The following is a 115,343-nucleotide window of genomic DNA, read 5'->3' as shown; positions in this document are numbered from 1 at the left end:
TTCAAGATCGATCCGCTCGAGATCGATCATTTGGTCACCGCATAACGCCTTTGCAAAGGCTTCCACTGACTGGGGTCCCGTACGAACTGCGCTGAGCTGACAATCCGGACACGACGTTCGCCGATAAAGAGCTCTTCGCCTTCGCCAGCGGACCGACGCTCGCTCGATTGTATGACCAGCTCTCTGACCAGACCAGCCTGCACCATGCGCCGATATTCAACCATGCCGAGATAGTCGCGCTTTAGCCGGGAGAAATTCAGCGCAAGCGCCTCGTCCGCCTGTTCCACCCCGGCCTGCCAGCCCTCGGCGGCAAAGCGGTTGAACACCTGCTTCTCCTCCTTGTTTTGCGGCAGGAAGTCATCGTCGGGCTCGCTTGCCTCTTCCAACGGGATGACCAGATAGTCACGCCAGGTGGGCACGATGGTTACAATACGGCCCGGAATCTCTAGACGGTAGAATTCATCGGCTGCCACCGCGGACTGTCCGCTCTCATCCACATTGATGGCAGCCGTGGCGCGGCTCACAACGGGTGGGAGGATATATCCCGTCTCTCGTGGCGCGCTGTAGGCGACGCGGTTGAAGTCAAAAGTGCGGGACAGCTTACCGCTGTCCTGCTCGAGCTGCCGCATGACTTCCCAGACCCGATGCTGATACCCCGCTTGCGCGGAATAAGAGACAGCCGCTTCACGCAAGAGATCGTAGCGCTCCTCGTCAACAGACGTCTCATAGTTACCGCGCCGTGTGCGGCGACTAAACTCTGCAAAGTCGGCAGGTGGACGGTTGGACCGGTACTGGTCAGGCCCGCCGACAAGAATAGGATCGGGTTCAACGAACTCCGACTCTTCCGGTTTCAGGGTTTGGCAACCAGTTAGGATAATTACCGCCAAGAGCGGCACGAGAGATTTAGCCGAGATGCGCATCATATTTCCGTATCCTCGATATGGGGCACAGGGCTGCGCTCGGGCCGCTTGTAAACAATCGTCATGGTCTTGGTGCGCTGATCGACCACCAAAGCGGCCCGGTCTTTGCCTTGGAAGAATGCCTCGCGCAGTGCGCCCATGGCGGGCAGATCGCGCTGAACCAATGTGATCAGGATCGGTGCGCCGGGTTTCTCGCCCTGAGCGATCACCCGATAACCGGTTTCCAAAGCCATCTTGGACACAAAATCTTCAATCGGGCCGGTGAACTGAGAATGCACAACATTCATCAGCCGCTCGTCTGTCACATAGTCCGGGTTCTTGAGGGTTGTGCTGCCGGTCGCGTAGGGTTCCAGAACGCCACTATAGAGACCGGCATCCGCGATCTCGCGGTCCACGACGGATGTTTCGGCATCAATCAGTGCTGACAGGCTGGTCGAAGCAGGCGGCTTGGTGGCCGTGCAGGCGGCACAGCTCAGAACACCAAGAGTCACCAATATGGTCTGGGCCAATCGCATGCAGGTCCCCACGTTCAATCTTCTGTTTTGTGAATTGTTTCAAATCACTGGTGCTTTATATCGTTATATATAACGATATGTCATCAAGTAAAATGATGATCTCACAGGAGAACGTGATGCACACAGCACAGTTCGGGGACATTGCGCAGAAATTGGCCGATCTCGCTGACCGGCCCGAGACCAGTTTTGCCTTGCGCGCTTATCTCAAGGCGGCAACTGATCGGGATATTGTTGATGTCATGAATGAAATCGAGGTTCTGGCCCGGACAGTGGAAATTGTACCTTCAACACTGAAGGGTGGTAAAGAGCAAAGAATTAACGTCCCGAAATAAGTGGGCACGTTTGAGTTCTCAATTCGGTGATAAAGTTGGCTTCCAAATATGGTCGCAATTTGTTCCACTCTCCCAAGACCTCATCTGAGAGTTGCTTATCTGTGTGCCATAACGAACTGTGGACGTCGTGGTAGTTCACAGAGGAAAGCATTTTTTTGACCGAGGGCCAGTGCCTCTCAAGCGTCATCAGATATCGTCGAGAGGAACTTAGACGGCCGATACAGAGAACTGAACGAATACCTTCGTAAAGTCCTTTCCGGCGCAAAACTTCGATCGAATATCGAACATTTTCTCCAGTGTTAGTGGCTTTGTCTTCTAACAGAATTGCCGCGCTCGGAATCCCTTGTTTGATCAACATCGATGCCATGATGTCGGCTTCTGCCTCTCGCGCATCACCGACCATTCCACCTGAAACAATAATCTTACCAAGCAATCCGTCTTTCCAAAGTTCGAAAGTTCTCTCGACACGAGCCGCTGAACTTCGTTGTCCGCCAAACACCAAACTGAGATCAGCACGTTCTATTTTTGTGGACACGAGCAGGTAACGGTTTATCGCCCTGACAAGAGAGGGCGTGAGCGCCAGCCTGTCTGATTCTGTTCCGTAAAAGACCATAGCAATCATAGATAACTTATGGTGATGTATATGTCATTAGAGGCGGGTTGGTCGCATCTTGTACAACACTGCTGCAGCATCCAAAAAGAATTAGCCTTCGCTCCAGATCATTTTGATCAGAATGCCCGGCGGACTTTGCCTACGAGGTTCTCATGACAGCCGTGGGCTGGGAAGAAGCTTTCGGTTCACACGATGATAACGCGTCAGATTTCTAGTCGTGCTCGGATACCCTAGAGGGGGCAATTCCCATTTCCCTAACAAACGCCGCTGAGAAGGCGCTTGAACTACGATAGCCATTAAGCTGTGCTACCTTGGCAATCGACTTACCCCGTGACAAATCATCAAGTGCGTTGTGGAACCGAATGCGTTGTCGCCATTTATTGAAATTCATTCCCAAGTCCCTCTGAAATAGTCGCGCGATGGTACGCGGAGACGCACCTGCTAATTCGGACCAATCGCCCAGTGTTCGATCGTCGGCAGGATTTGCGAGAATTGCCGCGCAAATCCGCTGCAATCTAGGATCACGCGCCAATGGGATGCTGAGTGAGAGTTCTTTCGCACGTTCCAACTCCAACTCGATTAATTTCGCGATGCGATCACCCCTACTGTCCGATTCATATGTGATCGGCTCTTCGCTGAGTGCGAGGATCAGCTCGCGCAGAAGATTGGAAACAGCCATAATGCGAACTCCAATGGCGATATCGCGAAACTGCCCTTTCGCAATATACAGAGTGCGCATATCGACCGTGCCATGAATGCTCACAGAATGTAGTGTACCGGCAGGAATGTAGACGGCACGATCGGGCGGTACGACCGATGCCTCGAGCTTGGTTTGAAGTCTCATGACCCCGCTGATCGCGTAAAGAAGTTGGTCCCGGTCATGTCGATGGAGCGCTATGGTGCTTCCATCAGTAAAGGTCTTCGCCATAGCTCCAATTGGTTGTTGAAGGTTCTGATAGTCCGAAGGCTCGGTACTTCTAGGCGAGTTGATTGACTTAGCACTCATAGCAGGCACTCTCTTTTGGCAAAAACTCGACGATATATGGCAATACATCGTGCAACGGTCAGGGTAGATTTGCAAATAACGACCAACCGCACGTTACGGATCGACCGATTTAGTTACGTTTGAATGCTGAGAGTTTTTCTAAATGACCCGAGATCGGATGCATTTTTTGTTGCTTAACATCGGACACTTTTTAGATCATCTATTTATGTTGATCTTCGCCTCTGTTGCGGCACTGGCCCTGCATAGGGAGTGGGGCCTGGGTTACGCAGAACTATTAGCCTACGCCACACCCGGGTTCTTCGCCTTTGGAGTGTTTGCTTTGCCCGCAGGTTGGATAGCAGACAAATGGAGCCGAGATGGAATGATGTGTATATTCTTCATCTGTATCGGTATGTCGGCCATTATCACGAGCTTTGCAGTTTCACCTTTGCAAATCGGCTTTGGGTTGTTCTTGATAGGGATTTTCGCTGCAATCTACCATCCAGTCGGGCTGGCAATCGTTACAATCAAGTGGCGTGATACAGGCATGCGGATCGCAATGAACGGAGTATGGGGTAATTTAGGTGTGGCCTGCGCGGCGTTGCTCACCGGATTTATGATTGATCATAGCGGATGGCGGATGGCGTTTGTCCTTCCCGGGATAATCTCAATCGCTATCGGATTGATATATTTGACCCTGCGATGGGACAATATTCGTGCAGGATCGATATCAAGCGGGTCACTAATCAGCACCAACACGGCCCAGCAAGATATGGTTACGACACCATCTCAACGAGCACTGCTACTGCGAGTTTCAGCCATTGTGTTTCTGACAACCGCTGTTTCATCAATTATTTTTCAATCCACCACATTTGCGCTACCAAAGATGTTCGATGAGCGCTTGCAAAACTTTGCTGAGAATTTAGTCAACTTGGGTGGCAGTCTGACAAGCACTGGTGAGGGCGATATAGCAACGGTCATTGGTGCACTTGCATTTGCAGTGTTCGCTATCGCATCAATAGCACAGCTGGTCGTTGGAGTGATGCTAGACCGCCATGGCCCGCGCAAGGTCTTTATAGCAGTCGCCGTGATACAGATCGTATTCTTCTCTCTGATGCCTGGATTGACCGATGGCCTCGCCCTTGTCGTCGCACTGGGCTTTATGCTCGGAGCTTTTGGGCAAATCCCGATCAACGATTTCATGATTGGAAAAATGGCCAGTGGAGAGGCACGTGCTCGTATCTATGGCGTTCGCTACGTTGTCAGCTTCACAGTTCTTGCCGTCTCATTACCATTGATCGCGATCGTCTACGCCAGATGGGGTTTCGATACGTTGTTCATAATTCTCGCAAGTGCTGCAGCGTTGATGTTGTTGGCGGTCATTTGTTTGCCGCATGAGCTCCCAACATCGAAAGCCCACTCTCTCGTTGGTGATGATGCATAATGGGCTTCAAACTCTGCGCATGGTTGAATTGCCATGCTCCGCATAAACCAATGGCTTGAAAGGGAGCTCTAGCTCCCAATCCTTTTGACCGGAATGCCCAGCTTGCGGGCTTTATCGACGAGGTTCTCGTGAATACCGGAGCCGGGGCAGGCAATGATGCCTTTGGGCATGGTCTTCAGGAGCAGGTCGTTGCGCTTGAAGGGGGCTGCTTTGTTGTGTGACTTCCAATCGGGACGGAAGACCACCTGGGTGACGCCTCGGTTCTCTGCCCAGAGGCTCGCGATGTATTCGGCTCCGTTCGGTGTGCCGCCGTGAAGCAGAATCATGTCGGGATATTTCTCTCTCGAGCCGTCAAGGATGGTCCAGATCGCATCGTAATCCTGATAGTCGCCGCCTGTGAAGGCGATGCGGGTGCCTTCGGGACAGTGGATTTCGTTCTTCTTGCGTTTTTCTGCGGACAAAAAGTTGCGGCTGTCGACCACCGAGGCCGTCAGGTTCTTGTGCGATACCCGGGATCCTGATCTTGGCATCCAGATCGATCCGGTCTCTGTGTGGAAATGGGCGGCTGACGCGTCCCGCATCGCCTCATAGGCGTCCCGGTGTTCGACCAGTTTCTGTCCGCGGTCGATCTTGCGTTCCAATTCCAGGCTTTTGACTTCTGATCCGTCCTGGCACTTCACCAGGTCGCGTTGTTCGCATTCATTCTCGTCGAGCTGGCGCTCCAGTCGGTTGAGGCGGCGATGAAAGATGTTGGTGAGGGACCAGAGCATCTCTTGCAGGTCCTCTTCGAGCTGTGTGTCGGCAAGAAGCATCTGGCTCGCCTCGACCATTGCACTGATGGCGGTCTCGGTCTGGTCCTCTTGTGGCAGAGGGCGGTGATCAATCTCGTCTTCGGGTGGTGTCGCACCGTAAAGGGCAAGTGTGCTGAGCACATCATCTGTGGGGCTTGAGGTGGGTGTGAAGGTGGAAGATTGAAGGGTCATGGGCTTCGTGTCCTTTTTGAAGGCTTTGGGTTTCGTCCTGATCCGATTTGGATGGGGCGATGAAAGGACCGTCAGCAGCCCGGCTGCACCCGAGAGGGCCGTAGCGCAGCGAAGGACGGGCAGGACGCGGAAATTTGCCTCGCGAGGAATGGGCGCACCGCGCCCAGGGGAAATTTACGGGACCTGGCCGTTGCGGGTGGGATGAGGGCGCCTCTGCGCCCGACCTGTCGGTCCATCGACCCGGACATCCAAACGGAACAGGGCGTTGCCGCCGGTGCCAAAAGGCCAGCGCGTGAACCCTGCGTTCTTCCGGCACATCCTCACGAAGGCCAGAGATCGTGTTCGGTGACTTGTTCCGTGATGAGCGCCGCCAGCCGTCGACGCAGCGCTGTGATGCCGTCTCTCATGAGGTCCAGATTGAAGTCGTCTCGCTCCGGGGTCAGGACGAACGGTTCGATCCCGTCGCCTTCTGCACGATCTGCGAGGCGGGATGCGGCGCGCGCACCAGCGGCGTCATTGTCGCGCGCGATCCAGAGGCGCTTGATCGAAGAGGGATAGGTGAACGCTGCGAGATGGTTTGCTGTCAGGCAGGAGGCCAGAGCCGCTCTTGGCAGTGCCGTGCCGACGGACAGGGTGTTCTCGAGCCCTTCGCCGGCGAGAAGATCGGTACATCCTTTCCAGTTCCCGAACCGGATTGCGTGGCCATGAAGGCGTCCCAGCACACGTTTTGGTGCCTCGATGTCGGCCAGACCGCCTGTCTGTCCATCAAGAAAGATGCGCGAACATCCTGTGACCTTGCCCGCATTGTCCGTGATTGCTGCGAGCAACGCCGGGATTTCGAGCCGTGTGCCATCCTCGGCTCTGAGATAGACCGATGAATGAAACGCCAAGGCCGGTCCGAACCGCGCTATACCGCGACCGCGCAGATAGGCGTCAGCCAACGTGTTCGCGATCGGCTTGCCATAGGAGAACAATCTGCGTCCCGCCGCCGCTTGGCGATTGGAGGCCACGGCCGGAGGTTCAGCGCTTGGTTCGTTCTCCTGCATCACAGGCGCGTCGCCGAGATAGTCTGCGGCTTGCCGCAAAAGATCGGGATAGGCCACCGGGTCCAGACGATGCTTGAGCAGATCGAGCAGATCGCCATGATCCCCTGTGGCATTGTCTGTCCATTTCCCAGCCTGTCTGCCGCCATGGGATTGCAAGCGGACCACCAGACTGCGCCCCTTTGCACCCGAAACATCCGCCATCTGCCAGTAATTGCCGACACGCCGCCCTTCCGGAAACCAGTGCCGACAGAAGGTTTCTGCGCCGCGGGCGAGACCGTTTGAGATCGCGCCCGCGTCCAGTTTTTCGAACTTCTTAGCGGTCCGGGTCATGCCGCAATCCTTTCCTTGTCTCCGGCTGCCGTGATCTTGTGGCGGGCCATCAATTGGTCGACAACTTTTGTGTCTTCGCTCGGCACGAACAACCGCGTCGCCCAGGAGATGATTTCGGTGAAACATCCCATTGCTTTATAGCTTTCCAAAGCGGCGACATTGTAACCGACCAGTTCCAGCCGGTATTCGCTCATCACCCGCGACCGGCGCAGGATCAGACCGCCCGCGAGCGGCAGTCTTTGTCCGCGTTTGAGGACCGCGTCGAAGACCTCATCAGCTGTGAGTTCAACCGAACATTCCAGCCCGAGTGCAGCATAGACATTGGCCAATTGATCCTGTGTCACCATCCGCCCGATGGCGCGCTCACCATCTTCGGTCTGCAAACGGTAGATGCGCATATTATCGGTGGGCAGACGGTCCCAGATCGGCAGCAACAGGCCCGATATGAGCGTCAGTTTGGAGACGGAAGTTTCTGGCACCGCGTCGACCTCTTTGGTCCAGGCCCGTTCAAACTCGAAATCCGTCACTTCCTCCCAATGGGATGCGGGAAGCTCGAGTTCCAACATCCGATCGGTTGCCACCGGCCGCAGTAACTCGACCCGTGCGATCGGTTCGCCTTCCTCGGTCATGAGACTTGAGGTCGGGACAAGAACGGCCGCCCGTTCAGATTTACGGTTGAGCATGAGCCGCCCATGGCCCCCACGGGCGCGGAATTCCTTGACCTTCTCGAGTGTCAGCGGGTGGTTGCGATCCGTGCGCTCCACCGTCAGCGCTGTGGCCTTCGCAGCTGTCGCCGCATGTTTAAAGATCGTCTTGCGGTCGATAATCTCGAACTTCTCAGCCCGCAATGTTTCCAATCCGACCTCATAGGTGCCCGCCGCGATCGCATCGTCGATGATCGCTGCCAGCAAACCGCCAAAGCACTCGAAGATTGCATCCTGCATGTCGATGGTCAGGGCCAGACAGCGGTTGAGGAATTGCTGGATCGGCGGCAGCTGCTCTTTCAGCGTGCCGTCGCTGTCCATCAGTGACAGACCCGTCATCTCCTCAAACCGGGTTTGTGAACAGGCCGATATCCTGCCCTTGGTCAGATCCCAGAAGAAGTTGCGCAGGGCTTTGCGGGCATAGGCGCTTTCCAGATTGTCCTCGGCACGGAACATGTTCTGACCGCCGGTCTCGCGCTGACCCTTGGTGATGGCTCCAAGCGTGTCAAGCCGCCGCGCGATCGTCGACAGAAACCGCTTTTCGCCTTTGACGTTGGTGGCGCAGGGTCGGAACAGCGGTGGTTGTGCCTGATTGGTGCGGTTGGTGCGGCCCAGCCCCTGGATGGCATTGTCTGCGCGCCAGCCGGGCTCCAGTAGATAATGCACCCGCAGACGCTGGTTTTTCGCACCAAGATCAGCATGATAGGAGCGCCCGGTGCCTCCCGCATCCGAGAAGATCAATATGCGCTTGTCATCATTCATGAAGGCCTGTGTCTCCCCAATATTGGAAGAGCCTGGCCGGTTCTCAACTTTCAGGCGCTGATCGCGCGTGCGGATGATGCGTCGCGACCGTCCCGTGACTTCCGCGACCTGATCCTTCCCGAAATGCCACAGGATTTGATCGAGCGCGCCTTGCACGGGGGCCAGTGCGCCGAGCCGTTCGACCATGGCATCGCGTTTGCGTGCGGCCTCGCGGCATTCAATCGGGTTGCCGTCTGCATCCAACGCCGGGCGGGATTTGAGATTGCCGTCCTCATCGGTGTAGGGCTCAAAGAGTTGGGTTGGGAAGGAATGCATCAGATAGTCGAGCACATATTCGCGCGGGGTGATGTCGACATGCAGATCATGCCATTCCGATGCCGGGATTTGTGTCAATCGCCGTTCCATCAGCGCCTCGCTTGTGGAGACGATTTGTACGACAGCCGACGACCCGGCTTCCAGATCGCGCTCGATGGATTTGATCACGGTGGGGCATTTCATGGCGGTGATCAGATGATTGAAGAAGCGCTGCTTGTTGCTTTCAAAGGCCGAGCGCGCCGCAGACTTCGCCTGCACATTGAGCGTGCCACCTTCGGCCGTGATGCCGGAGGCCTCCAGGGCCGCTTCGAGATTGGTGTGGATCACCTGAAACGCTTCGGCATAGCTGTCATAGATGTCGCGCTGCGCGCGCGTCAGATCATGGACCAGCATCTCATATTCGACACCCTCGTAGGACAACGATCTGGCCAGATAGAGACCAAGGGCTTTCAGATCACGCGAGATGATTTCCATTGCTGCGATCCCCCCCGCTTCCATATCCGCGATGAACTGTTCGCGCGTGGCAAAGGGCGAGTCTCCCGTGCCCCAAAGTCCCAAGCGAGACGCATAGGCGAGATTGCCAACGATCGTGGCCCCAGTGGCCGAGACGTAGAGCACACAGGCGTCGGGCACGCGGTTCTGTAGTTTCAGACCGGCCAGACCCTGTTGTGAGGCCTGTTTGTCGCCCCGACCACCTTCCTTGCCTTTTTCCCCAGCCGCATTGGCCATGGCATGCGCCTCATCGAAGGCGATTACACCATCATAGTCTTTGCCAAGCCAGGCTGTGACCTGATCGAGACGGGAGGCTTTGAGGATATCGCCATGCTGGCGTTCGGCCGTGCGCAGCGTCGCATATGTGACGAACAGTATGCCTTGTTCAAGGCGAATGTCCGAGCCTTGCTTGAAGCGCGACAGCGGTACGATGTCGGAGGCACGCCCGCCAATCGCGGTCCAGTCCCGAATGGCGTCCTCGATCAGCTTGTCGGACTTTGAAACCCAGACCGCACGTTTGCGCCCCCGCAGCCAATTGTCGAGGATGATGCCCGCGACCTGCCGGCCCTTGCCGCAGCCGGTGCCGTCGCCCAAAAACCAGCCCTTCCTCAGTTGAAACCCGTCTTCTGAATCGGCTTCGCAGGCAACCAAGCGTTGATCTTCTTCATCATGGCGGAACCAGCTCGAGAGGTGCTGTTCATGGGCTTCGCCCGCATAGATGATGCTTTCGAGCTGCGCGTCTGATAACGCACCATCCGAGATCAGCGATGTACGGATTTTGGGCCGGTAAGAGGGCAGGGGTGGTGCGACCGAAGCCATGGCAGCCGATTGCACGAGCGCGGTCGGGTGGGGATGTGCGCCCTCGATGGCAATCGACTGCACCTCATAGCCCTCATAAAGGGCTTCGGTCAGCCGCGTAGATTTCTCAGCCCAGGCTTTTGGGAGATAAGCGATCTCGCCCGCTTCCATCTGATCAAAAGGATGGCGCGCCTTTTCTGCGGCAACGGCGCGGACCTGGTTACGCGCTTGGTCGCGCAGGGACTGGATCGATGGGGCAGGGGTCGCAGTCTGGCTAGAAGCGACGTCCTGCGACTGCGTTACCAGACGTGCCGGACAATGGGCCTGCACAAGTTCCAGCAATGCCTGCGAGCTCTCAGCCTGATCGTGATAGACCTCGCTTAGATCGGGCGTTAGGCCAGCCCGTTTATCGATCACCGTCAGACGGGTCTCTGTGGTCGTGCCATGGCGGGCATAGACTTTTCCCGCAATCGGTGCGGAGAACCGGATCGAGGCGATCTCGCCGATGCGCTTGAAGGCAGATCGAAAGGCACCGTTTGAAGGTGAGAAATTCGAGCCGGACACGACCACCATACGCCCATCTGGCTGCAAACGATCAAGCGCCGACAGCACATGCTGACCCATGGCGGCCTTATAGCGACCTTCAACGCCGGGTGCGGCCGAGAAGGGCGGGTTCATGAGAATGAGGCTGGGGGCAACGGAGGCATCCAGCCGATCATCAATCGATCCGGCGTCATGATGTGTCACCGCGCTTTCCGGAAAGAGAAGAGACAGTAGCGCGGCGCGAGTTTCATCGATCTCGTTGAAATGCAGCTGAGCCTCTGCCAGCTTTGCGTAGATGGCGAGCAGACCGGTACCGGCCGAGGGTTCCAGCACGACATCGTCGGCGCGCAGCTGAGCGGCCTCGGCGACGATCCCCGCCAGGGGCAGGGGTGTCGAGAATTGCTGCAGCTTTTGGGACGTCTCGCTGCGGCGGGTGTGTGAAAGTGCGAAGCCCGCAACCTTCTCAACCATCGCAATGAACTTGGCCGGTGTCGCGCATTGGCGGCGCATCAGCGCGCCATATTTTTGCAGCAGCAGGATCTGGGCACATTCACCCGCCTCATAGGCGTCTTTCCAGACCCATGCGCCAGCGGCATCGGTGCCGCCAAAGGCCGCCTCCATGGCGGTGCGAGCGATGGTCTGGTCGAGGGGGTTGCCTTGTTCAAAATGTGGAAGGAGCTGGGTCGCGGCGGCCAGCAAAGCGGCCGCGCGTGACGGCGCAGCCAGCGCGGGAGTTGAAACATGCATCATGGAAGGTCTCCGGGGTTGAAGGGTTGCCGCCCGTCCCCCGTGAGAACTCTCTCTGACACCGGGGAGGGCTTGCCCTTCCCCAAAACCCTCCTCTTCCTTTCTGGTCCCAATCCCGGAGCAAACGTCAGAGCTGCATTAGCAGCCGTTGTTTGCATCGCCGCCTACGACATTTGCCCCGGCAATGCATACATGCCTCGTCTTGGTGAAAAACCAATTCCCTGCTAGCTTTTCCAAATTGATTAGGAGGTTAATACTTATGGCATTGAACTATACTGGGTTGAAGCGCATCCGAGACAAGGCAACTCGCCAAAGATGTTCGGAGAGATTGATTGCAATTAGAAAGTCACTTCGTCCGATGAGAGACAGAAAGAGCGAGAGCAGTCTATTGCTTGCGACCTGGAACATCCGGGACTTTGACTCCAACAAATTCAAATTTGGCCCGCGCTTGCCAGAAACATTCTATTACCTGGCTGAGATGATTTCGGCGTTTGATTTGGTCGCGCTGCAAGAGGTCAATCGGGATCTGGAACCACTTCGAAAGCTCATGAAAATCCTTGGGCGCGAATGGGACTACATTGTAACGGACGTCACCGAGGGGCGGGGTGGCAATCAGGAACGCATGGCATTCGTGTTCAATACCGAGAAAGTATGGTTCCGAAAGATTGCTGGTGAAATCGTTCTCCCTGATGGTCAACTGATCGTATCAACGTCGACAAAGAAGGATGACGACGGCAATGCAATTGTCACTGAGAAAAAGCAGCAATTCGCGCGCTCACCGTTTCTCGTGGCCTTTCAATCCGGATGGTTCAAGTTCAGCCTTTGCACCGTACATATCTATTTCGGGAAAAGCTCTGGCGAACAATTGAAACGCAGGATTGCCGAGATCAAAGAGTTGATGTCGTTCTTTGCCAAGCGCCAGGACGACGACAACAAACAGACGACGGACAATCTTGGTAGTGTTGAGAACTATGTCTTGCTCGGCGACTTCAATGTGGTCAGCCCAGAGCACAAAACGATGCAGGCTCTGCAAAGCGAAGGCTTCAAGGTGCCGGCTGCGATCGATGGCAAGAAGGTTCGCGGCGAAGGCGAGCACTTCTATGACCAGATCGCTGTGCGCGTGAAAGACCCGCGTTTTAAAGTCGTCGGCGGAGGCATGCTCGACATGTTCAAGGACGTGTTCCGAGACACCGCGGCAGACCGGAAGATATACGCTTCAAACGTACCGAAAAAAGACGCGGAGAAGAATCCAAAATACAAAGCGAAGGACGCTGAGGCTCGATACAAAAAGTGGCGTACGTGGCAGATGTCCGACCACGATCCGCTCTGGATTGAGATCGATACCGACTTCTCTGATCACTATCTGAAGGAAATCGGTAAAGAAGCTTCTGCTTAGACAACTCACAATAGCCCGCTCTGCGAGACACTTTCGTCGCAGAGCGGGCATTCACCTTATTCTGCAGCTGGCATTACCAGTCCCTCGACATCGATCCGGCCCTTGCCAATCCGAACAATGATCACCTCATCGCTGCGCCGCAGCCAGTAGAGTTCACGATCAATGACACGGGTGATCGCATTGATCTGAACCTCCAGGCTGGTTTCAAGCAAATTGATGGCCAGGTCTTCCGCCTCGTCTCGAAACCATTGTTGTTGCTGGTCGTAAGATCCCGCTTCGCTATCGTCTGAGGGATTGAACAAAGCGTGCTCCAGGAAGTCGACAAGATCAGGCATGGTCGCTTTCGATGATTTGGTCACTGCGATGTCGACATCATCCAACCCCCAGTCATCCTCGCCGAGGATCAACCAATCTGTTTTCAGGACCCAGTCTTCGGTGTGGGCACCATCGGTGACGCTGCAATGGACCTCCAATTGATCCGGCCGTTCGGTGAGCGTGTGGCGCTTGCCCGGCTCAACGCAGACCGTGTCGGTATCGCCGATGACGCGATATCCTTTGACCGATGCGCGCGCCAGTTGGTCATACCAATCATAACCCTCAAAACCGGATTGAGGATCGTAGAGCTTGGTAGGGGCACGTTGGTTCGAGAGTGCGGAGGCGAGGTTCTGTTCTTCGATTGCGCCCCCTTCGGAGGCGAAGATCACATCGTCTTCTGTGATGGGTTCGACGTTTCCATGACTATTCATGTCGCTGTCGGCATGGCTTGGCTCAAACGCCCGCAACCGCATCGCGGCAGGCGGCAGATCGACGCCCAGTTCAGAGGCGCATTTGAAATTCTCAAACGATAGCGAATGCGGTCCTGCCGCCTTGATGAGCTCGTAGAAGATCTTGGTGATATGGGCGCGTAACGCGTCCATGAAGTCATTCTCGACGATCTCCTTGCGGGCGGGCAGAACCAGTTTCAGATCGGCGCAGTGCATCACATCCAGTCGCGCAAAGTAGGATTGGTGGAACTCCTGTGACAGGCTCGGCAAACGGCCATGCAGGGTCACGCCGTGGAAATTGACGGTTTCATTGTTGCGGAAACCGGTTGGCCCGCGCGCGTAGATGCCGATGCGGATGCCGTTCCACTCTTCAATGTGTTCGGCTGTGGCGAGGAAGTCTTTGCGCTCAATAATGACGTTGTCGACCATGACCTCGAGCGGCAGATACCGCGCCGCATGATTGGCGGCCGCGATGTAGTTCTCATTGGGTTTGGTGGCGATCAGGATCGTCGTGCCGTCATGGTTCGCGGGCCCAGAGGTACAGGTGATTGGATGTGTGCCGCCAAAACTGTCGGGCTCGGCATCAATCCTCCAGGACTGCGATGTGTCCTGCTTCTGCGCGATGATGCGGACCCTGCGACCAGCCAACGAGAAGAAGCCCATACCGGCGGCATCCTCATCGGATTGGACGTCATGATCCCATGCGCTTTGACCCAGTGTGAAGAGGTCTCTGGGATCAGAAAGACCGGGCCCGTTGTCGATCAGACAGATAACAGGTCCGAGGTCTGGATAATCGATCTGGCTGACCGATACTTGCGTCGCTCCGGCGCGGCGGGCGTTTTGAAACAGCTCGGCGAAGATATCATCAAGGGTCGCGTTGAAGAGACGCGAGACCTTGGAGATTGCGTCGTCCGCGACGCAGGCGTGGAAGGTTGTTGGGACGTTCATGGGGAAGGCTCCTTGAAAGGGGTGACGCCTTCCCGGAAACTCTCTCTTAAAAGGGGAAGGCTTGCCCTTCCCCAACCCGCCTCTTTCTCTTTGCGGCCGGAGCGCCGCCGAGCAGGCCGCGCGGCGGCGTCAATTCACCGACGCTTTCGCCTCAGCCAGACAATAGCCATCATAATCGCCCAAAAACCCCCAGCAGGATGCAACCTCGTCGTCATCCTTTTCGACGACGAAGCCATAGCAATTACCCGTTAGGTAATGATCGTAGGTTCGCACCTCCTGGCGCAGATGATCCGCAATCTTGCTGCGCAGCTTTTGCGAGACACGGGTGACGCTGTACTCTTTGCGAATGTCGGCCAGCGTCACATAGATGTAGCCGACCTGACCGGAATCCCACGGGCAATGAAACCCCGTCGTGTTCATGGTGATGCCGCTGTGATCATAGAGGTAGAGCGGTAGAATGACGGCGCGGTTCTCGGTGCGCGCGAACAGATCGTTCATCGAGAGCGCGGTGTCGCTGTCGAGATCGCACAATTCAATCAACAGATCGCGCGGATCGTCATGATGATGTTTGTCGCCCAGATTGTAGCGACCGTGCCAGCAATTCATCGTGCCGAGAGTGTCATAATCGCGGGGGCTTTCGGGGTCTGGATCATGAATGATCTTGATCGTGTGCTCGCGGTAGGTTTCTTCGTGGATGGGGGTCTCCATTGATCTTCTCCTCTTTCCAGTAAAAACGAAAAAGGCCCGCCGTGATGGGCGAGCCTTGCCGGCTGGGTTGCAGGTGGGTCGGGGTCAGGCAGCGGCGTTTGCGGCTTTGCTGGCCTCCTGCGCTTCAAACTCTTCCTTGTTCAGAAGATTGAAATAGAGGTTCTCCGTCGCTTTCTTGAAACCGGGCGGCTTGCGCGGGGCAAGGCAACGGACGGACGCGCTGCAGCCCTCCCCATGTTCCATCGCGAAATGGGTAACCTGGTCGACCAGATCGTCCATGCCGGCGGCGGTGATCTCCTTGCTTGGATAGGTGCCACCAAAGATGTCGTATTTGGTGACGACGAAGCCGCCATCCTTGTGGGCGGGGTAAAGCGTGACTTTGTAATCGCATGGTTTTGCCATGGGTCTTGGTCTCCGTGACGGGCGGGACCGGATCATCCGGCCCCATGTGAAACCCGTCAGCAGAAAAGAACCGCCCTCGAGCATGAGGACGGTCGACAAGGTTCTGTGAGATTGGTGCCCGTCAGTATTCCGACGGAAACAGCAGGGTCAGGACCCGGCGCGTCCGGGTGGGGTCAGTGGGGGCTTCGGCGCCGTATTCGAAGTTTTCGTCATACAAATCAAATTTGAACCAGACGCGTTCACCTTCGATTTCGAGCACGCCCATTTCATGGAGGCCGTAAGGATCGCTGTCCGCGTCAAAGGCATCAAAGGCGATCAATGCACCAATGAGGGTTGCGCGGAACGCATCGCTTTGTGCAGCCACACCTGCGGTCATGACAAGTTTCCCAGGCGGCACCTCGGGCGATTTGGGACAGGCGGCGATGGATGTGCGGAAGGCGTCATTCTGTCTGGCGATGATAGCGGCTGTATGAGGGTGCGTGACATCCTGTGCGACGTCTGCGGTGGTTGTTTGCTGTGCTTGGGTCATGGTCTTTCTCCTTGCCGGACCGGCCGATCCATTCGGCGCTGATCTTCCCGGCAGACGGAAAGGATCGCCCCCGACCTCGTGACGGGTGGGGGCGATCCAAAGTGTTTTCTAAACAATGTGAAGTTAAGCCGCGTCATCCATGAAGGCGGGCAGGGCCTCGGGTTCCTCGGAGCCGGATGTTGTGTCGGTCGTATCCGCTTTTGGAGAAACCGCTGTCTCTTCAGTGCCCCCCACTGCCATGCCGTCTGGCAGCCAACGGGATGTCTTGCCTGCTGTTTCAGCGGTCAAACCGGCACTCTCCTGCGGCGTGTCGCAGAAGGCTTGCTCCATGGCCTTGGCGATCTCGGCTTTGCGCAAACCAGACTTGTCATCGGCCCAACGGTCGTCGATGAGCGTTTTTGCGGTCTCAACCGCATGGTCTTTCTTCACCCGGCCCCAGTAATTATCCGCTCCGGGACGCCAGCAGGCGGCCACATCGACACTCAAACGTGATCCGATCGCCTCGATGACCGGGTTTGCATCGCTGTCGTTGGAAAGCTGCTGGTTCAGGGCATAGGCCGCACACCAGGCAAAAAGCGCCTGCTTATCACCGTCAGGAAGTTGCGACAGTTGTTGGAAATCCTCCGGTGCCTTGGCTTCCATCCACGCCAGATTGAGACCGTCTTTGAGCGCATCCAGCATGCGTTCGGCGACGGTGTCTTTCAACGTCTCGCGAGACGCGGTTGTCGTCGCAGGGCGCAGTGACAGATCGAGCGGCGACTGGCTACTGTAGGTGCCAAGTGCCGAGTGGGCCATGGCATAGAGCATGGTGTCGTAAGTTGTCGCATAATCTGCCGCCAGATGCGCCCGCATGATCTGATGCCGCGTTGCGCGCAGATCGTCGGCCAATGCGCGAGGTATGCCCTGTTCCTTACGCGCCGCGTCCGTCGCATTCATCGGGATGTCCGGCTGGCGCATCGTTGCAGGAAGTTCGATGGTCGGGCCCGTTGCGGCCACATCATCGCTGTCGTCGGTGGTCTTATCATCAGACTGATCAGAGGGTGCGGCTTCAGGCTTCGGAATGTCTTCGGGACGTACCAGACCGGTTTCCAGACGCGGTTCCCCATTATGGGAGACGCTTAAAATACATCCGGCGATTTTGTAGTCATCATCGGTATAGGCAACATTGGCTTCCTCGATCGCCTCGATCTCGCGCAGGCGTTTCCAGATCTGGTCTTCTTCTTCCTGAAGTTCCTCTGTCCACGTCTGCTCATCGTAATCCGCTTCCAGGACGGCGTGACGTTCTTCCAGCTTGGCCTTCTCTGTGACGAGTGCTGGATCGGGATCGAGCGGTTGCGGATAGACCCGGCCATAGGGACGAAAGCTATCATAGTCGACATCCAGACAGGCCTCCGCCCATTTCCACGTCTTGCCCGCTTCATCCGCCAGGCCTTGGAGTTTTTCGGTCGCGAGTTTTTCCAAGAGGTCTGGATCTTCCAGATGCATCGCATCGCGCTCAGCGAAGAGGTCCTCAATGACCGTGCCGCCCGCCTCCTTGTAGGCATCGATCCCAACAAAAAGGGCCAGCTTGGACGCGCCGGAATAGGATTGCTGTGTGAGGTGGTTGCGGATCGAATGCGGCGAGGGGTTGTAGTGTTGTTTGACCGTCTCCCAGGCTTCGATCTGCCGGGCGTGATCATCGGTCAGGGTAAAGGCCATGACGCAATCAAGCGACATCTCACCGGCGCGGAAGAGCTGCATCAACTCCGGTGACACGGAAGCGAGTTTGAGACGCCGGCGCACGAGATCGGTTGTGATGCCGAACTGAGATGCGATCTGGTCTTCTGTACGGCCTTTCTTGCGCAGAGCCGCGAAGGCTTCGAACTGATCGGCTGCATGCATCGCAGCGCGGATCATGTTCTCTGCGGCCGAGGTGTCTTCGGCCTGATCGGGATCTTCCACGGAACAGGCGACAGGATGGGTCGGTTTGATGACTTTGTCATCGGCCAGCTTGTTCAGCGCTGCAAGACGTCGTCCACCCGCATGCACATGATACTTTGCACCCACCTTGTGAACGAGCAGGTTCTGCTTGAGGCCAGTCTCTTTGATGCTGGCATAGAGTTCGGCGTCCTGGTCTTCACTGGCCGGGGTCTTGCGTACGTTTTTGGGGCTGATCACCAGCTTGTTGAGCGGGATCATCTGCAGCTCGGTCTCCGGCAGGCTGGAAGCGCCACCGGCCTTGGTCTTGGCAGCGGATTTGGGTTTAGGGTTGGTCATTGGAAAGCTCCTTTGGGAGCCGGACCGGGAGAGCCTCTCTCTCCTTCAAAGCCCGGCAACCCGGGCTTTCCTTCCTCTTCCTCTCAGCACGGTCAGCCGCCGCGCGCCGCGGCCGGATCATGAACCTCTGCCGCCGCCTCATCTCGTTGGCGGAACCCAGCGCCATTGTTGCTGCATATAGTACTGTCAGCAATGCCTATGGAGTATCTTTTAGTCCGGCTGACTGCGAAACTGGTTTGTGCCGATGAGCCAGGTGCCTGTAACGAACTTAGATTCTGGCATGAAGTTTTCTAAAATTGCTTGGGGAGCAGTTTTCGCGTTTGAAAAAAATTCTGGAGAAATAAAAAGAGTCTTCATACCCGATTGCTTCAGAAACATCTTCGATTGTCATGTCACTTAAGGCCAATAGCTCTTTGGCGCGATCAATTCTGAGCTGTAGTTGAAGCGCCTTGGGAGGCATGCCGTGGGCAGCGGTGCATTTGCGGCGCAGAGTAGCTGTTGAGATGCCAAATTCTTTAGCAAGGTCTTCGAAGTCGATTTCAGTAAACGCCCGAGCCTGAATTGCGTTGGTAATTTCAGAGAACTGGTCTTCCATCGTCTTTTGTCTGCTCGCTTTCGCTTGCAAGGCAGATTGAACAACAATCCGATAGACCGTTGCGGCGGCCGCATTGCGACCGAGCGTGTCTGTCCGCAGCATGTCTGAGAGCAGAACGTTGAAGGAGTAGATAACTTCAGCGGCGTTTCTAAGTGCAACAACCGGTTTGGTCGGATCTATGAGTTTGTTGGCAATGAATTCTTCAATCATGGAACCATTAAACAAAGCCCACCGTTCAGTCCACGCCGTTCCCTCTTTAGGTCCATAGGAGTGGAGTTCATTTGGTACGAGCCAAATAAGCGACGGCGCCGTTACATCATGAACCAGTCCGGTTCCATTGATAAGCTTCCCTTCTCCTTTCTCAACAAAGACGACAACGCCTTCTGGCAGTCGACGCTTGACGACCTGCGTTGAGACGTCTTTGCATCCAAAACCGACCACAGAAAGCGTTCCTGTTTTTGACCTGTTGTCCGTTCGATATATAAGTGGGTCAGATATTTCCATGAGCGATTTGTCCAGATTCCCTTTTTGTCCATTCCGATAGCGGTCTTCTGGCTATAGCATTTCTGCACTAGGGAGGAATGTTAGAAATGAGTGAGACGTCCGCTGACCGTATGTCGGCAGCCAACAGAGACAATATTGACGGTTTGCGACTCCAAGCAAGCGGCAAAACACTTGAAACCATTCCCGAACGCTTGGGACAACTGGTTCCTTCTGACCTTGATGAGGGCATAGACGCTCTTAGAAGCAAATACCAAGACGCCGGTTATGTGTGGATCAAGGGACTTCTCGATCCCGAAGAGGTGTGTCAGTTTAGAGGCTGGGTTTTCCAGAATCTCTCCCACACCGGGCTATTAAAGACTGGCACAAACCCGGTCGATGGGATTGCGGGCGATGACGATTTTGACAAATCTGCCGCTGATCGCCGCCTCATGTCGATTGTTCGATCAGCCCGATTTGAGGGCTTTTGCGCTCAGCCACGCCTGACACATTTTATGGACGCCTTCATTGATGGGATGTCCTATCTGCACAAACGCAAGATCATGCGGTTCACACGGCCGCAGACAGAAATTGCGACGGCTGCTCACTACGACCTTGTGTATTTGCGAGGAGGGACCAGCAATCTCGTTACAGCCTGGATTCTCGTCGGTGATGTATCCATGGAAGAGGGTGGGCTTTTGTATTTGAAAGACTCCCACGCGCTCGGCGCAAAGATGGAAGCGGAGTTCGCGGAACAGAACAAGTCGCTGTCTCCAGAGGAACGGATCAGTGCCTTTAATCAGAATATGACTAGTGGCGGCTGGATCTCTAAAGACCTGCCAGACATGGCCAAGAAATTCGATACGTCCTGGCTTGTTGCAGACTACGAGGCTGGTGACGTCGTGTTGCACAGTCCGTTCTTCATTCATGCATCGACCAACAATCAAAGCGCGCAGGGACGAATGCGTCTGTCAACGGATATTCGGTTTCAGAACGTCGATGACGAGATCGACGCGCGCTGGAGCAATCATTGGAGTCTGAAAGACATGCTCTGATAGCGCTTGGCTTAGCCGAGGAGGGCTAAGCACATCGCGTAAATACTTAAGATTGAAGTGCAAACCGGGAGGAAACCATGCACAATAAAAAAACGACTACTCTAATGGCAGCTCTACTGATGAGCTCCGTGAGCAGCTTTGCTCACGCTGAGGTTCTCGCGCCGACGACGCCGCCTGACCCACCACAATTTGATGCGCAGGACGTGCCCAACTTCGTGATGCGGTCCGACATTCTCGAATTCCGCGCACTGGACTCTTATTCTGAGCCTGAGTTTATCACCAAGCAGTTTGTCGAGACCGGAAAGTTACCACCTGTGGCAGAGCGATTGCCAAAAGAACCTCTCGTCTACAAAGCAGGCAATATGCCAGATGGCATCGGTGAATATGGTGATACCATGCGCCACGTTATCGGCGGTCGCCCAGACGGTTGGAACCAATCTGCGGGACAAAGCCAAGGTTGGGGCGGCATCCATATCGGCATGTTTGAATGCCTGACCCGTCAAGCACCGCTGTTTCAAGTAGACGCCAGCGATCTGGAACCCCTGCCAAACCTAGCTAAGAGTTGGGAGTGGTCGGAAGACGGCAAGACCCTTACGATGAAACTTATCGAAGGTGCCAAATGGTCTGACGGCAATCCGTTTACCACGGAAGATGTCATGTTCTATTGGAATGACATCATTCTCGATAAGAATGTATCGTCTCTTATCCCAGCGACCCAAGAGAGTTTTGGTGAAGGCACCACACTGGAAGCCGCCGACGATTATACACTTGTGTGGAAATTCCAGACGGCATTTCCCACCACCTACCTTTACACAATGGGCTACGGAACTTTCTGCCCCGGTCCGGCGCACATTCTGAAACCGCAACACCCAAGTTATTCTGACAACACTTATGAGCAGTTCAAGAACAGCTTGCCATCTGACTATATGAATGTACCTGTCATGGGCGCCTGGGTTCCGGTTGAACATCGCCCGGATGACATCATTGTCTTGCGCCGGAATCCGTATTTCTGGAAAGTTGATGAGAGCGGTCAGCAGCTGCCTTATGTCCACGAAATGCACTACAGACTGTCAACATGGGCAGACCGTACAGTTCAGGCGATTGCTGGTTCAGCAGATCACTCAAATATGGAACAGCCGGAAAACTACGTTGAAGCGTTGAAACGCTCGGCTGATGACGACGCGCCGGCGCGCCTTGCGTTCGGTCCGCGCAATATCGGCTACACCATGATGCCGAACCTCTCAAATACCGGCTGGGGTGACCCGGACGAGCGTGGCGCAGCGGTACGTGAGCTTAATCGAAATGCTGACTTCCGTCGTGGCATCAGTTCCGCACTTGATCGCCAAGCCTTGGGTAACGCTTTGGTCAAAGGTCCATTCACAGCGGTCTATCCAGGTGGCGTCCTCGGCGGCACCGCGTACTATGATCAACAGTCGACAGTTTATTATCCACATTCTGTTGAGACCGCCAAAAGCTATTTTGAGAAGGCGGGTTTGGCTGACAGTGATGGAAACGGTATCTACAACTTCCCAGCTGAAACTTTGGGCGGCGCGGATATTCAGCTGACGGTTGTCTACAACGGCACACGCCAGACCGACAAAAGCCTGGCAGATGGTATCGTCGCGCAATTGCAAGCCGCAGGTATCAAGGTCAATCTTCAAAGTCTCGACAGCGGGACGACGTTTAATGCGACCCGCGACGGTGGCACATTTGACTGGATGATAGACCGTCTGAATTCGTCCGAGCTGATTACCGTGGTTCAAAACACCACTGCCTTGGCACCAGTTGGACCACGGACGGTCATCCATCACCGTGCGAACAGCAATGACGAAATCGAATTGTTGCCCTTCGAAAAAGAGATGGTCGAACTGGTCAATGCATTTATCGCATCGTCAGATTTGTCGGAGCGCACTGAGCTTATGACCAAATATCAGAAGCTCTACACTGACAACGTCTACACGGTTGGACTCACGCAGTATCCGGGCGCTGAAATCATCCATAAGCGTTTTGCCAACTATCCGGCAGGCGTACCTGGTTTCATGTTCAACTGGGATGTGGACAGTTCCATGCGAGAGCGCCAGTTCGTGCCAGCTGACAAACAGCAGGACCACGAGTTGTTTCCAAACACGCTGCCGGGCGCGCCTGGTATTGGTAATGGTCCGGTCAAGGGTTAAGCCTCCCACACTCTGATCTGATCTCCCATGGGATGCCGGCACTTCTGCGACTGTCGGCATCCCGCTTAATTGGAAATATTATATGCTTCGCTTCGTGCTGTTTCGAATACTCAATGCTATTCCGATACTGTTTCTTCTCAGTGTCGTGACGTTTCTCATCATCCAGGCACCGCCAGGTGATTATGCTGACTACATTGCTGCTCAGATGATCAATTTGGGTGGTGCTTCACCTGAGCTGGCACAAGCGCAGGCAGATGCTTACCGACTTGAGCACGGTTTGAATGAACCAATCCTGATCCAATATTTTCACTGGATGTGGGGAATTTTAACGCAGTTCGATTTCGGCCACAGTTTTTACTACAACCGACCTGTCGGTGATATTGTCGCTAGTCGCTTGCCGCCAACGATTGCCATCGCGTTGGTTAGTCACATCCTCGCGACGTTGCTCGGTGTATCGCTAGGTATTTTAGCCGCGACGCGCCAATATACTTGGATTGATACCGCTCTTGGCATCTTGTCATTTCTCGGCATGACCATTCCGCGCTTTCTGTTGGCGCTGATCATTCTCTATCTTCTGGTTTTTCAGCTGAAAGTCAGCGAAGTGGGTATGTTCTACTCACCACGCTACAGCGGAGCTGAGTGGAGTTGGGCAAAGCTGGGCAATCTCATCTACCATATTTGGCCGGTTATCGCGATCGCGGTTTTTGGAGGCCTCGCTTATCAGGTCCGAGTCATGCGCGGGAATCTGCTGGATGTCCTTAATGCGCAATATGTCGAGACAGCCCGAGCTAAGGGCATGTCTGAAAACGCTGTGATTATGAAGCATGCGGTCCCGAACGCACTTCATCCACTTGTCGCGTTCCAGGGTGTTGCGTTGCCTTACATGCTCACAGGGGAGATTGAGGTCGCAATCATCTTCGGTCTCGCAACCGTCGGGCCGGCCATCGTTGGGTCAATGTCGGTTGGCGATGTCTACGTCAGTGCAACGTTCATGCTGGTGCTGGCAGCCACTCTGATCATTGGCAATATCATCGCAGATCTTCTTCTCTTCGCGCTCGATCCACGTATCAGACAATCGGGTGCATTATGACAAATGACGTAAAGACTATCGCAGGCGATCAACCTGACGAAACCGTCGCGACTTTGGCAGTTGATGCGGTTGATATCGATGAAAATCAACACGGCGAAAGCTATGCTGCGCTCGTTTGGCGTCGTTTTCGTAAATCAACCATGGGCATGATCGGTTTGACGCTCGTCATTCTGCTTTTGGTGACTGCATTGTTTGCGGATTTTTTCGCGCCGATGCATCCGACAAGAACGGATGTGGGTTTTCTTCCGCCCGACGTTATTCGTTTCAAAGATGCTGACGGTCAGTTCAGCATTATTCCGTCGGTTTTTCCCATCGGTGAGACCGACGCATTGGACCCGATCACGTTTCAGCCGGTGAATGGACCTGTGTGGGACAACCCTACTCCAGTTGGTTTTTTCGTCCGAGGTTATGACTATCACTTATTGGGGCTGATTCCGACGAACATCCATTTCTTCGGCTCTGAGGATGGGCGACCAATTCACCTTTTGGGCACGGATAAATTCGGTCGTGATATCCTTTCTCGCGGCATTGTGGGCGCGCGTATCTCGATGATGATCGCGCTCATTGTTGTCTCGATTACGACCGTTGTGGGCACATTTATTGGGATCTTGTCCGGATACAAAGGCGGTCGATTTGATCGGATCATGCAACGCTTTGTGGACTTTGTCTTGGCCTTCCCCCAATTGCCTTTGTACTTGGCCTTAACCGCTTTGGTGCCGATCACACTCCCATCGAGTGCCTTTATCGCTTTTGTGATCGCTGTGATGGCCGCACTTGGTTGGGCTCAACTCAGCCGTGAAGTACGCGCAAAAGACACTGGCGCTTGCCCAAATTGAATATGTGAATGCAGCGATTGCGGTTGGCTCCAGCGATATGCGGGTGGTTACAAAACATATTCTGCCAAATGTGCTGAGCCATATCATCGTGATCATCTCTTTACAGATCCCGGCAGTGATCTTGTTGGAAAGCTTTCTCGGGTTCTTGGGTTTCGCGGTCAAGCCGCCGCTGATCTCATGGGGCTTGATGCTTCAAGATACCTCGAACTACTCGGTCATCGGTTCCTATCCTTGGATATTGTCGCCAGTTGTTTTCATTCTCATTGCCGTCTTCGCATTCAATGCCCTCGGCGACGGATTGCGTGATGCAATCGATCCATATTGAGAGGCGCGACATGGACCAGTTAACACAGGACGTATCGTCCACACGGCACGACTTTGGCGAGCACGGACGAGAACTGATCTTGGACGCCCAGAACGTTCAAGTGGAGTTCGCGGTTGATCGCGGTACCGTGCAAGCCGTGCAGGACGTTTCATTTCAACTCCACAAAGGAGAAACGATCGCGATTGTTGGTGAAAGCGGTTCCGGCAAATCCGTGACCGCGCGAAGTGTCATGCAACTTTTGACCAAACGCGCAACCGTGGATGACAAATCGAAGATCTTGCTCAAGGGCAAAGACATTCTTCGCATGAGCAAGAAGGAGATCAGGAGCATTCGCGGCAATGATCTGGCGATGATTTTTCAAGAACCTATGTCATCGCTCAATCCGGTTTACACCATCGGGTCTCAGATTGCCGAAATCATTCTTCTGCATAACAAGATGACTAAAAAGCAAGCTTTGGCGCGTGCGTTGGAATTGCTCGAAGAGGTACAGATCCCGCAGCCTTCTGCGCGGATTAATCAGTATCCTCACCAACTGTCCGGCGGACAACGCCAGCGGGTCATGATTGCGATGGCACTTGCCAACCGACCCGACATTTTGATTGCCGATGAACCAACAACTGCACTTGATGTCACCGTACAGGCGCAAATCCTCCATCTGATTGATGACCTCAAGAAGAAGTACGGTATGGCGGTCATACTGATCACCCATGATTTGACGATCGTCAGGCAATTCTCGGAATATGTCTATGTCATGCGCCAGGGCAGGGTGTGTGAGCATAATGTGACGGAGGAACTCTTTTCATCGCCCGCACATCCATACACAAAGCATCTTTTGGGTTCGGAGCCTTCCGGGACAGCGAAACCGTTGGAAGGGGATCATCCCGTCGTTGTCGATGCGAATGATGTCCGCGTGGCCTTTGATCTTGGCGGCGGCACTTTTTTCAAACCTCAGAAGAATGAGCTGGTTGCAGTCAACAATCTGAGTCTCGCGTTGAGGAAAAACGAAACTCTCGGCGTTGTGGGCGAAAGCGGCTCGGGCAAGACCACCTTTGGTAAAGCGATTCTCCGCCTCATCAATAATCAGGGCGGTGAAATCAGTTTCGATGGTGAACGCATCGATGGCAAAGATCGCCAACAGATGCGTCCACTCAGGAGCCGCATGCAAATCGTCTTTCAAGATCCATTTGCTAGCTTGAACCCACGCATGTCCATTCGTCAGATTATCGAAGAAGGCTTGATCGTGAATGGTATCGGGGCCGGCCAGAGGGACCGTATCGAGCGTGTGCGACAAGCTCTGCGCGATTCAGGATTGCCGGATACGATTTTGCGCCGGTTCCCGCATGAATTCTCTGGCGGACAACGCCAGCGTATTGCAATCGCTCGAGCCATCGCATTGGAACCTGAATTTATCTTACTGGATGAACCGACATCGGCTTTGGACTTGTCCGTACAAGCTCAGATCATCGAGTTGCTTCGCCGTTTGCAGAAAGAAAAAGGTCTCAGTTATCTGTTCATCTCACATGATCTGAAGGTCGTGAGAGCGCTTTGCCACCGTGTACTTGTCATGCAGCATGGCAACATCGTGGAGCAAGGAGACGTCGCTGATGTGCTTCACAACCCAAAAACCGACTACACAAAGCAACTCGTACGAGCTGCTTTTGAAATCGCGACATAAGGTTGGGGCAATTTCATGCAGTTTCGTCGCTTTGGGAAAACAAATTGGCAAGTCAGCGAGATCGGATTTGGTGGATGGCAGCTCAGCGGTGAGTGGGGCAAAGTCGACGATACTGCTTCCATCAAGACACTCCAATATGCTTGGGAAAAAGGTATCAACTTTGTCGATACGGCAGAGCTCTACGGCGATGGACATTCCGAGACTGTCATCGGTAAGGCGTTGCAGGAGTGGACAAACAACAAGATCTACGTCGCTACCAAAGTACGTCCTACACGATGGCCAAGTCCAACTGACACGAGCCCTCCGTTGCGAGGACGATTTCCCGATTGGTATCTTCGTGAAAGTGTTGAGAAGTCTCTTAAGCGTCTCGGTGTGGAACGGCTTGACCTTCTGCAACTGCACTCCTGGGGACCCTTCGGGCACAGAGAGCTCGACTGGCTCGAAACGCTCAATGACCTTCGCATGGAAGGGAAAATCGACCAGGTCGGCATCAGCTTACGCGATAACTACCCTGATGAAGGGGTCAGCGCTGCAACGCTCGGGTTGGCAGCCTCACAGCAGGTCATTTTTAACATGTTCGAGCAACACGCAGGGGACAGGCTCATTCCTGCTGCAGAGAAGTCTGGAACAGCCATTATTGCGCGTGTGCCCTTCGATAGCGGGTCGCTCATCGGCAACTGGCACGAGAACTCCTATGGCGAATGGGAAGAAGGATCGCAGAAACACAAAATGTTTCACGGGGATCGCTTCTCCGAAACGCTTCGCCGTGTGAACGCTCTCAAGCAAGATGTTCAACCGTTTTATGGCTCTCTGCCCGAAGCTGCGATGCGGTATGTTCTGTCCCATCAGCCGGTGAGCGTTGTCATTCCCGGAATGGCAACGCCTGAAGAGGTCGACATGAACATCGCCTATTCTGATGGCGCGGCGTTTTCCGACGAGCTGGCTCAGAAAATGGGCGAGCATGCCTGGGTGAGGAATTATTACGTATGACGTTCTCTTCAGCCAGACAGATTGAGTTTTTGCGCCCTCATCAAATCGAGGAAGTCCTGGCACAACGCTCATTGATATATGTGCCACTTGGCACCATCGAGTGGCATTGTCAGCATCTGCCTATTGGTCTTGACGCATTGACGGCGCACGGACTTTGTCTGCGCGCTGCTGAAAAGACGGGCGGGTTGGTCTATCCGCCACTGCATTACGGTACCGGCGGCGGACATGGTCATTTTCCATGGACGATCATGATGACGAGCGCAGACGAGATTAAAGCGCTCATCAATCACACCTTGGCGCGCTTGTCTGAATTCGAAGTCCAACATGTCGTGCTGTTTTCAGGGCATTTTCCAGAAGAGCAACTTCAGCTTATTGACGATATTGCGGAAGAATGGGCGCGATCCGAAAATCAGATGGCTGTGACCTCGAGTTCCGTTAGTCGAGCCGCTATTTCAGGCTTTTCACCTGATCACGCAGGTATCTTCGAGACCACGCTGTTGCATGGACTTTGGCCAGAGACCGTTGACCTAAGCCGCCTCCCAGACACGCAGTCAGAGCAGCAAGACTTGGCCTGGGACGATCCTGCCAGTGACATTTGGGGTGTCTATGGGCCCGATCCGCGCAAATCCGACTTATCCAAATCCACGCAACTCGTTTCCAATCTCGTCAATTGGCTTGCTGCGCTCACAGAAAGTCAGCCCGATCATGCAAATTGAAACTGCGTCGCCACAAGGCAAGAACCACAGCATTTCAGATCGACTCGCTTGGGTGGCAGTGGATTGGGGGACCTCTAACCTTCGCGTTTGGGCAATAGATGGAGAAGGTCGGGTTCTGCAATCATCTGAATCTAACATGGGTATGAGCAGCCTGAACCCAGATGAATTCGAACCTGCTCTCTTAGAACTGATCGAGCCTTGGCTGACCGACCATCGCCGCACAAGCGTTATTGCATGTGGCATGGTTGGAGCAAAGCAGGGGTGGATCGAAGCCCCCTACGATACGGCGCCCTGCAAACCAGCGCATGCCATCATAGACGCACCGACGTCAGATGCGCGCATCACCGTACAGATCCTTTCCGGTGTGTGCCAACTTGATCCGGCCGATGTCATGCGGGGCGAAGAGACGCAAATCTTGGGTTTTCTTGCCGATAGACCCGCATGGAACGGTGTGATTTGCCTGCCGGGCACGCACAGCAAATGGGTTTTGATACGTGATGGACAGATCGTAAAGTTCCAAACATTTGTCACAGGTGAATTATTTGCTGCTTTTGAATCGAGTACAGTTTTGAAACACTCCCTCTCTGGCGATGGATGGGATGAAGATACATTTGTTCAATCCTGCAAGTCCGCATTGAGCCGCCCCGAGGACGCACCCAGCGGGTTCTTCAAGATACGAGCCGAAGGTCTTCTTGCGGGACAAGGCAATGAGTGTGGCCGCGCAAGCCTTTCCGGCACACTGATTGGCAGCGAAATCAGTGCGGCGCGCAGCTTCTGGCAAGATGCACCTGTCATGCTTCTCGGTCCTGAAACACTCTGCCAGAAATACGCACAAGGACTCGCATTGGTCGGAGCAGAATCCGAGATTAATGATGTTGAGACATACACGCTCGCCGGCATCAAACGGGCACACGAACTCTTACACGCGCCGAACTAAAAATCTAGAACGACGCCACATTCTGGCAAGAAAGGAAATACGATGGCAGGTCCAAAAGTCACATTTATCGGCGCTGGCTCTACAGTCTTCATGAAGAATATTGTTGGCGATGTATTGAGCAGGCCGGCCTTGCAACGTGCTCACATCGCTTTGATGGATATTGATCAAACACGATTGAACGAGTCGGAGATTGTCGTTCAAAAAATGATTAATAGCCTCGGAGTCAGTGCAGAATGTTCGACTTATCTGGACCAGCGCGCAGCTTTAGAAAATTCAGATTTCGTGGTCGTATGTTTTCAAATCGGTGGATATGACCCTTGTACAAAGATCGATTTCGATGTCCCGAAGAAATATGGGCTCGAGCAAACAATCGCAGACACCGTTGGTATTGGTGGCATCATGCGGGGCATTCGCACGGTGCCACACCTTTGGTCTATCTGCGACGACATGATGGAGGTTTGCCCAGAGGCAGTGTTGCTTCAGTACGTAAATCCCATGGCGATCAACACTTGGGCCATTGCGCGAAAATATCCAAAGATCAAGCAAGTCGGCCTCTGCCATTCCGTTCAAAATACTGCGTTAGTGATTGCCAATGACCTTGGTCTTAAAGTCGAAAACCTTCGATACAAATGTGCGGGCATCAACCATATATCTTTCTTCCTAACTCTCGAAGAGGTGATGGCGAACGGAACCTATCGGGACTTATATCCCGACCTTCACAGAGGCTATGAAGACGGCGCACTGCCTGCGCACAGGGAAATGGAGCGATGTGAGAACAAGGTCCGTTACGAGCTGATGAAGCGAACAGGCTACTATGTCACCGAAAGCTCAGAGCATTTCGCCGAATATACACCTTGGTTTATCAAAAATGGGCGCTCGGATCTGATTGAGAGATTTCAAGTCCCAATCGATGAATACCCAAAACGCTGCGAAGAACAGGTCGAACGTTGGGCGGATGAATTGACAGTATTGAGAACGAAAGACACTATTGAGATCAAAGAAAGCCATGAATACGCGTCCTCAATTATCAATTCCATTTGGACAGGCGAACCGTCGGTCATCTATGGCAATGTGATCAATCAAAACCATATCAGTTCACTCCAAGAAGGATGTGCTGTTGAAGTACCCTGTTTGGTAGACCGCAATGGCATTCAGCCAATTCATGTTGGGGCAATACCGCCTCAACTAGCGGCGATCATGCGTACGAATGTTAACGTTCAAGAATTGACAGTCGAAGCGCTCATGACCGAAAATGTCGAGCATATCTATCACGCCGCGATGATGGATCCCCATACAGCGGCTGAGCTGGATTTCGATCAAATCTGGGCACTGGTGAACGACCTTTTGGCAGCACATGGAGAATGGCTTCCAGACTGGGCACGGGTTCATTACCCGCAGGCGGCTGAGTGATGGTTTGATGGCCGCACCCAGATCAAAGTTCGTGATTGTTGGCGGTGGCACGGCCGGCTGGTTAGCTGCATTGATGATACAGCGCTTCGCCAGCCTCAACAAACTGCCTATCGATCTGTGTGTGATTGAATCGAGCAAAATCCCACCAATCGGGGTGGGCGAGGGCGCGACGGCAGTGTTTCGCCAGATGTTGATTGAATTGGGTCTCGATGAGGCAGATTTCATAAGATCGACGGGAGCCACAATCAAACTGGGTATTCGCCATAAGGATTGGCGCAATGTCGGGATCAGCTATGACGGGCCGATTGACGATCCTAACCAGATCGCGATCAACCCGGCACTCGATGTTCGGTCACAGGCGTCAGCGCTCGATATCTATGCGGTCGCCAATAACCGTCCGGTCTCCAATGCGCATTTGTTCGGTCAGCTTATGGCACGGGACAAAGCGCCGTTCGCGAGAAAGCCAGACGGGTCTTTTCTGCCTGCCGGCCCATATCACCACGCCTTTCACTTCGATCAAGCCAAGGTCGGCGTCTGGCTACGGGAAAAAGCCGAGGGGATTTCTCGAGTAGATGCGCAAATCGTAGGTGCAGTTAGAGATGCTGAGACCGGAGACATTGTTCATTTAGAGACAGAGGATGGAGAGGACATTGATGGTGACTTTTTTATCGATTGTACCGGGTTCCGGCGCCGTCTGATCGGTAAGATCATGGGGGCAGAATGGAAGTCTTATGCCGCGTCCCTTCCTGCAAACCGTGCTATGCCGTTTTGGTTGGAGCACGACGAGGGTGCTGACATTGCGCCTTATACACTTGCCTGGGCCCAACAGGCTGGATGGATGTGGTCAATCCCGACACAAGATCGCATCGGCTGCGGCTATGTGTATTGCGACGAATTTCGCACGCCAGATGAAGCGCAAGCGGAGATCGAAACTGCTCTTGGCAGGAAGATCGAGCCGAGAAACGATCTGAAGTTCGACATAGGCCGTTTGGAAGAGGCTTGGATCGGAAACTGTCTCGGACTTGGATTGGCATCAAGCTTTCTGGAACCATTGGAAGCGACATCGATTCATGGAACAGTTGTGCAGCTGATGCTGTTCACGAGCAGGCATTTGAAAACTGCGGTTTCCGCAGATGCAACCAAGCGACAGGCTTACAACAACGTTGTCGCACGGCAGGTCGATGATTTTCGCGATTTTATCAATTTACACTATGTCAGCGAACGCAAAGAACCGTTTTGGCAGTATGTGCAAGACCAGTGTATTCTCGAATCCACTTGGTCGCGCCTCTCGCTGTGGCAGCATGCGATGCCCACTCGTGCAGACTTCGATCCGTTTCCTGGTGGCTTGCCGCATATTGAAGAGCAGCTTCACTATCCGGTCCTTGACGGTTTACAACTGCTAAGACCGAGCGTGGCCAAGAGCCATTTAGCACAGGTGCCAAAAATCCGTGCGCATGCGCGCAAATCGGTTGAGGCACTGACAAAGGAATACATCCGCGCTGCAAGCCATTGTGTCAGCCATGCAGATTATCTAGCCGCTATTCAGGAACGACGGCCGTGAGCGACGTCGCAAGCTCAATTGGCGCCTCCAGGACTACCGCAAACAGGCGAGCCGCAGAGCTATCAAATAGGCCCCTTCGATCCGTTGTGACCGGAGGTTCAGGCGTTTTAGGTCAAGCGACGATCCGGGCCTTGCAGGAACGAGGCGATCACGTCTTATGCCTAGATCAGGTTGAACCCCCGGATCGGGAGGTCGACTTTGTACCGGTCGACGTTTCAGATGCTGCGTCCGTTGCAAATGCAATGGATCAAGTTCGAACACGTTTGAGCGGCATTGATGTCTTGGTCCACGCAGCCGGTATTTTGCGGTCGGCTCCGTTTTTGGACATTAAAGAAGAAGACTTTGCGGCCCATCTTGATGTGAATCTGATGGGAGCCTTTCGAGTGGCACAGGCAGCTGCCCGGATGATGAAGGACACAGGTGGTCGCATCGTTTTGATCACCTCGATTCATGGACAAATCGGTGTTCCCGAAAGAGGCGGCTATGCTGCATCAAAAGGCGGTGTTGCCGCGCTGGCTCGTGTAATGGCTGCTGAGTTGGCGAGATACAGAATAAGGGTTAATGTCTTGGCTCCGGGTGCAGTCAATGGTGGAATGATGCCCGACCCATCGACACGAACAGGATGGGTAGCCGCAACACCCATCCAAAGGGTTGCCCATCTTGAAGAGATCGCAACTGTTGCAGCGATGTTGACGTCAGACTCGTCCAGCTTCATCAATGGTCAAATCATCGCCGTTGACGGTGGCGCGAGTACACTGCGTATTTTCCCTACACCGATCAATTGAATGGACGAGCAAGAAACTTGCCTTTGGTGTGGCTTCAGCCAAGAGAGCCAATTGTAATACTAAATAACTGGGCCTAGTTTCGCATAATTGAGACATCCCGCCATAACAGCTGGTGGCTGTAAGTCTTCTTTGAGAGGTGATCAATTCGTGAGCTTCACTTATATCCAGCTGATAGGTTTGAGGGCGATATCGTCCAGCGTCCTGGCCAGCTCCCGACTAAAACGCGGACAGAGCGGAACAGTCATCCCACGCGCGTCTGATGAAGCAAGCAAACCGCGAATGTGCGCGACTTCGCGGTAAATCATCTCGCGAGTGTCGATGTCATGCCCGTTCAGAAGTGCAACCAAAGGCGACAGGCGGTTGTGGATCGCTTGCGCTTCAGCAATCCGACTGTTGCGTGAGGCATTGTAAAGGGCCGCGACTTCATGCGGTGCCACATAGGCGAGCGACGAGAGAACACCGTCGCCGCCGGTGTTGAGGTTGTGGAACAGCGCCCCTTCGGAAGACGGCAGCAGCGCCATGGGTCGATCAACAGACTTGAGAGCATAGAAGTCTTGATCATAGCGCAAGACGTTGTCGTCTTGACCCATATCGAAGCCGAGGATTTTTCGCCCTCGATCAGCCAGCAAAGTTATGTCTTCGAGACTTTCCGCCCATCGTCGCTCGCCATTGCCGAGCGCGACAATGACAGGCAGGGCCAAGCTGTCGGTCAACGTGGCAAGGTGTGATATCCGCTCGGCAAACGAACTACCTTCAAACCCTTGTCGCCATTTGGCCGGAAAGGTGATGATCGCATCTGCGCCAGCTGCCTTACAGGCGACCACATCGTCGAACACCGCTTCGGACAATTCACCAACACAGGAGACGAGGACCTGATCGACATCTAGCGCCAATCGCGTGCAACGGATCACCTCCAGACGCTCTTCGGGTGTCATCGCGAGACGCTCTCGCACAGTGGTATTCACGGCAATCCCGATCACCCCATCAATGCGGGTCAGCCTGCGTGCCTGATCGGTAATGGCGTCGCACATCACAGACCCTGCATCATCAAAAGGCGTCAGGGTAGAGACCAGGACACCTCCGGAAAGAGAAGCGACAGATATTCTCATTCTAGCTGATTGTTCCCCTCAGTGTTTCGCCAACCCATTCAATGGTCAGCGTATCTATCGTTAAAGGTGGCGACATGGCGATTGTGTCACCAATCGGTCGCGTGATGAGACCCTTCTCCCACAGCTTCGCATAGGCTGCTCGTCCCTTATCTCCGGCTACAGCGCCTGCCTTTAATTGGATGGCGGCCAGGAGTCCAAGATTGCGAATATCTTCAATGGCGGAGATGTCACTGAGGCTGTGCAGCATTTGCTCCCACAGCGTAGCCATGGCTTCGGCATTTTCAAAAATCTTGTCATCTCGATAGACATTGAGAGTTGCGATCGCCGCAGCTGAGGCAAGTGGATGACCAGAATACGTATAGCCGTGAAAGAGGTCGGGCATAGCACTTGGCCCATTTCGAAAAGCATCTCGGACATGCGATGTGGCGAAGACACCACCCATGGGAACCGTCGCATTGGTCATACCTTTTGCGACGGTGACTAGGTCGGGTTTCACCTCGAAGTATTGATAGGCGAACGGTGTTCCCAAGCGTCCAAATCCAGTGACCACTTCATCGAAAATCAAGAGGATACCATTGGCGTCGCATATCGCCTTGATGCGTTCGAGATAGCCTTTGGGTGGTGGAAAGACACCACCAGCACCCGCAACCGGCTCCACAATCACGGCCGCAATATTCTGGCCGCCATGAACTTCGCAGAGCGATGTTAGATCTTCAGCTAGGTGCGCGCCATGTTCTGGCATGCCGCGAGAAAATGCGTTTTCTGGTAGGAGCGTATGACGCATATGATGGGCGGACGGATAAAGTGTGCCGAACTGTGATTTGTTGGGACCAATACCGCCGACCGATAGGCCGCCAAAGTTGATCCCGTGGTAGGCCTTGTGACGGCCAACAAGAATTCTGCGTTGACCCTCCCCGTTGGCGCGGTGGTAAGCAAGCGCGATTTTCAGGGCTGTATCTACAGCTTCAGAACCGGAATTGGTGAAGAATATGTGGTCAAATCCCTCGGCAAGTTCCACCATGCGATTGGCAGCTCGGAAGGCAATTGGATGTCCTTGATTAAAGGAGTGTACGAAGTCTAACTCACTAGCCTGTTTTTGAATAGCGGCCGTGATCTCGGGGCGCGCATGTCCAGCATTGCAGCACCATAGACCGCCGGTGCCGTCGAGAAGCTCTTGGCCGTCTGCAGTCGTATAATATAGCCCTTTAGCGCCCGTGAGCATCCGAGGGTTATCAGTAAATGTTTTGGATGCGGTAAAGGGCATCCAATAGGAACCAAGATTGTTGGGAGTATGAGTTACGTCCGTCATTTTTCACTAACATCGTCAAAAGGGTCTGTTCGACCTTGCTGTTAAAAAGAGGCCGGCGAACGAGAAAGGCTTCAAATCGTTCGCCGGCCAAGGTGCTGTAAGCGGGCTCGGGAGGAAAGCACTGTTGCTCGCAGCAATTTGATTACGGGATTGGCAAATGCGTATAATGACCTCTGCTTGAGGGCGTTTGTCACACGCCTCCCATGCAAAGATATTTCATCTCTAGATAATCATCGACGCCGTACTTGGACCCTTCACGGCCTTGACCGGACTGCTTGATGCCACCAAAAGGTGCTACCTCGGTCGAGATCAGCCCGGTGTTGATACCAACCATTCCGTATTCAAGAGCCTCAGCGACGCGCCAGACCTTGCTGAGATCACCGGCGTAGAAGTAGGAAGCTAATCCGAAGATCGTGTCATTGGCTTGCTCGATAACGTCCTCGACTGTGTCGAACTTGAAGAGAGGTGCGACGGGGCCAAACGTCTCTTCGTGAGCAATATTCATGTCCCGCGTGACGCCGGTCAGGATGGTTGGTTCAAAAAATGTGCCGCCCAACGCATGACGTGATCCACCGGCCACGACTATTGCACCTTTAGATGTGGCGTCCTCAATGTGCTCGACCACCTTGGCAACAGCATCTTCCGTGATGAGCGGTCCAGCTGTTACACCGTCGCCAAAACCGTCACCGACTTTCATAGCATTGACGGCTGCAGTTAGTTTCTCTGCGAATGCGTCATAAACACCTGACTGAACGTAGATGCGATTTGCACAAACGCAGGTCTGTCCGTTGTTGCGATATTTGGAGATCATTGCGCCTTCGACTGCTGCATCAATATCTGCGTCATTGAAGACGATGAATGGCGCATTGCCGCCAAGTTCCATAGATGTCTTCATGACCTGATCTGCGGATTGCTTCATCAAGATGCGACCGACTTCTGTGGAACCCGTGAAAGTCAGTTTGCGCACTTTTGGATTGGAACAGAATTCCTGCCCGATGGCTGCACTTGATTTGGATGTGATGATGCTGAGCAAGCCTTTTGGCAAGCCAGCCTTTTCAGCAAGCACAGCCATTGCGAGTGCAGACAAAGGTGTTTCACCTGCAGGCTTGGCTACAAATGCACAACCTACTGCAAGGGCAGGCGCAAGCTTGCGGGTCATCATAGCGTTTGGAAAATTCCAAGGCGTGATCGAAGCCACAACACCTATCGGTTGTTTGAGAACCATGATGCGTTTGTCGGGCTGATGACCGGGGATGATATCGCCATAGATGCGTTTTGCTTCTTCTGCGAACCATTCAACGTAACTTGCCCCATAGAGGATTTCGCCTTTGGCTTCTGCCAGAGGCTTACCCATTTCAGCTGTTAGAATCGTGGCAAGATCATCTGCGTGTTCGAGCATCAAGTCATACAGTTTGCGAAGTATGGCACCCCGGTCTTTGCCTGTTTTTGCCGCCCAATCTTTTTGAGCAACATAGGCAGCATCAATCGCAGATTTGGTTTCTTCAACACCCAGATCGGGGAGAGAAATAAGCACTTCACCTGTTGATGGATTGGTAACTTCAAACGTCTTGCCGCTTACTGCACTCGAGACCCAAACGCCCCCTACAAAGGCGGCTGTCTTTAGATTGTCAGAGCTGAGAAGACGGCTGTTGAGATTGACTACGTTGCTCATGATTTTGATCCCACTTCTGAACGGACTTCCCGGATGGAAGCTTCCAAAATGTCCAATGCTTCTTGGAATATCCCGTCCTGAATGGTGATCGGAGCAAGGAAGCGAATGACGTTCGCGTGGATTCCGCATGACAGTAATAGCAGTCCTTTTTCTTGCGCTTTGGCTCGAAGGGCGTTGGTGAATTCTGGGCTTGGTTTGCCAGAAATCGCGTCGTTGAACTCGATCGCATTCATGAACCCGGGGCCGCGGATGTCGGCTATTTCGGGAACGTCATCTCGCAGGCTTTGGAGGCGCTGTTTGAGGCGATTGCCAAGTGAAACGGCCCGTTCGCAGAGCTGCTCTTCATCAATCACGTCAAGAACAGCGTGGGCGGCAGCAATCCCAATAGGACTACCGCCATAGGTTCCGCCCAGCCCACCGGGATTAGCAGCATCCATGATATCTGCTCGTCCCGTCACTGCTGCGAGCGGAAAACCACCCGCCAGACCTTTGGCCATTGTGGTCAGGTCAGCCGCAACTCCGTGATGTTCCATTGCAAGTATTTTCCCGGTTCTTGCAAAGCCCGTTTGCACTTCATCAGCAATGAGAAGGATGCCATGCTTGTCGCAGATCTCCCGCAAAGTCTTGAAGAAAGCAGTCGGTACTTGGTAGAAGCCGCCTTCACCCTGTACAGGTTCAACAATGATTGCAGCCACACGCTGGGGATCCACGTCGGCTTTGAACAAAGTCGTCAATGCATTCAATGAATCCTCAACCGTTACGCCATGAAGGTCGATCGGGAAGGGGACGTGATAAACATCGCCCGGCATCGCGCCAAAGCCTGCTTTGTATGGAAACACTTTACCAGTCAGAGACATGCCCATAAATGTCCGGCCATGAAATCCGCCGGAGAACGCAATGACAGCTGCTCGCTTTGTGGCAGCACGGGCGATCTTAATGGAATTCTCAATTGCCTCGGCACCAGTTGTGACAAAGACCGTCTTCTTGGCAAAGTTTCCTGGAACAAGCTTGTTCAACCGCTCTGCAAGCGCCACATAGTTCTCATAGGGCACGACCTGATGGCAAGTATGGGTAAACTTATCGAGCTGTGCCTTAACAGCTTCAATAACCTTGGGATGCCGGTGGCCGGTATTGACCACGGCGATACCTGCTGCAAAATCGATATAGCGATTGCCTTCAACATCCCAGATTTCGGAGTTCTCTGCACGGTCAGCATAGACTTGCGTCATCATGCCAACACCGCGCGCTATCGCGTCAGTTTTACGCGCCTGTATGTCCAGATTGGTACTCATAGGTTCGCATCCGCATCAGGTGTCTTGGAAGACTTGTTCACCAATTTCCAAGTGATTGGCAGCACTGCGGCAGCAAGAGCGATTTTGAAAGCCGCACCTGGAAGGAAGGGATAGAAGCCAAACTCCAGGACAGGTTTTTCCCAGCCGATAATAGAGCCGAGCCAAAACACACCAAATGCAAAAATTGTAGCAGTTCCGAGAACCATCGCGGCTAAGGTCGTCAGGATACCCCGATCCCAGCCTTTTTCAGCCAACCACCCTACCAGGGCTGTGGCTACAACAAAGCCGACCAAATATCCGCCTGTTGGACCAGCCATATAGGCAAGACCAACGCCCTTTTCTGGTGTCCCAGCAAAAACCGGCAAACCAAAAGCTCCCTCGGCGAGATACAGCAGCACGGTTGCGCCGCCAAGCCGCCAACCGAAAGACATACCAATCACCAACACAACGAAGGTTTGCATCGTCATCGGCACAGGATAGAAGGGCACTTGAATTTTTGCGGAAATCCAGAGAGCGATGCTGCCAGCAATGGCAAGCAATACATTGCGAACAAGAGTCTGGTCAGTACTCCAGATTGAGTTGACCAATGTGGGATGGGTATCGTTGATCGTAGACATGGTGTTCTCCAACAGGAAAGATTTGAATGAGTTAAGCGAGCGCTTCGCGCACGCGTTCTAACAGAGCGGCCCGATCACGCCGGGCAGACAAAGCGGTATGCATGTTGACTTTGACGAAGCGCGTTTCAGTGTGAGGCTGCAACTGGCCAATGAGATCCATATCAGCGGAAATCACAGTGCCGAGCATGAAATACCCTCCACCAGACACCGCATCTCGATGTAGGATGATGGGTTCTGTTCCGCTTGGAACCTGGATCGAACCATAAGGGTAGCAAGCATCAGTGATATTTGACGGATCGGAACCAGCCCCGAATGGCGGTTCTCGGTCAACAAATTCCAGCGGCGAGCCACCCTGAAAGCGGTACCCCATGCGGTCGGCTTCAGACGCAACTTTCCAGGTTTCATCGAAGAACTTGGCACCGGCTGCATCCGTGATACGATGCCAGTACAGTCCCGGGAGAACCCGCAATTCAGCTGGCGAGGACGGCATCCTTCGCAGTTCGCTTGGTACAGAACGGCCCTTATTAACTCTCTGTTTCGCTTTGCCAATTGGCAGCACATCGCCGGGCTGAACTGCGCGCCCTTCAACGCCGCCTAGCGCACCAATTGGATAGGTCGAGCGACTTCCTAGCGCCGGGGGTGTATCGATCCCGCCTGAAATGGCAATGTAGCCCCGCGCCCCGGATCGCAGGTAATCAAAGGCAAGTGTTTGCCCTGCTTTGACTTTGACAGCAGTCCAGGATTCAAGAACTTCGCCATCGATCTTGGGGGGAAGGTCTGCCCCAGTAACTGCAACTATGGCATCCTCTGTAAACTCCAGCTCGGGGCCCATGAAAACACATTCGAGGCCAGCGGCACCTTCATCATTTCCGACCAATAAGTTTGCGCATCGCATCGCAAAGCGATCCATCGCACCGCCCATAGGAATGCCAAGATGATAATAGCCTGGACGTCCCAGATCTTGAATGGTCGTGGCAAATCCTGCCGTTTTGACGTTAATTGGCATAGAGAGCCTCCATCAGTTTGGCGTTAGTGGCATCGATATCCTTGTTGAAATCATCCAGCGAGAACTGCACTTCGCGGATGCGCGGCTCATATGTCCCGGCCTCAACTTCGGCCAAGCATCGATCATATTCTGCGCGGTCGATCGGCTTCCATTTGACGATATCGCCCGGTTTAAAGAAGACCATAAAGTCCTTGAGGTAACTGGTCTTCTGTTCCGGGTCGTAGATGGGCATCGGTGTGACGCCGAACATCTGATATCCACCTGCTCCGCGTACGGAGTAAATGCAGGAAAAGCAGCCCCCGTACCCGACCGTGAGTTTCGGTGTGTCAGTTCTCGGTCGTAGATATTTTGGAACCTGGATTTGACGCTGGCGCTCAACCATTTGATAGAGAAATGGTAATCCGGACACGAAGCCGACCATGGAAACAAACCACGGCGACCCTGCATGCGCTTCGATGAATTCATCGACAGATTTGTATCCGTTGATCTCGGCCGCGTACTCGATGTCAGTGGAATTTGGATCTTGATGACGTTCGCGGAACCGCATCAGAGTTTCGTGTGTCCAGGGGTCTTGGTAGTAGACCGGTATTTCAACGATGCGTGTGTTGAGAACGGGGTCCGCTTTGTCTGCTGTTTCCTCCATCCTTTTGAGTTCTGACATAAGATCGTCTGGATGAATAAGATCAGGGTTGAATTTGATCTGAAACGAAGCGTTGGCGGGACATATCTCTGTTACGCCCTTGATATCCGCGTCGCGAACGGCGTTTGTCATCGAAAGCGTCTTGAAGAATGCTTCGAGCGACATTTCTTCACTGACTTCCACGAAGATGTGTTCATCAGCTCCAAAGGTGAATCTTGACGTCATGATCAGTCGTCTCCCTTGCTTGCAAGTTTATCGGAATTGATTTCGAGCCAGGGCTCTAGCCACTTGGTGTGCACGTCCCCAGCTTGAACAGCGGGATCTTCGGCAAGGGCCAGAAACAAGGGCGTGGTGGTCTTAAGCCCATCTAGACGGAGTTCTGTAGCCGCGCGCTTCAGGCGGTTGATGGCCGCCTCCCGCGTGTCTGCATGGACGATCAGTTTGCCCAGCAATGAGTCATAAAACGGCGGTATCTGGTAGCCTTGGTAGAGCATGTGATCAAAACGAACACCCGGTCCACCAGGAACACGCATGTCACCGACGATTCCGGGAAAGGGCATGAAGTTGTTCGCTGGGTCTTCGGCATTGATACGCACTTCAATGGCATGACCGCGTACGACGATATCGCCTTGCGAAACCGACAAAGGTTCGCCGCTTGCGATCTTGATCATCTCAGCCAGTAGATCGATGCCTACAATTGCCTCAGTGACGGGGTGCTCGACCTGGATACGTGTATTCATCTCGATGAAGTAGAATTCACCGGATTTATCGTCGTAAAGATACTCCACGGTGCCTGCGCCACGATACCCAACGGCTTTGGCCAAAGCTACAGCGGAGGAGCAGAGTTTTTCGCGAACTTGGTCAGACAAAGCAGAAGAAGGAGCTTCTTCCCAAACCTTTTGACGCCTCCGCTGCAACGAGCATTCTCGTTCGTAGCAATGAACAAAGTTCTCACCATCACCCAATATCTGCACTTCGATATGGCGAGCGCCATCAATGAGTTTTTCAAGATAAAGACCACCATCACCAAAGGTCGATTTTGCTTCGGCAGACGCTTGCGGCGCAAGCGATGCAAATTCTTCGGCATTCTCGGCAACGCGAATACCGCGTCCCCCGCCGCCGGCCGTCGCCTTGATCATCACGGGAAAACCTATGGATGTTGCGAGCACTTTGGCAACTTCCATGTCATCTATGACACCATCGCTTCCTGGAACAGTTGGGACGCCGGCATCCTCTGCAGCTTTTCGTGCGGATGCCTTATCGCCCATTGATCTGATCATATCGCCGGTTGGTCCGACAAAGGCGATGCCCGCTGCTTCTACCGCGTCTGCAAAATCCGCATTTTCGGCTAGGAAGCCGTAGCCGGGATGGATGCCATCGGCCTTAGTATCTTTGGCTGCTTTCATGACGGCATCGATATCGAGATAGGACTTTGCCGCGGAGGCTGGTCCAATTTCTACCGCCTCATCAGCCATTTCGACGGCAAGGGAATTTGCGTCTGCTGCGCTGTAAACCTGCACAGTCTTGATGCCCAATTCACTGGCAGCACGAATGATGCGGACAGCGATTTCGCCACGGTTTGCAACAAGTAGTTTAGTGATTTTCATAGTATGGACCGATCAAGATTCGATTTCGGCCAAAACCTGACCGGGCATTATTGCTTCTTCATTTTCTGTCGGAAACGCTGTGATTGTTCCGGCAAATTCGGACTGCACCTGCGTGAACGTCTTCATCACTTCGACAAGACCGATCACATCACCAACAGAGACTGTGTCGCCAACTTCCTTGTAGTTCGGTTCATCAGGCGTTGGTTTGCGGTAGAACACGCCGGGGAGAGGTGAGCGGATTTCGGATTTAGCCATAGTAAACTCCTGTCATTATTGGTTCGGCGTTCGATTCATGCTGCAGCAAGGTAATCAGAAAGGGAGGCTCTGACGGATTGAGCAATATCGACCACATTCGGGGTGTCAGAATGAATGCAGATTGTTTCCGCCCGGACCGGGTTTTCCTTGCCAGATGCGCTTACAACGATACCATCTCTCACAGCGCGCAGCGCTTTTTCTCCGACGGACTTCGGATCAAGTGTCGGATGCTCCCGCGTAATCAGCAGCTTGCCGTTGTCGTCATAGTCGAGATCAGCAAAAAACTCAGCGCGGAATTCTACTCCTCGAGCAACATAGATTTCTTCGTGCAGCGTGCCGCTGAGACCGAAGATCGGAACCTTCAAATGTTCGGCCGCGTCGCATATCGCGTGCGCGATGTGCTCTTCACGTGCGGCCATCCCGTAGAGAGCGCCATGAGGTTTCAGATGGTTGAGCTTCACACCTGAAATCTCAAGGAACTCGTTGAGGGCTCCGATCTGATAGATGACGATATTGGCCATCTCCGCTCGGTCGATTTTCATTTCCCGCCGCCCAAAGCCAGGCAAATCTGGCAAAGAAAAATGAGCTCCGACCTTCACATTGTGTCGTTTGGCAAGCTCCACAGTCGATCGCATATGATTGGGATCGGACCCATGGAAACCGCAAGCGACATTTGCTTCGGTTATGAAGGGCATGATTGCTGCATCATCACCCATTTTATAAAGGCTAAAACTTTCGCCCATATCGCAGTTAATATTGATTGCCATAGTGGCATCTCCTCCGGCTAAAATTGTTCAGTCTTTTAGTGATGCGACGTAACGGAGCCGGATCTGATCTGCGATTACCGCAAGGATCAGCAAGGAACCGAGAACAACTGTCTGCAAATAGGACTCTATGCGGGCAAGGTTCATCCCGTTCTCAACAAGTCCAATGAAGAGAGCGCCTAAGATAACGCTCTCCAGGCGCCCTACGCCCCCCCGCAAACTGACGCCTGCGATCACGCAAGCTGCGATGGATTGAAGTGGCATGGCAGAACCAATATTGGCTTCACCGGTATCCAGACGCGCTGTCAGCAACATGCCTGCCACCGCGGTGAGCCCGGCACACAGAACATATGTCCAAAACAGTGTCGCGCGTGTGTTAATGCCCGATAGGGCCGCTGCCTTTACGTTGCCGCCCACGGCATAAAAATGGCGACCAAAAGGTGTTCTATACAAAAAGACGTAGAGCAGTATACCAAGCAATACGGTGGCGTAGATTGGCGTCGGTATGCCAAAGAGCGTTCCAAAGCCGAAGATATCACCAAAAGCCTGTGGCATCCCATAAACAGGAACCCCACCCGTCAGAAACAGTGCCACGCCAAACCCCACGGAGGTCATTCCGAGTGACATCATGAATGGTGAGACGCCAAAGAATGCGACGCCCACACCGTTACAAACTCCGATCAATGTGCCAGCAGCCACACCGGCGAAACAACCAATTATGATGGCCAGCCAGACAGCTTCCGGCATGGCAGCATAGACGGTGGCCATTGTGAGAGCGCCAACAACAGAAGTCACGGCCAGTGTTGTTCCAACCGACAAGTCAAAGCCTCCAGTCAACAATGCCAACATCTGACCCATGGAAACGATCGTGAGGTACACCGACTGACGCAAAACGTTCATGAGGTTTTTGCCAGTCAGGAAATTGTCGGACATAAGAGAGAATGTGACGACAGCGATTGCCAACAAGAATGGCAGAATGCCCAGTTTGACGAAGAGCCGCTTGAGAATGTCTGTTAGCTTTCGTGGTGGTTTTACAATTGAGTCTGATGGGCTCGTCATTACGCAGCGTCCCTTTCGAAGAAGTGTGAGAGCACGTTTTCTTCGGTGATTTCATCACCGGCCAATTCAGCCTGAATGCGGCCCTGGTAGAAAACATATGCTCGATTGGTTAGATTCAGGATCTCAGGAAGGTCTGATGAGATCAGTAGGATTGCCGCGCCGTTCGCACACAGTTCGGCGATAAATTCATAGATCGCCGCTCGTGTGCCGACATCAACACCAACTGTCGGCTCGTCGAATACGATGAGATCGAAATCACGGGTCAGACTTCTGGCCAGCATCAGTTTTTGTTGGTTGCCGCCTGAGAAGTGTCCAGCATCCCGCTCCACTTTGTGTGGTGAGAGGTTGAGCCGTGTCGACAGCTCATCAACGATTTTAGCTTCACCCTTGCGATCCAGAAAAATGCCCTTCGAAAAAGGTTCGATATCCAGTGATGCTAACGAAATGTTTTCTCGAGCAGGACGCATCAACATCAGTCCATCGCTATGGCGGTCTGAAGGCAAATACATGAAGCCGCGTTTGAGCATGTCGCGTGTTCGAGGTTTTGCAATTGTTTCGCCTTTGAAAGTGACGGAACCACTTTCGATGTCGAATGATCCGAAGCATGCCTGCGCAAATTTCGATTTACCCGAACCGACGAGGCCAGCGAATCCGACGATCTCGCCGCGGCGAACAGTCACTGACGCACCGTTGACCGCTCCGCCAACGGTACGAAGATTGTCAACATTCAGCGCAACTTCGCCGGGTTGAAAATCAATATTCGGAAATATCTGACCAACGACTCTGCCGGTCATCAGACGTACGAGTTCGTCTTCTGAAGTTGTCTTCGCATCCACTGTGTCAATGAAACGACCATCTCTCAGGATCGTAATGCGGTCACCAATCTCTCGGATTTCCGCCATGCGATGGGTGATATAAACGATGCCAACGTTTTGTTTTTTTAACCTGTTGATGAGCTTGAAAAGCTGCTCAGTCTCATGGTTCGTCAGCGATGCAGTTGGCTCATCAAGGATAAGGACCGAGAGCTCTGACCGAAAGGCTTTCGCGATTTCCACCATCTGCTGCTCAGCACGAGTGAGGTGGTCTATCCGCTTTCCGGGATCTAAGTGAAAATCGAGGCTATCGAGAATTTCTTGTGCGTTTTGTCTCTGCATTCTGGGCTGCAAGAGGCCCCTTTTTGTTGGCTCTGCGCCTAGAAAAATGTTCTCAGCGACCGTCATCTGCGGAATCAGGGAGAATTCCTGAAACACCGCACTGATGCCGAGTTCACGCGCTTCGTGCACGCTGTCGAGCTCGACCGGATGGTTTTTGAAACGGATCTCACCAAGCGTCGGTGTATTGGCTCCGGCGAGCATCGATATCAGCGTCGATTTGCCTGCCCCATTCTCGCCGAAGAGCACATGGACTTCACCTGGTCTCAGATCAAAGTTCATGTCGTCAAGCGCACGAATGCCTGGATAGTCTTTGGTCAATCCAACAGCTTCGAGGAGGAGACGCGCATCACCTTGATGCGCGTCAACCTCATGCTGTCGGCTGGGTTTTGCCCCGGCTAACTCTGGCATATTAGTCTACTCGGAATACTGGCTTGAAGCCGTCTGGTGCCAAGGTTGAAGTAGGATCAAACTTGTCCACGTTGTCATTGCTGACAACGTAAAGTTCCGGGCCAACATGTTTTTCGAAAGGTTTGCCCTCAAGCGCTCGTACAGCAATATCCACTGCAATCCGGCCTTGGACAGCAGTTGAGTCCGTTGGAGCAGCCAAGATCTGGCCGCGCTTGATGCCCTGATACACGCCAGGCGTGAAGTAGTAGGCGGCAACTTTGACTTGCTCGGTCAAGCCTTGCGAGCGGAGGATCGGGACAGCCGCTTCGGCGGTCACGGCAGTACCCACAACGTAGTTTAGGTCAGGATGAGCCGCCAACGTGTCTTCAACAAGCTTGGCCTGAACCTCTTTGCCTGTGTCACCATACTTGGTTTCGACAAGTTCGATCGCGCTGCCTTTGATGGCCTCTGCAAATCCGGTGTTGCCCGCTTCAACCCAGCCCGCTCCTGCTGGTCCAGGGAACCAAGCTACTTTGACAGGGTCGGAACCTGCCGGATGGAGTTTAGCGAGATATTCGCCTGTTTTAGCACCCATTTCACCGAATGAAACGAGAGATTTTGCGGTCAGCTCCGGTGAAGAAATGCCGTTGATCACATCGATGACAGGGATGCCTTTGCCAGCAATTTCTTTGACTAGATTGTTGATACCGTCAGCTGAGATCGCACCAATGATGACAGCGTCTGCACCGGCGGCAACACAGTCTTCGATCTGAGAGATTTGCTTGTTCAGCTCGGTATAACCGCCTGCTTCGACAACTTGCATCTTAACACCAAGACGTTTGGCTTCTTCGGTGACACCGTAGTTTACGCCCAGCCAGTAGGCGTCCTTCATGTGCGGAAACGAAACGCAAATCTCGTGAGCGCTTTCCGCTTTGTCCAGCGCTTCGTATTTGATGTCTTTGCGTGGGCTTTTCATATCGAACGCAGGTTCCCAAACCTGAACAGGATAGGGGTACCAGTTTTCTGCAGTTGCAGATGTTGCAGCGACGGCGGTGAAGGCCGCGGTTGCCATTAGACCAAACATGATCTTCTTCATGATGTTTCTCCCTTGAGAAGTTCCTCTGGAGGAGCACTGAAATTAATCCGGTGTTCCGTTTCCGCGGCAGACTTGTCCTCCGACCAATTTGCTGCGCAGGCAGAGTGTGGGAGACTTGTCTAATATTGTAAAATACGTATTTTGAGTTGTTATTATCGTTTTTTCACATACAATGACCATCCAAATAGTACATGCATTGTGACGTTTCTGTGACATCAAAGCGCCCCAGAAATCTTAATTTATCAATGTAATCAAGGGATTTTTTGGACTATGGATGACGCGGCTGAAAGGATAATTGTCTAAGGTCAATGCGTAACTAAGTCTAAAGTGTGAATCGGAATTAAGCATAAAGTGTATTGGAGAAACAGATGGAACCATCACTTCGGCAAATACGATACTTCATTGCAGCTGCCAATGCGGGACAGATATCCAAGGCAGCAATGAACATAAACGTGTCGCAGTCGGTGATTACGACAGCGATTAAATCATTAGAGGATTTGGTCGGAACGAAGCTTTTTGAGCGACACTCCGCTGGAGTATCTTTGACCTATGAAGGTAACCTGTTTCTCGAGCATGCGACGCATATCATTGAATCAGTTGAGGAGGCCGTTCGGATCCCGCGCCGCATTCGCGATGACGTGAGCGGTTCGATCAACCTTGCAGTCTCATACACTGTCGGAGGATATTTCTTGCCAACCTACCTATCTCGTTTCATGCGTGCGTTTCCGAATGTGAAGGTCAATCTTTCAGAGGCTGACCGGGTCAACATCGAGGAAGGACTGGTAACGGGTGGGTTTGATCTTGCCGTTATGCTCACATCAAACCTCGTGAATCACGAAGAACTGTCGCATGATATCCTGCTCAAAAACCGGCGTCGCCTTTGGGTTGATGCGCACCACAAGTTCTTAAAACAGCCATCAGTTTCATTGCAGGATATCTCAGCCGAACCGTACCTCATGCTGACTGTGGACGAAGCGAGCAATACCGCTCAGCGATACTGGAACCGTACACCTTATAAGCCAAATACGATTTTTAGAACCTCTTCTGTTGAAGCGGTTCGGAGCATGGTCGCAAACGGGATGGGCGTATCCATTCTCTCAGATCTTGTGAGCCGGCCTTGGTCTTTGGAAGGTCGCCGTGTCGAACTTCTGGAAGTTGCAGAAAAGGTACCAACTATGGATGTTGGATTGGCTTGGGCAAACTCCCATTCACAAAACACTGCGGGCAAAGCTTTTATCGAGTTCATGCAGCTCGCGATGGGTGTGGAACAGCATCAATCCGGATCTTGAGAAGATCATGTCATTAAAAGAAAGGACAATTTGATGGAGCAACCAGATCTGAAAAGCGAACACCTGATTGAAAGTGAGGTCGCGCTAAGAAAGCTTTTTCCGCGACAGCACCCGTTAGCGGTTCAAAAGTGTCAAGATTACTTGGACAAACATGCCAAAGACTTCATTGAGCGGTCTCCGTTTCTTTGCATCGGCACGCATAGCGACGGTCGAGCAGATGTCAGCCCTAGAGGTGATCCGGTCGGCTTCGTTAAAGTCTTGAACGACAAAACTATCGCGATACCGGACAGACCTGGAAACAACAGGCTCGATACTCTCGTCAATATTCTTTCCAATCCGGCTGTCGGCTTGCTTTTCATGGTTCCAGGTTTTGACGACACCATGCGGGTCAACGGGACGGCCAAAGTGACGCGTGACCCAGAGATACTGGAGCTTATGAGTGTCAAGGACAGGGTGCCGAACGTCGCCATTATCGTATCAGTGACAGAGGTGTTTATCCACTGTGCGAAGGCCTTCCGTCGCTCGAAGCTGTGGGACTCTGATCAACATCAAGATCGTTCCGAGATGCCTTCTATCGCACAGATCATTCTCGAACAGACGGCCGGATTACCGGAAGATCCATCCGAAATGGCGAAAATCGATGCTGAGATCGAAGATGAGTACAAGAAAACGCTATACTGACGGCATGGATTAAATCAAAAAACGGAGGCTGCAGGGCATGTGTGGAAAGGCGAAAGCTGGGACGGCATTACCAACCGAGTTTATTCATAACGAGCGGGCTCGAGTAACCGAGTGGCGCTTCATGAAGCGGGGCGACAACACTGGCTGGCATCGACATGAATACGACTATGTAGTTATTCCTCTGTTTGACGGATTTCTTGAGATCGACAACGGGAATGGATCTATCACCAAGGCTCAAATGAAAACAGGTGTTCCCTATTTTCGCAAAATGGGCGTCGAACATGACGTCATCAATGGCAACGATTTTGAGTGCCGGTTTGTTGAGGTTGAAATCATTTAGCGTTTCGTTCCCCCGTTGCTGTCGCGCACGTTTTCCTGCACCTGCTGGCAGTCAATGGATGCTAAAATCTTTGAATATTTTGCGCAGTTGCTCACTGAAGCTCGACAGGTATGTTTTCAGGTCAGTGGTAGGTCACACACAGTATTGGTAAATCCGATATTGTTGTTCTGGAATAAGAATTTTCCAAATTCACCCCCATTCGCTACTCTTGAAAGGAGCACCTGCTGCAATTTTGTCTGGTGTTTCGAAGAAACGTAAGAGATTTATCAGGGGACCCGCAGGATGCAAACTGCCAACAAAGACGATGACGCCGGCAGACTGGTTCTAGCTGAAGATATTGAAGACGCCCTTACGCATCTGGAACGTGGTGGTTCGAGCGCCGTTGTTTTAGCTGGTGGCACATGGGTGATGCGCGGCCCTGTTCGCGGAGAAAATGATGACAAAAACTTCGTGTCACTCGCCCGTATCAAGCCGTTACATCAGCTGGACTTGTCTGACGAAGCGCTCACCATCGGCAGTATGATTACACACGATACCTTGGCGAAATTCATTCAGGATATTCCGCACTTGAAGTGTCTGGCGCAGGCTGCGTCAAACTCCGCCAATCCCGCAATACGCAGAGCAGCAACCGTTGGTGGCAACATCAGTACCCGAGACTTTTTGCAGCCGATCTTGTGCCGGCACTTCTGTGCCTCGAAGCCCTGATTGAGATCCAAACCCAAGATGGGAAGACGGAAATTTCAATTTCTAATTTTTTGAGCACGCGCGCCCAAGAACGAAAGACACAGATTGTCACACGCATCATTGTCCCACGCTCAGTTCGCTCGACAACGATGAGCAGCCATTCCCGCATCCTCATCAGAAAGGCAGGGGACTATCCGGTCGCCAATCTTAGTCTCTCCTTGGATCTGGATGATAAGGGTACAATCGAAGCTGCACGGGTCGCGGTCGGCTCGGTCGAACCAGTCGCAAAACGATGGACCAGCATGGAAAATGTGCTTTCCGGACAGAACGTCTCCAAATCTGATTTTAGAGCTCTGGCAGAACCACTGACTGACGATTTCGATGCTCGTGATGGCGTAGATGCGCCGGGTTGGTATCGCATCAAGGTACTGCCGAAGCTTTTGGCAGATGCTGTCGCGCAAATTAGCAATCAGTACGAACTGCAAGGGGTGAAACAATGAAGATTTCAGTGAACGGGGAAGTCAGGGTCTTTCATGGCGATCCGCGGACACCTTTGCTTGACGTTTTGCGCGATGAATTCCGCTTAACAGGATCAAAGGCCGTTTGTGGTGAAGGATTTTGTGGAGCATGTACCGTCTATGTCGATGGAGAGCCGATGATGTCCTGCCTTCAGCCGGTAGGAGTTCTTGGTGAAACCGAGATAACGACAATCGAAGGTCTATCAACCGTTGATGAGCTCAATTCAGTTCAACAGGTGTTTGAAGATTTTGATGTTGTTCAATGCGGAATGTGTTTTCCCGGAATGGTCATGACTTTGACCTCCTATCTGAAAACCAACCCTGCACCCGCAAGAGCAGATGTGAAGTCCGCTTTGACCGGGAACATCTGTCGTTGCACCGGTTATGAGCGGATTATTGATGCGGTGATGTCCATGCAACAAACAGACTTGGAGACGGCGCAATGAACGAGCGATTCAATCCAAAAGATGCCGTGATGGATTTCCCGCGACGCGATGCTCGAGACAAGTTGCAGGGTCGTACGAAGTATACAGTTGATGTTGGCGGATCTGAAGTCATACATGCCGTTCTCTTGCGGTCAGAGGTTGCATGCGGACGTATCAGCAAACTGGACACGGACGTCGCATCGAAGATGCCGGGTGTCAGGGCCATTGCTACCCACTCAGACGCCCCAGGTCTGCATGGTATTGGCATTGCTGACCATCCCGTATTTGCGGGTGATGTCATTCGTTATCACGGTGAACCGATCGCTGCGATTGCAGCCGATACCATTGCGCAAGCGCGTGCCGCAGCCCGAGCCATAAGTGTCACAATCGACGTTGAACAACCTGTGCTGACTATGGAGCAAGCGTTGAGCGATAACGCAAAACTCGTTCATCCCGATTGGCAAAATTATGAGATCTTGTTTGAGGGCGCTGCACGTGGTGGCAATGTGGCTTGGGAAGCGACCGTCGAGCGCGGCGATACAAAGGAGGCCTTTTCCCGAGATGATGTCACCATTGTCGAAGGCTGTTACCGCGTCGGTCGACAAAGCCATGTGCCTTTCGAGCCCCGCGCAGTCGTCGCTACATTTGAGGATGGTCGCTATCATGTCCACACATCCACGCAGGTTCCATGGACAGTGCGCCATGTAACAGCCAAGGTGCTCGGCGTTCCGGATTCACATGTTAGAGTCACGGTGCCCGCTGTTGGTGGGGGCTTTGGGTTAAAGTTTGACTGCTCGCTAGAGCCCTATGCTGCTATTCTAGCAAAAAAGACGGGCCGTAGCGTCTCACTGATCAACACGCGTAAAGAAGAGCAGATGACGTGTTTGTGTCGCGAGAATGCGGATATTCGCATTCGGTCTGCCGTCACATCAGATGGTGAAATTGTTGGACGTGAGGCCACAGTTCTCATGGACTGCGGTGCCTATGGCGGCGAACAGGTCTTCCTGACGACTATGAGCGCCCATACGCTTGGCGGCAATTATCGCTTGGGTTCAATCAAACTTTCCAGCCAAGCAGTGTATACGAACACACCGCCGAATGGAGCCTTTAGAGCCTGCAACGGTGTCTACAACACCTTTGCACTTGAGCGGCACACTGACGAGATTTGTGACGCCATCGATATGGATCCGATTGAGTTTCGGCTTCGCAATGTCGTGGGCGACAAAGACATCGGCGCGACGGGGCAGGTGTTTGAAGGCGAGGTTCTTGCGCCGATGCTTAAACAGATGGTTGCGAAACATCCTATTCAGAAGACGGCAAGAGAACTTCCCGATGGCCGACTTTATGGTCGTGCGACGACCGTGGGCACATGGTTCATTTTTGTTGGGCCGTCAGCAGCGACCGTCAATCTGAATGCAGATGGAAGTGCAACGCTTGTAACCTCTGGTGTCGAGATCGGGTCGGGTACAATGATGCAATCATTGCCTCAGATTGTTGCAGCAAGCCTGGGCATCCATCCCGAAAAGGTCATTGTCAAAACGGCTGATACAGATGCCTCTGGCCGCGACCTGGGTGTGGGTGGGGGGCGAACGACGGTCTCAATTGGCGCAGCAAGTGCGGCGGCGTGTGACGAAGTGCGCGACAAACTTCTTTCGGTTGCGAGTGAGCTGTTACAGACGAAAAGTGATGAACTTGTACTCACCAATGGTCGTGTAGAAATTCGAGACCGCCCGGGTTCAGGAACGACTATACAAACAGTCATCCAGCAAGCCGAAATAGAATTCGGACCAGTTTCGGGAAGTGGAGCATTTACAGCACCGGGCATTCCGGCGATGCCAGGGTGTGCAGCAGGCCATTTCATTGACGCGATCGATATACCGGTTTTCGCGGTACATGATTGTGAACTGGCTGTTGATCCGGACACTGGCCAAATCGAAATATTAGCCTATCGCGTCGTTCAGGATGTCGGACGCGCCCTAAATCCACGTGCAATTCACAGTCAAATTCAAGGCGGCGTTGTGCAAGGCCTCGGATATGCGATGCAGGAAGAGATTACCATCAATGAAGATGGCGCATTCAATCAACAAGGCTTTGAAACCTACCGATTGCCAATGGCTGGTGATGTTTTGCCTATTGAATTCGATCTTTTTGAGGGCGCTCCTTCTTGTGGACCACTGGGTACAAAAGGCGCGGGGGAGGTGCCAATCTTAAATGTTGGTGCTTCCATCGCATGCGCCGTGGCTAACGCAACTGGAAAAACTGTAAGCGAGTTACCGCTCACACCAACGCGCGTTGTTTCGATTGTCGATGATCTGGAGAGGCCTCTCGATTTCGATCATATCAACGTAAAATGGCAAAAGAATACGATAGCGTTCCGATGAAACTGAGTACTCCATTGCCGTGAAATATGTGACCGATCATGATCCGCTAATTGCGCTGGCAAACAGCGAGCAAGAGGGCACGTTGGCAGTGATCAGCCATATTGAAGGACCATCATATCGCTCACTTGGCGCAATGATGGCTATAATGAATGACGGCACCATGGTTGGCACATTGTCGTCAGGTTGCATTGAAGCAGATTTAGTACATCACGCTGCCAAGGCGAAAGATCTGAATTTGCCCGTTGTCGTCAGATATGGGTTTGGGTCACCATACATTGACATCAACCTACCGTGCGGAGGCGCAATGGAAGTAACGCTTTTGCATGCACCGAGTCAGCAAACTATCGCGGAGCTCCTAGATCGCTTGGATACCCGAGAAGCGTGTTCCTTGGAAATAGACGAAAGAAGCGGTGCAATCTCTTTAAACCGTTATCGCCGGTCTACAAAAACAAGGGAAATTCTATCGATTGGTATCGTGCCAGAATTACGGTTTATCGTGTTCGGCAAAGGAGCGGAGACTGATACATTCCTATCGTTAGCCGCCAGCGCAGGGTATCCAGTGGAGTTAGTATCTCCAGACCAAGATCTATGCCTGACCGCAAAACAGGAGGGAACCCAAGCGCACTTTATCGCCAAACCAGAGTTTCCAACTGACATAAAAGTAGATCAATGGACAGCGATCGTTTTGTTTTTCCACGACCATGATTGGGAGCCGCCAATCCTCAGTTACGCTTTGAAGTCTGAAGCATTCTACATCGGAGCTCAAGGCAGCAAACGAGCCCAAGAGAACTTGATGCGGGAATTATCATTATTGAAAGTTGCACCGAAACATCTCTTAAAACTCAAGAGACCGATAGGCCTCATACCATCAGCGCGAGATGCTCGTACACTGGCCGTTTCAGTACTGGCTGAAATTTTAGCAGCGTCCAAGGATGGGATCGAATGACCGCCGTTGGATTGATCTTAGCTGCCGGCAGTTCGAAGCGCTTTGGGTCTGAAAATAAGCTGTTGGCTCAGTTCAATGGCAGACCTCTGGTTCTTTATGCAGCGGAAGCGATGAGGGGAGTCGACGTTAGTCACCGCTTGGCAGTTATTCAGGATCCGGAATTGGACAAGTTTTTCGATGGGTTCGAAATCCTTCGACCTGTTTCCCATTTGTCGGGTCAAGGTGACAACATTTCTTTAGCTGTGAGGCGCGCGATAGAGCTAAATGCGTCCAAGTTTTTGATTTGTCTCGGCGATATGCCGTTCATTCAAGCAAACGGGCTTCAAGCCATTGTAGACGAGTGTCCACAAGGAGGAGTTTCCATTGCCCGAAGCGGAGATTTAGTCTCAGCACCAGCTTGCTTTAGTGCACAAAGTTTTGAGAAACTGCAATTGCTGGCTGGAGATGGGGGTGCAGCATCTCTTGTCAGAGAAACAACAAATACGGTTTACGTAGATTTTAACCGCAGTTGTTTGAGCGATGTTGATACACGGGGTCAGCTTTCTGATTTGCAAAGCTCCATCCTGTAATTGGCAATCAAGCGGCTCTTTTTTTAATCTAGGCGTGGCTCCACGCTAGCACATTGTCATCGCTTACAAGTCGCTCTTCAAAGTGGGACGCACCGTGCTACATGCGTTTGTCGCATAATATATCTTATGGAACTTTTTTGCTAATTATATCAATAACTTAACATAAGTATCCTTATGCGATCTAGCGCTCCGTCAATCTCAGCCCAATAGATATTAGACGGCCGGCCCAACTCTGATTTTACTGCCATCTGAGAACCGAGAGTATCGAAACCGGTGTAAATTATGGGCTGGAGTACGACCTGTAGCTAGTTCTGCGACGATCTTTCCGACACCCGGCCCGATGCCAAAACCATGACCACTCATGCCTGTGGCCAAGATTACACCGTCGAGCGACGGGACACGGTCAATAATTGGGACGATGTCAGGCATCGTATCGATCATGCCCGCCCATGCGTTCTTGATCTTTGGTGTACCTATGCCAGGAAACAGCCTCGCGAACTCCTCAACGGCCTTCTTTACAGTTTTTGGATTGGGTTTTGGATCAAGGACCCGAGTTCGCTCAAATGGCGTGATCTCATCGGATCTCCACCGCCGCGGGGTCATCCATGCGTCTGGAAACTCGGATGGGCCAAACAAGTGAAACCGCGGATTATCCAAGCTCGACTTCAAAGTATGTAGATAGTGGCGAACAGACCTAACGGAATCTCGCCCCAAAAAGACATCGACTGGGTCTCTTCCATTGAGGGAATAGCCACCGTCTTCTCTTCGCCGCAGCGCGAGACCTTCGTCAATCGCCATCCCTTGCGTAACTTCAGGGAGAGGTTCGGTTCGAACGACCGTCCCTCGAAATGATAGTTGTGGCACGAAGCAGCTGTGACGCTGAAGGAACAGCGACGACCAGGCTCCCGCCGCCAGCACCACCTGCTCGGTCTTTACAACGCCATTTTCTGTAATGACGCCACACACTTCGCCAGCCTCCATTTCCAAGGCTCTTACCGCACAGTTCTCAACGATGGAGACACCCTCTTGTTGCGCGAGATCAGCGACACTTGGCACGGCCGTCCACGGCTCAGCCCGTGCATCGCTCGGCGTCCAGATCCCGCCGACCCAAGGACTTTTACTCGGCTCTGATCCGGTTGTGTGGTCGATGTGTGATTGTATGTCCTTTGACGATAGTACGTGTGTCTCCAGCTGGTGTTGATTTGCGATTTCCGTCCACTGAACAAACTTTTTCAATCGGTCTTCATCGCGCGCCAGATAGAAGCAGCCTCCTCTCACAAATCCTGTCGCACCATTGACTTGCTTATCAACGTCACCCCAGAGGCGATTGGCCTCCATTACAATGGGTAACTCATCAGCGTCCCTGCCCTGCTGCCTCAGCCATCCCCAGTTTCTGGAGCTTTGCTCAGCGGCCACCCTACCTTTCTCGAGAACGATTACCTTTAGGCCATAACGATTGGCATAAAGCGCGGTGAAGATGCCAATCACGCCGCCCCCTATGATCACGAGATCGACCGCATCAGGAAGTGGATCGGAAAACCGGATCGGCGTAAGATGCGTCAATCCGGCTTGGGACTCTTTGTTTTCCATCAGTTTGCCCTTCCTTTCGTCCTTCTTGGTTAAAGCTTACCGCAATGCTGACGTTGGGAACATGTTCAGTGACCAGTCCGCACTGAATGGAAGCCTTCTATTTCTCCAAGTTCGGCCCTAGGCATTCTGGAAAATGACATCCCTGCTCGCCATTGCGTCTACGTGCGGTGTGTCGGCACCGACAAAATCGAAGCGTAAGAATGCTACTGATTAGTGTAGATCCAAAGGATGTTCGGTTTAGACTCGTTACTCTCGCTCACGCACTCTTTTCTCTTGCCACGTAATGTTCCGGCTCAACCTCATCCAGGGTCACCAAAACAGGTGCTTGTCCTGGTCCCCATCTCGGGCTTGGGATTTCTCCGGTCAACAACGGCCGCTCCCGCCTTTGTCGGGGATCAGCGATGGGTGCGGCATCCAACAGGCGCTTGGTGTATGAGTGAACCGGATTCTCGAACACAGCTGACCGAGGGCCAAGCTCGACGATCTGGCCGAGATACATCACGGCGACCCGGTGGGCCATACGTTCAACGACGGCGAGATCATGGGTGATAAAGAGATAACTCAGCTGCATGTCCCGCTGCAATTCCATCATCAGATTGATCACCTGCGCCTGAACTGAGACGTCCAATGCCGATACAGACTCGTCCGCAAGGACAATCTGTGGCTTGAGCGTGAGAGCACGCGCTATGCAGATACGCTGTCTTTGACCACCTGAGAATTGATGCGGAAACTGCTCCATATGCGAGCGCTGCAATCCGACACGCTCGAAGAGATCACCCACGATCTGGCGCAGTTTGTCCCCCTTGCGCTCGATGCCGTGAACAAGCAACGGTTCGCCAACCGCATAGCCGACTCTCCTTCGCGGGTCGAGACTGGCAAACGGGTCCTGGAATATCATTTGCAATTCGCGGCGATAGGGTCGCAAGGCCTTTGTTCCAAGGGTCGTGATGTCATCGCCATTGAGCAGCACTTTGCCGGCAGTTGGCTCGGCCAAACGGCAAATCACTTGTGCCAGTGTTGACTTTCCGCAGCCGCTTTCGCCGACAATCGCAAGTGTCTCAGCCTTGCCAAGTTTGAGGGAAACATTCTCAACTGCATGAACTTTGGATCCGTCGCCCAACAGGAATGTCTTGGTCAGATTTTCTACCCGGAGTAATTCTGTCATTTAGTTCTCCGGACCTACATCAACCAGATCAAACATCGCGGGCTCTGTCTTGCCTTTCATCGACCCCAGACGCGGGATCGAAGCCAGGAGGGCCTGTGTGTATCTTGCTTTCGGGTTCTCAAAAATTTCGTAGACCGAGCCGGTTTCGACCAGTTTTGAATTGCGCATCACGACGATGTCATCTGCTATTTCTGCAACAACGCCCATGTCGTGTGTAATTAACATCACCGCTGCGTTTGTCTCTTTTTGCAAGGCGCGCATTAGACCAAGCATCTGCGCTTGAATGGTTACATCCAGTGCGGTTGTCGGCTCGTCTGCGATCAAAACTTTCGGATCACAGGACAATGCCATTGCAATCATAATACGCTGACGCATCCCGCCAGAGAGCTGGTGAGGGTAGTCTTCCATTACTCTCTCAGGGCGCGGTATCCTTACGCGCTCGAACATTTCAAGCGCACGGGCATAGGCATCAGATTTGTTTAATCCTTGATGCAAACGGATAGCTTCGATGACTTGGTTCCCCGTCGTGTAAACCGGGTTCAGGCTGGTCAGAGGTTCTTGAAAAACCATGGAGATGTCGTTTCCACGTATGGAACGCATCTGCGCCTCGTCAAACTTGATCAGATCGACAACCGTTCCGTCGGAGTGCTTGAAGAGTATTTCGCCTTCTACGATTTTTGCGCGTGTTCCTAGTTCGACAAGACGCATGATTGAAAGCGCTGTCACAGACTTTCCCGAGCCAGATTCTCCAACGATAGCAAGTGTTTGCCCTTCAAAGAGATCAAACGACAAATCGTTGACGGCAACGAACTGACCAAATCTAAGGGTCAGGTTCTTGACCGACAGAAGCGGCCCGGAAGCTGTCGTTTGGATCTCCATCACCGCCCCCTCAGCTTCGGATTGACGGTATCCTGGATCCCGTCACCGATCAGGCTCAGACTCAGAACGGTTAAAAAAACCATCATGCCGGGGAGTGTCACAGCCCACCAATTGCTGAGGAAATACTGGCGGTTCAATCCGACATAGTAGCCCCAGCTGAGACTGCTCGGATCGCCGATGCCGAGAAACGCAAGACCCGCTTCAAAAAGGATCGCCGTGCCCATCGTGAGCGTGCTCTGCACGATAAGGACCGGCAACGTGTTTGGCAGAATAGTGGAAAACATGATCCGAGCGTTGGAAGACCCAATGGCTCTGGCTGCTTTCACATATTCAAGATTTTTTTGCTTCAAGAACTCAGAGCGTGTTTGGCGGGCTACCGGCGGCCATGCGATGGCGCCAATGCCCAGAACAATTGTGAGCGTTGACGCACCAAACAAGGCAACAACGACAATCGCAAACAACAGCCCGGGAAGTACCTGAAAGAACTCAGTGACCTTCATCAGGATACGATCCACCCATCCCCCAAAATAGCCTGCAATCGCCCCAATCAATGCCCCTACTGACACGATCAAGAGCGCGGCAAAGCCAGCCACCTTCAATGTGGTAAGGCCTCCATGCATCACCACGATACCTACACTTCGACCGAGATAGTCGGTTCCAAAGATCGGTCCGTCTTCGGTGAATGGCGGCGTGTGGCGAGAACCGACAAAATCGCCTCTCTCAGCCGTGATGAGAAACGGAAGCACGAAGCTCACAAACAGAATGACGAACAAAAGAATGACACCAAGGACTGCTGCCTTGTTCCGGTAGAACATTTTGAGCGCTTGGTAGCGCGGCGGAGGCGCAGACATGCGCAAGGTGTCGGTTGTCAACACATCCGGTGGCCCGCCCTTGAGTGGTTGAAGATTGTCTTGCACTAGTTTTGCCCCGAAACGCGGATCCGTGGATCGATGAGCCGATAGACGATATCGGTCAGAAGATTGGCGATGATAACCGTCACAGAAACCATCGTAAGGATTGCGAGCAATACGTTTGCGTCTCTGTCAAGAACGGATTCGAAGGCCAGTCTCCCGAGACCAGGCCAAGAGAAAACGGTCTCGACAAGAATTGCGCCTGACAGTACTACGCCGAACTCCATACCGAGTACGGTCACGATGGGAATGACACCGTTCCGGAGCGCGTGTTTGAACAGAACGGTACGCTCGGAAAGACCTTTGGCGCGTGCCGTGCGGATGTAATCTGACTGCAAAACTTCGAGCATGCTGGCGCGCGACAGGCGCGAATAGGATGCAAGGAATATCACACCTAGAGAGACCGTCGGAAGAACCAGATGGCGCGCGACGTCCGCTGTTCGCTCCCAGATGCCAGCGCTGCTTGACATGCGTAGATCGACCATCCCGCTGATCGGAAGCCATTGGAGATTGACCCCGAAAATCAGCAAAAGAAGGATCCCGGTCCAAAAAACCGGCATGGAGAACCCGATCAGAGCGAAGACAGTCAGGCCGTTGCTGAAAAGGCTTTCGGGTTTTCTCGCCGCTATGGTTCCGATTGCTGTTCCGATGGAAACGGCAAAAAGGAGCGCGCAGAAGGCAAGCAAGATGGTTGGTCCAATTCGTGGAAGTATCACGTCCAGGACTGGGCGTCCCTGCGATACCGAGATGCCAAAGTCGCCCTGCAATACATTGCCAACATATGTCAGAAGTTGGGTTGGGAGAGGTTTGTCTAGGCCGTACTGCTCACGGAGAAGCACATTTACCTCTTCACGGGCATCTCCACCGCCGGCCCCAGCCAACGCATCGACTGCGTCGCCTGGAGCGATGTAAACCAGCAGGAAATTGAAAACGATCACCGCAAGGATCAGCAAGATGGATTCAACTAATTTTGCCGCAATCGCTTTCATGTTTGGTTCTCATTTCCAGCTTGGATCGATGGTCACTTTTGAACCCAGAGTTCAGCCCATGAGTCCATGAACCCCCAGATACCGTCAGGTGGGTTTTGTACGCCCGGACGAACACGAGTAGACCAGACAACGTTGACAAGAGGAATGACCGGCAAGTCTGCATTGATCATATCTTGTGCTTTGAAATAGAGTTCCTTGCGCTTTTCGACGTCAATTTCGAACGCAGCTTGCTCTAGAACAGAGTCAACTTCTTCGTTGCAGTACCAGCTCATATTGGAGAAAGCGACGCCCACCTTGCGGTTGTCGCAGTTGTAGCTGCGGTTTACACCGATAACAGGATCCCCCCAATTCCACAGGCCCACCAAAGATATCTGGTAGTCGGAGTTTTCCTTGGTGATATCCTTGAGAACCGAGACCTCGTCCGGCTTCACATCGATCTTCAGGTCAACACCTATCTTTGCCCATTGCTGCTGCAGAATTTCTGCACCCGCAGAAAGGCCTGGCTGGGTAATCAAGGTCAATTGAAGACCATCCGGATATCCGGCTTCTGCCAGAAGTGCTTTGGCTTTCTCAACATCGAGGTCGTAGCACTCGGCATTGGGATTGTAGAACGGACTCTGGCTCTGGATACCAGTGCACTGCCTGCGGTGCTGGCCAGCGAAAAACAGTTCATTGTACTGCTTCCAGTCATAGCCATAAGCGAGTGCCTGACGCACCTTGACATCGCCGATCACTTCGTCGCGCAAATTGAGCTGGATCCAGGGGATCGCACCGATGGCTTCGAACCCCTTGTCGATCACGTTGATTTTGGGATTGTTGCGCGCGGCAGCGATGTCGTCACCAGCCCAGTTGCTGACGAAGTCATAAGTACCAGCTTCCATGCCAAGGGTCAGTGTTGCCTTGTCAGGCACAATATCGATAACGATCTCGTCGAGATACGGTAGCCCCTCGATGAAAAAGTCTTCGTTCTTCACGAAACGCGCGATGTCCTTGCCGTCCCATTCGACTAGCTTGAACGGTCCCGAGCCGATGACATCCTGCGTCAGGCGCGGATGATTGGCCATGGGCTGACCGTCATTGTAGATGTGCTCTGGAATGATTGGCAGAAGGCCTGGCGACAGCGCCATCAACAACGCGGGATGCGGCTGAGACAGATTGATCGTGCAGTTCTTCGTGTCTCCTCCATCAACGCTGGTGACGGGTGCAAACATCGGTTTGAACGGGTGATTTTCCTGGCTTGTCTTGATGCTGAAGGCCACGTCGGTGCATGTGATGTCTTCTCCATCATGGAAACGCGCGTCCGGGTGCAGTTCGAAGTTGAACTGCTTGCCATCTTCGGAGAAATTCCATGTGGTTGCGAGATACGGCACCGGCTCGTAGTCATCTGACCATCGCAGCAAGCTCGCATTCAATTGCGCACCCGGAGTGTTGCGGTTACCCGAAGCCACATTGCCGATTGGATGGGTCATCGGGATGTGGAATCCGACGACGATTTTGCCGCCCCGTTGGTCTTCACCCGGAGCGTTTTCCGGATGGAGCAGATATTGCTCCTGAGCGCTCGCAGCAGATGCTACCAGCGCAAACGACACTGCAGTCGTTGCGGCGAGATATCGCCATGATTTCTTTTTCGAATAAGCAGCCATTTTTGGGGCTCCTCCCTGTTTGAGTTAGACTCGCTTTGTTCTGCCTGCAGAACCTGTGTTGTCCGTTTTGAGCGGACAGATTTTCAATCGCACACCTCGTTTCTGGGTCGCGTTGCTGTTTTTGGATCTGTCAGTGGTCGTCCATGCCCAAAGGCACCTTCTTCCTGGCAGACCGAAGCTGCGAATTTCGCGGCTTTCTCCAGTGCTTTGAGTGTGGAATCTCCATCCAGGTGGGCAACCAAGAATGCGGCAATGAACGCGTCGCCCGCGCCCAGCGTATCGACGACATCAACATCAAATATGCCTTGTTCGAAGACTTCTCCACGGTCGAGACAGATGGCCCCTGCCGACCCACGCGTAATAATGACTAGCCTTGCGCCAAGCTCGGCCACCGAACGCGCTAGACTGACTGCTTCGTCCCGACTGCCCCCTGCCTGAGACAAAACCGCAACCTCAAGGTGAGGCACGATTTTACTCAGGGAGGTTTCATCAAACTTGTCAGAAAAATCGTAGGAGAGACGACGACTCATGGACACGATTGTATCGAGCTGATCGTCCAACATACTGTTGACGCCGATGTGGACCAAATCGAATTTTTCAACATAACCCTCATCAGCGAGATATATTTTACATTCATCCGAGCTGTAGAGATGGCTTCCGTCGAACCATCGGTCATTGTCGGTGTGGCGGACGCGCGACCACGATGTTTCTCGAGCTGTCTTTCGGAGGCGCGGAGCGGGAACGTTCTCTGCGTTAAGAGCAGCCTCGATCTGCGCCCCAAATACGTCATCACCGATGCAGCCCATGTAGTGAGCGGTGGCGCCAAGACGCGCCGCATAAATCGCAAAGTTCAAGGAATTGCCGCCCGGAAACTGCAACCCGCGATCGACGTAAATGTCAATGGTGTTGTCGCCGAGGCCGAGCACACTTGGCATTCTTAGTACTCCACCTTCCACATGTAGCGACGGGTTTCGAGCGGATGATCGTGCAGGTCGGCGAGATGTTCGCCTATACGGTCCAGCGCAACGCCAACGATGTACGGTGCGACAATCGGACGAATTTCCGGATCAATACCCGGCATCTCGAAATCCTTAGAATCGTAAATGACAAGCCGCCTGCCGTACTTCTTACAAAAGGTGACAGCGCGCTCCATCAGCGGACGGCTTGGATCTTCGCCCAAAAGAAGAAAGAGCGGGACCGTTTCATCGACCACCTCGAAGGGTCCATGAAAAAACTCGGCCGACTCCAGCGGTGTGCTGTTGAGCCATTGCATTTCCATCAACGTACACACGCCAAAGACGTAGGCAGTACAGAACATTGGGCCTGAAGCGATATGATAGATGACCTGGTCATCCTGAAGTTCTTTGGCCTCAGCAGCTGCACGGGATTCATTGCCAGACTTAGCTACCGCGGCTGCTTTTGGAAGCGCCTTAAGAGATGATAGGAGCTTTTCTTCGAGAGGCCATCCGTCCTTGGCCGCAAGCAGCCCCCCCATGAAGCCCATCATCGCTATCGCCATCGACGTATGCGGAAGACCAACGATGTCTCGCTCTGCCTCACCGGTCAGGATGGAATGCTGAACCGCTTTGGCAAGCGGTTTGTCGGCTGTAGTAGCAAAACCCACAGTGATGACCGGATAGTCTTTCAGGAACTGCGCAGCTTCGACTGTCTCTTTCGTTGTGCCTGATTTTGAGCCCATGATGACAAGCGTGCGCTCATCGAGCCGAGGTGGCACCTGCGTCATGAATTCAGCCGGGAAGTAGCGCCGCACCTCGAGGGACCCGCTGTAGTGCTCGATCCAATATTGCAGCGCCAGCATGGAGCGGTTGGGAGCGCCGCAGGCAACGAAAAAGACACGATCAATCCCATCGGCCAGCTTGTGAGCCAAGGCCGCCGCTTCTTCGACGACGCTAGCCGCACCCTTCAGGGCATCTTCAGTTTCATTGCTGTCGACCAGCGCGTCCATGGGCACGTTCCTCTTTTCCGGTTTGTGTACCAATTATTATTTGGTATACATAACGGAGTCAACTTGCCGGCAGAAAAAAACAACACCACGGAGAGGCCCGGTCTTTGGTTCGGAAAATAATGGGATCGGTTATGGGCAGCACAAAGCACTCAACAACGACCAGACGGTCACCTTGGGGCCAAGAACCCGGCGAACTGCTCCAATCAAACAATGATAAACCTATGCTGGTTGTCGCCGTGGACTCGCCATTAAGGTCAAAAAGCATCGGAGACGCCGGGTTCAAATCCGTAACATTCTAAGAATTGCTCACCGGATTGGTATCTAGAGGTTGGAATCTTGAGTAAAATTGGACAGATGCAATCGCAAAAAGTTGCGAATTCAGGATGCGCGGACTACCAGTTAGTTGAGTTCAGGGAAGTGGATCAAATCGTGCGCACAGATGAAAACTCAACACCGTTTGTCTATGAGCAAACACAGCAAAGTATTCTCGATCTAATCGAGCGAAAAAACTACGTGGCCGGGGATCGCATTCCTTCGGAACGAGAGTTGGCAGAACGCTGCGGTGTCCATCGCGCCACAGTGCGCCGCGCGCTCGATAACCTGCTCGAATTGGGGATTTTGGAGAAAAAAGGTACAAGCGGCACATATATTCCTGCCCCAGTGGTACGTCGACCAATCTCTCGTTCAGAACTGTCACACTCTATTTCTGAGATCGTTCACGAGTGCGGTGGAGAACCAGGTGGCAAGCTGCTCTTCTTCGAGGAAAACCTTGCTGGTCTACGTCTTTCGGAGAAATTGAGTGTGGAGGTTGGTGAGCCGCTCTTCGCGATCAAGCGGCTTAGAACCGTCACCGATCTTCCTTTTTGTCTTGAGACGACCTGGATCCCCTGCCGTCTTGTTCCAGATCTTGCTGCAGACGACGTTCTTGGTAACACATCCTTTTATTCGTTGTTGCATGATCGCTACGGCATCGAAATAGGAACCTCCCAGGCAACAATCCATTCAGCTACAATTGGTTCAAAAGATGCGGGTCTTCTCAACATGAAAACAGGCGAAGCTGCGCTTGTCGTGAATTCGGTCACGTCAGATACGTCCGGTAAACCAATCGAATATCTAACATCTCTAAACCATCCCAAACGCGTGATGTTCACGGTCAAATAGTTGAAGACAAACGGGTGAAGCTGGAAGGAAAGTTGCCCCGTGTTCTTGCGCTTTCTCCGCGTGCGTCTCACGCTGACCCGGTTGTCCTGCACTCACGGCTTGGCGAGCAACCGAACCTCCACGGTGACAGCGGCTCAGGTTCCAGTATTCGCCTCTACTTCGCAGATGGCGCTAGTCGTTTTTTATGAACCGCGTTGGACTGAACGACGACAGCATCTCCTCTCGACGGCCGAAAACAATCTCTTCAGCAGCCAGTTGGCCCAGAATCGGTGCGAGTGTAATTCCACTATGAGTAGATAGAACGTACAGGCTTTTCGTGCTCTCAAGAAAGCCAACTGCAGGGAAACCATCAGAAGGCATGGGCCTGGTACCAGTGACGATCTGGCTGACTGATAGTTGAGGTATCGAAGGGAGTAACTCATGCAGCCGTTGCGAGATTATTGATGCTAAGGCTACGGGATCGTTGGGATCTGCACCGCCGCTAAACTTTTCACCTGCGATCAAGCTGCCATCCTGTGTTTGGCGGACATGTATACCATGCCCCATCACCAAATGTGATAGACATCGCTTGACTGGATGAGTGTGTACGAGAACACCCTTCCCGTTCTCCATTGGTAAATGAGATCCCGCTTTTGATAGGATTTCTCCTGACGCTGTTCCAGCAGCGACAATCACAACATCTGAAGAGAAGTCACCAAAGGTTGTTCGAGCGCCAACTACTTCCTCACCTTCGTAAAGAAAATCGACCAATTCGCATCCAGAAAGCACTTTGGAGCCCAGCAATGCAGCGTGTTTCAGTAGAACGTTCGTTGCCAATACAGGATCAAGAGATCCCTCTATCGGGCAGTAAAGACAACGCTGGGGTGGCTCGGCCACATTTGGTTCAAGTTCCATGAACCGGTTTTGGTCGATTAACTCTACTGGATACTTCCTGTGTCGCAATTGTTCGTACATCTCAAAAAGCTGGTTGTCATCAACCCCATAGTAGAGCGAACCATTGCTGACGAAGCCAAAATGGTCTTTGATCTCAGCCTGCAGCTCGGAATACGCAGCAATTCCTGCCATGCGCAAATCAAAATACTCAGAGGTGGCGGCATAATTCGCGTTGATCCATGAAAAACTTTGACTTGTAGCTCCCGCTGCAGGCTTAGCCATGTCTATGAGAGTGACATCGGCACCTCGTTTCGCAAGGTGATAGGCAACTGATGCCCCAATAATGCCCGCACCGATGATAAGTGTTTTCATTTCTAAGCTCTCTAACTACACCACGCTACTTCAACCTGAGGCACACGCTGTGGCCTTGCCGCTTGCAGGCTGCGCAAATTGATCATTATGTTTGAAACCTACCGATACAACGAAAACCGATGTGGCTTGCTGAAGACGACGGATCTTGCGGGGATCGAGCCGTTGGCCGGTATCGTTGACAATAACTTGGCGCGCATAAGTGCGAGCCACCTTTTAGCACTTTGGGGTGTTCTTGATCAGATTTTGTCTGTTGTGGGCAGCATGCTCTGTGAATTTGGCCGTGACCAACGAAGCGACTACAAGTCCATTCCCAAACGTTGCCGATGGTATCATAGAGCCCATTTTCTGAAGGTCGAAACGAGCCAACTGGCATTGTGAAAGGAGGACCAGTCAAGCGCTCATGTTTCCATGGGAATTGCCCAATCCACGTGTTCGCATGTACCTCGCCACCTTCATATAACTCTGCGCCCCAAGGGAAGTCGGTTTCGGTGCCAGAGCGCGCGGCACACTCCCATTCAGCTTCAGTTGGAAGCTGCTTTCCGGACCAAGACGCAAACGCGACTGCGTCAAAGAAAGAAATGTGCACAACCGGGTGGTCCCAGCGTTCGCAGATGTCGGAGTCGGGGCCTTCTGGTTGATGCCAACATGCTCCTTCAATGAGTGACCACCAGTTGTTTATGTCCTTGAGTGAAACAGGGCCTTGCGCCATCTGAAACACGAGGGACCCAGGGGGCGACAATTCTTGGCCATGATCATCCAGCAGTGGCTTTTCCGCATTCGTGACATAGTTGGTTGCGTCGACGAATGCTTGAAACTCTCGGTTGGTGACCGCGTATTGATCAATGTAAAATGGTTCAACAGAGACCAGCTTCAAGGGAGCCTCTTCGCGGTAATGGCGAACTGACCCCATTGTAAACTCGCCTCCATTCATCAGAACCATATCGGTCAATTCGTCACCTAAGCTTTCAATTTGTATCCATCTTCCGGAATTGATCCGAAGGTTACATGTCCTCGGGCTCTATGTGTCCGCCCCTGCAAGCTACACATGATCTTGAGAAAGGTACTACTACCTCTTCGCGAGCATGCTGATGAAGCCTTGTGTTTTGCTCGAGCTTTCGATGCGCCATACAAGGATTTCATCGATGAGCTTATTCTTAGTTTCAGCTTGTTCCGGATCATCCCAAAGATTGTGCCGCTCTCCGGGATCCTGATCCAGATTGAACAATTGCCCTTCGTCGCTGTCGACAAAATGAACAAGCTTAAAAGAGCCCTGCCGGATCATGGTCATGAACTCCGTGCCCTTCAGGATGCCGTCATTTGCCGCTTCTGCAAAGACACGCGGACGCTCTACGTCATCTTCCTCGAAGAGGATATCAAACAGAGATTTTGCCTCCATCCAATCAGGGACATTAAGACCAGCCATTTCCAGAACGGTCGGACCCAGATCAATCAGTGAAACGAGTTGCTCACACCGCTTGCCAGCTTCAATCTTTCCTGGCCAGCAAACCACTGCTGGCACATGAACACTCTGCTCAAACATGTTCCATTTCTGCGAATGGCCGTGATCGTTCAAGCAGTCGCCATGATCGGATGTGAAGATGATGACCGTATTGTCCAGCACACCGCGCTTCTCGAGGCGGTCAACAATCTCACCAACCTGCGCATCAATCATCGTCACATTGGCATAGTAATATTCTCTCTGGCGCTGAAGCTGTTCGTTGGTCGGATCTGCGAGATGAACAACGGCATCATGCTTCCGCTCAATATGATTTTGCCTGAGTTCGCGCAGCGGCTTGGGTTGTGAATCCAAGTCGTAGTCGCGGATCGCCTTGGGGAGTTCCTTGCCCTTGTACATATCCGCGTAGTCTTGCGTCGGATCATAGGGCGGATGCGGACCAGGAAACCCGACCTGCAGGAAGAAGGGTTCGTCCTCGGGATACCGCTCGAGCCACCAGCACGCTGTCTCACCGACAAACACGTCGGGATGAAGATCTTCGTCCTGCTCCCAGATGAAAGCGCCAAGGCTTTCATTGTAGTCAGGTAGCTCATTATAGTAGTTATGACGGCTCGGTTTGTAAGCCTTGCGGGCGTGCAGCGCCTTATCCCAATTATCGAGATAGAATGGCAACCCCGGACTGTCCCTGTCCTTGTTCTCAACAACGTGGCGTTCATGAAACCCAAAGGAACCTTCGATCGGCATCGTGTGCATCTTCCCGACGTTGACACATCGATAACCGGCCTGGGCCAGCTCTTCCACCCAACAGTAGGCCCACGGCTCATCGTTGCGAAAAACGCCGTTCGTGTGCGGATAGGTCCCGCTGAACAGCGCGGCGCGCGATGGTGCGCAAACGGGGGCAGCGACATACATGTTCTCAAAAACTGCACCCCGGCGAACCAGTTTGTCGAGATTGGGCGTAATCATATGATCAAAGCCATTCGCCGCAATCGTATCGATGCGTTGCTGGTCAGTGATGATGAAGACGATATTTGGTTTCTTGCTCATGTACTCTCTCGGATGTGTTTGTTTTTGATTTCCACTTTTTCACTTGGTGCCGCTCGCGACTTAGAACACATCTTCGAACTCACAATTGACCAGCATCTCAGCCATTGCCGCATTGTTTGGTAACTCAATCGCTGTCCGAACAAGTTGCGCAATCGTTTCCGGCTGCGTCATGTCCTCTGGCTCAATCTGACAGGTCGGAGAGCTCGCGCTCATGGAAGTTTTGACCCAGCCTGGACAGATCGCTGTCGCGCGAACGCCGTGTTCCCAACCATGTGTCTTGGTTGCATGGGTAACGGCCATGAGAGCGTATTTCGAAATTGCATAACCAACAGCCGCATTCTTGATGCGTTTTCCTGCAAGTGACACGATGTTGACCACTCTGCCGCGGCCGCAAGCTTGCAGATGTGGAAGGCACAATCTCGTCAATCGCAGCGGTGCCTTCACATTGACTTGGAACATTTTGTCGAGTCCGTCGTCATTGTCGTCCAGGATTGTGACACGGGTGCCCCACCCTATCGCATTAACAAGCCCATCAATTTGTCCAAAGCTCTGATGGGTCGATCTAACCCAGTTCTCAGCTGACGCTGGTTCAAATGCGTCAAACTGTGCGAACATCAACATTTCGCTTGCAGGACCAAAACGGCGCTCGGCATCGGCAAGGTCTAAGACACCCAGGCTAACGCGATAGCCATGAGAACGAAGCTCATCGACTATCGCAGTACCAATCCCACCATCGGCGCCGGAAATAAGAACTACAGGTCTATTTTGTTGATTAGCTCCCATGCCTACCCCATCTAAGCGCCGGTCTGTTGCAAAACATCGTTAGATGCCTGGCTTAAGGTTGGCGGCACCCGGAACAACTTTCATAAATTGCGGCTTGATAACGACCTCGCCAATGGAGACCCGTGCAGGCTGCGTGACAATGAATGTAATGAGGTTGGCAACATCTTCAGGCTGGAGCAGCTTGGATGTGTCGTCGACGTGATTTTGAGATCGTTGGTTGGTATCGCCCGCACCCGGACAAATTGCAGTCGCTTTGACGCCATGCTCAATACCTTCGCTATCAGTTGTTTCCGTCAGGCTCATGACGCCGAATTTTGACGCACTATACGTGCCAAACTTAGCGTACCCAGTCTTGCCCGAAGTCGAGGCGATGTTGACGATATGGCCCGATTTTTGATCACACATTTTGCTGAAAACAGCTTGTGTGCAGAGCAGCGTGCCTTTTAGATTGACAGCATGCACCCAGTCCCAGTCTTCTTCCTTGATGCTCGGAATCGGGCCATGGACGGCGACGCCGCCATTGTTGACGAGAATATCAACCTTGCCAAACTTGTCGTAGGCGGCCTTGGCCATTGCATCGACTTGAGCTTTTTTCGATACGTCAGTTGTGACGGCGAGCGCATCACGACCAAGTGACTTAATTTCTTCGGCGACGGCTTCAATTTCGGCTGTGTCTGGCGAGGCAAGAACAATGTCAGCCCCCTCACGGGCAAATGCCAAAGCCGTTGCTTTGCCGAAACCGCGGCCTGCACCAGTGATGATCGCTACTTTATTTTCCAACTTCATGTCATTTTCCTTTTTATTTGTGTTGTTCGCTCAGCTGTACGAGCGTCAATTTTGCATTCTGTCTGGCTGGCCATGCGTGGCACCTCCTTGATTGTTTCAAGGTGCGCTTGCAGTCACGCCAGTCCCGCTTCCAGCCTTAGCGCAAGAATCCTGCGTACCGGTTCTCCAAGAAACGAAAGATCGCTGATAGGGCCATGATCAACACGAGATAAAAGAAGCCTGCTGTGATAAAGCCTTCAAGGGCTACATAGTATGACTGGTTCAACTCGCGGCCGGCGCCGAGGATGTCGGTCACGGCAATAAGGCTCGCAATCGCACTGCTGTGCACAAGGAAGATTACCTGGTTGGACAGTGGAGGAATAACTCGTCGCAAAGCACCAGGAAGGGTTACATTCAAGACGACCTTTGTCTCAGACATCCCGTAAGCGCGCGCTGCTTCGATTTCACCTTTTGGAATGGATTGAAGAGCGCCGCGGATGATCTCGCTGAGGTAAGCTGCTAGGTTCAACGTAAACCCGAACAGCAAGCAAGTCAGAGCGTCCTTGAGGAAGAACCAGAGCCAACCTTCCCGTACCCAGTCAAATTGGGCGAGGCCGTAGTAGAGAAGATAAATCTGTACCAGAAGTGGCGTACCACGAAGAACATAGGAATACCCACGAGAGAACGGGCTTAAGACGGGGACATTGTAGACCCGCACCAGCGCCAACGGCAGTGCAAGCACGCTTCCCGTGACAAGAGATACTGAACAGATTATGATTGTGATCCAGAGGCCTTCGAAAAAGTTGGGCAGGAATTCGATGATAATGTCAAAATTCATGTTCAGACCCTACGCGCGCTGATAACGACGCTCGAGGACGCGTAGTCCGAGGTCAGAAACGATTGTAATTAATAGATAGACGAGAAACGCAACAAACAAGAAAATGAATGGTTCAGCTGTTGATTTTCCAGCTTGTTGAGCCATATAGGTCAGGTCTTGCAGACCGATAATTGATACGACCGCGGTCGTCTTCATAAGAACTAACCAATTGTTTGTGAAATTTGGAAGAACCAACGGGACAAACTGTGGCCAGACAATTTCGACAAGCCAGGTGCGCGGACGCATACCAAATGCTTTTGCTGCTTCAATCTGGCCTCTTGGTATTGAAAGATATGCCCCTCGGAATGCTTCGGCCATGTATGAACCAAAAATAAATCCGATAGCCACAGACCCTGCAAAAAACTGGTTGATCTCAATTCGCTCATAAAGCCCGGTTGCGGGACCAATTTTATTGACCAGAATTTGGCCGCCAAAGAAAATAATGAGCATAAGGACGAGCTCAGGAAGTCCTCTTACAACCGTCGTGTAAGTCGAACCCAATCCGCGTAAGATTGCGCTGTCGCTGAGTTTCGCAGCAGCTCCCAAAAATCCAAAGACGATCGACATCAATACCGAGGCCAAACTCAGCGCAATCGTAATCCAAGCGCCCTTGGCTAGAAGCGGTAGAAACGCGATGACATTGTCAATCATTAAGGCATGTCCTTAGGAGTGTTAGAACGGTGGCGGCCTTGCGGCCGCCACCAACCAACTTACTTTTCGCCGTAGATATCAATATCGAAGTAACGAGCGTTGATCTTCTGATACTCACCATTGGCATAGATTGCCTGGATTGCAGCGCTGATGCGATCGCGAAGCTCTTCCTCGCCTTTACGAACGCCGATGCCGTCGCCTTCACCAAAGATTTTGGGATCTTCGTGAGTTTCGCCAAACAAGGCCAGTCCCGCACCCTTGTCAGTTTCCAGCACTTTTTTGGCCAACAAAAAGCCAACGAAAGTCGCATCGATCCGACCAGCTTTCAGATCAAGCCACACTTCATCTTGCGATGGATAGGTCTTGATGTCCGCTTCGGGATAGTAGGCTTTGAGATAGTCATGCTGCGTCGTACCAGCTTGTACGCCGACCTTCACACCCTTCATCTCGCCTCGCGCATCGTTGAATTCTGCGCCTTCAGCGCCCACGAATTGGCTCACGCCCTGCTTATACTTCACCGTGAAGTCGATGACTTCTTGACGTTTCGGCGTAATCGACATGGAGCCAAGAATGGCGTCAAAGTTGTTGGCTTGCAGGGCTGGAATGATACCGTCCCAAGCTTGTTCAACCCAAGTGCATTCAGCGTTCATTTCTGCACACAGAGCTTCTCCGATTTCGAAATCGAAACCAGTCAACGAACCATCGGGCTTCTTGTAAATGAAGGGTTCGTAGCCGGGGCTTGTGCCCCAGCGGATTTTCAGTTGCTCTTCTGCGAAAGCCGAAGTGGCTGTGAACGATGCCGCTCCAAGCATGGCGGCGACACCGAGTGTTGCTGCGAGTAGTTTTTTCATTGGGTAGTCCTCCTTGTGGATCCTGATGTTGGTTTAGACGTTTCTTGCTTGCTCAGTTTCTGGCATGCGCCAAAAACTCACCCCATTTTTCACCCTTGGGCCGTTTGGAAAACATTTCCTTCGGCGGTCCGGATTGCGAGATTTCGCCATCATGAAGAAAGACAACCTGGTCGCTCACATCGCGGGCAAATGCCATTTCATGTGTGACGACCAACATGGTCCGGCCTTCCTCAGCCAGCTCCCGCATGACCTTGAGCACTTCGCCGACCAGTTCAGGGTCGAGCGACGATGTAGGCTCATCGAAAAGCAGAGCTTGGGGTTCCATTGCCAACGCCCTTGCGATCGCAGCGCGTTGCTGCTGGCCGCCCGAAATATGCGTTGGATAAGCGTCTTTGCGTGCGTAAACGCCAACACGCTCCATTAAACTGTCGGCAAGCTCACCGGCTTCAGCCTTCGACTTGCCCAACACCTTGATAGGCGCCAGCATAATATTCTCTCTGATCGTCAAATGGGCCCAGAGGTTGAACGACTGAAACACCATCGAGAGTTGCGAACGAAGCCTTTCGACCTGACGCTTGTCTTCGACCGTTCCCCTGCCGTGCCGATCTCTCGATATCTTGATCTTTTCGCCTGAGACATTGATCTCGCCCGCTTCGGGCATCTCAAGTAAATTGATGCACCGCAAAAAGGTGCTCTTCCCGGAGCCGGAAGCACCAAGGATCGAAACAACATCGCCAGCCTGAGCCTCAATGCTGATCCCCTTGAGGACCTTCACGCTCCCAAATGACTTCTCAATATCACGTACGTCTAAGATCGGTGTCTTCACATCTTTACCTTCTGACTGGTATAGTATACCAATGTTAGCGAGAAGCGCGAACCAGAGTCAAGCGCCCTGCCCAAAAAAGATGAGCAGCGAAACTAGCTAACTGCGCATGAACAGCCCGACACGGGACTTTTGACGAGGAGAATTCTATGTCGACACAACAGGCACCTGCCGCAGTGGTGATGATCAGGCCCCACAAATTTACCGCAAATCCACAGACCGCCGAGGATAACTCATTTCAAACCTGTAGTGGTTCTGTGACTGGGCGGGAGGCTATTTCCGCGCTCACCGAATTCGATGCCGCAGTTAACAAGCTCGAGGCAGCCGGGATCGTTGTCCATACCTTTGAAGATCATGGTGAACGGCAAACGCCGGACTCTGTTTTCCCCAATAACTGGTTCTCCACACACACTGGCGGGCACATCGCCGTGTATCCGATGTTCACTGAAAACCGACGCCTTGAGCGCCGGTGGGACGTGATCGAGTTTCTAAAACGAAACTACCGTGTTCAGGATGTCATCGATTATTCTGGCTTGGAACAGGACGATTTAGCTCTGGAAGGCACTGGCGCGATGGTGCTCGATCACATTGAGCGTGTCGCCTACACAGCAGAGTCCAACCGCGCTGATCCAATCATTCTTGAGCGGTTCTGCACCAACTTTAATTTTGAACCTATGGCGTTCAAAGCGGCCAATAGAGATGACAAGGCGGTTTACCATACCAATGTCATAATGGCCGTTGGCACCAGCTTTGCTCTCGTCTCTACCGAAATGATGGTCGATGCGGAGCGTCGCGCAGCCGTTGTCGATCGTCTCAAGGAAAGCGGTCGTGACGTGATCGAGCTAAGTGAAGCTCAAATCGACGAATTCGCGGGTAACGCCATGGAGCTGACGGCAGGTTCGAAGAGATATCTCGCAATTTCAACGCGCGGTGTCGACAGTCTTACAGACGATCAGAAGTCGCGCATCGAGAAGAGCGCTATGCTTCTCCCAATTTCCATCCCAACAATTGAAACCGCCGGCGGCTCTGTCCGCTGCATGATGGCGGGCATTCATCTTTCAAAACGCTAATTGACCAGACCGATCGGACCAAACACATGAACAATCTTGCAGCAAAACCTGTCACAAACCTTGAACCTTCTAAACTCGCGATGGTCCCCTTCGTCAGCGTCGACAACATGATGAAGATCGTGAACACCATCGGTGCCTCGAAAATGATCGCCGAGATCGCGAGCTATATTGAGTCTGATTTCCTGAGATGGGAATCTTTTGACAAAACACCCCGCGTTGCCTCTCACTCCAAAGAGGGTGTCATCGAACTGATGCCGACGAGCGACGGCGAGACCTATGGGTTCAAATATGTAAATGGTCATCCGGCCAATATGGCGAGGGGGTTTCAGACGGTCACAGCATTTGGCGTTTTAGCCCGCGTGGACAATGGCTATCCAGTGCTTCTGTCAGAAATGACGATCCTGACAGCATTGCGGACGGCGGCGACATCTTCACTGGTCGCGAAATATCTCGCGCCAGAGGGCTCAAAAACCATGGCAATGATAGGGAATGGCGCGCAATGCGAGTTCCAGGCGCTCGCGTTTCAAGAAGTTGTCGGGATCGATACGGTCCGACTGTATGATGTGGATCCTGAAGCAACCGTCAAAGCAGCCGCAAATCTTGCCAATAGCGGCCTGAAAGTGATTGCGTGCAAGTCATCGCAAGAGGCCGTCAGCGGGGCAGACATTATCACAACCTGCACCGCCGACAAATTGTGTGCCACTATCCTGACCGACAATATGGTAGGATCCGGAGTCCATATCAATGCGATTGGCGGCGATTGCCCAGGCAAGACCGAACTTCACAAGGACATCCTTCTGCGCTCCGATATCTTTGTCGAGTATCCGCCGCAAACGCGGATCGAAGGCGAAATCCAACAGTTGGACGATGACCACGCTGTAACTGAAATTTGGGAAGTGATGTCAGGCAAGGCGGAAGGCCGCACGTCTCCCGAACAGATCACGCTCTTCGACAGTGTGGGCTTCGCGACCGAGGACTTTTCAGCACTTCGCTATGTCCGCGATCAGCTTGAGCGAACCGGCCATTTTGTGGAACTGGATATGCTGGCCGATCCTGACGATCCTCGCGATCTTTTCGGAATGGTGCGTCGTGCCGATACTGCAGCGGACTGAATGATGCAAAACAACTTGGATGAAGAGCGGAGCGCGATCCGCCATGCCTTACATGCGTCAGATGCTGAAACTCTCACTCAACTGACAAATACATGCAGTCTCTCCGGATTTACGCGAAAAGCTGTTACAGCCCGCGCGGTCGAACTGGTCAAACACATTCGCTCAGACAGCCGTCCTGGCATGATGGAGCTGTTTTTGGCGGAGTACGGTCTGTCCACAGAGGAAGGCGTCGCGCTCATGTGCCTCGCGGAGGCATTGTTGCGCGTGCCCGATAGCGGCACGATAGATACGCTGATCGAAGACAAGATCGCGCCGAGTGATTGGGGCGAGCATCTCGGCAAGTCATCGTCATCATTGGTCAATGCGTCCACTTGGGCTTTGTTTGTGACCGGGAAGGTCTTGAATGAGACGGCTTCTCGGCCCGTCGCTCAAACTTTGCATGGAGTAGTGAAGCGGCTGGGCGAGTCCGTCATCCGTCAAGCTGTTTTGCGCGTCATGAAGGAGTTGGGTGGTCAGTTCGTTTTAGGCGAGACAATTCAATCTGCCATGAAACGTGCAGCCAAGAAGGAGAAGAGCGGCTTTACCTATTCATATGACATGCTTGGCGAGGCCGCACGCACGGCCGCGGACGCTCAGCGATACTACGATTCATACGCGGACGCGATCCAGGAACTAGAGCAAGCCAGTCGTTCGCGCGATATCCGCGCAAACCCTGGGATTTCGATCAAGCTCTCAGCCCTTCACCCGCGATACGAGCAATTGAAACACGCCCGTGTGATTGACGAGCTTGTTCCGCGCACACGCGATCTTGCCGCCCTAGCGAAAATGGCCGGCATCGGTCTGAACATTGATGCCGAAGAAGCGGGTCGCCTCGATTTGTCCTTGGATGTCATCGAGCGGGTTCTTTCAGATCCTCAACTCGAAGATTGGGACGGGTTTGGCGTTGTCGTGCAAGCCTACTCAAAGCGCGCTCCATTCGTCTTGAATTGGCTTTATGAGCTGGCAAAGCGACTGGATCGAAAGATCATGGTGCGTTTGGTCAAGGGTGCCTATTGGGACACCGAGATCAAACACGCACAGGTGGAGGGGCTGCCAGACTATCCCGTGTTTCAGACCAAGCCGGCCACCGATATCAGCTACATTTGCTGTGCCAAAATGCTTTTGGGCATGACCGATCTCATCTATCCTCAATTCGCTACACATAATGCGCATACCGTAGCTGCGATCCTGGAGTTGGCGGACAACCCTGATGCCTACGAGTTCCAGAGACTGCACGGTATGGGCGAGGCCCTGCATGATGCAGTGCATAGTCAAGAAAAGACGCGCTGCCGCATTTACGCGCCGGTAGGTGCACACCGCGACCTACTTGCGTACTTAGTGAGACGACTGCTGGAGAATGGTGCCAACAGCTCCTTCGTCAATCAGATTGTTGACGAGAGTGTGCCAGTAGCGCGGGTGGCGGCAGATCCATTCGAACAACTGGAAAGCATCATGGCGCATTCCGGATCAACTGATATAGCGTTACCGGAGGCGCTTTTTGCGCCGTCTCGACATAATTCAAAAGGCTATGATCTTGAGGACCCGTTTGTGATTGAAACGCTTCGCACGGAACTCGATGAGCTTTCAGCGAAGGATTGGAACCTTGGGTCAGGAACAGGAAGTGTCGTTCCCGTGATCTCTCCCCAAGATGGAAAGGTGATCGGCAGCATTCGGTTTCTAACGAGCGAAGAAACAACGGCAGCCGTCGATCAGACCAAACCTTGGATAGAGGCCAACACTCAAGAGCGCGCGGATATCCTGAACAAGGCAGCCGATCTTTACGAGAAAAACGCGGTTTCCCTGTTTTCCTTGCTGATCCGAGAAGCCGGAAAAACGATCAATGACTGCGTGGGTGAGCTTCGTGAAGCTGTTGATTTTCTGCGGTACTATGCGTCCGAAGCGAAGAAAATCGATGGTCAGCCTGCTGGCATTTTTGCCTGTATCTCACCGTGGAACTTTCCCCTCGCGATCTTCACCGGACAGATATCAGCGGCCCTTGCCGTCGGGAACGGTGTGGTCGCCAAACCAGCTGAAAGCACGTCGCTCATCGCCGAATTCGCGGTCGGATTACTCAAGGAGGCAGGCGTCCCAGACAACGTCCTGACCTTGGTGCCTGGAACTGGTGAGGTGGTGGGAAGAGCCATCACGTCTCACGCCAAGATCGACGGAATTTGTTTCACCGGTTCTACGGCGACCGCGAAACGCATTGATCAATCTATGGCCCAGCACTTGAGTCCTTCAGCTGCTTTGATCGCGGAGACTGGCGGCCTCAATGCCATGGTCGTTGATAGTACCGCACTGCCGGAACAAGCTGTTGGGGACATTATCGCATCCGCTTTTCAGTCAGCAGGGCAACGCTGCTCAGCACTAAGAGTGCTCTACCTACAGGAAGACATCGCAGAAAACTTCAAGACCATGCTGTTTGGCGCGATGGACGAACTCGAGGTCGGAGATCCAAATGGTTTTTCGACTGATGTCGGACCGGTCATTGATGAAACAGCAAAGATGCGCATCATGGCCCATGTCCAAAAGGCTGAGACAGAAGGCAGGTTGCTTAAGCAAATCCAAACGCCCGACCAAGGAACGTTTATTGGTCCAACCGCAATAGCCGTGTCTGGCATCGATCATCTGGAAGAGGAAATCTTTGGTCCTGTCCTTCATATCGCAACGTTCAAAGCGGAAAATTTGGACGCGGTTGTCGATGCAGTCAATGCGACAGGCTATGGCCTGACTTTCGGCATCCATAGTCGAATCGATGACCGGGTTCAGCATATCGTCAGCCGTGTCAAAGCGGGCAACATCTATGTCAATCGTAACCAGATCGGGGCAGTCGTAGGCTCACAGCCGTTCGGTGGTGAGGGATTGAGTGGGACTGGACCGAAAGCCGGCGGGCCACACTATCTTTATCGCTTTCTCAAACCAGAAAACGTTGGTTACCAGGCCGACCAGGGTTCGAAGTCGCTTTCGACAACCGATATTGAGCGCGCATTTGATCGGCTCGAGCAACAGACGCCCACATCGCCTTTGACCCAATCCAGCTTACCTGGTCCGACAGGAGAGTCTAACCGTCTCTATACCTACGCCCGAGGCCGCGTTTTGTGCCTGGGACCGACAAAAGAACAGGCTGAAAAGCAATCGGCAATCGCGAAGAAACAGGGCTGTCAAGCTATTGCGGTCGCTCTAGGCGTTGAGGACGGGCTTAACGGGACAATTGATCCGGACACGCTGAGCGAAGTGTCCAAGCTTGCTGCAGTGGTCGACTGGTCCGGTGACACCCAAGCAGTACGTCAGGCGCTCGCGGAGCGACTGGGTCCTATCGTTCCCCTGCTCACAATGAAGCATTTTGAACGTTGGCTTGTCATCGAAAGACAAATTTGCGTAGACACAACCGCCGCTGGCGGCAATGCGGAGTTGATGGCATGACGAAACCGCTGGATCAAGCGGCTGAAGCCTCGCACACAACCGGTGTCGCCTTTGTTGTAGCTGCAGCCTTGTCCGCTGCAGTCATGGTCGCAATGGCTAAGGAGTTGGTTCATGGCTTGCCGGCAGGCATTGTCACCTTTGCTCGGTTTTTTGTGCAGGCTGTCCTGCTTTCACTATTGTTTGTTGTCTGGCGTCCAAAGGGCGACATAAGGCCTCGTTTGTCCTATTTTATTCGAGGGGCACTCTTAGGCGTGTCAGCTTTAGCCCTGTTCAGCTCATTGCTGTTCATGCCGCTTGTGGACGCCATAGCAATCTCTTTTGCAGAGCCCCTCATTCTCACAATTCTTGGCGCTGCCTTCTTGAAAGAGAGCATTAGTCTACGCCGTTCGGTTGCACTCATCATTGGGTTCATCGGCGCGCTGATCGTGATCAGGCCCAGTTTTGTCACAGTCGGCGCACCAGCTTTGTTGCCGCTTGCAGCGGCTGTTTGCACGGCAATTTGTGTCGTGATCACGCGCGCTCAAAATGGGAAAGAGGAGTCTCGCCCGATGCAGTTTTGGATCTGTATCGCAGGTGCCGTTGTTATTGGGTGCGGCTTACTACTCGGGAGTTCGGGGCCAATCGAAGCGCTTCAGTTCGTCATACCATCCTCCAATCAGGCGCTCGGGCTGCTGGCGATTGGCGCACTTGCAACAGGTGTCCAGATGCTCACGATCGCAGCGATACAGCGCGCGCCGGTAGGGATCTTGGCGCCCTTCTGGTATTTCGAGATCATAGGCGTGACGCTCATCGGTGTCGGCTACTTCTCGGAATGGCCGGACACACAAACTGTGTTTGGAGTTTGTATCATCGTGAGTGCGGGGCTTTATGTCTGGTTCAGAGAATATCAGCTGAGAAATCAATGACCAAATTGACTCCACCCGTCCGTGCGTCACCGGCACTGCGGGTTGACGGTCTCTTTGGATAAGTGTGGCGTTATTCTGCTGTAAGTTGAACGCGGTTGGGATGATTAAGAGACGCCAAAAACTCGATAGGTTTCCCATCTGTATCCTTGATCACCGAATGAATGATCAGGGCAAATTCTCCCCCATAAAGACCCAAGAGTTCGGAATCCTTTTTTGAGATATTGGCGGCGCTCACGGTTGCCGTGCCGGTTCCGGTCTTGATCCCATACCGACTGTTGAGAATGCTGTAGAGGGACTCGTCGCCCAACAAGTCACCCGCCGCCAACCCCGGCACGCGCTCGCCGGGTAACCAAGTGGTCTCGATGCAAAAGGTAAGCCCGTTCACGCTGCGAACCCGTTTGATCATGATCACGGGGTCACCGCTTTTGATCATCAGTTTCTCGGCCAGTCGAGCGCTTGCCTCTGCCTCTTCAAAGAACAAAAGCTTGTTGCCTGGCTGTCCACCGCAATCACGGACAATCTGCGAAATTGAATGGGTGCTTGAATGTGCAGATATCGGTCTGAGTACTGTTGGGGCCGGAACATAGGTTCCACTGGTGCCTCGTTTTTCCAACCGGCCTTCTTTGACCAGATTGGCTATTGCTTTGCGTAGAGTTAGACGATTGATCTCAAAGCGCTCGGACAGGTCTCTTTCTGACGGAATCTTGTCCCCTGCGTTGTAGCTACGGTCCTCTATCATCTTGAGGATTGCGCTCTGTGCCTGTTCATAGACCAGAGACCCGTCTGCTTCACGTGCTAGTTTAGTCAATTCGTCCCCTCCAAAACAGATGCGCTCATTGGTCTATCCCTAATCACTTGTCGGGACTACGATTATCTTCACCTTTTGCCCTCCCAGATACATTCCATTTTCATAGACCAATGGTCAATGCCCGTAAGGATTCTGTCGCGAAGTCCCTGTAATTCCGGCACTCCCAACTTTTTCACGCCGAATTCTGCGCAGCCGGTTGACTCCCGCAACGCTCCGGGATTATTGTCTGGTATACTATACCAGTTTATGAAGGATGTCATGGCAGTAGATGTTAACGCAGGTCAAATCGCCTCTTATTTGCGGCACTCAGCTGACCAGGTCGATCAAGTCGCAGAGTTTGGAAAGTCACTCGCTGACAAGGTAGATCGCATCTACTTCATCGGCTGCGGCGCTCCTAACAGGACAATGCTGACGCTTGAGTATTGGCTCAAGCACGAGAGCCAATCTCTCGAAGTAGACCGGTTCTTCCCGGCCGAATTTATGACGCAAGTTCCTGCGCGTCTCGACGATCGAACACTTATCATTTTGGGATCAAAATCCGGCACAACAGCCGAGACCGTTGCGGCGGCGGAGTTCTTGAAAGATAAGCCAGGTATCACCGTTGGCTTTACACAGGACGAGACCAAGCCATTGGCCAAAGCGGTCAAACACCCGTTCTTTACCGGCGAGACGCCGCAGGCGCACATCAGCATGTATATCCTGATGCAGGCATTTGTGAGCGGCCTTGTGACCGCAAAAGACAATTGGCCGTTGCTTGACAAGATGCTGACGTCGCTCAAGGCAATGCCCGAAGCCTGTGGCCAAGCACAGGTCGATGTCGATCCGCGTGCCAAGGAAGAGGCCCGTCTCTATAAAGACGACCGCGTCCTGTATCACATCGGTTCAGGCCCTGTGTTCAACACTGCTTATGTTTTCGGCGTTTGCATGCTTCAGGAAATGCAATGGATGCACTCCAATGCCATCGAAGCCGCCGAATTCTTCCACGGTCCTTTCGAAGTTGTCGATGAGAACCTGCCATTGATGCTTTATCTTGGTGAGGATCCAAGCCGGCCGCTCATGGAGCGCGTCGTTCGCTTCTGCAACAAATACACTGAACGTGTCATCGTCTACGACTCGAAGGATTTCGAGATGAAAGGCATTGATCCGGAGATACGGCAATATGTTGCCCCGTTTGTGATGCAGTGTGGATTGGATCGTCTCGCAGAACGACTGGCAGTCTGGCACAATCAGCCACTGACCACACGCCGCTACATGTGGAAGACGGAATACTGAGTGATGGCGCGCATCCTTGGCATTGGTGACAATACGATCGATATGTATGTCGATCATGGCGTCCAGTATCCCGGCGGGAACGGGATCAACGTTGCGGTGATGAGCAGACGGTTAGGCGCACAAGCGTCTTACTTGGGCTGCATCGGAAACGACGATCTCGGCGACATTATCCGTGACATGTTGAAGTCAGAAAAGATTGATACGTCACACATGCGGCGGATTGATTATCCCAACGCGTGGACGCGCATCAAACACAACGGCAACGATCGCATGTTTGATGGCAGCAATCCGACTATGGAAGGGATGTATAATCTTACGGCGCGTGATTTTGAATATATTGCAACCCACGATCTGACGCATGGTTGCCTTTATGGCAAGCTGGACAATGATCTCGCTGACATCTCACGTGCCGCGCCAATTCTGTCGTTCGACTATGCAGATGAGTTCAGTTCGGATTATCTCGATAAAACCGCCCAACATGTCGACATCGCATTTCTATCTAACCCCGGCGCTAGCGAAGAGGCCTGTGAGCAGCTTTGCCGTGAAGTGGCAACCCGCGGACCAAGCATTGTGGTGGTAACCCGTGGTGATCAGGGGTCTATGGCTTACGACCGAAACAAATTCTACAAACAGGGCATCGTTTCAGGGCACATCGTCGACACGCTCGGTGCCGGAGATGGCCTGATTGCGGGATTTCTGGTTGCGCACTTAAATGGCGCAACCCTGTCTGAAGCGCTTCAGAAGGGTGCTGAGAATGCGACTTTCGTTTGCGGATATCGCGGTGGGTTAGGATACGAATCAAAAATCAAGCCGGACCAAGCAGGGCTTTCCAGAAATTAGGAATTACGCGTGATTTCTTCAACCAACCTCCCTGAACCTGGCCACCAGTCGAGCAATCGTCTGGTGGCCTTTTTTGTTCAGGCACTTTGGTGGGTGATCGCGTGTCGATCATATGCATCACAGCCTACCTCCCAAGGCTGACAGGGCCCGGCGTGTAGCGCGGTGCGCTCCGTCGGGCTTTTTTGCCAATGAGAACTAACGAATAGAGAGGATTCCCCCATGTCCAAGACACGCCGACAGATCGCCGAACGGGTCTCCATCGAGTGCTCAATCGACATGCGGGACTCCAAGGCCATCTTGGATGCGATCTTTCAGCAGATGTCAGACGCTCTAGCGCGCGGTGAAGAGGTCAAACTGTCGGGCTTTGGCAGCTTTCGAACCCATGTGTCGCCTGAGCGTATGGGCCGGAACCCCAAGACCGGGAAGCCTGCGCTGATTTCAGAACGCCAACGGATCACCTTCAAACCATCCAAAGCATTGGTCGGGCGGTTGGCACAGGGGGACAAGTGATATGTGCTTTGAACACCAAGGGATTACCTTCGAAGCCCTCGCCGGCGGGATCATTGCCTCCACGCTGACACCCTTTGATGATGCGGGCGGTGTGTTGTGCCGCGCCATCACCGATCAGGCCAGCAGGCTAACCCGTATCGATGGCCTCATCGGCATTGCGGTCAACACAACGGTGCGGGAACGACTGACACTGAGCCCCGAAGAGAGGCTTGAAGTCATCCGCTGCACCCGTGCCGGTCTGGAAAACGGCCAGATCCTTGTCTCATGCGTCGGTGAACTGTCCGAGGCCGTGTTCAACGATGTGATCGCCTGCAAAGCGGCTGGCGCTGACGCGATCATTACGTTCCCCTCTAAATGGACAACTGGATTTGAAGGACAGACGCTTGGAGAGCGGATCACGCATCTGGCGGCACTGACCGACCGTCTTGCCCTGCCCGTTATCCTCGCCCTCGGAAATGGCGAGAACCGATGGGCCGACGCACCCGAAGACCTCGCCCTGCTGGCTGTCGCCGGTCGTCAGATTCTTGGCTTCGACATGGGCCATGACGATAATGTGCTGCGTTACGATCAGGACTACTACACGCTCAAGGGAACCGATAGGCCAATGGCCTTGTTGCCATCCTCGGAAGGCGCCCTCTTCCACAATCTCAACACCGGAGGCGACGGTGTCTTGTCATCACTGGCCTATATCGCACCGCACGAAGTGGCAGCCCTCTACAGCGCGTCCCGCGATGGTCGCTTCCATGAGGCCCAAGCCATCCACAATCAACTCGCGCCCTTGATCGCGATCATGAATGGTCATGACATCAACACCCGTGAGATGCTCTGCCGTCAGGCGGCACATCTGCGGGGTCTGCTCGCCTCTCCAGATGCACGCGGACTGGACACACCGCTCTGTCCCCACCTCATAGCCAGTCTTCAAAGCACGCTCGACGACATCGCCCTCAAGCCGATCAGCTGGGTGTGACCAATAATCTAGCGAAACTAACAGACTGTGCAGGTCTGGCTACGAGCGTTTTGGATATGAGCTGCCATATGTTCTAGACAGCGAAGCAACAATACTGACCTGTGTTGCTACACTATCCGATTATTGAATCCTAGACTCTTTCAGCGAGCATGCTGATGAAGCCTTGTGTTTTGCTCGAGCTTTCGATGCGCCATACAAGGATTTCATCGATGAGCTTATTCTTAGTTTCAGCTTGTTCCGGATCATCCCAAAGATTGTGCCGCTCTCCGGGATCCTGATCCAGATTGAACAATTGCCCTTCGTCGCTGTCGACAAAATGAACAAGCTTAAAAGAGCCCTGCCGGATCATGGTCATGAACTCCGTGCCCTTCAGGATGCCGTCATTTGCCGCTTCTGCAAAGACACGCGGACGCTCTACGTCATCTTCCTCGAAGAGGATATCAAACAGAGATTTTGCCTCCATCCAATCAGGGACATTAAGACCAGCCATTTCCAGAACGGTCGGACCCAGATCAATCAGTGAAACGAGTTGCTCACACCGCTTGCCAGCTTCAATCTTTCCTGGCCAGCAAACCACTGCTGGCACATGAACACTCTGCTCAAACATGTTCCATTTCTGCGAATGGCCGTGATCGTTCAAGCAGTCGCCATGATCGGATGTGAAGATGATGACCGTATTGTCCAGCACACCGCGCTTCTCGAGGCGGTCAACAATCTCACCAACCTGCGCATCAATCATCGTCACATTGGCATAGTAATATTCTCTCTGGCGCTGAAGCTGTTCGTTGGTCGGATCTGCGAGATGAACAACGGCATCATGCTTCCGCTCAATATGATTTTGCCTGAGTTCGCGCAGCGGCTTGGGTTGTGAATCCAAGTCGTAGTCGCGGATCGCCTTGGGGAGTTCCTTGCCCTTGTACATATCCGCGTAGTCTTGCGTCGGATCATAGGGCGGATGCGGACCAGGAAACCCGACCTGCAGGAAGAAGGGTTCGTCCTCGGGATACCGCTCGAGCCACCAGCACGCTGTCTCACCGACAAACACGTCGGGATGAAGATCTTCGTCCTGCTCCCAGATGAAAGCGCCAAGGCTTTCATTGTAGTCAGGTAGCTCATTATAGTAGTTATGACGGCTCGGTTTGTAAGCCTTGCGGGCGTGCAGCGCCTTATCCCAATTATCGAGATAGAATGGCAACCCCGGACTGTCCCTGTCCTTGTTCTCAACAACGTGGCGTTCATGAAACCCAAAGGAACCTTCGATCGGCATCGTGTGCATCTTCCCGACGTTGACACATCGATAACCGGCCTGGGCCAGCTCTTCCACCCAACAGTAGGCCCACGGCTCATCGTTGCGAAAAACGCCGTTCGTGTGCGGATAGGTCCCGCTGAACAGCGCGGCGCGCGATGGTGCGCAAACGGGGGCAGCGACATACATGTTCTCAAAAACTGCACCCCGGCGAACCAGTTTGTCGAGATTGGGCGTAATCATATGATCAAAGCCATTCGCCGCAATCGTATCGATGCGTTGCTGGTCAGTGATGATGAAGACGATATTTGGTTTCTTGCTCATGTACTCTCTCGGATGTGTTGTTTTTAATTTCCATTATCTCTATCGATGCCGCTTGGACCTAGAACACATCGCCAGCTTGCTTTCGTTTGCGTATTGGATATTCCCAACGCACACATTCCTTGATTTGCGCCCACAAAAGTAACGGTACTAGCTCACGTACTTCCGTGAACTACAGCGATGGCCTCTTTCGCTCACGCCTACTTCAAAACCAAACATGTTCCAGCCGATCAGATACCTGGTTTCAAATTGTACGAGCCTGGAGGTGTCTTCATATGCTGTGGTTGAATAACAACCTCTCCGACATAAACGCGCGATGGTCGGCTCACAATAAATGTAATAAGGTCCGCCACATCGTCAGGCTGCAACAGCTTGGTGGTATCATCGATGTGATTTTGGGAGCGCTGCTCCGTATTTCCTGCACCTGGGCATATTGCGGTGGCCTTCACGCCAAAGGCTATACCCTCACTATCTGTGACCTCTGTCAAACCCATGACGCCAAATTTGGACGCCGTATATGTTCCAAACTTTGCGGTTCCGCCTTTACCGGCCGTCGATGCAATATTAACAATGTGGCCGGATCCTTGCTCGCACATATTGCTGAAAACTGCTTGTGTGCATAGCATCGTACCCTTGAGATTGACGGCCATGACCCAGTCCCAGTCTTCTTCCTTGATGCTTGGAATTGGACCATGGACTGCTACCCCACCATTGTTGACGAGAATGTCGACCTTGCCAAACTTGTCATAGGCCGCTTTCGCCATGGCTTCTACGTCAGGTTTATTTGAAATATCTGTCTTCACAGCTATTGAATCGCGACCCAGCGATTTGATTTCTTCGGCAACAGCTTCGATTTCAGCAGTATCTGGCGAGGCCAAAACAACATCTGCCCCCTCACGCGCAAAGGCCAAAGCAGTCGCTTTGCCGAACCCGCGACCACCCCCTGTTATTATCGCAACTTTGTTTTCCAGTTTCATATTACTTGGTACCTTTCTTGGCATTTCATGCTTCTTTCTTTCTTTTGCCAGATCTGTCGGAACAGCCCCGTCGATTATTCGGGAATTTGTTGCAGTCGATACTGACTACTTCCTTTGAGTCATTCTGCGCTCTGAGGAAGTTTCCGCCCTGATGTATGCTCATCGGAGGAAGCCGGCATATCTATTTTCCAACAGACGGGACAGCACTGCGAGTGCCATGATGAGCGCTATGTAAAAGGCGGCAGCGGTCACAAATCCTTCAAGGACCACATAATAGGTTGAGTTTAACTCACGTCCCGCTCCTAAAACGTCCACGACGCTGATGGTGCTGGCAATGACACTGCTATGGACAAGGAATATCACTTCGTTCGACAGTGGTGGTATGGCGCGGCACAATGCGCTTGGCAGTGTTACGTTCCGGATGACCTGAGCTTCCGACATTCCAACAGCCCTTGCCGCCTCTATCTCTCCCTTTGGAATTGAGCTTAGAGCGCCGCGTACGATTTCACTCATATATGCCGCAGTGTTGAGCGAGAAACCAAAAAACAGGCATATTTCAGCGTCGCTAACAAAGAACCAGAGCCAACTCTCTCGTACCGATTCAAACTGTGCCAGACCAAAGTAAAGCAGATAGATTTGAACCAGCAGTGGCGTACCCCGGAACACGTAAGAATAGGCCTGCGAGAACCGCCCAAGAACAGGCACATTATAGACGCGGACCAATGCCAACGGGAGGGAGATCAGAGCACCAAAGAAAATCGAGATTGCCACGATGCGAAGAGTGATCCAAAGGCCATCTACAAACAGCGGCAGATACTTGATGATTATGTCTAAATCCATCTGTCTGCCCTAATACCGTTTGTAGTGTCGTTCGACTGATCTCAATCCGAAATCGGATATGATGGTCAGCAGCAGGTAGATTAGAAAGGCGACCAAAAGAAAGACAAACGGCTCTCTCGTGGTGCGGCCTGCTTGAAGAGCCAAGTATGTCAGGTCCTGCAGACCAATGATTGAAACCAACGCGGTCGTTTTCATTAGCACCAGCCAATTATTGGTGAAGCCAGGCAAGACCAATGGAAGAAACTGAGGCCATACTATTTCCTTAAGCCAGACGCTTGGACGCATCCCAAAGGCTTTTGCCGCTTCGATCTGGCCTTTTGATATAGAGAGATAGGCTCCTCTAAACGCCTCAGTCATGTAGGAGCCAAAAATGAATCCGATAGCGAAGGATCCAGCAAAGAATTTTGGAATTTCGAACCGCTCAACCAGCCCACTTGATTCCACGAGGTGATTGATCAGAATTTGACCACCATAGAACACGAGAAGCATCATGACCAAATCCGGCACACCACGAATAAGAGTAGTGTAAAACGTTCCTAGGCCCCGCAATACAGCGCTGTTGCTAAGCTTCATTGCAGCGCCAAAAAATCCAAAGACGATCGCAAGACTGACAGACGTAAGGCTCAACAGGACCGTGAGCCATGCTCCCTTCGCTATCAACGGCAAAAACTGTAGGACGCTTTCCATCTAGCAGACGCTCCAAAGCATTGGAGCTGGCCTCTCAAGAGAGGCCAGCATTGAAATCACTCTGCGCCATAGATGTCGACATCGAAGTAGCGATCGTTAATTTTTTGATACTCACCGCTAGCGCGAAGAGCCAAAATGCCTGCACTCAAACGATCACGCAATTCTGTATCTTCCTTACGCACGCCGATGCCATCGCCGATACCAAAGATTTTCTCATCTGTGTGTGTGCGACCGACATGTTCAAACTTCGTGGCATTATCATCGGCCTTCAGAAATGTCTCACCGAGTAAGTAACCTACAAAGACGGCATCGACTCTGCCGGATTGCAATTCGAGCCAGACCTCGTCTTGGCCAGGATAGGTTCGGATGTCGGCTTTCGGATAGTAAGCTTTCAGGTAATCGTGATGAACAGTACCACGCTGAACACCGATTCTCACACCTTCGAGGCCACCGTGTTCATCGTTGTAATCCACGCCCTTCCTGCCGACGAATTGCTGCACTCCAGACTTATATTTACCCGTGAAATCAATGATCTTTGACCGCTCTTCGGTAATAGACATGGAACTCAAAATAGCATCGAAGTTCTTTGCAATGAGACCTGGAATGATCCCATCCCAATCTGACTCGACCCAAGTGCATTCCGCTTTCAACTCAGCGCAAAGCGCATCACCAAACTCGACGGTGAACCCAGTGAGTGACCCGTCTGCGTTCTTCATTTCGAAAGGCGCGTATGTTGGATCAATCGCGAAACGGATTTTCAGTTGCTCTTCTGCGAAAGCCGAAGTGGCTGTGAACGATGCCGCGCCAAGCATGGCGGCGACACCGAGTGTTGCTGCGAGTAGTTTTTTCATTTGATAGTCCTCCTTGTTGATCCTGATGTCGGATTAGACATGTCTTGCTTGCTCAGTTTCTTGCATGCGCAAGGAACTCACCCCATTTTTCGCCCTTAGGCCGTTTGGAAAACATTTCCTTCGGCGGTCCGGATTGCGAGATTTCGCCATCATGAAGAAAGACAACCTGGTCGCTCACATCGCGGGCAAATGCCATTTCATGTGTGACGACCAACATGGTCCGGCCTTCCTCAGCCAGCTCCCGCATGACCTTGAGCACTTCGCCGACCAGTTCAGGGTCGAGCGACGATGTAGGCTCATCGAAAAGCAGAGCTTGGGGTTCCATTGCCAACGCCCTTGCGATCGCAGCGCGTTGCTGCTGGCCGCCCGAAATATGCGTTGGATAAGCGTCTTTGCGTGCGTAAACGCCAACACGCTCCATTAAACTGTCGGCAAGCTCACCGGCTTCAGCCTTCGACTTGCCCAACACCTTGATAGGCGCCAGCATAATATTCTCTCTGATCGTCAAATGGGCCCAGAGGTTGAACGACTGAAACACCATCGAGAGTTGCGAACGAAGCCTTTCGACCTGACGCTTGTCTTCGACCGTTCCCCTGCCGTGCCGATCTCTCGATATCTTGATCTTTTCGCCTGAGACATTGATCTCGCCCGCTTCGGGCATCTCAAGTAAATTGATGCACCGCAAAAAGGTGCTCTTCCCGGAGCCGGAAGCACCAAGGATCGAAACAACATCGCCAGCCTGAGCCTCAATGCTGATCCCCTTGAGGACCTTCACGCTCCCAAATGACTTCTCAATATCACGTACGTCTAAGATCGGTGTCGCCGATTTCGTCTCTTTCAAAGCCACCCAACTCCCTGCGACTAAACTCAAGCGACCGGACTAAACAGCAATGTAATAGTCCAATCTCGTATTGGACTATTACATTGCTGTGCGACTTCGTCAATCGGGTTTGCGAAACTTGCAGTGATGTGAGATGGCGGTGCCCCGCCTCGATGAGACGTCTTCAACGATTATTGAATGTGTAAGTGGGTTTGATACTGTTGCGGAACGAGGCGTTCTATGTCGCAAACGTGCGCGTTCGTCTTCGCGATCGATCAGTCTCAGAATGCCAGATGGCGCCACAATCAATCGTTAGATATGGGGCTAGAACTTACGGTATTGATGAAAATCCAAGTGTCATGGCTAGTCGGAAGACAAAACCACTCTGAGAGGATGATTGAGCGACACGGTATATTCGATGGGTCGGCTCTGAGTGTCATAGACCACAGAATGCATCGTCAAGGCGGCCGTTCCCGCCCGCATGCCAAGCATTTCCGTATCTTCAGGCGTGAGTGTCGAAGAGCTTACTTTGGTGCTGTCCTTGCCCATTTTGATGCCATAACGCTCCTCCAGAATGGCATAGAGCGACACTCCACCGACAAAGTCTTCTGCAGAAAGGTCAGGCACATGTCGACATGGCAAGTAAGCGATTTCAATACAAAACGGTAGCGTATCGATGGTCCGGAGTCGCTTGATTACGATCACCTCATCGCCTGGATTGAGCATTAATTTTTCAGCTGTTCTGGTATCCGCTTCGCACTTCTCTGAAAATAGTAGTTCACTGCCAGCGACACCGCCACACTCCCTCACGATTTCAGAAATACTCTGCGAGAATACCTTGGCCGAAACCGGTCGGATGACAACGGGAGCGGGAATGTAAGTGCCGCTCGTTCCACGTCGTTCCAGTGTCCCCTCTTCAACCAGGTTCCCAATCGCCTTACCGACCGTAATCCTGTGAATTCCGAACTTTTTAGATAGCTCGCGTTCTGACGGGATGCGATCGCCGGGGAGATAATTTCCTTGCTCTATGATCCGGAGGATTTCTTTTTGTGCTTGTTTGTAAACAAGAGTGCCATCGTTTTCCTTGACGATTTTTGACACTGAGCTTCCTAGATTTTTTGACACTGGCTCCATGACATGGGTCTACTCCAAACCTTGTTCTAGTGCAATTTGATCATTTTGAGATGTATCAGAAAAGCGAGCGGGACCTAAGATATCTGCGTTGAGAGCATGTCTAGCTTCACACAGTTGATCGCAAAAAGTTCTCAAATGCCATGATGATTTCAGCTCACAGCGCTTGACTTTGCAAAGGTAGTCCAGATAACAATTGGACTACTTTTTGAGAAAGGACCATCATGGCCATTGATATCGACGGAGCCGAATTTACAGCGTCGCTGACGCGATCTTCAGAGCAGGTACGGGAGGTCGCAGAGTTTGGGAAAAAGATCGCTGGCGATATCGACCGGATCTATTTCGTTGGGTGCGGCGCGCCAAACCGCATTATGCTGTCACTAGAGTATTGGGTAAAGCACTACTGCCCGTCGATCGAAGTTGATCGGTTTTTTCCTGCAGAATTCATGACTCAGCTTCCAACGCGTTTGGATGATCGAACTCTGGTGGTCGTTGGCTCCAAATCCGGCACGACGAAAGAAATGGTCGAAGTATGTGAGTTCCTGAAAAATAAACCAGGTATTAAAGTGGGTTTCACTGAGAACGAAGACAAGCCGTTGGCCAAATTGGTCGAGCATTGTTTTTACGCTCGTGAGAGTGTTGAAGCCTATATCAGCATGTACATTCTCATGCAGGCCTTCATCGGAGGGGTGATGTCAGCAAAAGACGATTGGCCTTTGTTGCAAGAGCTCCTGACATCCCTCGAAGCACTGCCGGAGGCATGCACAGCCGCCAAAGTTCAGTCTGATGAAAGATCTAAACAGGACGCACTCATCTATAAGGATGACAACATCCTTTATCATGTGGCATCTGGTCCGATGTTTGCGACGGCCTATGTTTTCGGCGTTTGCATGCTCCAGGAAATGCTCTGGATGCACTCAAATCCGCTGGAAGGCGCAGAATTCTTCCACGGGCCATTTGAGGTCGTCGATCAAGATTTACCTTTGATCCTTTATGTCGGCGAGGATCCAAGCCGTCCACTGATGGAACGGGTCGTTCGCTTTTTGCAACAAGTACACAGAGCGTGTCATGGTCTATGATTCAAAAGATTATGAAATGAAAGGCGTTGACCCCCAAATAAGGGCCATGGTTGCACCGTTCGTCATTCAATCCGCTGTCGACCGCTTGGCTGACAGATTGTCTGTTTGGCGAGATCAACCGCTGACCACGCGTCGCTACATGTGGAAGACGGAATACTGATCAATGGCACGCATCCTTGGCATCGGTGACAATTGCGTCGACATTTATGTCGATCATGGCGTTCAATATCCGGGCGGCAACGCAATCAACGTTGCTGTCATGAGCAGACGCCTTGGTGCGAAAGCTTCCTATCTCGGATGCATCGGCAATGATAACCTCGGCGACATCATCCGTGACATGCTGAATTCAGAGAAGATCGATACGTCACATATGCGGCGTATCGATTTTCCGAACGCTTGGGCCCGTATCAAACACGACGGCAATGACCGGATTTTTGATGGCACCAATCCGACCATGGAGGGGATGTGCAATCTTGTCGCGCGTGACTTTGAGTATATCGCAGCCCACGATCTCACCCATGGCTGTCTCTATGGCAAACTAGACAACGATTTGGCCGATATCGCGCGAGCAGCGCCGATTTTATCCTTTGACTATGCCGACGAGTTCACAACGGACTATCTCAACAGAACAGCCCAACATGTCGACATCGCGTTTCTTTCCAACCCGGGTGCCAGCAACGAAGCGTGTGAGCAGCTCTGTCGCGGGGTGGCAACACGCGGTCCCAGTATCGTGGTGGTCACGCGTGGCGAACAGGGCTCCATGGCCTATGACCGCAGCAAGTTCTACAAACAAAGCATCGTTTCAGGACATTTAGTTGACACGCTTGGTGCTGGCGACGGACTCATTGCAGGGTTTCTTGTTGCCCACTTGAATGGAGCAAGCATTTCGGAAGCGCTCAAAAAGGGCGCTGAGAACGCAACTTTCGTCTGTGGATATCGCGGCGGTCTCGGATACGAGTCCAAGATCAAGTCGGGCTAAACAGGAACTACAACCCAACAGGAATCACACATGCTCAACACAACCAACCTCGCTGAGACTTGCCATCAGTCGCTTCAACGGCTGATGGCACCTTTTCATCAGGCAGTGTCGAGCATGGATCCGATCAAAATGTCGCGGCCTTTCTCCCGAGGCTGACATCGCCCGGCGTGTGCGCGTTTTCGCGAACCGCCGGGCTTTCTTCATGGTGACACTCTACGATTGAAAGGATTCCCCCATGTCCAAGACACGCCGACAGATCGCCGAACGCGTTTCCATCGAGTGTTCAATCGACATGCGGGACTCCAAGGCCATCTCGGATGCGATACTGCAGCAGATGTCAGACGCTCTGGCGCGCGGTGAATACGTCAAGCTGGCCGGCTTTGGCAGCTTTCGAACCCATGTGTCGCCTGAGCGTATGGGCCGGAACCCCAAGACCGGGAAGCCTGCGCTGATTTCAGAACGCCAACGGATCACCTTCAAACCTTCCACCAAGCTGTTGGGACGTATGGCACAGGGGGACAAGTGATATGTGCTTTGAACACCAGGGGATTACCTTCGAAGCCCTCGCCGGCGGGATCATTGCCTCCACTCTGACACCCTTCGATGATGCAGGCGGTGTGCTGTGCCGCGCCATCACCGACCAGGCCCGCAGGCTAACGCGTATCGATGGCGTCATCGGCATTGCCGTCAACACAAGCGTGCGGGAACGGCTTTCATTGACGCCGCATGAACGCCTCGAAGTCATCCGCTGCACCCGTGCCGGTCTCAAGGACAGTCAGATTCTGGTCTCCTGTGTCGGCGAGCTGACTGAAGCGGTGTTCGATGATGTGATCGCCTGCAAAAACGCAGGGGCTAATGCCATTATCACCTTCCCGTCCAGATGGCAGAAGGGGTTTGAGGGACAGACGCTTGGAGAGCGGATCACGCATCTCGCAGCCTTGACCGACCGTCTTGCCCTGCCCGTTATCCTCGCTCTGGGTAACGGGGAGAACCGATGGGCCGAAGCGCCAGAAGACCTCGCCCTCCTGGCCACCGCCGGTCGTCAGATCCTCGGCTTCGACATGGGCCATGATGACAATGTGCTGCGCTACGATCAGGACTACTACACGCTCAAGGGGACCGACAGGCCAATGGCCTTGTTGCCATCCTCGGAAGGCGCCCTCTTCCACAATCTCAACACCGGTGGCGACGGTGTGTTGTCGTCACTGGCCTACATCGCCCCGTATGAAGTGGCCGCGCTCTACAGCGCGTCTCGTGATGGCCGGTTCCATGAGGCACAGGCCATCCACAATCAGCTTGCACCCTTGATCGCGATCATGAACGGCCATGATATCAACACCCGTGAGATGCTCTGCCGCCAGGCGGCCCATCTCCGCGGTCTGCTGGCCTCGCCCGATGCCCGTGGTCTGGACACACCGCTCTGTCCTCACCTTACCGCCAGTCTACAGAGCACCCTCGATGACATCGCGCTCAAGCCGATCAGCTGGGTCTAACGGACGAACCGTCCGCGTGGAGGCAAGGGGTCTACAAATTGAGCGCTAAGCCACTGCCGCCATTTTCTATTGAAAATAATTGAGAAGTTGCCTCCAATGATATTATGGAAAAATTCCAAATCCACCGCAATCAAATCCAGGACGCATTGGATATTTCGGTTGCCGCAGCGCAGCCTGCAGAGTGTTGTTCATCAGCATTGCGATTGTCATTGGCCCAACCCCGCCAGGAACCGGTGTAATTGCGTCGGCAATTTTCGCGACTTCGTCGTAGGCCACATCGCCAACGAGTCTTGAGGTTCCTTCACCTCTTTCTGGTGTAGACACTCGGTTGATACCAACGTCGATCACAGATGCGCCGGGTTTTACCCAATGAGCTTTCACCATTTCCGGACGCCCAACTGCCGCCACCAAAATATCGGCTGTTTTGCAGATGTCTGGCAAGTTGGCTGTTCGACTATGGGCAATGGTCACTGTTGCATTGGCCGTCAACAACAGCTGAGCCATGGGTTTTCCGAACAAATTTGAGCGGCCGATCACGACAGCGTGCAATCCCGAGAAGTCCGATCCGAGAACGTCGCGCAAAAGTGACATCGAACCAAGTGGCGTACATGGCAGTAAGGGAGACTGTGTATCTCCTGCCGCAAGCTTTCCCATATTGGTGACATGCAATCCATCGACGTCTTTTTCCGGAACAATCGCTTGAATGATGACATCCGCGTTAAGATGCTCCGGCACGGGAAGTTGGCAGAGAATACCGTGGATGTTGTTATCTGTATTTAGATCGTCAATGACAGACAACACCTGCGCCAAACTCGCGGTTGCGGGTAGCGTGTACTGAATTGCATGAAAACCTAGCTCTTTGGCTTTCCTTTCTTTGCTCGACACATAGACCTGACTTGCTGGGTCTTCGCCAATGAGAATGACGGCTAGGCCAGGGACAACATTTCTTTGAGCTTTGAGTTCATGGGTGGCCAATCGCACTTGTTCAATAGTCTCAGCGGCAATACGGCGACCGTCTATGAGTTTTGCATCAGCGGAAGACAATCGTACGGTCCCCATTCGTAAGGATACGATGTTCCAAATGTGCTTTGACCGCTCGTGCGAGCACGCGACTTTCAATCTCGCGTCCGCTTTCGACAAAAGCGTTCTCTGTCATCGTGTGATCAACTCTTCCGACATCTTGCTCGATGATCGGTCCTTCATCGAGATCTGGGGTAACGTAGTGCGCCGTTGCTCCAATCAGTTTCACGCCACGCGCATGGGCACGATGATACGGCTTTGCACCTTTGAAACTTGGCAAGAAGGAGTGATGGATGTTGATGACGCGGCCGCTTAGTTTCGTCGACAGCTTGTCGGAAAGAACCTGCATGTAACGCGCCAGAATGACCAACTCCACCTGTTGTTCTTCGACCAAGGCCAACAACTGCGCTTCTTGTTCGGCTTTTGTGTCTGCTGAGATAGGGAGGTAATGGAACGCAATTCCATCGTCCTCGACCTGCTTGCGGCACGTCTCGTGATTGGAAACGATTGACGTTAGTTCCATCGGTAGCTGGCCGATCGAGTAGCGATACATCAGATCGTTCAAAGCATGATCGAACTTCGAAACCATGATCATCACTTTGGGCTTCACATTGAGATCATGAAGCGACCATGCCATTTCAAAGTTCGCTGCGATGGGCGTAATGCTGTGTGACAATGCGTCTGCATCGGTCGTCGCCGCTGCTTCAAAAGCAACTCGCATAAAAAACCGTCCGCTTTGCGGGTCGAAATATTGGTTGCTTTCCACAATGTTGCAGTCTTGCGCTGCAATCATGTTGGCAACCGCTGCCACGATGCCCTGTTTGTCCGGGCAGGAGAATTTGAGAACGAATTGGGACGGAGAGTTCGTCAAGATAACTTCCTTACTCTGACTAGTGATGTGGTCTACTGGATCGCTTGATCGACGATGCTGCTTTCACGCATCATGCATACTTACCTCGCGGTCGCGCCGTCTGATTGGTTAGCCACGAAATATGGCCGTCTACAGAGCGCCAGATTTGTGAGCACAAGCCACAAGTCATTTGGATATCTGATTAGAAGAAAAGGAGGCTTTGCCGCTATCGATCTTAGTTGAAGAACTTGATCGCTGAAAACATCCTAAAGGCCGGAGCCGTCATCGCTGCGCTTAGCATCGTTGAATTGCGACATAACCTTTGCGCACACGCAACGACGGCAGTTGGCACATTTGGGTTTGCCATTGGGGCCGACGGTCTTGCCGGTTCGCGCGAGCGGAGATGTGGGTACAGCGTCTATAATGGTACGGCCAGAAACAGCCGCGTTTTGCATGCCAATGGCGGGTGCCGACTGCATGGCGTTCTCCTTCGGAAAAAGTGTGAGATAGGTTGTTCGGGCCTGGGGAATCCCAGGCCCGGCATCGCTTAGAGTGCCGTCGCAAAAATCATCGGCTTGTCAGTCTTGGGATCGATGATTGGTTCGGGAGAATATTGTGCGAGGAACCCACGGCGAGGCTTATCCGTTGTGTTGGATGATGAGCGGTGGAGAGTGACCGACGAGAAAATCACGACCGAGCCCGCAGGAACGATGGCTGGCTCACCTGGTTTGTCACCGTCATAGCCGACCATCTCTTTGCCGACTTCATCCCATTTGTGTTTGATGAACGGATCTGGATCATTCAAATCTTGGGGCAGAACATAGACCGCACCGTTCTCAATGGTCGTGTCATCAAGTGCGATCCAGACGGTTAGGTATGGCTTGTGTTTGAAGTCGAGGTAGCCGCTGTCTTGGTGCCAGGCGAATGATGCACCGGTTTTTGGACCTTTCACCACAAACTGCTCGTTAAACAGATGTGGCGTGTCGCCGATAAACTCTGATGCGAACTCTTTCATCGCGTCGCCCAGAACAAATTTGCCAAGCTTTGGCAGGTCTGTGTGACGGTGACGGAGAAAACGGCGATCCATCCCGCGGCCAATATCGTGGCCCTTACCGCCTTTGTCATCATCGACAGGCTCATCCATCAGCGTGTTGCAAGACTCGCGGAGCGCTTCAAGCTCATCCTCATCTAGAATGCTCGGGAATATCGCATACCCATTTTTGAAATATTCATCTTTGGCGTTCGCGGGTAAGGCTTTCATGTTGCTTCTCCATATTGCAATTTCCTCACAAATACCCCAGAAACAAACGATTGTCCTTGCGAAAAATACCAAATACATTGCGAAATGCGTAATCTAGATCATGAAAAAGCCTGAACCTAAGCAATTTTTGGAACCCGGTGAACCCGGCAGGATCTGGCGTCGCGCGACTCAGACGCGTTTTGCCGAGCCCGAGCCACGCCGTCATCGGGAGCTTGTCATGTTGCTCTGCCTCACCGGGCGGATGCGCTATTATGTGGACGGCGACTATTTCAGCGCGGGACCACGCACACTGATCCTTGCCCACTCCGATCAGGTCCATTTCCTCGTTCAGGAAAGCAGTGACTTTGATATGGTCGTGGCTGTTTTGGCTCCGGAGATTTTGGACGATCAGACACTCTACCCCCCAGTGCTAGCGGCCGAGAGGCCGGGAAATCCGGTTGATCCACGTGTCCTAACGCCAGATGAGTCACAAGAGCTGTCAAAATTGGCTGGATCACTGACCGGCCTGAAGGCACAGCAAGCACTCAAGCTCGGGCTACAATGGTGGGTCTATCAAGCTTGGTCAGCTTGGAGCTTGGCGGCTCCAGAGCAGATGAACGCCACACATCCGGCGGTCGCGACCGCACTTGAAGCTCTACGTGAAGAGCCATCGCTGCACGTGGCTGAGATCGCTCAAAAGGTTGGGCTGACGCCAAACCGGTTGGGACAAGTGTTCCGCAAGGAAACAGGCGAGACCCTTTCCGCCCATCGAACACGCGTGCGGCTGGAGTTGGCCGATCGTCTCATGCAGACGAACCCAGAGATTTCCTTGCTGACGGTGGCTCTGGAGTCAGGGTTTGGCGATTATTCAAACTTCTTCCGCGCCTATCGTGCTTCTCGCGGACAGTCGCCACGCATTGCAAAGGAAGGAGATCATCATCGCTAACAGGTGGTTTGAACCGCGAAGAAACCACGAAACAGCAACACCAGAATAAAGAGGCTGATTGTCATAGCCGCTATCTTGTCTATTTGGCGATCGCTCACAACAGACATGCTTTCAGGCTCAGACAAGACGGCCAAAGCCAAAAATACTAAAGTCCGACGCTGTCGGGATCATCTTAAAGGAGGACCATAAATGGGTCGTAAAACTGTCGCCGAAATCAAAGCCCTCAAGGGCAAAAGACAATTGAGTATGCTCTACGTCTTCACCCCTGAAGAGGCCGCAGCAGCCAGTGAGGCCGGGATAGACATGTTGAGTGTTTCAGCCGAAAGATGGACGCCGGAACTGCGCGAGGCAGCCGGAGATTGCTTCGTCCAAGTCGGATTGTCCTATCGTGATGTCGTCACGTTGGAAGACCATCAACGCTCCGCTCACCAACTCATGAAACTCGGGGCGGACTGCATCTATTGTGCATCGGGGATTAGCAAGATCAAAGCACTAGCGGATGATGGCATTCCAATGGTCGGCCATGTTGGATTGATTCCGCATAAAGTGACTTGGACTGGTGGCTTTAAGGCGGTCGGGAAGACTGCAGAAAGTGCCTTCAGTGTCTTTGAGCAAGTCAAAGTGTTTGAAGAGATTGGCTGCTTTGCAGTGGAAATCGAAGTCGTACCAGATCGCGTGGCCGAGGAAATCTCGAAACACACCGATCTGGTGCTGTTGGGGATGGGGGCCGGTGCCCATGCAGATGCGCAATATCTATTTGCCAATGATGTGCTTGGCTACACAAATGGTCATAAACCGCGCCACTCAAAAACATACCGAAATTTTGCCGACGAATACAAACGTTTGCAAAGCGAACGCATTGCCGCTTTTCAGGAATTTAAGGCCGATGTCGACAATCAGTCTTATCCCGAGACCAAGCATACGGTTGCAATCAGCGATGACGAACTCGCCGGCTTCTTGCAGCGTGTAAAAGACAAAGGATAGCATTAAATCCAAACAAACTGACTGGAATGCCTGCTGGCAACACCGGCACGCGTTTCAGTCAATTATCATAAGGGTTACTTGGACTAATCCAACAGATGAGAAGCTCTGAGCATCGGGATCGGTGCGATCGTGTGATGCTCGGGCACGAATTTTCCGTCACTGTTCAGCCGTTTCAGCATCACATTGCTTAGCAAATCTGCGACCTTCTGGTCTTGCGTCGAAAAAGTCGACAAAGGCGGCGCTGTATGTTCGGACCCTGGAAAATTCTGTCCACCAAACAACGCGATATCCGAACCGACTTGCCGGCCCTGTTGAGCAGCTCCCCGAAAAAACCCGAAGGCCAATGAATCCTGAATGCAAGCGAAGGCTAAGCGGCCGTCACGCTCAAGTTCCTCCTTCGCAACGATCTCGCCTTGATCTTCCGACATTTCCTCACGGCGGATATGCACATCGTTCAGGCCCGATCGCTCAGCTTCTTCTAAAGCCCCCTTCACAAAATTGTCTGCGAACCGCAGACCTTCCGATGCAGTAATGACCGACAGAGAGTCTGGTTTATGGCTTGCCAGCGCTGAAATGGCTATCCGCCCCGCTTCCGCATAGTCGATCTCAACCCATGAATGCTCATTCGGCCAGAGGGTCTGGCCGAAGCTCACGAATGGAAAGTCGCGATCTAGCAAAAAACGGATGCGCTTGTCGTCCTGGCGTGTGCGACCCAAAATGATCCCATCGGCCAGGTGGTCATCAACAACAGAACGCACGATGTCGATTTCTTCGTCCCAGTCATGCGCGGCAAAAACGGCCAAGGACATTTTTTGCGGTCTCAGATACGCATCAAGCGTCGATAGCAATTCCAGGAACACGGGACTGGCAAAGCGCTGTTGAGGTGGTGACAACAGAACGGCAACGCGCCCTGTTCGTCCGCCTTTTAGTGCACGCGCCGCGGCGTTGGGTCGGTATTCCAGCTTATTTGCAAGATCGCGCACAAGCGCTTTGGTTTCCGGTTTTACACGAGGGTCGTCACGCAACGCGCGCGATACCGTAGAGACATCGACGTTCAGTTGTTCTGCCAGTTGCTTGATGCCAATGCGCGCCATAGCCGCTCCCCAAATGTTGATTCAACTTAGAAGTAATAGATATCCAATCGATTGGATAGCAAGTCTGCACAAAATACAAACGTTTGTATTGACGAGATAAAGGATTCCACATAACGATGTGGCTGGGAGAAAAACCTCCCGGAAAATCTCGCATATGGTGATTAAAGTCATGTTTCTTGGGTTGGATTTAGGTACGTCGGGACTGCGCGGACTCTTGGTGGACGCTTCTGGGTCTCCGATCGAGGATGCTTCCAGCAGCTACTCCGTATCAAATCCAAATGACGGTTGGTCAGAGCAGGATCCAGCGGCGTGGATTGATGCTTGTAAGGATGTGATGAGCCAATTGCGCTCAAAAGCGGCAAAAGCGTTGTCGAACGTTAATGGGATTGGAATCTCTGGTCACATGCATGGGGCAGTGACACTGGATCAAGATTTCAAAGTGATCAGACCCTGTATCTTATGGAATGACACTCGGTCCGCCATCGAGGCCGCTGAACTTGATGCGGATCCCCAATTTCGGAAATTATCAGGGAATATTGTCTTTCCAGGTTTCACGGCTCCGAAGCTCGCGTGGATGGCGAAAAATGAACCAGAGCTGTTTGAGCGTGTCGCCAATGTCATGCTGCCTAAAGACTATCTCGTCTACTGGCTGACTGGGTCGGTCGCGAGCGATATGTCTGATGCGTCAGGCACGAGCTGGCTCGATGTTGGAAATCGACAATGGTCTGAAACCCTGGTGTCGGCGACCAAAATGACAATGACCCAACTACCGGCTTTGCACGAGGGGTCTGAGCGCGTTGGTACGATCAGACAAGCGCTTGCCGATGAGTTTGGATTGACCGCACACACCAGCGTTGTCGCCGGTGGAGCGGACAATGCCTGTGCGGCAAGCGGCATTGGTGCGTTCGATGAGGGACAAGGTTTTGTGTCGCTCGGGACGTCAGGTGTCGTTCTTGTCGCGCGTGATAGCTATGCTCCAGAACCTGCCTCGGCGGTACATACTTTTTGTCACGCAGTGCCTGACAAATGGTACCAAATGGGCGTCAGTCTGTCTGCGACCGACAGTCTTGAATGGCTTGCCGAGAACCTTGGTAGCGATGCGGCTAACCTATCGAGTTTGTTGCCCGCGAAAGCTTCAGGTCCCTGCCCTATCCTCTTTTTGCCTTATCTGTCCGGCGAACGGACGCCGCACAATGACGCAAATATTCGTGGCGCTTTCTTTGGCCTCGCCAAAACAACCGATCACAGAGCGTTGACGCAATCGGTCATGGAAGGGGTCAGCTTCTCACTTCGCGATTGTCTGGATGCCCTGCGCAGTACGGGCTGCAATCCTGCTTCGTTGATCGCGGTCGGTGGCGGATCAAAATCAGATTTCTGGATATCAACATTGGCAAACACGTTGGGTATGCCGATTCAGATTCCTGAAAAGGGTGACTTTGGTGCAGCTCTCGGTGCAGCTCGATTGGCGATGATCGGCGCCGGTGACAAATCGCCAGCCGACGTGATGGTTCTGCCGGTTATCGAGCGTGTCATCGAGCCGGATCAAGCACTCGTCCCGCTCTACGAGCGTGCCTTCCAAAAATATAGAAAACTCTATCAAGCCGTAAAGGATATATGATGACTACTGGTTTCTTCCCTATTGAAAAAGTCCCCTTTGAGGGTCCGAAGTCTGATAATCCTCTGGCATTTCGCTACTATGACCCCAATGAAATGGTCATGGGAAAACGGATGGAAGACCATCTTCGTTTTGCCTGCGCCTACTGGCACAGCTTCGCCTGGCCGGGCGGTGATCCTTTTGGTGGACAGACTTTTGACCGTCCATGGTTTCCTGATCGCATGGCTGATGAGATGCAAGCAGCCAAGCTGAAAGCTGACGTGGCATTCGAGATGTTCACGGCTTTGGGCGTGCCTTATTATTGTTTCCACGACGCAGATGTGCGTCCGGAAGGCTCAAGTTTCGCCGAGAACACGCGGAACCTTGAAGAAATCGTCGATCACTTCGCTGCCAAACAAGCCGAAACAGGCATGAAGTTGCTCTGGGGCACGGCCAATCTTTTCTCCCATCGGCGCTATATGAGCGGCGCTGCCACAAACCCGGATCCGGACGTGTTTGCCTTTGGTGCCGCTACAGTCAGAACATGTATTGATGCGACACACAAACTGGGTGGCGAAAACTATGTTCTTTGGGGCGGCCGCGAGGGATATGAAACCCTGCTTAACACTGATTTGAAACGCGAAGACGAGCAGCTCGGGCGGTTCCTCAATCTCGTGGTGGAATACAAGCACAAGATCGGGTTCAAAGGGACGATCTTGCTAGAACCCAAACCACAAGAGCCGACAAAGCATCAATACGACTATGATGTTGCCACCGTTTACGGGTTCCTGAAGCGCCATGGCCTTGAAGACGAGGTCAAAGTAAACATTGAACAAGGTCACGCTATTCTGGCAGGTCATTCCTTTGAGCATGAGCTGGCGCTGGCAAACGCTCTGGGTATTTTTGGATCAATTGACATGAACCGGAACGACTATCAGTCCGGATGGGACACAGACCAATTCCCAAACAATGTTCCCGAAATGGCCCTTGCCTATTATGAGGTACTCCGTGGCGGTGGATTTAAGACTGGCGGTACCAACTTTGACGCCAAATTGCGCCGTCAATCGCTTGACGCTGATGATCTGCTGATCGCTCACATTGGCGGCATGGATTGCTGTGCCCGCGGGTTGAAAGCCGCAGCCGCCATGATCGAAGACAAAGCCTTGTCCGGGCCACTCGAAGAGCGTTACGCCGGTTGGTCGCAAGAAAGTGCCAAAAAGATGCTTTCTGGTGATCGTTCTCTCGATCAAATCGCTGAGTGGGTAGCAGCTGAAAACATAAACCCTGAGCCCAAATCCGGCAGACAAGAACTGCTGGAAAACATCGTCAATCGTTACGTTTGACAGGCACAAAAGCTGAAACAAGCATGCTTGACCGGGAAAGATAAATAGATCGAAGAAAGAAGTCGGCATGATTGATGCCCATCACCACATCTGGTTGCAGAAAGATCTGCCTTGGCTGCTCGGTCCCGAGCAGCCACGTATTTTTGGTCCTTACGGCGCGATCAAGCGCGACTATCTGGTCGAGGAATATATTGACGATCTTAAACGTACCGGGATCACCAAATCAGTTTATGTGCAGGCTAACTGGCCTACCGATTTGTATGAGAATGAAGTGGCGTGGGTGCAATCCGTGGCGGATCAAAGCGGTTGGCCGCATGCCATCGTCGGATACGCAGATTTCACGACGGGTGACGTGCGTCCACAACTGGATCGCCTGAAGAAATATCCATTGATGCGTGGCATACGGCAGCAGTTGCATTGGCACGAGAAACCGCTCTATCGCTTCGCGAGTGCTAACGACCTTTGCACAAGCGAGACACTCCAAGACAACATTCGCCGCCTGTCAGACTATGATTGGGTGTTTGAGTTGCAAGTGTTTTCGTCCCAAATGCACGATGCGGTGAACTTGGTGCAAAGCTGTCCAGATGTCACCTTCATCCTTACCCATGCCGGAATGCTTGAGGACCTAAGTGATGAGGGCGTCGAACAATGGCGTACCGGTATGAAAGCACTAGCGTCCTGTCCGAATGTTTGCAGCAAACTGTCAGGCTTCGGTACTTTCGTTCACAAGAACGATCCTTCATTCATTGCAAAAATGATAGAAGAGACCGTCAGCATGTTTAGCGCACATCGGTGCCTGTTCGGCTCAAACTTTCCGATTGAAAAGCTTTGGACCAGTTATGACGACTTATTCGCGGCTTTCCAACGAGGTGCTGGTCATCTGAGTCCCGAGGATCAGCAGGCGATCTTTAACGATACAGCTGCTCGTCTCTATCGGATTTAGGCGTTCAAGTGGCGTGAGATGCGCCCTGACACTTTCACGGATCCATGGTCGGCGACGCCTGATCGAGTGACCCTCGTCGCTCTGACGTTGCTGCACCACAAATGCGGTCAGAGCGGCAACACTCGAAATAATATCAGAACCAACTCACAACAACTGGAGACAAACTTATGAAATTCTTTCTCGACACCGCGAACGTTGATGAGATCCGCGAATGGAACGCTACAGGAATGCTCGATGGCGTGACGACCAACCCATCGCTGATCCTGAAATCAGGACGCGACATTAAGGAAACTCTGGCTGAAATTTGCGAAATCGTTGAAGGAGACGTTTCTGGTGAGGTCGCCGCCACCGATTATGAACAGATGCTCAAAGAAGGTCGCACGCTTGCGGCTATCGCAAAGAACATCTGCATCAAATTGCCGATTACTCTCGACGGTGTCCGGGCTTGCAAAACACTGGTTGATGAAGGCTTCAAGACCAACATGACATTGTGTTTTAGCCCCAATCAGGCCTTGCTGGTTGCCAAGGCAGGGGCCACTTACGTGTCTCCGTTTATCGGCCGTGTCGATGACATGGCATCGGACGGCATGGCGCTGATCGAAGACATCCGCACGATTTTTGACAATTACAGCTTTGAGACTCAAATCCTGGCGGCATCTATTCGCACGGCCAACCATGTCAAAGACTGCGCGCTTGCTGGTGCTGACGTGGCAACCATGCCTCCCAGCACCATCACACAATTGGTCAAGCATCCTCTCACCGACAAAGGTCTCGCTGACTTTCTGTCGGACTGGGAGAAAACGGGTCAAACGATCAGCTGACTTGTTCGTGCGCTGCGCAACGATGTCCGAGTGGCAGTTAGATCTGGTACTTGATCGCTGAACTGCTGTCTTGCAGCTGGTGAATTGCTATCTCATTGAGCACCACTAGAACCTAGCTTATGCCCGTTTCGAGCACTTCTTCAAAACTCGTGACAATCCCGTTCCAAACGATTGCATGATAAAAAACAAAAAATACAAACGTTTGTATTGACGGTTTTCATGAAACGGAATAGCTTCGATTGCTAGGGAGGAGATGCAGTCGACGGCAACACGCCGCACGTAGTGTGCGTACTGCCGACTGATTACTTCCCACAAATTTTTTCGGCTTGCTGAATATCAGCAGTGCCGTTCGTAACGACTTGAGATTGATGAGTCCGCTCGCTTGGAGGCTAAATGACAACTGAACCGACATCCCCGTTCACGGCAGACGACGGAGCACTGGTTGCCCGCTTTTTGGGTGAGACATTGCGTATTGAACCGTGGGGAAAAGACGGTTTGCGCGTGCGTGCCAGACCAGGTGCGGACGTTGTAGAGCCGCATGTAAGTGCTCTGATAAGCGGCGCTGAAGCCAATCAAAAAGACGGCAACAGCATCACATTGGGACCAGACAAGGCTTCTATTTCCAACGGCCGGATCACTGCGAATATGAGCGTGGTCACGCGTTATGGCGCTGAGATCAAACGCGAAGTGGTTGTCGAATATGTTCGTTCGGACACCGGCGAAGAGCTTTTGGCGGAAACGCGAAGTCACTTTGCTGGGCCGAAGACCCGCAACTTTAAAGGCCATGTTGGCGGGTCGTTCAAACTCGAAACAACCTTTAAGGCGTATGACGATGAATTCTTGCATGGTTTGGGCCAGCCACAACACGGCAAAGCCAACCTGAAGGGTGTTTCAACCACGCTGATGCAGCAAAACGCGCATGCCGTCATTCCCTTTGTTATTTCCTCTCGCGGCTACGGTTTCCTTTGGAACAATCCGGCTGTCGGCAAGTGCGAATTTGCCTCCAATCTCACACGTTGGAGCGCGGATGCGACCATCGGCATGGATTACTGGATCACAGCTGGCGACAACGACCGCGAAATTCTCAGCGCCTACCACGATGTGACAGGCCACTCCCCTGTCATTCCGGATTGGGCATTGGGGTTCTGGCAGTGCAAATTGCGCTATCGGACCCAAGAAGAGCTGCTTAGCGTTGCCCACGAGTATAAAAGACGTGGGCTGCCTTTGTCCTGTATCGTCATCGACTTCTTCCACTGGACTCGGCAAGGCGATTGGAAATTTGATCCCGCTGAATGGCCCGATCCGAAAGGAATGGTCAAAGAGCTGCGCTCCATCGGCGTCGAAGTCATGGTGTCTGTCTGGCCAACTGTGTCAGTAACCTCAGAAAACTATAAAGAGATGAACGAGCGCGGGCTCCTTATCACGACGGATCGGGGCGTGGATGCTGTGGTGGGGCTGATCGATAAAGATCCGTTCGGGCCAATGTATCTGACTTACTATGACGCTTTCAGTGAAGAGGCGCGCGATTTCCACTGGGAGACCATCAAGCGCAACTATATCGACAATGACATCGATCATTTCTGGATCGATGCGTGCGAGCCTGAAATGCGACCAGCACATCCAGAAAATGTGCGTACGGCTTTGGGCAATGGCGCAGAAGTAATGTGTGCATACCCGATGCTGCATGAGAAACGCTTTCGTGAAGGCCTGAACGAAGAGGGGCGCGACGGCGTTTTGCTTTGCCGATCTGCATGGGCTGGATCACATGCACACGGTGTCATTCTTTGGAGCGGCGATATCTGGTCGAACTGGGAGTGGTTCCGGGCGCAGATCCCGGCGGGTCTGCATTCAGGCATGTCCGGTTTGGGCTGGTGGACCACTGACATCGGAGGCTTCTACGACGGTCAGGGCAACCGACCAGAATTTCGCGAGTTGTTGGTTCGGTGGTTCGAGTTCGGTGTGTTCTCGCCAATCTGCCGCCTTCATGGCTTCCGCATTCCAGACGAACTTCCGGTCCCCGGACCGGGTGAAGATGTCACTTATGGCGAAGACACCGTCCGTCTCTTTATCGAGTCAGGCGGATCAAACGAGGTCTGGTCCTTCGGTGATAAGGTCGAAGCGGTGCTTACAAAACTGCTCGAAGTCCGCGAGGCGCTCCGGCCCTATCTGGAGGAGTGTTTTGCAGCATTTGCCAAGACAGGCGCACCGGTCATGGCGCCCGTCTTCTACCACTTCGAAAACGACGTTGAATCGCGGGAGGACGCAGGTCGTTACATGCTTGGACCTGACCTGCTGGTCGCGCCAGTTCTCGATGAGAATGTCGAGAGCATGACAGTTGCCCTGCCACAGGGTGAGAAATGGGTACACGTCTGGACAGGTGATGTCTTCGACGGAGGAGGAACTGCGGATGTGAAGTGCCCATGGGGTCAATGCCCTGTCTTCATTCGCCAAGGTGCCAACTCGAAAGCCTCTGCGGCTTTTGCGGCATTGAACTGACTTTAAGAAGTGCGCCGTATTGGCGTTCAACAAGGGAGTGAAAAATGAAAAAACTTTTGATGGCCACCGCTACCTGGTGCCTCGCCACATCGGCCGCGTTTGCGGAAGACGTGACGTTGACCATGTGGACCGTCGCGAACAATGCACCAGAAGCGGTGTTCGCAAACGAGTTTTCAGAAATGGACAACGGTGTGAAAATCGATGTTCGTGAAATCAAGTTCGACGATATTATTCCGGAAACACTACGCGCATTCGCGACGAAGGCCAATCCGGACTTAATTTCGATCGACAACCCTAACCACTCAGCGTTCTCCGAAGCCGGTGCGTTTCTCGACCTGTCACCGCACATCGCGAAATCAGATCAGATCAGCATGGACAACTACTTCGACGGTCCGCGCTCTTCGCTCGAGTGGGAAGGCAAGCCTTATGGCATCACGCGCGCCTCAAGCACGATCGCTCTGTTCTACAACAAGGACATGTTCGAAGCGGCCGGGCTTGATCCGAATGATCCACCGGAGACATGGGACGAACTCTATGAAGCGGCGAAGAAGCTGACCGATCCGTCCAAGGATGTTTACGGCCTCGCATTCTCCGCGAAAGCATCTGAAGAGGGCACGTTCCAGTTCCTTCCCTGGGCCCAAATGGCCGGTGCCTCGTTTGAAAACATCAACACAGCCGGAGCCGCTCAAGCTCTCGACTTCTGGAAGAAACTCTTCGACGAAGGCCTGACATCTCCTGATACGCTGACGCGCGGTCAGTGGGACTCCACTGGCACGTTCAACGCCGGCAACGCCGCAATGGCGATTTCCGGTCCTTGGGAACTGAAGCGCATGTCTTCCGACGCCAAATTTGATTGGGGCGTAACGCTTCTTCCGCGACCTTCGACTGATGCACCACGTGCGTCTGCTCTGGGTGACTGGAATGTTGCGATCTTCTCAAACACCGAGCACCCAGAAGAGGCATTCAAATTCCTGGAATACATGGACAGCCAAGCTGATCGTATGTGGCCAGAGTTTTCGCGCTTTTCATCCAAGAAGGGTATCGAAGTTGCGCCAACAGGTGATGCGAAAATCGATGCAGCTGCGCTGGTTTTTGCCGAAGATCTGCAATATGCACGCGTTCGCGGGCCGCATCCAAAATGGTCGAATATCTCTAAGGCCGTTCAGGACGCCATCCAAGCCGCTTTGACTGGACAGAAATCGTCCCAAGAAGCACTTGATGAAGCGGCTGCCAAAATCGCCGCTATCGTAAACTAAAGACCTTCGACGGGCCTGCTTTTTGCAGGCCCGTCCCACTATACATTTGAAACGCGGATCACATGACACGTTTGGCGAGATCACTAAGAGATGGAATTGGGTTTGATACCCTGCTGATCGCGATTGCGCTCAGCTACCTGTTTGCGTTTGCCGGACTTCCGCTTCTCTACAATATCATTATCAGTTTTCAGGAAGTCGACATGTTCGCCCTGAATAAACTGTTCCACGAATTCGTGGGCTGGGGCAACTACGTCGCTGTTTTCCAGGACCCGCTCGCACAGACCGTGCTTTACAATACAGCCGTATTTACGTTCGCGTCCGTCTTCTTCCAGTTTACGATTGGCTTTGCACTTGCCTTGTTCTTCAACCAGAAATTCCCGGAGCAACCTGGTTTCGCGGCCTGTTTCTAGCAGGCTGGGTTATGCCAGGCCTCGTTGTGGGGGTACTCTGGAATTGGCTGCTTGCAGGTGACTTTGGCGTTATAAACTGGCTCTTAGAATCCTTCGGCTTCATCGATGATCCTATTTTCTGGCGCTCAGACATCGACTATTCGCTTCTCTCAGTGATCCTCGCGAGTATCTGGTACGGCATACCGTTCAATATGATCCTACTGTCAGTGGGCCTGGCTGGAATCCCAGATGATCTCTATGAAGCCGCATCTCTTGATGGCGCAACTGCTTATCAGAAATTCACGACGATAACTTTGCCTATGATGAGGTCGACCATAGGTGCAGTCTTGTCGCTTGGCATTATTTTCACCCTTCAACAGTTTGACCTGTTTGCAGCTATCACATCCGGCGGTCCGGCAGGTTCATCACTGGTCGCACAATACTGGTCTTGGCAGCTATCTTTCCGAGAGTTTCAATTTGGCCGCGGTTCAGTCATCGCCGTCCTCATGATCGTCGTCGTCCTCGCGGTAACAGTGATCTATGTACGCTCGACACGTCAGGAGACGCGCCTGTGATTACTTTAAGCACCACAAACAAGCACCGGCTCTTTTTTGTCATCGCTTTGCTGGCCGCCGGTTTTTATCTGTTCCCGTTGTTCTGGATGTACTCCACCAGCTTGAAGTCGAACTCGTCAATTTTCGCGGTTCCGCCGGAGTTGTTCCCCGGATCACCGCAATGGCAGACCTATGTTGAAGTCTGGCAGGAGTCGGACATCGTCCGCTATCTGAAGAATTCAATCATCATTGCATCGGGCGTCACATTCGTAACGGTCCTGTTTGGCGCGGGCGCTTCCTACGTGTTGGCACGGTATCGCAGCATCTGGATCGACGTCGCGCTTTTCGCTGTCTTGATGTTCCAGGTCCTTCCGCCAAGCTTGATGGTGACGCCCATCTTCCTCGGTTTCTCTTCGATTGGGCTATTGGAATATCCGCGCATCGCAACCATCTTGGCCTTTGCCGCAAAGACGATGCCGTTCTTTGTAATCTTGTGCCGTGCTGCCTTTATGACCGTGCCGCGGGAACTTGAGGAAGCAGCTTTGGTGGACGGCAACTCCCGCGTCGGTGCTTTCGTAATGATCGTGTTGCCGTTGGCACGCAACGGCATTCTCGTAGCGGCGCTCCTCATCTTTATGCAGGGCTTTGGCGAATACGTCTATTCGACATCCCTGATTAGCGACAACCGTCTGCAGCCTGCGTCTATTGGCATGACCAATTACCTCGAGCCTAACATCGTGACGTGGAACTCAATCATGGCGTTCGCTGCCATCTATATCACGCCAATTCTGGCAGCTTTTGTCTTGTTGCAACGTCACATCGTCAACGGACTTACATCTGGTGCTCTCAAATGAACGAAAAAAAACAAAATATGCAGATCGAGTTTATCGACGTTGATAAATATTATGGGTCATTTCACGCTCTCAAAGGGATCAACATTGCGATTCCCAAAGGCCAGTTCGTTGCCTTGGTGGGACCATCGGGATGCGGCAAGTCTACGCTCCTGCGCAGTTTGGCAGGTCTGGAAGATATTTCGTCTGGAACAATTAACGTTGGCGGATCGCGGGTCAATGACATGCCACCCCGTAAACGTGATCTGGCGATGGTCTTCCAATCCTATGCGCTCTACCCGCATATGAATGTACGGGACAACCTGACTTATGCCTTGAGGCTTAAAAAGGTCAGCAAGGAAGAAAGAGCGCGAAAGGCAGACGAAGTTGCAGCCATCATTGGCCTGGAAGACCTGCTCGACCGGAAGCCTAAAGAGCTTTCCGGCGGTCAGCGCCAGCGTGTTGCCATGGGGCGTGCGATCATCAGGGAACCACAAGCCTTCCTGTTTGATGAACCGTTGTCTAACCTTGATGCGTCATTGCGTGTGCGGATGCGCAAAGAAATTCGCGCGCTGCATGAGCGCATAGGCTCAACGTCTGTCTATGTGACACACGATCAGGTCGAAGCGATGACGATGGCAGATCATGTGGTTGTCATGCGAGCTGGTGTGATTGAACAGCAAGGCCCGCCGCTTGACCTCTATGAGCATCCGGCCAATTGCTTTGTGGCTGGGTTCATTGGATCACCCGCTATGAACTTCGTACCAGGAACAATCGATGCTGGCGGACAATCAGTCACGCTGCAATTGGACGGGTCACCAAAAATAGCGATTGCACATAAACTCGAACCGGGACGGTCAGTCCTTGCAGGTCTTCGTCCTGAACATCTCGGATTAGTTGATGTGAATACCAAAGGAAGTGTTCCCATTACACTGAGCGCCGTCGAAGCAACGGGGTCGGTTACCTTTTTGTTCGCAAAGGGTTCACCAGAGATGGTTGTCGTTGCTGATGGCAATTTGAAAGCCAATCCCGGCGATGTTCTCGGTGTAAAAATCGCACCTGAGAATGTTCACCTTTTCGATCCTGAGACAGAGCTCTCGATCGTCAACAGTTAGAACGTCATCCGCTTCAGTCAGCTTCCTCCCGAGCAGTAGCAGCGGTTGGTCGGTGGATCATGCCCCAGGCTCGTCCACCGACCTCATTGACCTAGTGAGAAGACACATATGACCGCGCAAACACAAACCACTCCAATGAAATCGGCTTGCGCTTTTAGCGTTAGAGAATGGCGGTGGTTGTGAAGCCTTGGCATAACAGTCCTGCGGAAGCCGACCTTCGAAAGGCAGACTATATCATTGTTGGTGCCGGCTCAGCTGGCTGCGTGCTCGCCAACCGTTTAAGTGCTGATCCGAATGTGCGGGTGGTACTGTTGGAGGCCGGCGGACGCGACACAAATCCTTGGATCCATATCCCTGTCGGGTACTTCAAGACGTTGCACAACCCTAAGACAGACTGGTGTTACAAGACGGAGCCGGAGGCGGGGTTAAATGGAAGGGCACTAGATTGGCCAAGAGGCAAAACCCTCGGCGGATCCAGTTCTATCAACGGGCTTCTTTATGTGCGCGGGCAACGCGAAGATTACGATCAGTGGGCCCAATCAGGCAATACGGGTTGGAGCTACGACGATGTGTTGCCCTACTTCAAACGCTCAGAGAGTCATGAGCTTGGTGAAAGTGAGTATCACGGTCGGTCGGGCAATCTTTCTGTATCGCTGATACGGGCCAAGAGCACGATTGCTGAAGCTTTCGTGGATGCGGCCGTGGAGTTGGGCGTGCCACGTTCGGATGATCACAACGCTGAAAAACAAGAAGGTGCGGGCTATTTCCAGCAAACGGCTCACCGAGGATTGAGATGTTCGTCTGCAAAAGCATTCTTGCGCCCCGTGCGCACCCGCAAGAACCTTGAGATCATAACGAACGCCCATGTTCGCCGTGTCGAGTTCGACAAAAACAACCCAAAACGGGTCTCCGGTGTGGAGTTCGAGGTCGGTGGTCAACGCCGTTCCATCAGCCTGTGGCCCGGCGGTGAAGTGATCCTGTCAGCCGGTGCGATTGGATCTCCCCAACTCCTCGAACTTTCCGGCATCGGGAGAGCGGATGTTCTCGCAAAGGCGGGTGTGGCGATCAGGCATGAGTTACCAGGGGTTGGCGAAAATCTTCAAGATCACTTGCAGCTTAGGCTGGTTTACGAGGTCAATACCCCGACGCTCAACGACGCGATCAACCGTTTCTTGCCCCGGATGGGGATTGCACTGAATTACGCGTTGCGCCGAAAAGGCCCAATGAGCGTTGGCGCAAGCCAGGTCTGCGTATTCGCGCGATCAGATTCCAATCAGGAGACACCGGACATTCAGTTTCATTTCCAGCCTTTGAGTGCGGACAAACCTGGAATTGAGATGCACCCGTTTTCTGGTATCACATCATCAGTTTGCCAACTTCGGCCGGAAAGCCGGGGGCACATCCATATCGCGTCGCCCCACGCGGAAGATTACCCGAAAATCGTGCCGAACTATCTCAGTGCGACCGCAGATCAACTTTGCGCGGTGAGAGCCATGAAATTTGCCCGGGCGATGACCAAGACAAAAGCACTCTCACCATTCATCGTCAGGGAGCATAAACCGGAGAACAATCCCGAGTCTGATGACGCGCTGCTCGCCGCTGCACGGAATATCAGCCAGACGATTTACCATCCTACCAGCACGTGTCGCATGGGGCGCGACTCTCAAGCCGTCGTCGACGATAGGCTTAAAGTTCATGGCATCCAGGGCCTTCGCGTTGTCGATGCGTCGGTAATGCCAAGCATTGTTTCAGGCAACACAAATGCACCAACCATGATGATCGCTGAAAAAGCCAGTGACCTGATCCTGCAAGATCGGCGCGCATCATGAGTGTGACATCGTTTTTTGCCAGTCGATCCTAAGACATTCCGCTTTCCTCCCAAAGCGGTCTGGGCCCGGCGTGTAGCGCGGTGCGCTCCGTCGGGCTTTTTTGCCAATGAGAACTAACAAATAGAAAGGATTCCCCCATGTCCAAGACACGCCGACAGATCGCCGAACGCGTTTCCATCGAGTGTTCAATCGACATGCGGGACTCCAAGGCCATCTCGGATGCGATACTGCAGCAGATGTCAGACGCTCTGGCGCGCGGTGAATACGTCAAGCTGGCCGGCTTTGGCAGCTTTCGAACCCATGTGTCGCCTGAGCGTATGGGCCGGAACCCCAAGACCGGGAAGCCTGCGCTGATTTCAGAACGCCAACGGATCACCTTCAAACCTTCCACCAAGCTGTTGGGACGTATGGCACAGGGGGACAAGTGATATGTGCTTTGAACACCAGGGGATTACCTTCGAAGCCCTCGCCGGCGGGATCATTGCCTCCACTCTGACACCCTTCGATGATGCAGGCGGTGTGCTGTGCCGCGCCATCACCGACCAGGCCCGCAGGCTAACGCGTATCGATGGCGTCATCGGCATTGCCGTCAACACAAGCGTGCGGGAACGGCTTTCATTGACGCCGCATGAACGCCTCGAAGTCATCCGCTGCACCCGTGCCGGTCTCAAGGACAGTCAGATTCTGGTCTCCTGTGTCGGCGAGCTGACTGAAGCGGTGTTCGATGATGTGATCGCCTGCAAAAACGCAGGGGCTAATGCCATTATCACCTTCCCGTCCAGATGGCAGAAGGGGTTTGAGGGACAGACGCTTGGAGAGCGGATCACGCATCTCGCAGCCTTGACCGACCGTCTTGCCCTGCCCGTTATCCTCGCTCTGGGTAACGGGGAGAACCGATGGGCCGAA

General features: G+C 52.9%; 107 protein-coding genes and 2 pseudogenes (1 of these 109 running past the window's edge). 53 read left to right on the top strand and 56 right to left on the bottom strand.

Features of this window, described 5'->3' with window-relative positions:
• The 3 genes in view from ACZ1HF_RS19330 to ACZ1HF_RS19320 are tightly spaced (each overlapping or abutting the next) and all read right to left on the bottom strand, a layout consistent with a single transcriptional unit that may run on beyond the window.
• Window positions 1-30, bottom strand: the beginning of a protein-coding gene (locus tag ACZ1HF_RS19330) for a type IV pilus twitching motility protein PilT (protein WP_472659195.1). It extends 1,206 nt beyond the left edge of the window; 30 of the gene's 1,236 nt are visible here — the first part of the coding sequence; it begins with the start codon at window positions 28-30; the stop codon falls past the left edge of the window.
• The gene (locus ACZ1HF_RS19325) at window positions 27-923 is read right to left on the bottom strand and encodes a type IV secretory system conjugative DNA transfer family protein (RefSeq protein WP_472659194.1); all 897 of its coding nucleotides are present in this window, start codon (window positions 921-923) and stop codon (window positions 27-29) included. Before ACZ1HF_RS19325 ends, ACZ1HF_RS19330 begins: the two co-directional genes overlap by 4 nt.
• Window positions 920-1,435 carry a DotD/TraH family lipoprotein gene (locus tag ACZ1HF_RS19320; protein ID WP_472659193.1) on the bottom strand — a complete coding sequence of 172 codons (516 nt, stop codon included), beginning with the start codon at window positions 1,433-1,435 and terminating at the stop codon, window positions 920-922. Before ACZ1HF_RS19320 ends, ACZ1HF_RS19325 begins: the two co-directional genes overlap by 4 nt.
• 116 nt (window positions 1,436-1,551) lie before the next feature.
• On the opposite strand from ACZ1HF_RS19320, the gene ACZ1HF_RS19315 reads away from it, so the two are divergent.
• On the top strand, window positions 1,552-1,767 hold the full coding sequence (locus tag ACZ1HF_RS19315; RefSeq protein ID WP_472659192.1) for a hypothetical protein: 216 nt from the start codon (window positions 1,552-1,554) through the stop codon (window positions 1,765-1,767).
• Here ACZ1HF_RS19315 and ACZ1HF_RS19310 read toward each other — a convergent pair.
• Window positions 1,751-2,389, bottom strand: a complete 639-nt coding sequence (locus ACZ1HF_RS19310; RefSeq protein WP_472659191.1) for a YdcF family protein — start codon at window positions 2,387-2,389, stop codon at window positions 1,751-1,753. The genes ACZ1HF_RS19315 and ACZ1HF_RS19310 overlap by 17 nt on opposite strands.
• A 202-nt stretch (window positions 2,390-2,591) precedes the next feature.
• Window positions 2,592-3,308, bottom strand: a complete 717-nt coding sequence (locus tag ACZ1HF_RS19305; protein WP_472659190.1) for an AraC family transcriptional regulator — start codon at window positions 3,306-3,308, stop codon at window positions 2,592-2,594.
• A gap of 220 nt (window positions 3,309-3,528) precedes the next feature.
• Here ACZ1HF_RS19305 and ACZ1HF_RS19300 point away from each other — a divergent pair, with 220 nt between their 5' ends.
• Window positions 3,529-4,809, top strand: coding sequence for an MFS transporter (locus tag ACZ1HF_RS19300; RefSeq protein WP_472659189.1), 1,281 nt, complete (start codon window positions 3,529-3,531; stop codon window positions 4,807-4,809).
• A 68-nt stretch (window positions 4,810-4,877) separates the two neighbouring features.
• Here the strand turns inward: ACZ1HF_RS19300 and ACZ1HF_RS19295 are convergent, their stop codons facing one another.
• From ACZ1HF_RS19295 to ACZ1HF_RS19285, 3 genes are all read right to left on the bottom strand, one after another.
• Window positions 4,878-5,792: a DUF2493 domain-containing protein gene (locus tag ACZ1HF_RS19295; RefSeq protein ID WP_472659188.1), complete on the bottom strand. Its 915-nt coding sequence runs from the start codon at window positions 5,790-5,792 to the stop codon at window positions 4,878-4,880.
• A 320-nt stretch (window positions 5,793-6,112) separates the two neighbouring features.
• Window positions 6,113-7,168: a DUF7146 domain-containing protein gene (locus ACZ1HF_RS19290; protein ID WP_472659187.1), complete on the bottom strand. Its 1,056-nt coding sequence runs from the start codon at window positions 7,166-7,168 to the stop codon at window positions 6,113-6,115.
• Window positions 7,165-11,532, bottom strand: coding sequence for a strawberry notch-like NTP hydrolase domain-containing protein (locus ACZ1HF_RS19285; protein ID WP_472659186.1), 4,368 nt, complete (start codon window positions 11,530-11,532; stop codon window positions 7,165-7,167). The genes ACZ1HF_RS19290 and ACZ1HF_RS19285 overlap by 4 nt, the downstream gene beginning before the upstream one ends.
• 256 nt (window positions 11,533-11,788) lie before the next feature.
• Between ACZ1HF_RS19285 and ACZ1HF_RS19280 the strand changes: the two genes are divergently transcribed.
• Window positions 11,789-12,925, top strand: a complete 1,137-nt coding sequence (locus ACZ1HF_RS19280; RefSeq protein WP_472659185.1) for an endonuclease/exonuclease/phosphatase family protein — start codon at window positions 11,789-11,791, stop codon at window positions 12,923-12,925.
• A gap of 56 nt (window positions 12,926-12,981) precedes the next feature.
• Here the strand turns inward: ACZ1HF_RS19280 and ACZ1HF_RS19275 are convergent, their stop codons facing one another.
• From ACZ1HF_RS19275 to ACZ1HF_RS19250, 6 genes are all read right to left on the bottom strand, one after another.
• Entirely contained in the window at window positions 12,982-14,637 is a 1,656-nt protein-coding gene (locus ACZ1HF_RS19275) for an ATP-binding protein (protein ID WP_472659184.1), read from the bottom strand.
• A gap of 129 nt (window positions 14,638-14,766) precedes the next feature.
• Window positions 14,767-15,345 (bottom strand): hypothetical protein, encoded by a 579-nt coding sequence (locus ACZ1HF_RS19270; protein WP_472659183.1) that lies wholly within the window; start codon window positions 15,343-15,345, stop codon window positions 14,767-14,769.
• Window positions 15,346-15,429: 84 nt separating this feature from the next.
• Complete coding sequence (locus ACZ1HF_RS19265) at window positions 15,430-15,747, bottom strand: hypothetical protein (RefSeq protein WP_472659182.1); 318 nt, start codon at window positions 15,745-15,747, stop codon at window positions 15,430-15,432.
• A gap of 121 nt (window positions 15,748-15,868) precedes the next feature.
• Complete coding sequence (locus ACZ1HF_RS19260) at window positions 15,869-16,276, bottom strand: DUF3768 domain-containing protein (protein WP_472659181.1); 408 nt, start codon at window positions 16,274-16,276, stop codon at window positions 15,869-15,871.
• 123 nt (window positions 16,277-16,399) lie between these two features.
• On the bottom strand, window positions 16,400-18,532 hold the full coding sequence (locus ACZ1HF_RS19255) for a ParB/RepB/Spo0J family partition protein (RefSeq protein ID WP_472659180.1): 2,133 nt from the start codon (window positions 18,530-18,532) through the stop codon (window positions 16,400-16,402).
• A gap of 268 nt (window positions 18,533-18,800) precedes the next feature.
• The gene (locus tag ACZ1HF_RS19250; RefSeq protein WP_472659179.1) at window positions 18,801-19,631 is read right to left on the bottom strand and encodes a helix-turn-helix domain-containing protein; all 831 of its coding nucleotides are present in this window, start codon (window positions 19,629-19,631) and stop codon (window positions 18,801-18,803) included.
• Between the two features lie 86 nt (window positions 19,632-19,717).
• Between ACZ1HF_RS19250 and ACZ1HF_RS19245 the strand changes: the two genes are divergently transcribed.
• From ACZ1HF_RS19245 to ACZ1HF_RS19190, 12 genes are all read left to right on the top strand, one after another.
• On the top strand, window positions 19,718-20,662 hold the full coding sequence (locus tag ACZ1HF_RS19245) for a phytanoyl-CoA dioxygenase family protein (RefSeq protein WP_472659178.1): 945 nt from the start codon (window positions 19,718-19,720) through the stop codon (window positions 20,660-20,662).
• A gap of 119 nt (window positions 20,663-20,781) precedes the next feature.
• Window positions 20,782-22,836 (top strand): ABC transporter substrate-binding protein, encoded by a 2,055-nt coding sequence (locus ACZ1HF_RS19240; protein ID WP_472659177.1) that lies wholly within the window; start codon window positions 20,782-20,784, stop codon window positions 22,834-22,836.
• Between the two features lie 82 nt (window positions 22,837-22,918).
• Complete coding sequence (locus ACZ1HF_RS19235) at window positions 22,919-23,926, top strand: ABC transporter permease (RefSeq protein WP_472659176.1); 1,008 nt, start codon at window positions 22,919-22,921, stop codon at window positions 23,924-23,926.
• Entirely contained in the window at window positions 23,923-24,762 is an 840-nt protein-coding gene (locus ACZ1HF_RS19230; RefSeq protein WP_472659175.1) for an ABC transporter permease, read from the top strand. Before ACZ1HF_RS19235 ends, ACZ1HF_RS19230 begins: the two co-directional genes overlap by 4 nt.
• Window positions 24,722-25,087: an ABC transporter permease gene (locus tag ACZ1HF_RS19225; protein WP_472659174.1), complete on the top strand. Its 366-nt coding sequence runs from the start codon at window positions 24,722-24,724 to the stop codon at window positions 25,085-25,087. Before ACZ1HF_RS19230 ends, ACZ1HF_RS19225 begins: the two co-directional genes overlap by 41 nt.
• Before the next feature lie 10 nt (window positions 25,088-25,097).
• Window positions 25,098-26,762: an ABC transporter ATP-binding protein gene (locus ACZ1HF_RS19220; protein ID WP_472659173.1), complete on the top strand. Its 1,665-nt coding sequence runs from the start codon at window positions 25,098-25,100 to the stop codon at window positions 26,760-26,762.
• Window positions 26,763-26,777: 15 nt separating this feature from the next.
• On the top strand, window positions 26,778-27,752 hold the full coding sequence (locus tag ACZ1HF_RS19215; RefSeq protein ID WP_472659172.1) for an aldo/keto reductase: 975 nt from the start codon (window positions 26,778-26,780) through the stop codon (window positions 27,750-27,752).
• Complete coding sequence (locus tag ACZ1HF_RS19210) at window positions 27,749-28,468, top strand: creatininase family protein (protein ID WP_472659171.1); 720 nt, start codon at window positions 27,749-27,751, stop codon at window positions 28,466-28,468. Before ACZ1HF_RS19215 ends, ACZ1HF_RS19210 begins: the two co-directional genes overlap by 4 nt.
• Window positions 28,458-29,405 (top strand): 2-dehydro-3-deoxygalactonokinase, encoded by a 948-nt coding sequence (locus ACZ1HF_RS19205; protein WP_472659170.1) that lies wholly within the window; start codon window positions 28,458-28,460, stop codon window positions 29,403-29,405. Before ACZ1HF_RS19210 ends, ACZ1HF_RS19205 begins: the two co-directional genes overlap by 11 nt.
• Before the next feature lie 42 nt (window positions 29,406-29,447).
• Window positions 29,448-30,815, top strand: coding sequence for an alpha-galactosidase (melA, locus tag ACZ1HF_RS19200; RefSeq protein WP_472659169.1), 1,368 nt, complete (start codon window positions 29,448-29,450; stop codon window positions 30,813-30,815).
• Window positions 30,816-30,822: 7 nt separating this feature from the next.
• Window positions 30,823-32,376, top strand: a complete 1,554-nt coding sequence (locus ACZ1HF_RS19195; protein WP_472659168.1) for a tryptophan halogenase family protein — start codon at window positions 30,823-30,825, stop codon at window positions 32,374-32,376.
• Window positions 32,373-33,161, top strand: coding sequence for an SDR family NAD(P)-dependent oxidoreductase (locus ACZ1HF_RS19190; protein ID WP_472659167.1), 789 nt, complete (start codon window positions 32,373-32,375; stop codon window positions 33,159-33,161). Before ACZ1HF_RS19195 ends, ACZ1HF_RS19190 begins: the two co-directional genes overlap by 4 nt.
• A 158-nt stretch (window positions 33,162-33,319) precedes the next feature.
• Here the strand turns inward: ACZ1HF_RS19190 and ACZ1HF_RS19185 are convergent, their stop codons facing one another.
• The 13 genes from ACZ1HF_RS19185 to torT form a co-directional block, all read right to left on the bottom strand.
• On the bottom strand, window positions 33,320-34,270 hold the full coding sequence (locus tag ACZ1HF_RS19185) for a dihydrodipicolinate synthase family protein (RefSeq protein ID WP_472659166.1): 951 nt from the start codon (window positions 34,268-34,270) through the stop codon (window positions 33,320-33,322).
• Between the two features lies 1 nt (window position 34,271).
• Window positions 34,272-35,579 (bottom strand): omega-aminotransferase AptA, encoded by a 1,308-nt coding sequence (aptA, locus tag ACZ1HF_RS19180; RefSeq protein WP_472659165.1) that lies wholly within the window; start codon window positions 35,577-35,579, stop codon window positions 34,272-34,274.
• Window positions 35,580-35,769: 190 nt separating this feature from the next.
• Window positions 35,770-37,254 (bottom strand): NAD-dependent succinate-semialdehyde dehydrogenase, encoded by a 1,485-nt coding sequence (locus tag ACZ1HF_RS19175; RefSeq protein WP_472659248.1) that lies wholly within the window; start codon window positions 37,252-37,254, stop codon window positions 35,770-35,772.
• Window positions 37,248-38,543 carry a 4-aminobutyrate--2-oxoglutarate transaminase gene (locus ACZ1HF_RS19170; protein ID WP_472659164.1) on the bottom strand — a complete coding sequence of 432 codons (1,296 nt, stop codon included), beginning with the start codon at window positions 38,541-38,543 and terminating at the stop codon, window positions 37,248-37,250. The genes ACZ1HF_RS19175 and ACZ1HF_RS19170 overlap by 7 nt, the downstream gene beginning before the upstream one ends.
• Window positions 38,540-39,160, bottom strand: coding sequence for a biotin transporter BioY (locus ACZ1HF_RS19165; protein WP_472659163.1), 621 nt, complete (start codon window positions 39,158-39,160; stop codon window positions 38,540-38,542). The genes ACZ1HF_RS19170 and ACZ1HF_RS19165 overlap by 4 nt, the downstream gene beginning before the upstream one ends.
• 31 nt (window positions 39,161-39,191) lie before the next feature.
• Window positions 39,192-40,166 (bottom strand): 5-oxoprolinase subunit C family protein, encoded by a 975-nt coding sequence (locus ACZ1HF_RS19160; RefSeq protein ID WP_472659162.1) that lies wholly within the window; start codon window positions 40,164-40,166, stop codon window positions 39,192-39,194.
• The gene (locus tag ACZ1HF_RS19155; protein WP_472659161.1) at window positions 40,156-41,031 is read right to left on the bottom strand and encodes a 5-oxoprolinase subunit B family protein; all 876 of its coding nucleotides are present in this window, start codon (window positions 41,029-41,031) and stop codon (window positions 40,156-40,158) included. Before ACZ1HF_RS19155 ends, ACZ1HF_RS19160 begins: the two co-directional genes overlap by 11 nt.
• Before the next feature lie 2 nt (window positions 41,032-41,033).
• Window positions 41,034-42,413 carry an acetyl-CoA carboxylase biotin carboxylase subunit gene (locus tag ACZ1HF_RS19150; protein ID WP_472659160.1) on the bottom strand — a complete coding sequence of 460 codons (1,380 nt, stop codon included), beginning with the start codon at window positions 42,411-42,413 and terminating at the stop codon, window positions 41,034-41,036.
• A gap of 12 nt (window positions 42,414-42,425) precedes the next feature.
• Window positions 42,426-42,668, bottom strand: coding sequence for an acetyl-CoA carboxylase (locus tag ACZ1HF_RS19145; RefSeq protein ID WP_472659159.1), 243 nt, complete (start codon window positions 42,666-42,668; stop codon window positions 42,426-42,428).
• A gap of 35 nt (window positions 42,669-42,703) precedes the next feature.
• A complete protein-coding gene (locus tag ACZ1HF_RS19140) occupies window positions 42,704-43,435 on the bottom strand; it encodes a LamB/YcsF family protein (protein ID WP_472659158.1) in 732 nt (243 codons plus the stop codon).
• Window positions 43,436-43,462: 27 nt separating this feature from the next.
• Window positions 43,463-44,491, bottom strand: coding sequence for an ABC transporter permease (locus ACZ1HF_RS19135; RefSeq protein ID WP_472659157.1), 1,029 nt, complete (start codon window positions 44,489-44,491; stop codon window positions 43,463-43,465).
• Window positions 44,491-46,053: a sugar ABC transporter ATP-binding protein gene (locus tag ACZ1HF_RS19130; RefSeq protein WP_472659156.1), complete on the bottom strand. Its 1,563-nt coding sequence runs from the start codon at window positions 46,051-46,053 to the stop codon at window positions 44,491-44,493. Before ACZ1HF_RS19130 ends, ACZ1HF_RS19135 begins: the two co-directional genes overlap by 1 nt.
• A 1-nt stretch (window position 46,054) precedes the next feature.
• A complete protein-coding gene (gene torT, locus ACZ1HF_RS19125) occupies window positions 46,055-47,128 on the bottom strand; it encodes a TMAO reductase system periplasmic protein TorT (protein ID WP_472659155.1) in 1,074 nt (357 codons plus the stop codon).
• A 368-nt stretch (window positions 47,129-47,496) separates the two neighbouring features.
• Between torT and ACZ1HF_RS19120 the strand changes: the two genes are divergently transcribed.
• The 10 genes and pseudogenes from ACZ1HF_RS19120 (at window position 47,497) to ACZ1HF_RS19075 (ending at window position 54,961) form a co-directional block, all read left to right on the top strand.
• A complete protein-coding gene (locus ACZ1HF_RS19120) occupies window positions 47,497-48,417 on the top strand; it encodes a LysR family transcriptional regulator (RefSeq protein WP_472659154.1) in 921 nt (306 codons plus the stop codon).
• A 33-nt stretch (window positions 48,418-48,450) separates the two neighbouring features.
• Window positions 48,451-49,098 carry a pyridoxamine 5'-phosphate oxidase family protein gene (locus tag ACZ1HF_RS19115; RefSeq protein ID WP_472659153.1) on the top strand — a complete coding sequence of 216 codons (648 nt, stop codon included), beginning with the start codon at window positions 48,451-48,453 and terminating at the stop codon, window positions 49,096-49,098.
• Between the two features lie 37 nt (window positions 49,099-49,135).
• Window positions 49,136-49,438 carry a cupin domain-containing protein gene (locus ACZ1HF_RS19110; RefSeq protein WP_472659152.1) on the top strand — a complete coding sequence of 101 codons (303 nt, stop codon included), beginning with the start codon at window positions 49,136-49,138 and terminating at the stop codon, window positions 49,436-49,438.
• Window positions 49,439-49,720: 282 nt separating this feature from the next.
• Window positions 49,721-50,143, top strand: coding sequence for an FAD binding domain-containing protein (locus ACZ1HF_RS19105; RefSeq protein ID WP_472659151.1), 423 nt, complete (start codon window positions 49,721-49,723; stop codon window positions 50,141-50,143).
• Window positions 50,113-50,193: pseudogene (locus tag ACZ1HF_RS19100) on the top strand (hypothetical protein); the annotation flags it as partial. The gene ACZ1HF_RS19105 and the pseudogene ACZ1HF_RS19100, both read left to right, overlap by 31 nt.
• 78 nt (window positions 50,194-50,271) lie before the next feature.
• Window positions 50,272-50,622: a hypothetical protein gene (locus ACZ1HF_RS19095; protein WP_472659247.1), complete on the top strand. Its 351-nt coding sequence runs from the start codon at window positions 50,272-50,274 to the stop codon at window positions 50,620-50,622.
• Window positions 50,619-51,086 (top strand): (2Fe-2S)-binding protein, encoded by a 468-nt coding sequence (locus tag ACZ1HF_RS19090; RefSeq protein WP_472659150.1) that lies wholly within the window; start codon window positions 50,619-50,621, stop codon window positions 51,084-51,086. The genes ACZ1HF_RS19095 and ACZ1HF_RS19090 overlap by 4 nt, the downstream gene beginning before the upstream one ends.
• Window positions 51,083-53,446, top strand: a complete 2,364-nt coding sequence (locus tag ACZ1HF_RS19085) for a xanthine dehydrogenase family protein molybdopterin-binding subunit (protein ID WP_472659149.1) — start codon at window positions 51,083-51,085, stop codon at window positions 53,444-53,446. Before ACZ1HF_RS19090 ends, ACZ1HF_RS19085 begins: the two co-directional genes overlap by 4 nt.
• Before the next feature lie 28 nt (window positions 53,447-53,474).
• The gene (locus ACZ1HF_RS19080) at window positions 53,475-54,392 is read left to right on the top strand and encodes an XdhC family protein (protein ID WP_472659148.1); all 918 of its coding nucleotides are present in this window, start codon (window positions 53,475-53,477) and stop codon (window positions 54,390-54,392) included.
• The gene (locus tag ACZ1HF_RS19075; protein WP_472659147.1) at window positions 54,389-54,961 is read left to right on the top strand and encodes a nucleotidyltransferase family protein; all 573 of its coding nucleotides are present in this window, start codon (window positions 54,389-54,391) and stop codon (window positions 54,959-54,961) included. The genes ACZ1HF_RS19080 and ACZ1HF_RS19075 overlap by 4 nt, the downstream gene beginning before the upstream one ends.
• A 213-nt stretch (window positions 54,962-55,174) precedes the next feature.
• Here ACZ1HF_RS19075 and ACZ1HF_RS19070 read toward each other — a convergent pair whose 3' ends face one another.
• From ACZ1HF_RS19070 to ACZ1HF_RS19040, 7 genes and pseudogenes are all read right to left on the bottom strand, one after another.
• Window positions 55,175-56,551, bottom strand: a complete 1,377-nt coding sequence (locus tag ACZ1HF_RS19070) for an NAD(P)/FAD-dependent oxidoreductase (RefSeq protein ID WP_472659146.1) — start codon at window positions 56,549-56,551, stop codon at window positions 55,175-55,177.
• 256 nt (window positions 56,552-56,807) lie between these two features.
• Window positions 56,808-58,595: pseudogene (locus tag ACZ1HF_RS19065) on the bottom strand (ABC transporter ATP-binding protein).
• Entirely contained in the window at window positions 58,595-59,512 is a 918-nt protein-coding gene (locus ACZ1HF_RS19060; RefSeq protein ID WP_472659145.1) for an ABC transporter permease, read from the bottom strand. The pseudogene ACZ1HF_RS19065 and the gene ACZ1HF_RS19060 overlap by 1 nt, the downstream one beginning before the upstream one ends.
• On the bottom strand, window positions 59,512-60,495 hold the full coding sequence (locus tag ACZ1HF_RS19055; protein ID WP_472659144.1) for an ABC transporter permease: 984 nt from the start codon (window positions 60,493-60,495) through the stop codon (window positions 59,512-59,514). Before ACZ1HF_RS19055 ends, ACZ1HF_RS19060 begins: the two co-directional genes overlap by 1 nt.
• Window positions 60,496-60,527: 32 nt before the next feature.
• Complete coding sequence (locus ACZ1HF_RS19050) at window positions 60,528-62,138, bottom strand: ABC transporter substrate-binding protein (protein WP_472659143.1); 1,611 nt, start codon at window positions 62,136-62,138, stop codon at window positions 60,528-60,530.
• Between the two features lie 83 nt (window positions 62,139-62,221).
• Entirely contained in the window at window positions 62,222-63,073 is an 852-nt protein-coding gene (locus ACZ1HF_RS19045; RefSeq protein ID WP_472659142.1) for a PfkB family carbohydrate kinase, read from the bottom strand.
• 2 nt (window positions 63,074-63,075) lie between these two features.
• Window positions 63,076-64,104, bottom strand: coding sequence for an SIS domain-containing protein (locus tag ACZ1HF_RS19040; RefSeq protein WP_472659141.1), 1,029 nt, complete (start codon window positions 64,102-64,104; stop codon window positions 63,076-63,078).
• Between the two features lie 336 nt (window positions 64,105-64,440).
• Between ACZ1HF_RS19040 and ACZ1HF_RS19035 the strand changes: the two genes are divergently transcribed.
• Window positions 64,441-65,265 carry a GntR family transcriptional regulator gene (locus tag ACZ1HF_RS19035; RefSeq protein ID WP_472659140.1) on the top strand — a complete coding sequence of 275 codons (825 nt, stop codon included), beginning with the start codon at window positions 64,441-64,443 and terminating at the stop codon, window positions 65,263-65,265.
• A gap of 171 nt (window positions 65,266-65,436) precedes the next feature.
• Here ACZ1HF_RS19035 and ACZ1HF_RS19030 read toward each other — a convergent pair whose 3' ends face one another.
• The 9 genes from ACZ1HF_RS19030 to ACZ1HF_RS18990 form a co-directional block, all read right to left on the bottom strand.
• A complete protein-coding gene (locus ACZ1HF_RS19030) occupies window positions 65,437-66,510 on the bottom strand; it encodes an NAD(P)/FAD-dependent oxidoreductase (protein WP_472659139.1) in 1,074 nt (357 codons plus the stop codon).
• An 85-nt stretch (window positions 66,511-66,595) separates the two neighbouring features.
• A complete protein-coding gene (locus tag ACZ1HF_RS19025) occupies window positions 66,596-67,450 on the bottom strand; it encodes a formylglycine-generating enzyme family protein (RefSeq protein ID WP_472659246.1) in 855 nt (284 codons plus the stop codon).
• 126 nt (window positions 67,451-67,576) lie between these two features.
• The gene (locus tag ACZ1HF_RS19020; RefSeq protein WP_472659138.1) at window positions 67,577-69,013 is read right to left on the bottom strand and encodes a sulfatase family protein; all 1,437 of its coding nucleotides are present in this window, start codon (window positions 69,011-69,013) and stop codon (window positions 67,577-67,579) included.
• A gap of 60 nt (window positions 69,014-69,073) precedes the next feature.
• On the bottom strand, window positions 69,074-69,796 hold the full coding sequence (locus ACZ1HF_RS19015) for an SDR family NAD(P)-dependent oxidoreductase (protein WP_472659137.1): 723 nt from the start codon (window positions 69,794-69,796) through the stop codon (window positions 69,074-69,076).
• A 39-nt stretch (window positions 69,797-69,835) separates the two neighbouring features.
• Window positions 69,836-70,582, bottom strand: coding sequence for an SDR family oxidoreductase (locus ACZ1HF_RS19010; protein WP_472659136.1), 747 nt, complete (start codon window positions 70,580-70,582; stop codon window positions 69,836-69,838).
• A gap of 136 nt (window positions 70,583-70,718) precedes the next feature.
• Window positions 70,719-71,399, bottom strand: coding sequence for an ABC transporter permease (locus ACZ1HF_RS19005; protein WP_472659135.1), 681 nt, complete (start codon window positions 71,397-71,399; stop codon window positions 70,719-70,721).
• A 9-nt stretch (window positions 71,400-71,408) separates the two neighbouring features.
• Entirely contained in the window at window positions 71,409-72,089 is a 681-nt protein-coding gene (locus tag ACZ1HF_RS19000; RefSeq protein ID WP_472659134.1) for an ABC transporter permease subunit, read from the bottom strand.
• A 59-nt stretch (window positions 72,090-72,148) separates the two neighbouring features.
• Window positions 72,149-72,940 carry a transporter substrate-binding domain-containing protein gene (locus ACZ1HF_RS18995; RefSeq protein ID WP_472659133.1) on the bottom strand — a complete coding sequence of 264 codons (792 nt, stop codon included), beginning with the start codon at window positions 72,938-72,940 and terminating at the stop codon, window positions 72,149-72,151.
• Window positions 72,941-72,992: 52 nt separating this feature from the next.
• Window positions 72,993-73,715: an ATP-binding cassette domain-containing protein gene (locus tag ACZ1HF_RS18990; protein WP_472659119.1), complete on the bottom strand. Its 723-nt coding sequence runs from the start codon at window positions 73,713-73,715 to the stop codon at window positions 72,993-72,995.
• A 197-nt stretch (window positions 73,716-73,912) separates the two neighbouring features.
• On the opposite strand from ACZ1HF_RS18990, the gene ctlX reads away from it, so the two are divergent.
• From ctlX to ACZ1HF_RS18970, 4 genes are read left to right on the top strand one after another with little or no spacing between them, the layout of a single operon-like run.
• A complete protein-coding gene (ctlX, locus tag ACZ1HF_RS18985) occupies window positions 73,913-74,833 on the top strand; it encodes a citrulline utilization hydrolase CtlX (protein WP_472659132.1) in 921 nt (306 codons plus the stop codon).
• A gap of 26 nt (window positions 74,834-74,859) precedes the next feature.
• On the top strand, window positions 74,860-75,945 hold the full coding sequence (locus ACZ1HF_RS18980; RefSeq protein WP_472659131.1) for an ornithine cyclodeaminase: 1,086 nt from the start codon (window positions 74,860-74,862) through the stop codon (window positions 75,943-75,945).
• Window positions 75,946-79,407: a bifunctional proline dehydrogenase/L-glutamate gamma-semialdehyde dehydrogenase PutA gene (gene putA, locus ACZ1HF_RS18975; protein WP_472659130.1), complete on the top strand. Its 3,462-nt coding sequence runs from the start codon at window positions 75,946-75,948 to the stop codon at window positions 79,405-79,407.
• Window positions 79,404-80,312: a DMT family transporter gene (locus ACZ1HF_RS18970; RefSeq protein WP_472659129.1), complete on the top strand. Its 909-nt coding sequence runs from the start codon at window positions 79,404-79,406 to the stop codon at window positions 80,310-80,312. The genes putA and ACZ1HF_RS18970 overlap by 4 nt, the downstream gene beginning before the upstream one ends.
• Before the next feature lie 70 nt (window positions 80,313-80,382).
• On the opposite strand, the gene ACZ1HF_RS18965 is transcribed toward ACZ1HF_RS18970, so the two are convergent.
• Window positions 80,383-81,120 carry a GntR family transcriptional regulator gene (locus tag ACZ1HF_RS18965; protein WP_431376731.1) on the bottom strand — a complete coding sequence of 246 codons (738 nt, stop codon included), beginning with the start codon at window positions 81,118-81,120 and terminating at the stop codon, window positions 80,383-80,385.
• 258 nt (window positions 81,121-81,378) lie between these two features.
• Between ACZ1HF_RS18965 and ACZ1HF_RS18960 the strand changes: the two genes are divergently transcribed.
• From ACZ1HF_RS18960 to ACZ1HF_RS18945, 4 genes are all read left to right on the top strand, one after another.
• On the top strand, window positions 81,379-82,392 hold the full coding sequence (locus ACZ1HF_RS18960) for an SIS domain-containing protein (protein WP_472659128.1): 1,014 nt from the start codon (window positions 81,379-81,381) through the stop codon (window positions 82,390-82,392).
• 3 nt (window positions 82,393-82,395) lie between these two features.
• On the top strand, window positions 82,396-83,232 hold the full coding sequence (locus tag ACZ1HF_RS18955; protein WP_472659127.1) for a PfkB family carbohydrate kinase: 837 nt from the start codon (window positions 82,396-82,398) through the stop codon (window positions 83,230-83,232).
• 219 nt (window positions 83,233-83,451) lie between these two features.
• Complete coding sequence (locus ACZ1HF_RS18950; RefSeq protein ID WP_472659126.1) at window positions 83,452-83,742, top strand: HU family DNA-binding protein; 291 nt, start codon at window positions 83,452-83,454, stop codon at window positions 83,740-83,742.
• Window position 83,743: 1 nt separating this feature from the next.
• Window positions 83,744-84,709 (top strand): dihydrodipicolinate synthase family protein, encoded by a 966-nt coding sequence (locus ACZ1HF_RS18945; RefSeq protein ID WP_472659125.1) that lies wholly within the window; start codon window positions 83,744-83,746, stop codon window positions 84,707-84,709.
• Between the two features lie 130 nt (window positions 84,710-84,839).
• Here the strand turns inward: ACZ1HF_RS18945 and ACZ1HF_RS18940 are convergent, their stop codons facing one another.
• The 7 genes from ACZ1HF_RS18940 to ACZ1HF_RS18910 form a co-directional block, all read right to left on the bottom strand.
• Window positions 84,840-86,279 carry a sulfatase family protein gene (locus ACZ1HF_RS18940; RefSeq protein ID WP_472659124.1) on the bottom strand — a complete coding sequence of 480 codons (1,440 nt, stop codon included), beginning with the start codon at window positions 86,277-86,279 and terminating at the stop codon, window positions 84,840-84,842.
• A 227-nt stretch (window positions 86,280-86,506) separates the two neighbouring features.
• Window positions 86,507-87,253 (bottom strand): SDR family oxidoreductase, encoded by a 747-nt coding sequence (locus ACZ1HF_RS18935; protein ID WP_472659123.1) that lies wholly within the window; start codon window positions 87,251-87,253, stop codon window positions 86,507-86,509.
• Between the two features lie 159 nt (window positions 87,254-87,412).
• Window positions 87,413-88,093 (bottom strand): ABC transporter permease, encoded by a 681-nt coding sequence (locus tag ACZ1HF_RS18930; protein ID WP_472659122.1) that lies wholly within the window; start codon window positions 88,091-88,093, stop codon window positions 87,413-87,415.
• Window positions 88,094-88,102: 9 nt separating this feature from the next.
• Window positions 88,103-88,780, bottom strand: a complete 678-nt coding sequence (locus ACZ1HF_RS18925) for an ABC transporter permease (RefSeq protein ID WP_472659121.1) — start codon at window positions 88,778-88,780, stop codon at window positions 88,103-88,105.
• A gap of 56 nt (window positions 88,781-88,836) precedes the next feature.
• Window positions 88,837-89,631, bottom strand: coding sequence for a transporter substrate-binding domain-containing protein (locus tag ACZ1HF_RS18920; protein WP_472659120.1), 795 nt, complete (start codon window positions 89,629-89,631; stop codon window positions 88,837-88,839).
• Window positions 89,632-89,683: 52 nt separating this feature from the next.
• Window positions 89,684-90,406 carry an ATP-binding cassette domain-containing protein gene (locus tag ACZ1HF_RS18915; protein WP_472659119.1) on the bottom strand — a complete coding sequence of 241 codons (723 nt, stop codon included), beginning with the start codon at window positions 90,404-90,406 and terminating at the stop codon, window positions 89,684-89,686.
• 408 nt (window positions 90,407-90,814) lie between these two features.
• The gene (locus tag ACZ1HF_RS18910; protein ID WP_472659118.1) at window positions 90,815-91,552 is read right to left on the bottom strand and encodes a GntR family transcriptional regulator; all 738 of its coding nucleotides are present in this window, start codon (window positions 91,550-91,552) and stop codon (window positions 90,815-90,817) included.
• A gap of 254 nt (window positions 91,553-91,806) precedes the next feature.
• Between ACZ1HF_RS18910 and ACZ1HF_RS18905 the strand changes: the two genes are divergently transcribed.
• The 4 genes from ACZ1HF_RS18905 (at window position 91,807) to ACZ1HF_RS18890 (ending at window position 95,133) form a co-directional block, all read left to right on the top strand.
• Window positions 91,807-92,661, top strand: a complete 855-nt coding sequence (locus ACZ1HF_RS18905; protein WP_472659117.1) for an SIS domain-containing protein — start codon at window positions 91,807-91,809, stop codon at window positions 92,659-92,661.
• Between the two features lie 163 nt (window positions 92,662-92,824).
• On the top strand, window positions 92,825-93,640 hold the full coding sequence (locus ACZ1HF_RS18900) for a PfkB family carbohydrate kinase (RefSeq protein WP_472659116.1): 816 nt from the start codon (window positions 92,825-92,827) through the stop codon (window positions 93,638-93,640).
• Between the two features lie 235 nt (window positions 93,641-93,875).
• Window positions 93,876-94,166: an HU family DNA-binding protein gene (locus ACZ1HF_RS18895; RefSeq protein ID WP_472659098.1), complete on the top strand. Its 291-nt coding sequence runs from the start codon at window positions 93,876-93,878 to the stop codon at window positions 94,164-94,166.
• Window position 94,167: 1 nt separating this feature from the next.
• Window positions 94,168-95,133, top strand: coding sequence for a dihydrodipicolinate synthase family protein (locus ACZ1HF_RS18890; RefSeq protein WP_472659115.1), 966 nt, complete (start codon window positions 94,168-94,170; stop codon window positions 95,131-95,133).
• A 102-nt stretch (window positions 95,134-95,235) separates the two neighbouring features.
• On the opposite strand, the gene folD is transcribed toward ACZ1HF_RS18890, so the two are convergent.
• From folD to ACZ1HF_RS18870, 4 genes are all read right to left on the bottom strand, one after another.
• Window positions 95,236-96,177, bottom strand: coding sequence for a bifunctional methylenetetrahydrofolate dehydrogenase/methenyltetrahydrofolate cyclohydrolase FolD (folD, locus tag ACZ1HF_RS18885; RefSeq protein ID WP_472659114.1), 942 nt, complete (start codon window positions 96,175-96,177; stop codon window positions 95,236-95,238).
• Window positions 96,164-96,964 (bottom strand): formyltetrahydrofolate deformylase, encoded by an 801-nt coding sequence (gene purU, locus ACZ1HF_RS18880; RefSeq protein WP_472659113.1) that lies wholly within the window; start codon window positions 96,962-96,964, stop codon window positions 96,164-96,166. The genes folD and purU overlap by 14 nt, the downstream gene beginning before the upstream one ends.
• A 305-nt stretch (window positions 96,965-97,269) precedes the next feature.
• Window positions 97,270-97,482: a hypothetical protein gene (locus ACZ1HF_RS18875; RefSeq protein ID WP_472659112.1), complete on the bottom strand. Its 213-nt coding sequence runs from the start codon at window positions 97,480-97,482 to the stop codon at window positions 97,270-97,272.
• 68 nt (window positions 97,483-97,550) lie between these two features.
• Window positions 97,551-98,264 (bottom strand): phytanoyl-CoA dioxygenase family protein, encoded by a 714-nt coding sequence (locus tag ACZ1HF_RS18870; RefSeq protein WP_472659111.1) that lies wholly within the window; start codon window positions 98,262-98,264, stop codon window positions 97,551-97,553.
• A gap of 100 nt (window positions 98,265-98,364) precedes the next feature.
• Here ACZ1HF_RS18870 and ACZ1HF_RS18865 point away from each other — a divergent pair, with 100 nt between their 5' ends.
• Both ACZ1HF_RS18865 and ACZ1HF_RS18860 read left to right on the top strand, forming a co-directional pair.
• A complete protein-coding gene (locus tag ACZ1HF_RS18865; RefSeq protein WP_472659110.1) occupies window positions 98,365-99,189 on the top strand; it encodes an AraC family transcriptional regulator in 825 nt (274 codons plus the stop codon).
• Between the two features lie 189 nt (window positions 99,190-99,378).
• Window positions 99,379-100,173 carry a 3-methyl-2-oxobutanoate hydroxymethyltransferase gene (locus ACZ1HF_RS18860; protein WP_472659109.1) on the top strand — a complete coding sequence of 265 codons (795 nt, stop codon included), beginning with the start codon at window positions 99,379-99,381 and terminating at the stop codon, window positions 100,171-100,173.
• Between the two features lie 83 nt (window positions 100,174-100,256).
• Here the strand turns inward: ACZ1HF_RS18860 and ACZ1HF_RS18855 are convergent, their stop codons facing one another.
• Complete coding sequence (locus ACZ1HF_RS18855) at window positions 100,257-101,267, bottom strand: LacI family DNA-binding transcriptional regulator (protein ID WP_472659108.1); 1,011 nt, start codon at window positions 101,265-101,267, stop codon at window positions 100,257-100,259.
• Window positions 101,268-101,436: 169 nt separating this feature from the next.
• On the opposite strand from ACZ1HF_RS18855, the gene xylB reads away from it, so the two are divergent.
• The 13 genes from xylB to ACZ1HF_RS18790 form a co-directional block, all read left to right on the top strand.
• Window positions 101,437-102,885: a xylulokinase gene (gene xylB / locus ACZ1HF_RS18850; RefSeq protein WP_472659245.1), complete on the top strand. Its 1,449-nt coding sequence runs from the start codon at window positions 101,437-101,439 to the stop codon at window positions 102,883-102,885.
• On the top strand, window positions 102,885-104,204 hold the full coding sequence (gene xylA, locus ACZ1HF_RS18845) for a xylose isomerase (RefSeq protein WP_472659244.1): 1,320 nt from the start codon (window positions 102,885-102,887) through the stop codon (window positions 104,202-104,204). The genes xylB and xylA overlap by 1 nt, the downstream gene beginning before the upstream one ends.
• Before the next feature lie 67 nt (window positions 104,205-104,271).
• Window positions 104,272-105,147, top strand: coding sequence for an amidohydrolase family protein (locus tag ACZ1HF_RS18840; protein WP_472659107.1), 876 nt, complete (start codon window positions 104,272-104,274; stop codon window positions 105,145-105,147).
• Between the two features lie 167 nt (window positions 105,148-105,314).
• The gene (fsa, locus tag ACZ1HF_RS18835; RefSeq protein WP_472659106.1) at window positions 105,315-105,968 is read left to right on the top strand and encodes a fructose-6-phosphate aldolase; all 654 of its coding nucleotides are present in this window, start codon (window positions 105,315-105,317) and stop codon (window positions 105,966-105,968) included.
• Window positions 105,969-106,361: 393 nt separating this feature from the next.
• Entirely contained in the window at window positions 106,362-108,464 is a 2,103-nt protein-coding gene (locus ACZ1HF_RS18830; RefSeq protein WP_472659105.1) for a glycoside hydrolase family 31 protein, read from the top strand.
• A 44-nt stretch (window positions 108,465-108,508) separates the two neighbouring features.
• Window positions 108,509-109,720, top strand: coding sequence for an ABC transporter substrate-binding protein (locus ACZ1HF_RS18825; RefSeq protein WP_472659104.1), 1,212 nt, complete (start codon window positions 108,509-108,511; stop codon window positions 109,718-109,720).
• Between the two features lie 62 nt (window positions 109,721-109,782).
• Window positions 109,783-110,130, top strand: coding sequence for a carbohydrate ABC transporter permease (locus ACZ1HF_RS18820; RefSeq protein WP_472659103.1), 348 nt, complete (start codon window positions 109,783-109,785; stop codon window positions 110,128-110,130).
• A gap of 11 nt (window positions 110,131-110,141) precedes the next feature.
• Window positions 110,142-110,684, top strand: coding sequence for a carbohydrate ABC transporter permease (locus ACZ1HF_RS18815; protein ID WP_472659102.1), 543 nt, complete (start codon window positions 110,142-110,144; stop codon window positions 110,682-110,684).
• The gene (locus ACZ1HF_RS18810) at window positions 110,681-111,517 is read left to right on the top strand and encodes a carbohydrate ABC transporter permease (protein WP_472659101.1); all 837 of its coding nucleotides are present in this window, start codon (window positions 110,681-110,683) and stop codon (window positions 111,515-111,517) included. The genes ACZ1HF_RS18815 and ACZ1HF_RS18810 overlap by 4 nt, the downstream gene beginning before the upstream one ends.
• Window positions 111,514-112,608, top strand: a complete 1,095-nt coding sequence (locus tag ACZ1HF_RS18805) for an ABC transporter ATP-binding protein (RefSeq protein ID WP_472659100.1) — start codon at window positions 111,514-111,516, stop codon at window positions 112,606-112,608. The genes ACZ1HF_RS18810 and ACZ1HF_RS18805 overlap by 4 nt, the downstream gene beginning before the upstream one ends.
• A 167-nt stretch (window positions 112,609-112,775) precedes the next feature.
• Entirely contained in the window at window positions 112,776-114,437 is a 1,662-nt protein-coding gene (locus ACZ1HF_RS18800) for a GMC family oxidoreductase (RefSeq protein ID WP_472659099.1), read from the top strand.
• A 137-nt stretch (window positions 114,438-114,574) separates the two neighbouring features.
• Window positions 114,575-114,865, top strand: coding sequence for an HU family DNA-binding protein (locus tag ACZ1HF_RS18795; RefSeq protein WP_472659098.1), 291 nt, complete (start codon window positions 114,575-114,577; stop codon window positions 114,863-114,865).
• A gap of 1 nt (window position 114,866) precedes the next feature.
• Window positions 114,867-115,343, top strand: a 477-nt coding sequence (locus ACZ1HF_RS18790) for a hypothetical protein (protein ID WP_472659097.1), incomplete at its 3' end; no start/stop codon positions are given.

The organism is Litoreibacter sp. GN1-5, from assembly GCF_055693805.1.
Note: the sequence above shows the minus strand (reverse complement) of the source record. Positions and strands in the feature narration are given on the sequence as shown.

What these genes read in the sequence shown, in the direction of transcription:
- ACZ1HF_RS18950 (WP_472659126.1), top strand. Translation starts at nt 83,452, where the DNA reads ATGTCCAAGACACGCCGACAGATCGCCGAACGGGTCTCCATCGAGTGC.
- ACZ1HF_RS18800 (WP_472659099.1), top strand. Translation starts at nt 112,776, where the DNA reads ATGGCGGTGGTTGTGAAGCCTTGGCATAACAGTCCTGCGGAAGCCGAC.
- ACZ1HF_RS19255 (WP_472659180.1), bottom strand. Translation starts at nt 18,532, where the DNA reads ATGACCAACCCTAAACCCAAATCCGCTGCCAAGACCAAGGCCGGTGGC.
- ACZ1HF_RS18970 (WP_472659129.1), top strand. Translation starts at nt 79,404, where the DNA reads ATGACGAAACCGCTGGATCAAGCGGCTGAAGCCTCGCACACAACCGGT.
- ACZ1HF_RS19280 (WP_472659185.1), top strand. Translation starts at nt 11,789, where the DNA reads ATGGCATTGAACTATACTGGGTTGAAGCGCATCCGAGACAAGGCAACT.
- ACZ1HF_RS19000 (WP_472659134.1), bottom strand. Translation starts at nt 72,089, where the DNA reads ATGATTGACAATGTCATCGCGTTTCTACCGCTTCTAGCCAAGGGCGCT.
- ACZ1HF_RS19215 (WP_472659172.1), top strand. Translation starts at nt 26,778, where the DNA reads ATGCAGTTTCGTCGCTTTGGGAAAACAAATTGGCAAGTCAGCGAGATC.
- ACZ1HF_RS19185 (WP_472659166.1), bottom strand. Translation starts at nt 34,270, where the DNA reads ATGAGAATATCTGTCGCTTCTCTTTCCGGAGGTGTCCTGGTCTCTACC.
- ACZ1HF_RS18795 (WP_472659098.1), top strand. Translation starts at nt 114,575, where the DNA reads ATGTCCAAGACACGCCGACAGATCGCCGAACGCGTTTCCATCGAGTGT.
- ACZ1HF_RS19155 (WP_472659161.1), bottom strand. Translation starts at nt 41,031, where the DNA reads ATGACGTCAAGATTCACCTTTGGAGCTGATGAACACATCTTCGTGGAA.
- ACZ1HF_RS18855 (WP_472659108.1), bottom strand. Translation starts at nt 101,267, where the DNA reads ATGGCGCGCATTGGCATCAAGCAACTGGCAGAACAACTGAACGTCGAT.
- ACZ1HF_RS18825 (WP_472659104.1), top strand. Translation starts at nt 108,509, where the DNA reads ATGAAAAAACTTTTGATGGCCACCGCTACCTGGTGCCTCGCCACATCG.
- ACZ1HF_RS18940 (WP_472659124.1), bottom strand. Translation starts at nt 86,279, where the DNA reads ATGAGCAAGAAACCAAATATCGTCTTCATCATCACTGACCAGCAACGC.
- ACZ1HF_RS19110 (WP_472659152.1), top strand. Translation starts at nt 49,136, where the DNA reads ATGTGTGGAAAGGCGAAAGCTGGGACGGCATTACCAACCGAGTTTATT.
- fsa (WP_472659106.1), top strand. Translation starts at nt 105,315, where the DNA reads ATGAAATTCTTTCTCGACACCGCGAACGTTGATGAGATCCGCGAATGG.
- ACZ1HF_RS19250 (WP_472659179.1), bottom strand. Translation starts at nt 19,631, where the DNA reads ATGGAAATATCTGACCCACTTATATATCGAACGGACAACAGGTCAAAA.
- ACZ1HF_RS19130 (WP_472659156.1), bottom strand. Translation starts at nt 46,053, where the DNA reads ATGCCAGAGTTAGCCGGGGCAAAACCCAGCCGACAGCATGAGGTTGAC.
- ACZ1HF_RS19115 (WP_472659153.1), top strand. Translation starts at nt 48,451, where the DNA reads ATGGAGCAACCAGATCTGAAAAGCGAACACCTGATTGAAAGTGAGGTC.
- ctlX (WP_472659132.1), top strand. Translation starts at nt 73,913, where the DNA reads ATGTCGACACAACAGGCACCTGCCGCAGTGGTGATGATCAGGCCCCAC.
- ACZ1HF_RS18860 (WP_472659109.1), top strand. Translation starts at nt 99,379, where the DNA reads ATGGGTCGTAAAACTGTCGCCGAAATCAAAGCCCTCAAGGGCAAAAGA.
- ACZ1HF_RS19230 (WP_472659175.1), top strand. Translation starts at nt 23,923, where the DNA reads ATGACAAATGACGTAAAGACTATCGCAGGCGATCAACCTGACGAAACC.
- ACZ1HF_RS19305 (WP_472659190.1), bottom strand. Translation starts at nt 3,308, where the DNA reads ATGGCGAAGACCTTTACTGATGGAAGCACCATAGCGCTCCATCGACAT.
- ACZ1HF_RS19205 (WP_472659170.1), top strand. Translation starts at nt 28,458, where the DNA reads ATGCAAATTGAAACTGCGTCGCCACAAGGCAAGAACCACAGCATTTCA.
- xylB (WP_472659245.1), top strand. Translation starts at nt 101,437, where the DNA reads ATGTTTCTTGGGTTGGATTTAGGTACGTCGGGACTGCGCGGACTCTTG.
- xylA (WP_472659244.1), top strand. Translation starts at nt 102,885, where the DNA reads ATGACTACTGGTTTCTTCCCTATTGAAAAAGTCCCCTTTGAGGGTCCG.
- ACZ1HF_RS18830 (WP_472659105.1), top strand. Translation starts at nt 106,362, where the DNA reads ATGACAACTGAACCGACATCCCCGTTCACGGCAGACGACGGAGCACTG.
- torT (WP_472659155.1), bottom strand. Translation starts at nt 47,128, where the DNA reads ATGAAGAAGATCATGTTTGGTCTAATGGCAACCGCGGCCTTCACCGCC.
- ACZ1HF_RS18805 (WP_472659100.1), top strand. Translation starts at nt 111,514, where the DNA reads ATGAACGAAAAAAAACAAAATATGCAGATCGAGTTTATCGACGTTGAT.
- ACZ1HF_RS19285 (WP_472659186.1), bottom strand. Translation starts at nt 11,532, where the DNA reads ATGATGCATGTTTCAACTCCCGCGCTGGCTGCGCCGTCACGCGCGGCC.
- ACZ1HF_RS19140 (WP_472659158.1), bottom strand. Translation starts at nt 43,435, where the DNA reads ATGGCAATCAATATTAACTGCGATATGGGCGAAAGTTTTAGCCTTTAT.
- ACZ1HF_RS19275 (WP_472659184.1), bottom strand. Translation starts at nt 14,637, where the DNA reads ATGAACGTCCCAACAACCTTCCACGCCTGCGTCGCGGACGACGCAATC.
- ACZ1HF_RS19150 (WP_472659160.1), bottom strand. Translation starts at nt 42,413, where the DNA reads ATGAAAATCACTAAACTACTTGTTGCAAACCGTGGCGAAATCGCTGTC.
- ACZ1HF_RS19325 (WP_472659194.1), bottom strand. Translation starts at nt 923, where the DNA reads ATGATGCGCATCTCGGCTAAATCTCTCGTGCCGCTCTTGGCGGTAATT.
- ACZ1HF_RS18995 (WP_472659133.1), bottom strand. Translation starts at nt 72,940, where the DNA reads ATGAAAAAACTACTCGCAGCAACACTCGGTGTCGCCGCCATGCTTGGA.
- ACZ1HF_RS18890 (WP_472659115.1), top strand. Translation starts at nt 94,168, where the DNA reads ATGTGCTTTGAACACCAGGGGATTACCTTCGAAGCCCTCGCCGGCGGG.
- ACZ1HF_RS19045 (WP_472659142.1), bottom strand. Translation starts at nt 63,073, where the DNA reads ATGCCAAGTGTGCTCGGCCTCGGCGACAACACCATTGACATTTACGTC.
- putA (WP_472659130.1), top strand. Translation starts at nt 75,946, where the DNA reads ATGATGCAAAACAACTTGGATGAAGAGCGGAGCGCGATCCGCCATGCC.
- ACZ1HF_RS18925 (WP_472659121.1), bottom strand. Translation starts at nt 88,780, where the DNA reads ATGGAAAGCGTCCTACAGTTTTTGCCGTTGATAGCGAAGGGAGCATGG.
- ACZ1HF_RS18955 (WP_472659127.1), top strand. Translation starts at nt 82,396, where the DNA reads ATGGCGCGCATCCTTGGCATTGGTGACAATACGATCGATATGTATGTC.
- ACZ1HF_RS19245 (WP_472659178.1), top strand. Translation starts at nt 19,718, where the DNA reads ATGAGTGAGACGTCCGCTGACCGTATGTCGGCAGCCAACAGAGACAAT.
- ACZ1HF_RS19070 (WP_472659146.1), bottom strand. Translation starts at nt 56,551, where the DNA reads ATGGAAAACAAAGAGTCCCAAGCCGGATTGACGCATCTTACGCCGATC.
- ACZ1HF_RS18820 (WP_472659103.1), top strand. Translation starts at nt 109,783, where the DNA reads ATGACACGTTTGGCGAGATCACTAAGAGATGGAATTGGGTTTGATACC.
- ACZ1HF_RS19210 (WP_472659171.1), top strand. Translation starts at nt 27,749, where the DNA reads ATGACGTTCTCTTCAGCCAGACAGATTGAGTTTTTGCGCCCTCATCAA.
- ACZ1HF_RS18960 (WP_472659128.1), top strand. Translation starts at nt 81,379, where the DNA reads ATGGCAGTAGATGTTAACGCAGGTCAAATCGCCTCTTATTTGCGGCAC.
- ACZ1HF_RS19310 (WP_472659191.1), bottom strand. Translation starts at nt 2,389, where the DNA reads ATGATTGCTATGGTCTTTTACGGAACAGAATCAGACAGGCTGGCGCTC.
- ACZ1HF_RS19235 (WP_472659176.1), top strand. Translation starts at nt 22,919, where the DNA reads ATGCTTCGCTTCGTGCTGTTTCGAATACTCAATGCTATTCCGATACTG.
- ACZ1HF_RS19315 (WP_472659192.1), top strand. Translation starts at nt 1,552, where the DNA reads ATGCACACAGCACAGTTCGGGGACATTGCGCAGAAATTGGCCGATCTC.
- ACZ1HF_RS19095 (WP_472659247.1), top strand. Translation starts at nt 50,272, where the DNA reads ATGAGCAGCCATTCCCGCATCCTCATCAGAAAGGCAGGGGACTATCCG.
- ACZ1HF_RS19040 (WP_472659141.1), bottom strand. Translation starts at nt 64,104, where the DNA reads ATGGACGCGCTGGTCGACAGCAATGAAACTGAAGATGCCCTGAAGGGT.
- ACZ1HF_RS19165 (WP_472659163.1), bottom strand. Translation starts at nt 39,160, where the DNA reads ATGTCTACGATCAACGATACCCATCCCACATTGGTCAACTCAATCTGG.
- ACZ1HF_RS19300 (WP_472659189.1), top strand. Translation starts at nt 3,529, where the DNA reads ATGACCCGAGATCGGATGCATTTTTTGTTGCTTAACATCGGACACTTT.
- ACZ1HF_RS19010 (WP_472659136.1), bottom strand. Translation starts at nt 70,582, where the DNA reads ATGAAGTTGGAAAATAAAGTAGCGATCATCACTGGTGCAGGCCGCGGT.
- ACZ1HF_RS18980 (WP_472659131.1), top strand. Translation starts at nt 74,860, where the DNA reads ATGAACAATCTTGCAGCAAAACCTGTCACAAACCTTGAACCTTCTAAA.
- ACZ1HF_RS19145 (WP_472659159.1), bottom strand. Translation starts at nt 42,668, where the DNA reads ATGGCTAAATCCGAAATCCGCTCACCTCTCCCCGGCGTGTTCTACCGC.
- ACZ1HF_RS19170 (WP_472659164.1), bottom strand. Translation starts at nt 38,543, where the DNA reads ATGAGTACCAATCTGGACATACAGGCGCGTAAAACTGACGCGATAGCG.
- ACZ1HF_RS19105 (WP_472659151.1), top strand. Translation starts at nt 49,721, where the DNA reads ATGCAAACTGCCAACAAAGACGATGACGCCGGCAGACTGGTTCTAGCT.
- ACZ1HF_RS18840 (WP_472659107.1), top strand. Translation starts at nt 104,272, where the DNA reads ATGATTGATGCCCATCACCACATCTGGTTGCAGAAAGATCTGCCTTGG.
- ACZ1HF_RS19265 (WP_472659182.1), bottom strand. Translation starts at nt 15,747, where the DNA reads ATGGCAAAACCATGCGATTACAAAGTCACGCTTTACCCCGCCCACAAG.
- ACZ1HF_RS19220 (WP_472659173.1), top strand. Translation starts at nt 25,098, where the DNA reads ATGGACCAGTTAACACAGGACGTATCGTCCACACGGCACGACTTTGGC.
- ACZ1HF_RS18895 (WP_472659098.1), top strand. Translation starts at nt 93,876, where the DNA reads ATGTCCAAGACACGCCGACAGATCGCCGAACGCGTTTCCATCGAGTGT.
- ACZ1HF_RS18930 (WP_472659122.1), bottom strand. Translation starts at nt 88,093, where the DNA reads ATGGATTTAGACATAATCATCAAGTATCTGCCGCTGTTTGTAGATGGC.
- ACZ1HF_RS19120 (WP_472659154.1), top strand. Translation starts at nt 47,497, where the DNA reads ATGGAACCATCACTTCGGCAAATACGATACTTCATTGCAGCTGCCAAT.
- ACZ1HF_RS19050 (WP_472659143.1), bottom strand. Translation starts at nt 62,138, where the DNA reads ATGGCTGCTTATTCGAAAAAGAAATCATGGCGATATCTCGCCGCAACG.
- ACZ1HF_RS19195 (WP_472659168.1), top strand. Translation starts at nt 30,823, where the DNA reads ATGGCCGCACCCAGATCAAAGTTCGTGATTGTTGGCGGTGGCACGGCC.
- ACZ1HF_RS18945 (WP_472659125.1), top strand. Translation starts at nt 83,744, where the DNA reads ATGTGCTTTGAACACCAAGGGATTACCTTCGAAGCCCTCGCCGGCGGG.
- ACZ1HF_RS19005 (WP_472659135.1), bottom strand. Translation starts at nt 71,399, where the DNA reads ATGAATTTTGACATTATCATCGAATTCCTGCCCAACTTTTTCGAAGGC.
- ACZ1HF_RS19090 (WP_472659150.1), top strand. Translation starts at nt 50,619, where the DNA reads ATGAAGATTTCAGTGAACGGGGAAGTCAGGGTCTTTCATGGCGATCCG.
- ACZ1HF_RS19135 (WP_472659157.1), bottom strand. Translation starts at nt 44,491, where the DNA reads ATGACGAGCCCATCAGACTCAATTGTAAAACCACCACGAAAGCTAACA.
- ACZ1HF_RS19015 (WP_472659137.1), bottom strand. Translation starts at nt 69,796, where the DNA reads ATGGGAGCTAATCAACAAAATAGACCTGTAGTTCTTATTTCCGGCGCC.
- melA (WP_472659169.1), top strand. Translation starts at nt 29,448, where the DNA reads ATGGCAGGTCCAAAAGTCACATTTATCGGCGCTGGCTCTACAGTCTTC.
- ACZ1HF_RS19085 (WP_472659149.1), top strand. Translation starts at nt 51,083, where the DNA reads ATGAACGAGCGATTCAATCCAAAAGATGCCGTGATGGATTTCCCGCGA.
- ACZ1HF_RS18870 (WP_472659111.1), bottom strand. Translation starts at nt 98,264, where the DNA reads ATGAAAGCCTTACCCGCGAACGCCAAAGATGAATATTTCAAAAATGGG.
- ACZ1HF_RS19260 (WP_472659181.1), bottom strand. Translation starts at nt 16,276, where the DNA reads ATGACCCAAGCACAGCAAACAACCACCGCAGACGTCGCACAGGATGTC.
- ACZ1HF_RS19290 (WP_472659187.1), bottom strand. Translation starts at nt 7,168, where the DNA reads ATGACCCGGACCGCTAAGAAGTTCGAAAAACTGGACGCGGGCGCGATC.
- ACZ1HF_RS18865 (WP_472659110.1), top strand. Translation starts at nt 98,365, where the DNA reads ATGAAAAAGCCTGAACCTAAGCAATTTTTGGAACCCGGTGAACCCGGC.
- ACZ1HF_RS19075 (WP_472659147.1), top strand. Translation starts at nt 54,389, where the DNA reads ATGACCGCCGTTGGATTGATCTTAGCTGCCGGCAGTTCGAAGCGCTTT.
- ACZ1HF_RS19270 (WP_472659183.1), bottom strand. Translation starts at nt 15,345, where the DNA reads ATGGAGACCCCCATCCACGAAGAAACCTACCGCGAGCACACGATCAAG.
- ACZ1HF_RS19055 (WP_472659144.1), bottom strand. Translation starts at nt 60,495, where the DNA reads ATGAAAGCGATTGCGGCAAAATTAGTTGAATCCATCTTGCTGATCCTT.
- ACZ1HF_RS19240 (WP_472659177.1), top strand. Translation starts at nt 20,782, where the DNA reads ATGAGCTCCGTGAGCAGCTTTGCTCACGCTGAGGTTCTCGCGCCGACG.
- ACZ1HF_RS19030 (WP_472659139.1), bottom strand. Translation starts at nt 66,510, where the DNA reads ATGAAAACACTTATCATCGGTGCGGGCATTATTGGGGCATCAGTTGCC.
- ACZ1HF_RS19025 (WP_472659246.1), bottom strand. Translation starts at nt 67,450, where the DNA reads ATGGTTCTGATGAATGGAGGCGAGTTTACAATGGGGTCAGTTCGCCAT.
- ACZ1HF_RS18935 (WP_472659123.1), bottom strand. Translation starts at nt 87,253, where the DNA reads ATGAAACTGGAAAACAAAGTTGCGATAATAACAGGGGGTGGTCGCGGG.
- ACZ1HF_RS18900 (WP_472659116.1), top strand. Translation starts at nt 92,825, where the DNA reads ATGGCACGCATCCTTGGCATCGGTGACAATTGCGTCGACATTTATGTC.
- ACZ1HF_RS18905 (WP_472659117.1), top strand. Translation starts at nt 91,807, where the DNA reads ATGGCCATTGATATCGACGGAGCCGAATTTACAGCGTCGCTGACGCGA.
- aptA (WP_472659165.1), bottom strand. Translation starts at nt 35,579, where the DNA reads ATGACGGACGTAACTCATACTCCCAACAATCTTGGTTCCTATTGGATG.
- ACZ1HF_RS18875 (WP_472659112.1), bottom strand. Translation starts at nt 97,482, where the DNA reads ATGCAGTCGGCACCCGCCATTGGCATGCAAAACGCGGCTGTTTCTGGC.
- ACZ1HF_RS19020 (WP_472659138.1), bottom strand. Translation starts at nt 69,013, where the DNA reads ATGAGCAAGAAACCAAATATCGTCTTCATCATCACTGACCAGCAACGC.
- ACZ1HF_RS19320 (WP_472659193.1), bottom strand. Translation starts at nt 1,435, where the DNA reads ATGCGATTGGCCCAGACCATATTGGTGACTCTTGGTGTTCTGAGCTGT.
- ACZ1HF_RS18920 (WP_472659120.1), bottom strand. Translation starts at nt 89,631, where the DNA reads ATGAAAAAACTACTCGCAGCAACACTCGGTGTCGCCGCCATGCTTGGC.
- ACZ1HF_RS19295 (WP_472659188.1), bottom strand. Translation starts at nt 5,792, where the DNA reads ATGACCCTTCAATCTTCCACCTTCACACCCACCTCAAGCCCCACAGAT.
- ACZ1HF_RS18815 (WP_472659102.1), top strand. Translation starts at nt 110,142, where the DNA reads ATGCCAGGCCTCGTTGTGGGGGTACTCTGGAATTGGCTGCTTGCAGGT.
- ACZ1HF_RS19160 (WP_472659162.1), bottom strand. Translation starts at nt 40,166, where the DNA reads ATGCCAATTAACGTCAAAACGGCAGGATTTGCCACGACCATTCAAGAT.